The organism is Aquabacter sp., assembly GCF_965279295.1.
In the GTDB taxonomy this organism is placed as follows: Bacteria; Pseudomonadota; Alphaproteobacteria; order Rhizobiales; family Xanthobacteraceae; genus Aquabacter.
In genome coordinates, this window is sequence record NZ_CBDIHQ010000008.1 from 1 (window position 1) to 115343 (window position 115343).

The 115343-nt window shown below is 65.5% G+C and carries 99 protein-coding genes, 2 other RNA genes and 2 pseudogenes (1 of these 103 running past the window's edge); 52 read left to right on the forward strand and 51 right to left on the reverse strand.

The features are described from left to right. Positions 1–403 (forward strand): annotated as a pseudogene (locus ADADO0_RS02545) (hypothetical protein); the annotation flags it as partial. Then, the gene (locus tag ADADO0_RS02550; RefSeq protein ID WP_511303520.1) at positions 400–1947 is read left to right on the forward strand and encodes a heme biosynthesis protein HemY; all 1548 of its coding nucleotides are present in this window, start codon (positions 400–402) and stop codon (positions 1945–1947) included. The pseudogene ADADO0_RS02545 and the gene ADADO0_RS02550, both read left to right, overlap by 4 nt. 16 nt (positions 1948–1963) lie before the next feature. Here ADADO0_RS02550 and ADADO0_RS02555 read toward each other — a convergent pair whose 3' ends face one another. Continuing rightward, entirely contained in the window at positions 1964–2662 is a 699-nt protein-coding gene (locus ADADO0_RS02555) for an SOS response-associated peptidase (RefSeq protein WP_511303521.1), read from the reverse strand. 168 nt (positions 2663–2830) lie between these two features. Here ADADO0_RS02555 and thiE point away from each other — a divergent pair, with 168 nt between their 5' ends. The 5 genes from thiE (at position 2831) to ADADO0_RS02580 (ending at position 7014) form a co-directional block, all read left to right on the forward strand. After that, positions 2831–3466, forward strand: a complete 636-nt coding sequence (thiE, locus tag ADADO0_RS02560; protein ID WP_511303522.1) for a thiamine phosphate synthase — start codon at positions 2831–2833, stop codon at positions 3464–3466. Positions 3467–3549: 83 nt separating this feature from the next. After that, positions 3550–5148 (forward strand): malate synthase A, encoded by a 1599-nt coding sequence (aceB, locus tag ADADO0_RS02565; RefSeq protein WP_511303523.1) that lies wholly within the window; start codon positions 3550–3552, stop codon positions 5146–5148. A 359-nt stretch (positions 5149–5507) separates the two neighbouring features. Beyond that, positions 5508–5729 carry a hypothetical protein gene (locus tag ADADO0_RS02570; RefSeq protein WP_511303524.1) on the forward strand — a complete coding sequence of 74 codons (222 nt, stop codon included), beginning with the start codon at positions 5508–5510 and terminating at the stop codon, positions 5727–5729. 86 nt (positions 5730–5815) lie between these two features. Further along, entirely contained in the window at positions 5816–6055 is a 240-nt protein-coding gene (locus tag ADADO0_RS02575) for a hypothetical protein (protein ID WP_511303525.1), read from the forward strand. A 167-nt stretch (positions 6056–6222) separates the two neighbouring features. Beyond that, on the forward strand, positions 6223–7014 hold the full coding sequence (locus ADADO0_RS02580) for a DUF2076 domain-containing protein (RefSeq protein WP_511303526.1): 792 nt from the start codon (positions 6223–6225) through the stop codon (positions 7012–7014). A 45-nt stretch (positions 7015–7059) separates the two neighbouring features. On the opposite strand, the gene pdeM is transcribed toward ADADO0_RS02580, so the two are convergent. The 6 genes from pdeM to ADADO0_RS02610 all read right to left on the reverse strand — a co-directional run bounded on the left by pdeM (position 7060) and on the right by ADADO0_RS02610 (position 15101). Beyond that, positions 7060–7776 (reverse strand): ligase-associated DNA damage response endonuclease PdeM, encoded by a 717-nt coding sequence (gene pdeM / locus ADADO0_RS02585; RefSeq protein ID WP_511303527.1) that lies wholly within the window; start codon positions 7774–7776, stop codon positions 7060–7062. A 56-nt stretch (positions 7777–7832) separates the two neighbouring features. Then, positions 7833–8927, reverse strand: coding sequence for an NADH:flavin oxidoreductase/NADH oxidase (locus tag ADADO0_RS02590; protein WP_511303528.1), 1095 nt, complete (start codon positions 8925–8927; stop codon positions 7833–7835). A 103-nt stretch (positions 8928–9030) separates the two neighbouring features. Then, on the reverse strand, positions 9031–9966 hold the full coding sequence (locus ADADO0_RS02595) for a GGDEF domain-containing protein (RefSeq protein WP_511303529.1): 936 nt from the start codon (positions 9964–9966) through the stop codon (positions 9031–9033). A gap of 134 nt (positions 9967–10100) precedes the next feature. Continuing rightward, the gene (gene ansP, locus ADADO0_RS02600) at positions 10101–11582 is read right to left on the reverse strand and encodes an L-asparagine permease (RefSeq protein ID WP_511303530.1); all 1482 of its coding nucleotides are present in this window, start codon (positions 11580–11582) and stop codon (positions 10101–10103) included. Between the two features lie 290 nt (positions 11583–11872). Next, entirely contained in the window at positions 11873–14464 is a 2592-nt protein-coding gene (locus tag ADADO0_RS02605) for a ligase-associated DNA damage response DEXH box helicase (protein WP_511303531.1), read from the reverse strand. A 145-nt stretch (positions 14465–14609) separates the two neighbouring features. Then, positions 14610–15101 (reverse strand): MarR family winged helix-turn-helix transcriptional regulator, encoded by a 492-nt coding sequence (locus ADADO0_RS02610; RefSeq protein WP_511303532.1) that lies wholly within the window; start codon positions 15099–15101, stop codon positions 14610–14612. A gap of 236 nt (positions 15102–15337) precedes the next feature. Here ADADO0_RS02610 and ADADO0_RS02615 point away from each other — a divergent pair, with 236 nt between their 5' ends. After that, a complete protein-coding gene (locus ADADO0_RS02615; RefSeq protein WP_511303533.1) occupies positions 15338–16135 on the forward strand; it encodes a creatininase family protein in 798 nt (265 codons plus the stop codon). On the opposite strand, the gene ADADO0_RS02620 is transcribed toward ADADO0_RS02615, so the two are convergent. The 11 genes from ADADO0_RS02620 to ADADO0_RS02670 all read right to left on the reverse strand — a co-directional run bounded on the left by ADADO0_RS02620 (position 16132) and on the right by ADADO0_RS02670 (position 28100). Beyond that, the gene (locus ADADO0_RS02620) at positions 16132–16749 is read right to left on the reverse strand and encodes an NUDIX domain-containing protein (protein WP_511303534.1); all 618 of its coding nucleotides are present in this window, start codon (positions 16747–16749) and stop codon (positions 16132–16134) included. The two genes, ADADO0_RS02615 and ADADO0_RS02620, sit on opposite strands and share 4 nt — an antisense overlap. Then, positions 16746–18374, reverse strand: coding sequence for an ABC transporter ATP-binding protein (locus ADADO0_RS02625; protein WP_511303535.1), 1629 nt, complete (start codon positions 18372–18374; stop codon positions 16746–16748). The genes ADADO0_RS02620 and ADADO0_RS02625 overlap by 4 nt, the downstream gene beginning before the upstream one ends. After that, positions 18371–18823, reverse strand: coding sequence for a type II toxin-antitoxin system VapC family toxin (locus ADADO0_RS02630; protein ID WP_511303536.1), 453 nt, complete (start codon positions 18821–18823; stop codon positions 18371–18373). Before ADADO0_RS02630 ends, ADADO0_RS02625 begins: the two co-directional genes overlap by 4 nt. A gap of 6 nt (positions 18824–18829) precedes the next feature. After that, the gene (locus ADADO0_RS02635) at positions 18830–19099 is read right to left on the reverse strand and encodes a hypothetical protein (protein ID WP_511303537.1); all 270 of its coding nucleotides are present in this window, start codon (positions 19097–19099) and stop codon (positions 18830–18832) included. 52 nt (positions 19100–19151) lie between these two features. Continuing rightward, on the reverse strand, positions 19152–20327 hold the full coding sequence (locus tag ADADO0_RS02640) for an ABC transporter permease (RefSeq protein ID WP_511303538.1): 1176 nt from the start codon (positions 20325–20327) through the stop codon (positions 19152–19154). Between the two features lie 2 nt (positions 20328–20329). After that, entirely contained in the window at positions 20330–21439 is a 1110-nt protein-coding gene (locus ADADO0_RS02645; protein WP_511303539.1) for a microcin C ABC transporter permease YejB, read from the reverse strand. A gap of 46 nt (positions 21440–21485) precedes the next feature. Next, entirely contained in the window at positions 21486–23414 is a 1929-nt protein-coding gene (locus ADADO0_RS02650; RefSeq protein ID WP_511303540.1) for an extracellular solute-binding protein, read from the reverse strand. Beyond that, positions 23411–25261, reverse strand: coding sequence for an extracellular solute-binding protein (locus ADADO0_RS02655; protein ID WP_511303541.1), 1851 nt, complete (start codon positions 25259–25261; stop codon positions 23411–23413). The genes ADADO0_RS02650 and ADADO0_RS02655 overlap by 4 nt, the downstream gene beginning before the upstream one ends. 273 nt (positions 25262–25534) lie before the next feature. Further along, a complete protein-coding gene (locus ADADO0_RS02660) occupies positions 25535–26656 on the reverse strand; it encodes an extracellular catalytic domain type 1 short-chain-length polyhydroxyalkanoate depolymerase (RefSeq protein ID WP_511303542.1) in 1122 nt (373 codons plus the stop codon). Positions 26657–26732: 76 nt separating this feature from the next. After that, the gene (locus ADADO0_RS02665; protein WP_511303543.1) at positions 26733–27218 is read right to left on the reverse strand and encodes a ribbon-helix-helix domain-containing protein; all 486 of its coding nucleotides are present in this window, start codon (positions 27216–27218) and stop codon (positions 26733–26735) included. 165 nt (positions 27219–27383) lie between these two features. Next, positions 27384–28100, reverse strand: a complete 717-nt coding sequence (locus ADADO0_RS02670) for a c-type cytochrome (protein WP_511303544.1) — start codon at positions 28098–28100, stop codon at positions 27384–27386. A 281-nt stretch (positions 28101–28381) separates the two neighbouring features. On the opposite strand from ADADO0_RS02670, the gene ADADO0_RS02675 reads away from it, so the two are divergent. Further along, positions 28382–29245, forward strand: a complete 864-nt coding sequence (locus tag ADADO0_RS02675; RefSeq protein ID WP_511303545.1) for a prephenate dehydratase — start codon at positions 28382–28384, stop codon at positions 29243–29245. 9 nt (positions 29246–29254) lie between these two features. On the opposite strand, the gene ADADO0_RS02680 is transcribed toward ADADO0_RS02675, so the two are convergent. The 3 genes from ADADO0_RS02680 to ADADO0_RS02690 form a co-directional block, all read right to left on the reverse strand. After that, positions 29255–31009, reverse strand: coding sequence for a uracil-xanthine permease family protein (locus ADADO0_RS02680; RefSeq protein WP_511303546.1), 1755 nt, complete (start codon positions 31007–31009; stop codon positions 29255–29257). A 168-nt stretch (positions 31010–31177) separates the two neighbouring features. Next, the gene (gene nudC / locus ADADO0_RS02685) at positions 31178–31768 is read right to left on the reverse strand and encodes an NAD(+) diphosphatase (protein ID WP_511303547.1); all 591 of its coding nucleotides are present in this window, start codon (positions 31766–31768) and stop codon (positions 31178–31180) included. 423 nt (positions 31769–32191) lie between these two features. Continuing rightward, entirely contained in the window at positions 32192–32671 is a 480-nt protein-coding gene (locus tag ADADO0_RS02690) for an HIT domain-containing protein (protein ID WP_511303548.1), read from the reverse strand. Positions 32672–32719: 48 nt separating this feature from the next. On the opposite strand from ADADO0_RS02690, the gene ffs reads away from it, so the two are divergent. From ffs to ADADO0_RS02705, 3 genes and pseudogenes are all read left to right on the forward strand, one after another. Then, an RNA gene (gene ffs / locus ADADO0_RS02695) (signal recognition particle sRNA small type) lies at positions 32720–32818 on the forward strand. A 135-nt stretch (positions 32819–32953) separates the two neighbouring features. After that, positions 32954–34823: pseudogene (locus tag ADADO0_RS02700) on the forward strand (DNA polymerase III subunit gamma/tau). A 12-nt stretch (positions 34824–34835) separates the two neighbouring features. Further along, entirely contained in the window at positions 34836–35156 is a 321-nt protein-coding gene (locus ADADO0_RS02705) for a YbaB/EbfC family nucleoid-associated protein (protein WP_511303549.1), read from the forward strand. Positions 35157–35202: 46 nt separating this feature from the next. On the opposite strand, the gene ADADO0_RS02710 is transcribed toward ADADO0_RS02705, so the two are convergent. Continuing rightward, entirely contained in the window at positions 35203–35955 is a 753-nt protein-coding gene (locus ADADO0_RS02710; protein WP_511303550.1) for an SDR family oxidoreductase, read from the reverse strand. A gap of 116 nt (positions 35956–36071) precedes the next feature. Here ADADO0_RS02710 and ADADO0_RS02715 point away from each other — a divergent pair, with 116 nt between their 5' ends. Next, positions 36072–36506: a winged helix-turn-helix transcriptional regulator gene (locus ADADO0_RS02715; protein WP_511303551.1), complete on the forward strand. Its 435-nt coding sequence runs from the start codon at positions 36072–36074 to the stop codon at positions 36504–36506. Here the strand turns inward: ADADO0_RS02715 and ADADO0_RS02720 are convergent. Further along, the gene (locus ADADO0_RS02720) at positions 36503–36889 is read right to left on the reverse strand and encodes a group III truncated hemoglobin (RefSeq protein WP_511303552.1); all 387 of its coding nucleotides are present in this window, start codon (positions 36887–36889) and stop codon (positions 36503–36505) included. The genes ADADO0_RS02715 and ADADO0_RS02720 overlap by 4 nt on opposite strands. After that, positions 36886–38037, reverse strand: coding sequence for an HPP family protein (locus ADADO0_RS02725; protein ID WP_511303553.1), 1152 nt, complete (start codon positions 38035–38037; stop codon positions 36886–36888). The genes ADADO0_RS02720 and ADADO0_RS02725 overlap by 4 nt, the downstream gene beginning before the upstream one ends. Positions 38038–38232: 195 nt before the next feature. Here ADADO0_RS02725 and recR point away from each other — a divergent pair, with 195 nt between their 5' ends. The 3 genes from recR to ADADO0_RS02740 all read left to right on the forward strand — a co-directional run bounded on the left by recR (position 38233) and on the right by ADADO0_RS02740 (position 41704). Next, positions 38233–38838, forward strand: a complete 606-nt coding sequence (gene recR, locus ADADO0_RS02730) for a recombination mediator RecR (RefSeq protein WP_511303554.1) — start codon at positions 38233–38235, stop codon at positions 38836–38838. Between the two features lie 100 nt (positions 38839–38938). Continuing rightward, entirely contained in the window at positions 38939–39355 is a 417-nt protein-coding gene (locus ADADO0_RS02735; RefSeq protein ID WP_511303555.1) for a hypothetical protein, read from the forward strand. A 60-nt stretch (positions 39356–39415) separates the two neighbouring features. Further along, positions 39416–41704 (forward strand): TonB-dependent receptor, encoded by a 2289-nt coding sequence (locus tag ADADO0_RS02740; protein WP_511303556.1) that lies wholly within the window; start codon positions 39416–39418, stop codon positions 41702–41704. 75 nt (positions 41705–41779) lie between these two features. On the opposite strand, the gene ADADO0_RS02745 is transcribed toward ADADO0_RS02740, so the two are convergent. The 3 genes from ADADO0_RS02745 to ligA all read right to left on the reverse strand — a co-directional run bounded on the left by ADADO0_RS02745 (position 41780) and on the right by ligA (position 45239). After that, positions 41780–42277, reverse strand: coding sequence for a ferritin (locus ADADO0_RS02745; RefSeq protein ID WP_511303557.1), 498 nt, complete (start codon positions 42275–42277; stop codon positions 41780–41782). Between the two features lie 57 nt (positions 42278–42334). After that, positions 42335–42574, reverse strand: coding sequence for a hypothetical protein (locus ADADO0_RS02750; RefSeq protein ID WP_511303558.1), 240 nt, complete (start codon positions 42572–42574; stop codon positions 42335–42337). Between the two features lie 190 nt (positions 42575–42764). After that, entirely contained in the window at positions 42765–45239 is a 2475-nt protein-coding gene (gene ligA / locus ADADO0_RS02755; RefSeq protein ID WP_511303559.1) for an NAD-dependent DNA ligase LigA, read from the reverse strand. A 122-nt stretch (positions 45240–45361) separates the two neighbouring features. On the opposite strand from ligA, the gene ADADO0_RS02760 reads away from it, so the two are divergent. After that, entirely contained in the window at positions 45362–47323 is a 1962-nt protein-coding gene (locus ADADO0_RS02760) for a c-type cytochrome (protein WP_511303560.1), read from the forward strand. A 152-nt stretch (positions 47324–47475) separates the two neighbouring features. On the opposite strand, the gene rnpB is transcribed toward ADADO0_RS02760, so the two are convergent. The 3 genes from rnpB to ADADO0_RS02775 form a co-directional block, all read right to left on the reverse strand. Further along, positions 47476–47869: RNase P RNA component class A (gene rnpB / locus ADADO0_RS02765), an RNA gene on the reverse strand. Positions 47870–47909: 40 nt separating this feature from the next. Beyond that, positions 47910–48683: an N-acetylmuramoyl-L-alanine amidase gene (locus ADADO0_RS02770; protein WP_511303561.1), complete on the reverse strand. Its 774-nt coding sequence runs from the start codon at positions 48681–48683 to the stop codon at positions 47910–47912. Between the two features lie 168 nt (positions 48684–48851). Then, on the reverse strand, positions 48852–49559 hold the full coding sequence (locus ADADO0_RS02775; RefSeq protein WP_511303562.1) for a TerB family tellurite resistance protein: 708 nt from the start codon (positions 49557–49559) through the stop codon (positions 48852–48854). A gap of 297 nt (positions 49560–49856) precedes the next feature. Here ADADO0_RS02775 and ADADO0_RS02780 point away from each other — a divergent pair, with 297 nt between their 5' ends. The 8 genes from ADADO0_RS02780 (at position 49857) to ADADO0_RS02815 (ending at position 59115) form a co-directional block, all read left to right on the forward strand. Beyond that, complete coding sequence (locus ADADO0_RS02780) at positions 49857–50330, forward strand: division/cell wall cluster transcriptional repressor MraZ (RefSeq protein WP_511303563.1); 474 nt, start codon at positions 49857–49859, stop codon at positions 50328–50330. After that, positions 50327–51358: a 16S rRNA (cytosine(1402)-N(4))-methyltransferase RsmH gene (rsmH, locus tag ADADO0_RS02785; RefSeq protein ID WP_511303564.1), complete on the forward strand. Its 1032-nt coding sequence runs from the start codon at positions 50327–50329 to the stop codon at positions 51356–51358. Before ADADO0_RS02780 ends, rsmH begins: the two co-directional genes overlap by 4 nt. Before the next feature lie 6 nt (positions 51359–51364). Continuing rightward, a complete protein-coding gene (gene ftsL, locus ADADO0_RS02790) occupies positions 51365–52042 on the forward strand; it encodes a cell division protein FtsL (protein WP_511303565.1) in 678 nt (225 codons plus the stop codon). A gap of 233 nt (positions 52043–52275) precedes the next feature. After that, positions 52276–54042 carry a peptidoglycan D,D-transpeptidase FtsI family protein gene (locus tag ADADO0_RS02795; protein ID WP_511303624.1) on the forward strand — a complete coding sequence of 589 codons (1767 nt, stop codon included), beginning with the start codon at positions 52276–52278 and terminating at the stop codon, positions 54040–54042. Positions 54043–54200: 158 nt separating this feature from the next. Beyond that, positions 54201–55649, forward strand: a complete 1449-nt coding sequence (locus tag ADADO0_RS02800) for a UDP-N-acetylmuramoyl-L-alanyl-D-glutamate--2,6-diaminopimelate ligase (RefSeq protein ID WP_511303566.1) — start codon at positions 54201–54203, stop codon at positions 55647–55649. Further along, positions 55646–57085, forward strand: a complete 1440-nt coding sequence (locus ADADO0_RS02805; protein ID WP_511303567.1) for a UDP-N-acetylmuramoylalanyl-D-glutamyl-2,6-diaminopimelate--D-alanyl-D-alanine ligase — start codon at positions 55646–55648, stop codon at positions 57083–57085. The genes ADADO0_RS02800 and ADADO0_RS02805 overlap by 4 nt, the downstream gene beginning before the upstream one ends. A 4-nt stretch (positions 57086–57089) precedes the next feature. Beyond that, positions 57090–58172 carry a phospho-N-acetylmuramoyl-pentapeptide-transferase gene (gene mraY, locus ADADO0_RS02810; RefSeq protein WP_511303568.1) on the forward strand — a complete coding sequence of 361 codons (1083 nt, stop codon included), beginning with the start codon at positions 57090–57092 and terminating at the stop codon, positions 58170–58172. 25 nt (positions 58173–58197) lie between these two features. Beyond that, on the forward strand, positions 58198–59115 hold the full coding sequence (locus tag ADADO0_RS02815) for a cation diffusion facilitator family transporter (protein ID WP_511303569.1): 918 nt from the start codon (positions 58198–58200) through the stop codon (positions 59113–59115). Between the two features lie 316 nt (positions 59116–59431). On the opposite strand, the gene ADADO0_RS02820 is transcribed toward ADADO0_RS02815, so the two are convergent. Continuing rightward, positions 59432–59641, reverse strand: a complete 210-nt coding sequence (locus ADADO0_RS02820) for a cold-shock protein (RefSeq protein ID WP_511303570.1) — start codon at positions 59639–59641, stop codon at positions 59432–59434. 262 nt (positions 59642–59903) lie between these two features. After that, entirely contained in the window at positions 59904–60116 is a 213-nt protein-coding gene (locus tag ADADO0_RS02825; protein ID WP_511303571.1) for a hypothetical protein, read from the reverse strand. Between the two features lie 453 nt (positions 60117–60569). Between ADADO0_RS02825 and ADADO0_RS02830 the strand changes: the two genes are divergently transcribed. Continuing rightward, positions 60570–60803, forward strand: a complete 234-nt coding sequence (locus ADADO0_RS02830; protein ID WP_511303572.1) for a hypothetical protein — start codon at positions 60570–60572, stop codon at positions 60801–60803. 114 nt (positions 60804–60917) lie between these two features. Further along, the gene (gene murD, locus ADADO0_RS02835; protein WP_511303573.1) at positions 60918–62309 is read left to right on the forward strand and encodes a UDP-N-acetylmuramoyl-L-alanine--D-glutamate ligase; all 1392 of its coding nucleotides are present in this window, start codon (positions 60918–60920) and stop codon (positions 62307–62309) included. 16 nt (positions 62310–62325) lie between these two features. Here murD and ADADO0_RS02840 read toward each other — a convergent pair whose 3' ends face one another. After that, a complete protein-coding gene (locus tag ADADO0_RS02840) occupies positions 62326–63000 on the reverse strand; it encodes a hypothetical protein (RefSeq protein WP_511303574.1) in 675 nt (224 codons plus the stop codon). Positions 63001–63214: 214 nt separating this feature from the next. Here ADADO0_RS02840 and ADADO0_RS02845 point away from each other — a divergent pair, with 214 nt between their 5' ends. Both ADADO0_RS02845 and ADADO0_RS02850 read left to right on the forward strand, forming a co-directional pair. Continuing rightward, complete coding sequence (locus ADADO0_RS02845) at positions 63215–64105, forward strand: TIGR01459 family HAD-type hydrolase (RefSeq protein WP_511303575.1); 891 nt, start codon at positions 63215–63217, stop codon at positions 64103–64105. Positions 64106–64156: 51 nt separating this feature from the next. Then, positions 64157–65161: a bifunctional riboflavin kinase/FAD synthetase gene (locus ADADO0_RS02850; RefSeq protein ID WP_511303576.1), complete on the forward strand. Its 1005-nt coding sequence runs from the start codon at positions 64157–64159 to the stop codon at positions 65159–65161. 31 nt (positions 65162–65192) lie between these two features. Here ADADO0_RS02850 and ADADO0_RS02855 read toward each other — a convergent pair whose 3' ends face one another. The 3 genes from ADADO0_RS02855 to ADADO0_RS02865 all read right to left on the reverse strand — a co-directional run bounded on the left by ADADO0_RS02855 (position 65193) and on the right by ADADO0_RS02865 (position 70121). After that, positions 65193–66251, reverse strand: coding sequence for an outer-membrane lipoprotein carrier protein LolA (locus ADADO0_RS02855; protein WP_511303577.1), 1059 nt, complete (start codon positions 66249–66251; stop codon positions 65193–65195). 95 nt (positions 66252–66346) lie between these two features. Continuing rightward, a complete protein-coding gene (locus ADADO0_RS02860) occupies positions 66347–68911 on the reverse strand; it encodes a DNA translocase FtsK (protein ID WP_511303578.1) in 2565 nt (854 codons plus the stop codon). 10 nt (positions 68912–68921) lie between these two features. Beyond that, entirely contained in the window at positions 68922–70121 is a 1200-nt protein-coding gene (locus tag ADADO0_RS02865; protein ID WP_511303579.1) for an aminotransferase class I/II-fold pyridoxal phosphate-dependent enzyme, read from the reverse strand. A gap of 189 nt (positions 70122–70310) precedes the next feature. On the opposite strand from ADADO0_RS02865, the gene ADADO0_RS02870 reads away from it, so the two are divergent. Then, on the forward strand, positions 70311–71210 hold the full coding sequence (locus tag ADADO0_RS02870; RefSeq protein ID WP_511303580.1) for an alpha/beta hydrolase: 900 nt from the start codon (positions 70311–70313) through the stop codon (positions 71208–71210). A gap of 10 nt (positions 71211–71220) precedes the next feature. On the opposite strand, the gene ADADO0_RS02875 is transcribed toward ADADO0_RS02870, so the two are convergent. Then, complete coding sequence (locus tag ADADO0_RS02875) at positions 71221–71742, reverse strand: MarR family winged helix-turn-helix transcriptional regulator (RefSeq protein WP_511303581.1); 522 nt, start codon at positions 71740–71742, stop codon at positions 71221–71223. A 159-nt stretch (positions 71743–71901) separates the two neighbouring features. Here ADADO0_RS02875 and ADADO0_RS02880 point away from each other — a divergent pair, with 159 nt between their 5' ends. After that, positions 71902–72786, forward strand: a complete 885-nt coding sequence (locus ADADO0_RS02880) for a VOC family protein (protein ID WP_511303582.1) — start codon at positions 71902–71904, stop codon at positions 72784–72786. Between the two features lie 45 nt (positions 72787–72831). Continuing rightward, on the forward strand, positions 72832–73875 hold the full coding sequence (locus ADADO0_RS02885; RefSeq protein ID WP_511303583.1) for an Ldh family oxidoreductase: 1044 nt from the start codon (positions 72832–72834) through the stop codon (positions 73873–73875). A 46-nt stretch (positions 73876–73921) separates the two neighbouring features. Here ADADO0_RS02885 and ADADO0_RS02890 read toward each other — a convergent pair whose 3' ends face one another. Both ADADO0_RS02890 and ADADO0_RS02895 read right to left on the reverse strand, forming a co-directional pair. Next, a complete protein-coding gene (locus tag ADADO0_RS02890; RefSeq protein WP_511303584.1) occupies positions 73922–79258 on the reverse strand; it encodes a beta strand repeat-containing protein in 5337 nt (1778 codons plus the stop codon). 246 nt (positions 79259–79504) lie between these two features. Beyond that, complete coding sequence (locus tag ADADO0_RS02895) at positions 79505–80221, reverse strand: LytR/AlgR family response regulator transcription factor (protein WP_511303585.1); 717 nt, start codon at positions 80219–80221, stop codon at positions 79505–79507. 588 nt (positions 80222–80809) lie between these two features. Here ADADO0_RS02895 and ADADO0_RS02900 point away from each other — a divergent pair. The 3 genes from ADADO0_RS02900 to ADADO0_RS02910 all read left to right on the forward strand — a co-directional run bounded on the left by ADADO0_RS02900 (position 80810) and on the right by ADADO0_RS02910 (position 83985). Beyond that, positions 80810–81598 carry an SDR family oxidoreductase gene (locus tag ADADO0_RS02900; protein ID WP_511303586.1) on the forward strand — a complete coding sequence of 263 codons (789 nt, stop codon included), beginning with the start codon at positions 80810–80812 and terminating at the stop codon, positions 81596–81598. A gap of 68 nt (positions 81599–81666) precedes the next feature. Next, positions 81667–82644 (forward strand): Bug family tripartite tricarboxylate transporter substrate binding protein, encoded by a 978-nt coding sequence (locus tag ADADO0_RS02905; RefSeq protein WP_511303587.1) that lies wholly within the window; start codon positions 81667–81669, stop codon positions 82642–82644. A 159-nt stretch (positions 82645–82803) separates the two neighbouring features. After that, positions 82804–83985, forward strand: a complete 1182-nt coding sequence (locus tag ADADO0_RS02910; protein WP_511303588.1) for an LVIVD repeat-containing protein — start codon at positions 82804–82806, stop codon at positions 83983–83985. A gap of 22 nt (positions 83986–84007) precedes the next feature. Here the strand turns inward: ADADO0_RS02910 and ADADO0_RS02915 are convergent, their stop codons facing one another. Together ADADO0_RS02915 and ADADO0_RS02920 are read right to left on the reverse strand one after the other, a co-directional pair. Next, entirely contained in the window at positions 84008–84253 is a 246-nt protein-coding gene (locus ADADO0_RS02915) for a hypothetical protein (protein ID WP_511303589.1), read from the reverse strand. Between the two features lie 75 nt (positions 84254–84328). Beyond that, the gene (locus tag ADADO0_RS02920) at positions 84329–85462 is read right to left on the reverse strand and encodes a sensor histidine kinase (RefSeq protein WP_511303590.1); all 1134 of its coding nucleotides are present in this window, start codon (positions 85460–85462) and stop codon (positions 84329–84331) included. Between the two features lie 238 nt (positions 85463–85700). On the opposite strand from ADADO0_RS02920, the gene ADADO0_RS02925 reads away from it, so the two are divergent. Further along, entirely contained in the window at positions 85701–90545 is a 4845-nt protein-coding gene (locus ADADO0_RS02925; protein ID WP_511303591.1) for a Calx-beta domain-containing protein, read from the forward strand. Between the two features lie 122 nt (positions 90546–90667). Here the strand turns inward: ADADO0_RS02925 and mbfA are convergent, their stop codons facing one another. The 3 genes from mbfA to ADADO0_RS02940 form a co-directional block, all read right to left on the reverse strand. After that, complete coding sequence (mbfA, locus tag ADADO0_RS02930) at positions 90668–91645, reverse strand: iron exporter MbfA (RefSeq protein WP_511303592.1); 978 nt, start codon at positions 91643–91645, stop codon at positions 90668–90670. A 181-nt stretch (positions 91646–91826) separates the two neighbouring features. Then, entirely contained in the window at positions 91827–92657 is an 831-nt protein-coding gene (locus ADADO0_RS02935; protein WP_511303593.1) for an alpha/beta hydrolase, read from the reverse strand. Between the two features lie 53 nt (positions 92658–92710). Continuing rightward, positions 92711–93301 (reverse strand): TetR/AcrR family transcriptional regulator, encoded by a 591-nt coding sequence (locus ADADO0_RS02940; protein WP_511303594.1) that lies wholly within the window; start codon positions 93299–93301, stop codon positions 92711–92713. A 128-nt stretch (positions 93302–93429) separates the two neighbouring features. On the opposite strand from ADADO0_RS02940, the gene ADADO0_RS02945 reads away from it, so the two are divergent. The 3 genes from ADADO0_RS02945 (at position 93430) to ADADO0_RS02955 (ending at position 95454) form a co-directional block, all read left to right on the forward strand. Further along, complete coding sequence (locus tag ADADO0_RS02945) at positions 93430–94131, forward strand: glutathione binding-like protein (RefSeq protein ID WP_511303595.1); 702 nt, start codon at positions 93430–93432, stop codon at positions 94129–94131. A gap of 10 nt (positions 94132–94141) precedes the next feature. Next, positions 94142–94852, forward strand: coding sequence for a glutathione S-transferase family protein (locus tag ADADO0_RS02950; RefSeq protein WP_511303596.1), 711 nt, complete (start codon positions 94142–94144; stop codon positions 94850–94852). A gap of 92 nt (positions 94853–94944) precedes the next feature. Continuing rightward, complete coding sequence (locus tag ADADO0_RS02955; RefSeq protein WP_511303597.1) at positions 94945–95454, forward strand: flavin reductase family protein; 510 nt, start codon at positions 94945–94947, stop codon at positions 95452–95454. A gap of 9 nt (positions 95455–95463) precedes the next feature. Here the strand turns inward: ADADO0_RS02955 and ADADO0_RS02960 are convergent, their stop codons facing one another. From ADADO0_RS02960 to ADADO0_RS02980, 5 genes are all read right to left on the reverse strand, one after another. Continuing rightward, positions 95464–96381, reverse strand: coding sequence for a LysR family transcriptional regulator (locus ADADO0_RS02960; protein ID WP_511303598.1), 918 nt, complete (start codon positions 96379–96381; stop codon positions 95464–95466). Between the two features lie 77 nt (positions 96382–96458). Continuing rightward, entirely contained in the window at positions 96459–97448 is a 990-nt protein-coding gene (locus ADADO0_RS02965) for a Gfo/Idh/MocA family protein (protein WP_511303599.1), read from the reverse strand. Positions 97449–97609: 161 nt separating this feature from the next. Then, a complete protein-coding gene (locus ADADO0_RS02970; RefSeq protein ID WP_511303600.1) occupies positions 97610–98776 on the reverse strand; it encodes an MFS transporter in 1167 nt (388 codons plus the stop codon). Positions 98777–99032: 256 nt separating this feature from the next. After that, positions 99033–100103: an LLM class flavin-dependent oxidoreductase gene (locus ADADO0_RS02975; protein WP_511303601.1), complete on the reverse strand. Its 1071-nt coding sequence runs from the start codon at positions 100101–100103 to the stop codon at positions 99033–99035. A gap of 139 nt (positions 100104–100242) precedes the next feature. After that, positions 100243–101043: an alpha/beta fold hydrolase gene (locus ADADO0_RS02980; RefSeq protein WP_511303602.1), complete on the reverse strand. Its 801-nt coding sequence runs from the start codon at positions 101041–101043 to the stop codon at positions 100243–100245. Between the two features lie 495 nt (positions 101044–101538). On the opposite strand from ADADO0_RS02980, the gene ADADO0_RS02985 reads away from it, so the two are divergent. The 4 genes from ADADO0_RS02985 to ADADO0_RS03000 all read left to right on the forward strand — a co-directional run bounded on the left by ADADO0_RS02985 (position 101539) and on the right by ADADO0_RS03000 (position 106031). Further along, on the forward strand, positions 101539–102663 hold the full coding sequence (locus tag ADADO0_RS02985) for an FAS1-like dehydratase domain-containing protein (RefSeq protein ID WP_511303603.1): 1125 nt from the start codon (positions 101539–101541) through the stop codon (positions 102661–102663). Between the two features lie 91 nt (positions 102664–102754). Beyond that, a complete protein-coding gene (locus ADADO0_RS02990) occupies positions 102755–103954 on the forward strand; it encodes a CoA transferase (RefSeq protein ID WP_511303604.1) in 1200 nt (399 codons plus the stop codon). Then, on the forward strand, positions 103951–105141 hold the full coding sequence (locus ADADO0_RS02995) for a CaiB/BaiF CoA transferase family protein (RefSeq protein ID WP_511303605.1): 1191 nt from the start codon (positions 103951–103953) through the stop codon (positions 105139–105141). The genes ADADO0_RS02990 and ADADO0_RS02995 overlap by 4 nt, the downstream gene beginning before the upstream one ends. Before the next feature lie 14 nt (positions 105142–105155). After that, positions 105156–106031, forward strand: coding sequence for an HTD2 family dehydratase (locus ADADO0_RS03000; protein ID WP_511303606.1), 876 nt, complete (start codon positions 105156–105158; stop codon positions 106029–106031). A gap of 117 nt (positions 106032–106148) precedes the next feature. Here ADADO0_RS03000 and ADADO0_RS03005 read toward each other — a convergent pair whose 3' ends face one another. Together ADADO0_RS03005 and ADADO0_RS03010 are read right to left on the reverse strand one after the other, a co-directional pair. Beyond that, positions 106149–106715, reverse strand: coding sequence for a cysteine hydrolase family protein (locus ADADO0_RS03005; RefSeq protein WP_511303607.1), 567 nt, complete (start codon positions 106713–106715; stop codon positions 106149–106151). Between the two features lie 14 nt (positions 106716–106729). Continuing rightward, positions 106730–107410 carry a GntR family transcriptional regulator gene (locus tag ADADO0_RS03010; RefSeq protein WP_511303608.1) on the reverse strand — a complete coding sequence of 227 codons (681 nt, stop codon included), beginning with the start codon at positions 107408–107410 and terminating at the stop codon, positions 106730–106732. Positions 107411–107558: 148 nt separating this feature from the next. Here ADADO0_RS03010 and ADADO0_RS03015 point away from each other — a divergent pair, with 148 nt between their 5' ends. The 9 genes from ADADO0_RS03015 to ADADO0_RS03055 all read left to right on the forward strand — a co-directional run. Continuing rightward, on the forward strand, positions 107559–108347 hold the full coding sequence (locus tag ADADO0_RS03015) for an HpcH/HpaI aldolase/citrate lyase family protein (protein WP_511303609.1): 789 nt from the start codon (positions 107559–107561) through the stop codon (positions 108345–108347). Between the two features lie 126 nt (positions 108348–108473). Then, the gene (locus ADADO0_RS03020) at positions 108474–109682 is read left to right on the forward strand and encodes an ABC transporter substrate-binding protein (RefSeq protein ID WP_511303610.1); all 1209 of its coding nucleotides are present in this window, start codon (positions 108474–108476) and stop codon (positions 109680–109682) included. 89 nt (positions 109683–109771) lie between these two features. Continuing rightward, entirely contained in the window at positions 109772–110521 is a 750-nt protein-coding gene (locus ADADO0_RS03025) for an SDR family NAD(P)-dependent oxidoreductase (protein ID WP_511303611.1), read from the forward strand. Positions 110522–110524: 3 nt separating this feature from the next. Next, entirely contained in the window at positions 110525–111433 is a 909-nt protein-coding gene (locus tag ADADO0_RS03030) for an NAD(P)-dependent oxidoreductase (RefSeq protein WP_511303612.1), read from the forward strand. Further along, positions 111430–112329 carry a branched-chain amino acid ABC transporter permease gene (locus tag ADADO0_RS03035; RefSeq protein ID WP_511303613.1) on the forward strand — a complete coding sequence of 300 codons (900 nt, stop codon included), beginning with the start codon at positions 111430–111432 and terminating at the stop codon, positions 112327–112329. The genes ADADO0_RS03030 and ADADO0_RS03035 overlap by 4 nt, the downstream gene beginning before the upstream one ends. Next, positions 112322–113311 (forward strand): branched-chain amino acid ABC transporter permease, encoded by a 990-nt coding sequence (locus tag ADADO0_RS03040; RefSeq protein WP_511303614.1) that lies wholly within the window; start codon positions 112322–112324, stop codon positions 113309–113311. Before ADADO0_RS03035 ends, ADADO0_RS03040 begins: the two co-directional genes overlap by 8 nt. Then, positions 113308–114105 carry an ABC transporter ATP-binding protein gene (locus tag ADADO0_RS03045; RefSeq protein ID WP_511303615.1) on the forward strand — a complete coding sequence of 266 codons (798 nt, stop codon included), beginning with the start codon at positions 113308–113310 and terminating at the stop codon, positions 114103–114105. Before ADADO0_RS03040 ends, ADADO0_RS03045 begins: the two co-directional genes overlap by 4 nt. After that, positions 114098–114835 carry an ABC transporter ATP-binding protein gene (locus ADADO0_RS03050; protein WP_511303616.1) on the forward strand — a complete coding sequence of 246 codons (738 nt, stop codon included), beginning with the start codon at positions 114098–114100 and terminating at the stop codon, positions 114833–114835. Before ADADO0_RS03045 ends, ADADO0_RS03050 begins: the two co-directional genes overlap by 8 nt. 14 nt (positions 114836–114849) lie before the next feature. Further along, a protein-coding gene (locus tag ADADO0_RS03055) for an SMP-30/gluconolactonase/LRE family protein (RefSeq protein WP_511303617.1) crosses the window boundary here: on the forward strand, positions 114850–115343 show its 5' portion. It continues 442 nt past the right edge of the window; 494 of the gene's 936 nt are visible here — the first part of the coding sequence; its start codon is at positions 114850–114852; the stop codon falls past the right edge of the window.

Below are 115343 nucleotides of genomic sequence, written 5' to 3' on the forward strand. Positions count from 1 at the left end.
GTTCGCCGCGAGCGCGAGTGCGGGTTATGCCTCGCCGGCCAAGCTGGCGGAGCGCCTGACGGCGGCTCTCGATGCCCCCTCTGCACCGGTTGCCGCCGCGCCGCCGTCCGCCACCGGGTCGTTCGTCGACCGCATCGTGTCCAGCGCCGAGAATCTGGTTCGGCTGCGGCCCGCCGACAGCGTGCCCAGCAAAGAGGTCCAGAGCAGCATGGATGCGGCGGTCGCCGCCGTGCGTGCCGGCAATCTCGACACGGCGCTCAAGCTGATCGAGGCCATGCCCGCTGACGTCAAGACGAAGCTGAAGCCGATCACGACCGAGATCGCGCAGCGTAGCGACGCCGCCAATACCGCTTCCGCCCTCTACCAGCAGGCGCTTGGCGCCGTATCCGGGAAGGTGCCGTGATCCGTCTCGTCCTCCTCCTTGTTGTTCTCGCACTCGTTGCGTTCGGCGCCGCATGGATCGCCGATCGGCCGGGCGAGATGGTCATCGTCTGGCAAGGCTGGCGGGTGGAGACCACCGTTCCGGTGGCCCTCGCCGGCCTGGCGGCGTTCAGCGCGCTGCTGCTGCTGGCGTGGCGACTGCTCGCGCTGCTGCTGGCCTCGCCGCGTCTGGTGGCGGCGTTCTCGCGCCGGCGGCGCCGGGAAAAGGGCTGGAATGCCCTGTCCCGTGGCCTCATGGCCATCGGCGCAGGCGATGCCGCCCGCGCCCGCGCGGCCCGCGACGAGGCGGCCCGCTATCTCCCGCACGAGCCGCTGACCCATCTGCTCGCGGCCCAATCAGCGCAGTTTGACGGCGATGGAAACCTTGCCGCCCGGTCGTTCCGCATCATGCTGGAGGCGCCCGAGACGCGCCTTATCGCGCTGCGCGGCCTCTACATGGAAGCGCGGCGGGCCGGCGAGACCGACTCGGCTCGCGCCTTTGCCGAAGAGGCGGCTCGCGAAGCGCCAACGCTGGCCTGGGCCGCCGATGCGGTGATCGAAGCGCGGTGCGCGGACGGCGACTATGCCGGCGCGCGCGCCATGCTGGAACGCCAGATGGCGGCCAAGGGCATCGACAAGGTGCAGCACCGTCGCTATCGCGCGGTTCTCCTCGCCGCAGAGGCGATCGCGCTGGAAATCGGCGAACCCACGGTCGCCAAGGAACGCGCCATCGAGGCGGTGCGGCTTGCGCCCACTTTGGTGCCCGCCGCGACCGTTGCCGGGCGCCTGCTGGGGCAGGCCGGCGATCTCAGGCGGGCGGCGAAAGTCATCGCCACCGCCTATGAGGCGACGCCCCATCCCGATCTCGCCGAAGCCTATGCCCATCTGCGGCCCGGCGATGCCGCGCAGGATCGGCTGAAGCGCATCCGCGTGCTCGCCGCCAAGGCGCCGCAGCATCCCGAGAGCATCATTGCCCTGGCACACGCGACCATCGATGCCCACGCCTATGCCGAAGCACGCGCCATCCTCTCGCCCCTCGCGGAAGCGCCGACGCAGCGCATCTGCTTGTTGATGGCCGAACTGGAAGCGCGCGAGCATTCCGACATCGGCAAGGCGCGCGAATGGGCCGCCCGTGCGGTGCGCGCGCCGCGCGATCCGGCCTGGCTTGCCGACGGCGTGGTATCAGAGCACTGGGCGGCGGTCTCGCCGGTCACCGGCCGGCTCGACGCCTATGTGTGGGAGGTGCCTCCGGGCGTCACCGCGACGCCGATCCTCGAACACGAAGCCGAGCGTGTGCGCGACGCCATCGCCGCGATCCCCCCGCCGGCCGTGGCGGCGCCCCCGGTCAAGGTCGAGCCTCCGGTCGTGGAAGAGGTGATCGTGGAGGTCGCCGCACCGCCCGCTCCCGAGAGCGCACGGCCTGCGGCAGCGCCTGCCGTAGCGCCCATCCTCGCCATGCCGCCCCTGCCGGACGATCCCGGTCCGCTCGGCGACGAGGATGAGTCCCAGGTGCCCCGCAAGGCTTGAGCCCTGCGGATGTTGCTCACCCCAGATCGAGCGAGAGAGGTTCCGGCACCGGCTCCAAAAGGTCCGGGCCGTCCTGCCGGGTTGAGTTGAGGCGGGTGGAGACCGGCCACATCTCCAGGTCATCGCCGGCATACGGCGTCATCGCTTCAGTCCCGTCCGCGGCGGCGAGCCACGGCTGGATGCCGTCGTCCGGCAGGATCACCGGCATGCGGTCGTGCAGCGACGCCATGAAGCTGTTGGGCTCGCAGGTGAGGATGGTGAAGGTCCGCAGCCAGTCCCCGGTCGCGGGGTCTTTCCAGCCATCCCAGAGCCCGGCCAGAGCCAACGGCGCGCGGTCCCGGCGGGCGATGGCATAGGGCTGCTTCGGATGGCTTCCCGGCTTCCACTCATAGAAGGCGTCCACCGGGATCACGCAGCGGCGAGCCGCCCTCCAGGCATCCTTGAAAGCGGCGGTGGCGGCAACGGTCTCGGAGCGCGCGTTGATGGTTCTTGCGGCGATCCCCACATCGCCGGCCCAATTGGGAACCAGCCCCCACCGCAGGGTTCCAAGCTCCGTAAGCTCGGTTTTAGGGTTGCGCCGCAGCACCAGGGCATCCTGGGTCGGCGCCACGTTGTAGCGCGGCGGCGGGTTCGGGAGGAGCGGCGCCACCCGGTCCGGCACGAACCGCTTGAAGAACTGGCCCGCATCGCGCGCCTGGGCAAATCGACCGCACATGGGCCGATCATGCTGGCCGCTCATACCGCATGGCAACACGGTTTCTTCAACTCTTGCCGCAGAAGCTAAGCATTGTTGCCGAAGGTGATATAAACTCGGGACGCATTTCGTTTCGCTCCCGCGTGCGATGCGCTAACACCGCCTCTCCCCCATGGTTACGGGAACGCCATGCGTCCGTTCGATCTGTCGCTGTATCTCGTTACCGACCCGCGCCAGACGGCCGCGCGCGGGCTGGTGGAGACTGTGGCGCAGGCGGTGGCGGGTGGCGTCACCATTGTCCAATTGCGAGATCCCCTCGCCAAGGGGCGCCAGATGATGGATGAGGCGCGGGCGCTGGTGGCCCTGCTGCGGCCCCTGGGCATTCCCTTGATCATCAATGACCGGGTGGACGTCGCGGTGGCCGCCGATGCCGACGGCGTGCACCTCGGCCAGAGCGACATGGCGCCCGCCGATGCCCGCGCGCTGCTCGGGCCCGATCGCATCCTCGGTCTCTCGGTCGGCACACCGCAGAAGCTTGCGGCGTCCGATCTCACGGGTGTTGATTATGTTGGCACCGGGCCGATCCAGCCCACCGGCACCAAGAGCGACGCCGACGCCCCCATCGGTATCGCAGGGTTCGCGGCGATGCGCGGAATGATCTCTCTCCCCATAGTGGGGATCGGCGGCATAGACGCCGCCATTGCCGCCGATGTGATCCGCGCGGGCGCCGACGGCATCGCAGTCGTGTCCGCGATTTGCGCTGCATCCGATGTTTCGGCGGCGGCGCGACGTCTCAGGGAGGAGATCGCCTCCGCTCGCGCGTGAAGTCGCGCCTTCAGGGCGCCAAGCCAGTTCCCATCATCGTTTTCCCGTCATTCGTTCAGTCAATCCAGCAGGAGACCGGCATCATGTCGACGCTCGAAGTCCCGTACGGTGTCGTTATCAAGGGGCCGCTCGGCCCGCATTACGAAGACATCCTGACGCCCGAGGCGCTCGCCTTCCTGGCCGAGCTGCACCGCACGTTCAACGGCACCCGCAAGTCTCTGCTTGAGGCCCGCACGCTCCGCCAGAGCAAGTTCGACGCCGGCGAGCTGCCCGATTTCCTCGCGGAGACGGCGGCTGTGCGCGAGGCCGAATGGACCATCGCCCCTCTGCCGGCAGACCTTCAGGATCGCCGCGTGGAAATCACCGGCCCGGTGGACCGCAAGATGATCGTGAATGCGCTTAATTCCGGCGCCAAGGTCTTCATGGCGGATTTCGAGGACGCCTCGTCCCCGCTGTGGACCAACATGATCGAAGGCCAGATCAACCTGAGGGATCGCTGGGCCGGCAAGATCGACTTCCATGATCCGTCCAACGGTAAGGACTACAAGCTCGGCTCCGACCTTGCGGTTCTCATCATCCGACCACGCGGCTGGCATCTTCCCGAGGCGCATCTGGAGATCGATGGCGAACCCATGTCGGGCTCGCTGTTCGACTTCGGCCTCTACGCCTTTCACAATGCCAAGGTCGCGCAGGCGCAGGGATCGGGCGCCTATTTCTATCTGCCGAAGACCGAGAGCCATAAGGAGGCGCGGCTTTGGGACGATGTGTTCACGCTCACTGAAGCGCGCCTGGGCATCCCCGCGAAGAGCATCAAGGCCACGGTGCTGATCGAGACGCTGCCCGCCGTGTTCGAGATGGACGAGATCCTCTACGAACTGCGTGACCATGTGGCCGGGCTGAACATCGGCCGCTGGGACTACATCTTTTCCTTCATCAAGCGCCTGGGCAAGAATGCCCGCTTCCTCACCCCCGACCGTGGCCGGATGGTGATGAACGAAGCCTTCCTGAAGGCCTATGGCGCGCTTCTCGTGAAGACCTGCCATCGCCGTGGCGCGTTCGCCATGGGCGGCATGGCGGCGCAGATCCCCGTGAAGGGCGATCCGGCGGCCAATGACGCGGCCTTCGCCAAGGTGCGGGCCGACAAGGAGCGCGAGGCCGGCGATGGTTGCGATGGCACCTGGGTGGCCCATCCCGATCTCGTCCCAGTGGCGCGTGAAGTGTTCGACCGCCTGATGCCGGCCGCCAACCAGCTCGGCAAGCTGCGCGAGGACGTGAGCGTCGGGCGCGACGACCTTCTGGTGGTCCACCAGGGCTCCCGCTCGGAAGCTGGCCTGCGCGAGAACATCCGCGTCGGCGTGCAATATATCGAGGCATGGCTGCGCGGGCGTGGCGCGGTCCCGCTCTACAATCTGATGGAGGATGCCGCCACCGCCGAGATCAGCCGCGCGCAGATCTGGCAGTGGATCCATCTTGGCGCGAAGCTCGACGATGATCGCACCATCACCGCCGAACTGTTCTCGTCCCTTCTTGAGGACGAGATGATCAAGCTCCGGGCCACCCTCAGCCCGTCCATCTATGACGGCGGCCGTTTCCCGGAGGCGATCAAGCTGTTCTCCGACATGACCCTCGCCAAGGACTTCGAGGAATTCCTGACGCTGCCGGCCTACAAGCTGGTCGCGTGACCCTCAGATGCTGAAAGACCCGCGCCGACGGCGCGGGTTTTTCAGTGGCTTACGGTGTAGTTCAAGTTTTCGACCAAAGTTATGGTTGCCGACTTGTCCGGCGGGACGTATATCGCCGGCCTCGAGATCGCGCACCGGGCTAGGTAGAGCTACCTGTTCCCGTATCCTCGGCGCCGAAGTCCCGACGAGCAGCCCCGCCCAGCGGCGGCTGTCATAGCTGTGGTAAGACCTGCTATGCACCCCGTCCTTCTGCCGAAGGGCGGGGTGTTCCGCTTTCAGGCCCGACGCATTGCCATAGCGGCTCAAAGTTTGGGCGTTCGCGTGTGAAACCGTGACGATGCAGGCTGCGTTGCGCTTGCATGCAGCACTGGGACAGACATCTCCCCGAACCGATCCGCCTCAGCGATGGGCGCGGCCTGGCGACGGTGCGGGATCTCGATGCTTATCTGTATCAATCTCCCATTACCCTGTTCGACGTGCGCCACTGCGTGAGCCGCGCTGCGGCCACCGGGCGCGCCGCCGACCGGGGGGTGGCGCTGGACGCTGCGCGCAGACTGCTGCGGGCGTGCCGGCTGATGTAATATTTTTCCCGCCAAGCTGAAACGGGCATGGCTCCGTGGGGTTCTTATGACTGGGGCCTCGGCCCCTCAACATAAGGAAACGGAACATGTCCAATCCGAACGATCGCGACCAGGACCGGAACCGCCAGCAGGGCGGGCAGGGTCAGGACCCGAACCGCCAGGCGGACCAGAACCGGCAGAATCAGCTCAGGCCGGACCAGAATCGCCAGCAGAATCAGGCGGGTGTTGGCCAGGGCCAGCAGGGCGGCGACACGCGCCCTGGCCAGCAGAGCCAATATGGCAACACCGATGAGCAGCGCGGCAGCGATAACCCCGACCAGCGTTGATCGCATCTCGCAAGACCCCGCTCCCTCCCAGGGGGCGGGGTTTTTCATGTCTGGAGCGTCCTGAGGCGACGTTACGTAAGTTTAAGAAAATTTCATGTGGGTGCGCCCTTTCCGCGCCTTCCTTCGATGCTCATATGCCGGCGTGGTGATGACACCCGGAGGCGGACATGAGTCCCGAAGAACGTGATCTGATCGAGGGCCTTTTCGAGCGCATGCGCAGCGCGGCGAGCCAGCCACGCGATGCCGAGGCCGAGGCGCTGATCTCACGGCGTGTGTCGGAAATGCCCTATGCGCCCTATGCGCTGGCGCAGACCGTGTTGGTGCAGGAACATGCCTTGCGGCAGGCAAGCGGGCGCATCGATGAACTCGAAGCGCAGGTTCGCCAGCAGCAGGCCGCGCCCCAGCAGAGCGGGGGAAGTTTCCTCGGCGGCCTGTTCGGCGGCGGCAATCGCGGCACGTCGGTTCCCGCGACGGGCGTGCGCAGCGCCGGTGGCGGAATGCCGCTGCCGGCTCAATCCCAGAATTATGCGCAGCAGCCGGGCTATCCCCAGCAGCAGCCGTACCAGCAAGCGCCGTCCGGCCCCTGGGGCCAGCAGCGTGGCGGCTTCGGCGGTGGTGGCGGTGGGTTCGGTGGCGGCGGCTTCCTGCAGGGCGCCATCACGACGGCGGCCGGTGTGGCCGGCGGCATGCTGCTCGCCAATGGCATCCGGGATCTGATGTCGGGGGGTGAAGGCGCCATCGCCAAGCAGGCGGCGCTTGAGGCCCCTCCAGCGGAAACTCCGGTGAGCGGGGATGGTCTCGGCGCCCAGGCTCAGGATGCCCTGGGTGGCAATCCCGCGGGCGATGCCGGGGCCGACCCCTGGAGCGCGGCGCCGCAGGATGCCAGCTATGACAGCGGAAGCGATTCCGGCTGGGACAGCGGCGATAGCGGCGGCGGCGACGATTCAAGCTGGACCTGAGAATTCAACGCCCCCGGTCTCCGGGGGCGTTTTCTTTTTCATGCTTCAATCGGCAAGGCAGGCGCCGAACTCGATCCGATAGGTGCGCTCGCGTCCCAGCATGTGGGCCTCGAATTTGCGCGCAAACAGGCCGGACAAGGCGGGATGGCGCACATTCAGCCCGCCGGCATAGGCACCGAGCGCGGGGAGGACCATCCGATGGCCGTCCGTCGCGAAGCAGCGCCGACGGATCGAGCGGCCACGCACCACGAGGCGCGCCGATGGGTGGAGATGCCCCGCCACCTCGCCGGCAAGCGGCTCGGCGAGCGGTTCATGGCGAAACAGCAAGGGTCCGATGCGCAGGCCGCGCGCCCATTCCCCGCCCAAAGCGGGAGAGGGCTCGGGATCATGATTTCCGGGGATCCATATGAAGTCGCGGCCCTTCCGCAAAGCCTCCAGCCGGGCCAGAGCGGAGGGGTGGAGCCGCTCCGCCCCCCAGCGGTCGTGCAGGCTGTCGCCCAGCGCAATCACCACCGCCGGCTGCCAGCGGGCGACCAGATGTTCGAGCTGGGTGAGCGTTTCTAGGGTGTCGTAGGGCGGCAGCATCTGCCCGCGCCGGGCGAACGCCGACCCCTTCTCCAGGTGAAGGTCCGCCACCGCAAGCAGCCCCTGCGCGGGCCAAACGAGCCCGCCCGAGGGGTCGAGCACCAGCTCGGCGCCATTCACCGTCACCGCCGTGGGCGGCGACGGGATAGCGGGAACAGAATCGGAACACGCGAGCATTCTGCGATAATGCCGATCCCGCGCCCCGCGGCAAGCGGGGGCGGGACCTTGGCACGCTATGCTTTGAACAACTGCCGCAGACCGGAGGGCTGGCAGCGCAGGAACTGGTTGGAGGCGTGCACCGAAGCGCCCAGCTTCGCCGCCGCATGCCAGGGCCAGCGGGGATCGTACAGAATGCCGCGCGCGAGGCCGATGGCGTCGGCCTTGCCGGAGGTGAGGATGTCCTCGGCGTGCTCGGGATCGGTGATCAGGCCGACGGCAATGGTGGGCACGCCGGTCTCGGCCTTGATCTTGTCGGCGAACGGCACCTGATAGCCGGGCGTGAGCGGAATCTTCTGGTCCATGGACAGGCCACCGGAGGAGACGTGGATCACGTCCAGGCCACGCGCCTTCAGCTCGTTCACATAGACGATCGACTGTTCGACATCCCAGCCGCCTTCCACCCAATCGGAGGCGGAGACGCGCACGAAGATCGGCATCCCCTCGGGCAAGGCGGCACGCACCGCCTCGAACACCTCCAGAGGGAAGCGCATGCGGTTCTCCAGCGAGCCGCCGTAGGCGTCGGTGCGGGTGTTGGAGAGGGGTGAGAGGAACTGGTGGAGCAGATAGCCGTGGGCGGAGTGGATCTCCACCATGTCGAAGCCGATCCGCGCGGCGCGCTTGGCGCTGTCGGCAAAGCCCGCCTTGACCCGCTCGAGGCCCGCCGCTTCCAGGGCGAGCGGCGCGACATCGGCCGGGCGGAAGGGTATCGCGGAAGCGGAGACGGTCTGCCAGCCGCCATCGCTCACGGGCACCTGCCCGCCACCCAGCCACGGCGCATAGGTGGACGCCTTGCGGCCGGCATGGGCGAGCTGCACGCCGATCGGCATGGGCGACCAGGCGCGGATGCGGTTGATGACACCGGCCAGCGCGGCCTCGTTGTCATCCGACCACAGGCCAAGATCGCCCGGCGAGATGCGGCCTTCCTCGGTGACCGCGGTGGCTTCCAGGATCAGCAGTCCGGCACCCGACTGGGAGAGATTGCCGAGATGGATCGTGTGCCAGTCGCTCGCGGACCCGTTGGTGGCTGAATACTGGCACATGGGCGCGATGACGATGCGATTGTCGAGGGTCAGCGAACGCAGCGACCAGGGCGTGAACAGAGCGGACATGCGGGGATTTCCAGAGAGCCTGAACGGGACAATAAGGTGCCCTTCATATAGGGCAAGCCGGTACGATCGGAAGGTCGCAGTTCCGCAGTTTCACACGCTGGCTTTACATTGCGGCGCTGGCAGGTCTTTCGTCGCCTTCGTCCAGATGGATGCGATTGCGCCCAGCGAGCTTGGCGCCGTAGAGCGCACGGTCGGCACGGGCGTAGATGACATCCGGCGTATCGGTGGGAAGGCCCGCTGCGATGCCGGCGGAGAAGGTGTAGGCGAAGTCCGAGAACTCGATGAGCGGCCGCGAGGCGCGCACCACGACGAGCATTTTCTCGACGATCAGCGGCGCTGCCCCCAAAGGCGTTTCCGGTAGCACCAGCACGAATTCCTCGCCGCCCACCCTGCCGAAACAGTCCGTGCGGCGGACCAGGCCGTGAATGCGCTTGGCGAAGTCGCGCAAGATCATGTCGCCCGCCGCGTGGCCGTGGCGGTCGTTGATGTATTTGAAATTGTCGAGATCGAGCACGCAGACGCAGCCCAGCACCTTGTCGGTCGCCACCTCCCGGCGGAGCATGTCGTCGATCCGGGCGGTGACGAACCGGCGGTTGGCGACGCCGGTCAGCTCATCGGTGTGGGCGGCACGGATGGCGAAATCCCGGTCCTGGCGGACCGACCGCTCGTCCGCCCGCATGCTGGTGATGTCGGTGGCGATGCACAGCATCCAGCCGTCGGCCTGGACGGTCTCGGTCATCCATAGCCAACGGCCGTCGTGAAGGTCGGTTTCGAAGGCGCGGAACGGGATCTTGCCGCGCCGCGACTGGGCAGAGAGCAGCCATGCCTCGAAGTCCAGATTCTGGATGACGGTGCCGCGCAGCGTCACCGCGTTGCGCCGCATCAGATCACCCCAGGATATGTCCTCGCCCGGTGCAATGGAGAAGGCAGAGCGGAATGCGCAATTGGCGTAGCGCAGCCGGTCGTGGCCGTCATAGGCGGCGACCAGGACCGGGGTGTCCTCGTAAAGCTGCGAAAGGTGCTGCGTGATCTCGTTCATTCGATTGGCCGGTTTGGCGGACCCCAGGATGCGCGAACCCCGGTCAACCATTCGGGTTGACCGGGGTTCGCGCATCCTGCGCAAGGCTTACGGCGATGGTGACAGCCTTACGGTTCCCCCGAACCGGACCGCCGTCACTCCAGGATTTTTTGCGTCAGCGTCACCGAGGGAATGGTCGGGCGCATGATCTCGGGATTGCGACGGCGCAGCAGGCGCCAGCCGATGGACAGCAGCACCACCAGCACCGGAATGGCCGCGACGGTGAAGGTGCCGTTGGGATAGTCGAATGCCATCAACACCAGCACACCGGCGAGGAACACCAGGGTGATCCATGAGGTGAAGGGCGCGCCGGGCATCTTGAAGGTCACCGGTTCGGCTTCCCCGCGTTTGATCGCCTGACGCAGCTTGATCTGGCAGACCAGGATGAACGCCCAGGTGGACAGAATGCCCAGTGAGGCGACGTTCAGCACGATCTCGAAGACGTGCGAGGGGACGAAATAGTTCAGCACCACGCCGATGGCGTAAATCGTCACCGTGACCATGATGCCAGCGAACGGCACCGAGTGGGAGTTCAGCCTGGCGAGGAAGTTGGGTGCCGAGCCGCCCATGGCGAGCGAGCGCAGCACGCGGCCGGTGGAATAGAGGCCGGAGTTCAAGCTCGACATCGCTGCGGTGAGCACCACCACGTTCATGACGCTACCGATGCCGGGAACGCCGAGCGCAGCGAAGAAGGTGACGAACGGGCTCTCTCCGGCGCGGTAATGGCTCCAGGGCAGCAGGCAGACCAGCAGGACCACCGAGCCGACATAGAACAGGGCGATACGCCAGATGACGCCGTTGATGGCGCGCGGCAGGATCGCCTTGGCGTCCTGGCACTCGCCGGCGGCGATGCCGATCAGCTCGATGCCGGCATAGGCGAACACGACACCCTGGATCAGCACGAGGGCGGGCAGCACGCCGTGCGGGAAAACACCGCCGTTCTCGCTGATGAGATGCCAACCCGGCGCCGTTCCCGCCACCTGGTGGCCGGTTCCCAGCAGCAGGGTGCCGATGAGCAGGAAGAGCGAAAGCGCGCCGACCTTGATCACAGCGAACCAGAACTCCATCTCGCCAAACCATTTGACACTGATGAGGTTCATGCCCGTGACGATACACAACGCCACCAGGGCGAAGATCCACTGGGGAACGTCAACGAACATGCCCCAGTAATGCATGTAGAGCGCGACGGCGGTGATATCGACGATGCCGGTCATGGCCCAGTTGAGGAAGTAGAGCCAGCCAGCCACATACGAGGCTTTCTCGCCCAGGAATTCACGGGCATAGGACACGAAGCTGCCGCTGCTGGGCCGGTGCATGACCAGTTCGCCGAGTGCGCGCAGGATCAGGAAGGCGAAACCGCCACAGACCAGATAGACCAGGGCGAGAGAGGGGCCGGCCACCTGCAGGCGGCTACCCGCGCCCAGGAACAGGCCGGTGCCGATGGCGCCGCCGATGGCGATCATCTGCACCTGTCGACGGTTCAGGCCCTGATGATAGCCTTCCTCGTGCGAGGCCAGCCACGCCTTGTGGTCGAGCGCAGCATTGGACTCTGCCGCTCCCTTTTCTGTCGTAGTCATATAATCCCCGCCCGTTTTTATTGGTCATGTCCCCGCTGCCGGCCGTTTCCGCTTGTCGCGGAAGGGTTTGTGGCTGCGCTGGACGCAATCTGGCAAAATTCATTCCACCGTCACGTTACGGTGCGGGCAACAGTCTTTCGACCTCCTCAAAAAAATGCAATGCACCGCATGGAGCTTGCCGGAATATTCTTCGCAGCGATGCGCGGGCGCAGCACTTGGCCGCAGCGTTCAGTCTTCCAATGCTTAAGTCCGCGCTTTGCTGCGCGGGTGTGGACGTTCCAGCGGGATGTTCAGCCCATCGCCTCACGCACCAGATCCTCTTCCGCCTCGGCCAAAAGTGCCTCGTTGGTGTCGGCACTGCCTACGGTTTCACGCCCGATCTCCAGCAGCACAGGCACGGAAAGGGGGGACACCCGCTCCAGCGGCTGGTGAACGATCCGTCCCTTCACCCGCATCAGCATGTCCGACAGGCGGCGCACGTCGAGCAGGCCCGTGGCGGCGTCCGCACGGGCCGCGCGCAACAGCACATGCCCGGGCTCGTGGCGACGCAGCACGTCGTAGACCAGATCGGTGGAGACGGTGACCTGCCGTCGGGTCTTCTCCTTGCCGGGAAAGCGCCGCTCGATCAGGCCAGAGATCACCGCACAGGTGCGGAAGGTGCGCTTCATCAGGGCGCTCTCCGCCAGCCAGGCCTCAAGGTCGTCGCCCAGCATGTCGGCGTCGAACAGGTCCGCCAGGGAGAGACGCCCGTCGCCCACCGCCGCGCCGATGTCCCCGGCGGCATAGACCGCGATCGCATAATCGTTCGCCACGAAACCCAGCGGCTTCAGCTTCGCCCGTTCCAGGCGGCGCGTCAGCAACATGCCCAGCGTCTGGTGGGCGAGCCGTCCCTCGAAGGGATAGCAGACCATGTAGAAGCGCCCGGAGCGCGCAAAGGTCTCCACCAGGAGATCCGTGCGGCCAGGCATGCGGGAGCGCGCCTTCTGGAGTTCCAGCCAGTCGCGCACCTGCTTGGGGAGCGCCTTCCACCGGGCGGGCGAGGCGAGCAGGGCGCGCACCCCGGCCGCCAGGAAGGTGGATAGCGGGAACTTGCCGCCCTCATAGGATGGCACCTTGGGCTCTGGATCGTTGGAGCGCGAGACATAGATCTCATCCTCCACCATCACCTCGTAGCGCAGGATTTCACCGGCAAAGACGAAGGTGTCGCCGGGCACCATGGTCTCGACGAAATATTCCTCCACCTCGCCCAGCATCCGGCCGCCGAAGCGGGGCTTGCCAGCGGGGCCGTTCTTGGCTGCACCCCGTGATGAGACGAGGCGCACCTTGATCATGGTGGCTTCGACGATGGTACCGATGTTCAGCCGATAGGATTGCGCCACCATTGGGTTGGCGACGCGCCAAAGCCCGTCCTTGGTGCGGCGGATCTTGGCATAGCGTTCATAGGCGCGCAGGGCGTAGCCGCCGGTGGCGACGAAATCCACCGTGGCCTCGAAATCCTCCCACGAGAGGTTTCGGTACGGCGCCGCCGAGCGCACCTCCTCATATAGGCCCTGCGCCGAGAACGGCTCGGCGCAAGCCATGCCGAGAATATGCTGGGCCAGAACATCAAGCGCGCCGGTGCGCTCGGGCGGGGTGTCCTGCGCGCCCGCCTCCACGGCTTCGAGCGCCGCGCGGCATTCCAGGACCTCGAACCTATTGGCCGGCACCAGCACCGCGTGCGAGCTTTCGTCCAACCGATGGTTGGCGCGGCCGATCCGCTGCATCAGGCGTGACGAGCCTTTGGGCGCGCCCACGTTGATCACCTGGTCGACATCACCCCAGTCGATGCCGAGATCGAGCGAGGAGGTGCACACCACGGCACGCAGCCGGCCCGCCGCCATGGCCGCCTCCACCTTGCGGCGCTGCTCCACATCCAGCGATCCGTGATGCAGGGCGATGGGCAGATTGCCGTCGTTGATGCGCCAGAGTTCCTGGAACAGGAATTCCGCCTGCCAGCGTGTGTTGACGAACACGAGGCTCATCTTGCGCGCCTCGATCAGCTTGTAGACCTCCGGCAGCGCATGCAGCGCGGTGTGGGTCGCCCAGGGCATCGGCACCTGCGTCTCCAGTATGGAGAGGTCCGGCGGCGCTCCGCCGGCGGCGATGACGAGGTCGGCCAGGTGTTCGGATGGTCGCGCGGCGTTCTCCGGGGGGAGAGACTCTTCAATTCCCTTGGCCACCAGATAGCGCCGCAGATCGTCTGGCTCGGCGACGGTGGCGGAGAGGCCGACGCATTTGAGCCCGGGCGCGATCTTACGCAGGCGGGCAAGCGCCAGGGCCAGAAGGTCGCCGCGCTTGGAGGTGACGAGCGCATGCAATTCGTCCAGCACCACGCGCTGAAGCCCGGAGAACAGATGCTCCGCGTCCTTTGAGGCGATCAGCAGGGACATCTGCTCGGGCGTGGTGAGAAGAATGTCCGGCGGGTCGCGGCGCTGGCGCTGGCGGCGGGAGGAGGGGGTGTCGCCGGTGCGGGTTTCGACGCGGATCGGCAGGCCCATTTCGGAGATCGGCATCTCCAGGTTCCGCGCGATGTCGACGGCCAAGGCCTTGAGCGGCGATATATAGAGCGTGTGGAGCGGGGAGACTTTCTCCGGCGGCGTACGCCCCGCCGTTCCCGGCTTGCGCTTCGTCCGGCCGGCCTCGCTGAGTTCCACGAGCGAGGGGAGAAAACCCGCCAGGGTCTTGCCCGCGCCGGTGGGCGCGATGAGCAGCGTGGATTTCCCCGCCCGCGCCTGGGCAAGCAGTTCGAGCTGGTGCGCCCGTGGCGCCCAGCCGCGCGCGGCAAACCAATCCAGGAATATCTTGGGTAGGGCGCCGGCGGGCCCGAGTTCACGGTTCGACACGCACCCAAGTTAGTGCGCATGGGGGCGTTTCGCGATGGATACCCGGTTTGGCGGCCTTGTTATTCGCGCCGAGGGCGGCGGAGCGATATCCGCCGCGATAGTGCGAAGCTGCATATTCGCGTGGGAAACGTTCGCAGCCCGGCGCTCAGACGTCGTCTTCCTCCTCGGCGGTCTCCGCTTCGTCATCGACACCGCCGTCCGTGCCGAGGCGTGCGGCGAGATTCTTTTCCACCTTGCGCAGCAGCTTGCGCAGGCGCTTGCGTTCCTTGTTGTCGAGGCCGGACACCATTTCTGCTTCCAGGGTGTCCCAGATGCGGTCGATGGAGCCGCCGCGCGTGCGGCCCGTTTCGGTCAGGAACACCCGCACCAGCCGACCGTCGCCGTCTGCGGCGCGGCGCTCCACGAGACCCTGGGTGGTGAGCCGCGCGATGGTCTTGGAAGCGGTGGGCGGGCGCACCCGCAGCGCACCCGCGAGGTCCCCCATGGTGCGGCCGTCATTCTCCATCAGCATCTTCAGCACGGATTCCTGCCCGGGAAACAGGCCGAGATCCGCCAGCAGGCGTGCCGAAAGGGCTTTCTGGAGCCTTGCCGTATGCGTCAGGCGATAGCCGATGGTCTTCGCGATCGGATCTTTCATCCCATCTCCCCTCGGCGCCAAGCAAGGCAAGGCGCCATCGTGCGCAGGCCGCATTCCGGCAAGGCAGCGCATCTATCCACGCGCCGGCTTACAATTTTGCGAAGGCGACCACAGATTTAAAACTTTCGGTACGAAAAATAAATACTTTGCCGGCTTTTACCAACTTTAAGCCTCATGAACTTTCCCGTCACGGCCTTCGGGCCTAAAGTTCGCGTGTTCATTGGGGCCACGTTTTCATGACCAAACGCTTCTGGACCGATCTTTCGGTGCCCGAAATTGCCGCGTTGGATCACGCACGCACCATCGGGATCTTGCCGGTCGCTGCTGTGGAGCAGCATGGACCGCATCTCCCGCTCGGCACCGACACGCATATCGCTGAAGGCTACATCGCCCGCATCCTGCCGCTGCTGGGCGACCGGCCGGTGCTGTTCCTGCCGGTGCAGAGCGTGGGCGCGTCCGCCGAGCACGCCTCTTTCGGCGGGACGCTCAGTCTTTCGCCCGAAGCCGCACTCGCCGCCTGGGGGCAGATTGCGGAAGGGCTGGATCGCGCCGGCGTTCGGCGGCTGGTGATCATGAACACCCATGGCGGCAACGTGCCCGTCATCGACCTGCTGTCGCGCCGGCTTCGGGCGCGGCACGCCATGCTGGCCGTAACCTGCTCCATGCATCGTTTCGGCTATCCCGAAGGATTGTTCGCAACCGAGGAGCGAACCCATGGCATTCATGGCGGGGAGATCGAAACCTCGCTCATGCTCGCTTTCCGGCCGGACCTTGTGGACATGGCGCAGGCCGCCGATTTTGTGCCCTGGAGCGTGGCGATGGAGAGCAGCTTCACGCACCTGCGCGCCAACCACCCCGTCGGCTTCGGCTGGATGAGCGAAGACCTGCATCCCTCCGGCGCCATGGGAAATGCCGCCGCTGGGACGAGAGATAAGGGCGAGGCCGCCGCCGACCATGGGGCCCGCGCCTTTATCGCGCTGCTGGACGATGTCGCCGACTTCGATCTGGCCCGTTTCGACAAGACCGCCCTCTAGGCGGGGTGGGCGATGCGCGCGCGGTTAAGTGCCAACCATTGCAGTGCCAGCCTGAGATAGCCGTTATAGCAGCGCCCGTTTTCCAGCAGTTCCAGCGCCGCCGGGATCGCAATCGCAAAGGGGCGCGTAACCTCGTTCTCGGTCTCCAGCCCGGCCCGTTCCGGCAGGGCCGACGCATCCACCAATGCAAGGAACAGCGTGGCATGCTCGTCGATCACGCCGGGCGTGGACATGATCTCGAACATGGTTTCGAGGTGAAACGGCGTGAGGCCGGTTTCTTCCAGGCATTCGCGGCGGGCCGCGTCTTCCGGCCGTTCGTCGCCGTCTAGCCGGCCGGCGGGGATTTCGATCATCTGCCCGAGGCCGGTTGCGAGGTGCGCGGCAAGGCGGAATTGGCGGATCAGCACCACCTCCTGCCGCACCGGATCGACACACAATATGCCGACCACGCCGCCGACCCGCACCACGTCCCGCACCAGGGTGCTGGCTTCGCCGTCCGCCTCCACCAGCGTGAGGTTGTATCGCTCGTAGCTGAGAAAGGAATCCGCCAGAACCTCCGCCTCGGAGAGTTCGACATGAGCGGCGGTATCGGCCATAGGGCCGGCGCCGTTCATTGAGCGACGATCCCGGCGTGGCCGGTGTCAAGGTTGAAGGCGGCCGCGAACAGCGCCTTGGTATAGTCCTCGCGGGGCCGCTCGAACACGTCGCGGGCCGGGCCTTCCTCGACCACCTTGCCGTTGCGCATCACGAGAATGCGGCTCGCCAGGGCCGAGACCACCCGCAAATCGTGGGAGATGAACATATAGGTGAGGTTGCGCTTCTTCTGGAGGCTGCGCAGCAGGTCGACGATCTGCGCCTGGACCAGCATGTCGAGCGCGCTCGTGGGTTCGTCCAGAACCACGAATGAGGGCTCCAGCGCCATGGCGCGGGCGATGGAAATGCGCTGGCGCTGGCCGCCGGAGAATTCGTGCGGGTAGCGGTGGCGGCTTTCCGGGTCGAGGCCGACGTCGGTGAGAGCGGCGATCACCCGCGCCTCCCGCTGGTCCAACGTCAGGTGCTTGTGATGCACCTCCAGCCCCTCGCCGACGATGTCCGCGACCGACATGCGGGGGGAGAGCGCGCCATAGGGATCCTGGAATACGATCTGCATGTCCCGCCGGAGAGGGCGCATGCCCGCGAACTTCAGCCCGTCGATGCGATTGCCGAGAAACGTAATCGGCCCTTCGCTTGAGATGAGGCGGATCAGGGCAAGACCCAGCGTGGTCTTTCCGGAGCCGGATTCGCCCACCACGCCCAATGTCTCGCCCTTGTGGATCGCGATCGAGACCCCGTCCACCGCCTTCACATAGCCCACTGTGCGGCGAAGCATCCCCCGCTTGATGGGGAAATGGACCTTCAGGTTTTCCGCCGAGACCACCTTGGGCGCGTCCGGCGCAGCGGGGGCGGGGTCGGGTCTGGGCTCGGCGCGCAGCAGCGCCTGTGTATAGGGATGCTTCGGGTTGGCGAAGGTCTCTTCCGCCGAACCCTGCTCGACGATCTGCCCCTTCTGCATCACGCACACCCGATCGGCGATTTTGCGGACGATGCCGAGGTCGTGGGTGATGAACAGCATGGCCATGCCGAGCCGCGCCTGGAGCTGCTTGAGCAGCTTCAGGATCTGCGCCTGCACGGTGACATCAAGCGCGGTGGTGGGCTCGTCGGCGATCAAAAGGTCAGGTTCATTCGCCAGCGCCATGGCGATCATGACGCGCTGGCGCTGCCCGCCGGACAACTGATGGGGATAGGCCGCAAGCCGGGTTTCAGGCTCCGGAATGCCCACCTCGTGCAGCAACTCGACCGTGCGCGCCCGCGCCGCCTGGCCGGCAAGGCCAGTGTGGAGCAGAAGCATCTCGGTGATCTGCCGCTCGATGGTGTGGAGCGGGTTCAGCGAGGTCATGGGTTCCTGGAACACCATGGTCACGTCGTTGCCGCGCACCCCCCGAAGCTCCCGCTCCGGCAGAGTGAGCAAGTCCCGCCCCTTGAACAGGATCTTGCCCGTGGGGTGGCTGGCCGAAGGATAGGGCAGCAGCTTCAGCACCGAGAGCGCCGTGACCGACTTGCCTGAGCCGGATTCGCCCACCAGCGCTACGGTCTCGCCGGGCATGACATCGAATGACACACGATCCACCGCGATCGCCGGCCCCTCGATCCGGCGGAAGGCGACGGAGAGGTCCTGGACGGAGAGGAGAGGGGCGCTCATGAAAACATCTCAAGAAAGCTGAAAAGATCAAAGGTATTGAAGTCGCTGATCCGAATTATTGATGCGCCAGTCCACCGTTTATCGCCCGTGATAATTTCAGAGCATCCGCTGAATTCAGCGGTCGCTATATGGATTGCATCGGGCAATTTTATGCTGGGCTTTTTATTGCGAATGCGCGCCGCCAAGCCAAGAATGTTCCGAGAAATCGGAATGGTCTCGATTTGATCAGAAGGGCGGACAGAAAGAAGGTTATTATAGGCAATGATGAGATCGAAATCCTGTTCGCGGAGGGGTTTCACAAGAACCTCCGCTAACGATAGTTCGCTTGTGACGATTGTCGTCCCCATTCTGCCGGTAGCCGCCGCCGTTGAGGCGAAGCGCTCCGCCGAGGCGCCGGGGGCCCCTTCCACCATATGAATTAATGCGCTCGCGTCGAAGTACAGGCGCACGGGCTATCAATCCCATTCGTCGCGAAGTGCACGAATACGTGCAACAGCTTCTTCGCCCGACACATTTCGAGGGCCAACCAAGGCGCGAGCTTCGCTGAGAGTCATCGGCTTTGGGTTGCGTAAGATTTCGGCGACCAGTTCATCGAAAGTGTCGTCTGGGATCAGGGCAACTTCCTCTTCGACGGTAATGGTCACCGACTGACCGGCCGATAGGCCCGCCCTCAAATCCTCCGGCAGCTTTTCTACCGGATAGTGTTCCCGCACGATCTTGTTCACCCTGCGCTCCTTCCGGCCTCGTAAAGCTACAAACAACCCATCCTACCACACCTCACGTAAACGTCTTGCGCGGGTCGAAGGCGTCGCGGACGGCTTCGCCGATGAAGATCAGCAGGCTCAGCATCAGCGCCACGGTGAAGAAGCCGGTGAGGCCGAGCCAGGGGGCCTGGACGTTGGCCTTGCCCTGAGACAGCAACTCGCCGAGCGAGGCCGAGCCGGGGGGCAGGCCGAAGCCGAGGAAGTCCAGCGCCGTCAGTGTCATCACCGACGAGGACAGGATGAATGGGAGGAAGGTGAGCGTCGCGACCATGGCGTTGGGCAGCAGGTGACGCAGCATGATGGTGAGGTTGCCGACCCCGAGCGCGCGGGCCGCCTGGACATATTCAAAGTTCCGCGCCCGCAAAAATTCCGCTCGCACCAGCCCCACCAGCGAGACCCAGGAGAACAGCAGCAGGATGCCCAGCAGCACCCAGAAGCCGGGCACCAGAACCGACGAGATGATCAGCAGGAGATAGAGCGAGGGGATGGCGGTCCAGATCTCGATGAACCGCTGGAACAGCAGGTCGATCCAGCCGCCGAAATAGCCCTGCACCGCGCCCGCCGCCACACCGATCACCGAGGACACGATGGTCAGCGCCAGTCCGAACAATACCGAGACGCGGAAGCCATAGATCAACCGCGCCAGCACATCTCGGCCCTGATCGTCGGTGCCCAGCCAATTGTATTCAAGCCCCGAGCAGCCCGAGAGCCCCTTGCGATCCGCCACCGTCTTGCATTGCGCTTCCGTGAGCATCCAGGTGGGCGGGGAGGGGGCCGGGGTCGGAAGGTCGAGATTGTGGGTGTGGTAGCTGAAGCGGACCGGCGGCCACATCATCCAGCCGCCCTTCTCCGCGACCAGCTTCTGAAGATAGGGATCGCGATAATCCGTCGTGGTCTCGAAGTCCCCGCCGAATGTGGTCTCGGGATAATCGCGGAACACCGGCATGTAATAGGCGCCGTCATATTTCACGAGCACCGGCTTGTCGTTGGCGAGGAACTCCGCGAACAGGCTGATGACGAACAGGATCATGAAGACGACGAACGACCACCAGCCGCGCCCGCTGGTACGGAAGTTCCGCAGGCGCCGCTTGTTGAGCGGCGACAGCCAGCTTCGCTTGGTGGGCAGCGGCGCCGGGGGCTTTTCGCTCACGGTGGGCGCGGCGGGCGGCAGGGACGCGCGGGTGTCCATGCTCAGACCTCCCGCGTCTCGAAGTCGATACGCGGATCGACCATCATATAGGTGAGGTCGGAGACCAAGCCGATGATTAGCCCCGCCAGCGAGAAGATGTAGAGGGTGCCGAACACCACGGGATAATCCCGGTTGAGGACGCTCTCGAAGCCGAGCAGGCCCAGCCCATCCAGCGAGAAGATGGTCTCGATCAGCAGCGAGCCGGTGAAGAAGGCGGAGATGAAGGCACTGGGAAAGCCGGCGATGACGATCAGCATGGCGTTTCGGAACACATGGCCATAGAGCACCCGCCGCTCCGACAGGCCCTTCATGCGGGCGGTCGTCACGTACTGCTTGCGGATTTCCTCCATGAAGGAATTCTTGGTGAGCAGTGTCATGGTGGCGAAGGCGCCGAGCACCATCGAGGTCAGCGGTAGCACCAGATGCCAGCCGTAATCCAGGATGCGCTCCGGCCAGGAGAGCTGGGCCCAATTGTCGGACGTGAGGCCGCGCAGCGGAAACCAGTCGAGGAACGAGCCGCCGGCGAACAGGATGATCAGCAGGATCGCGAACAGGAAGGAGGGGATGGCATAGCCGACGATGATGACTGCCGAGGTCCACATATCGAACCGCGAACCGTCGCGCATCGCCTTCGAGATGCCGAGCGGGATCGAGATGAGATAGGTCAGCAGTGTCATCCAGAGCCCGAGGGAGATGGAGACCGGCAGCTTCTCTGCAATCAGGTCGAGAACCCCGATGTCGCGGAAATAAGAGCGGCCGAAGTCAAACCGGGCGTAGTTCCAGATCATCAGCAGGAACCGCTCGTGCGCCGGCTTGTCAAAGCCGAACTGCTTCTCCAGTTCCTTGATGAATTTCGGGTCGAGGCCCTGGGCGCCGCGATATTTCGATGCGGAGGCATCCATGCCGCCCCCCGGTGCCGCCCCCCCGCCTGCGAAATCGCCGCCCTGACCGGAGACACGGGAGGTTGCGGACACGTCGTCGCCGGTGAGCTGGGCGATCACCCGCTCCACCGGGCCACCGGGCGCGAACTGAATGACCACGAACGACACCAGCATGATGCCGAGAATCGTCGGTATCATGAGCGCGATGCGGCGGAGGATGTAAGCGAGCATCTAGCCTCCGGGATTCGGCTGACGTTGCGGGGCCAAAGGCTCCGCGTCAACCGCCCTTCGCGGGTGTCGGGGCGCCCTGTGTGGGCGAGGTCTGCGGGCGGGTCCACCAGGTGTCGAGAATGCCGGTGTCGTATTTGGGGAGTGTGCTGGGTCGATCGTACACGTCCCAATAGGCGATCCAGTGGGACGGCTTGTACCATTGCGGCACCCAATAGTGGCCCGCTCTCAACACGCGATCGAGTGCGCGCGAGGCCGTGACCAGCTCCGGCCGGGTCTGTGCCGCCAGCGCCGCTTTGATCAGCCCATCCACGGCGGGATCAGAAATGCCGGACATATTGTTGGAGCCATTGGTGCGCGCCGCCTCGCTGCCGAAATAGGAGCGCAACTCCTCCCCGGGATTGAGCGAGACCGAATAGCGCCGCACCAGGATGTCGAAGTCGAAGTCCTTCAGGCGCGCCTGATATTGCGCGGGATCGACGATGCGGAAAGTGGCGTCGATGCCGAGCACCTTGAGATTGGCGATGTAGCGCGAGGTATGTCGCTCGAAAGACCCGTCGTCGTCCAAGAACTCAATGGTGAAAGGCTGGCCCTTCGCGTCCACCAGCTTGCCATCCTTGATCTGATAGCCTGCCTCTTTCAGGAGCGCAGCGGCGCGGCGCAGCATCGCCCGGTCCTGGCCTGAGCCGTCGCCGACGGGCGGCACATAAGGCACGCCGAACACCTCCGCCCGCAGCGTGTCGCGATAGGGCGCCAACAGCTTTTCCTCGGCTTCGGAAGGTTTTCCTTCAGCCATGAGGTCCGAATTTTGGAAGAACGAGACGGTCCGGTCATACTGGCCGAACATCAGGTTCTTGTTGGTCCATTCAAAATCGAAGGCCAGCGCCAGGGCCTCGCGGACCCGGCGGTCGTGGAATTTGGCGCGGCGGGTGTTGAAGAACCAGCCCTGCGCGCCAGAGGGCGTATGATCGGGCAGCACATCGCGCTTCACCCGGCCGTCCTTGAGAGCGGGGAAGTCATACTGCGTCGACCAGGCGCGGGAGGTGAACTCCTCGCGGAACAGATAGCCGCGGGCCTTGAACGCCTCGAAGCCCACGTCCCGGTCGCGGAAATATTCAAAGCTGATGGTGTCGAAGTTGAACCGCCCGCGATTGACCGGAAGGTCGGCGCCCCAATAGTTCGCGACCCGATCATATTCGATGAAGCGCCCGCTCTCGAACCGGCCGATCTTATAGGGACCGGAGCCGAGCGGAGGAACCAGGGTGGTCTCGTCGAACGTGTGAGTGGTGTAATAGGCCTTCGAGAAGATCGGCAGGCTGGCGGCATAGAGCGGCACGTCGCGCGGGCGCTGCGGGGTGAAGCGGACCGCCACGACGCCCGGCCCTTCGGCCTCGGCGCTGATGAACTCGCGCAAGCCCTGGCGGATCAGCGGATGGCCCTGCGCCTTCAGGGTATTGAGTGAGAAGGCGACATCCTCGGCGGTGAGCGCGGTGCCGTCGTGGAAGCGCGCCTGGGGGCGCAGCCGGTAGCGATAGAGCTGGCCGTCGTCCGAGACGGTCACGCCCGCCGCCACCAGACCATAGAGCGAATCCGGCTCGTCGGCGGCCCGCGCCATCAGGCTGTCGAAGATCAGCGACACGCCCTGGGCGGCATCGCCGCGCAAGATGTAGCCGTTCAGGGAATTGAAGGTCTGGAACGACTGGTTATAGGCGGCGTTCGGGCCGATCAGCGAATAGGTGCCGCCCTTGGGGGCTTCCACATTCACATAGTCGAACTGCTTGAAGTCCGCCGGGTATTTCAGATCGCCAAAGGCGGAAAGTCCGTGGCGCTCCACATCTGCCGGCGCGGCGGTGCCGGTAAGTGGCGAGGCCGGCGGGGATGCTATGTCTTCGGCGAATGCCGGACGCGCCAGTGCGAAGACGCCCGCCCCGGCGGCGATGCGCAGCAAGCTCCGGCGGCTGGTCCCACCCCTGGTCATTGGGGTGGGTTCCCAGCCTTCGCCGCCTTGGCGGCGTCCCACCACCAGATGGTGGGGAATTCAAAGCTATATTGGGGCAGCTTCTCCGGCCGCGCGAAGCGATCCCACCGCGCGGTGCGGGTGTAGCGGAGCGTCCAGGCGGGGATGACATAATCGTTCCACAGCAGCACCCGGTCGAGGGCATGTGTGGTGGCCACCAGTTCCTCGCGGTTCTTGGCGTAGATCACCTTGTCGATCAGCATATCGACGGCCGGGTTGGAAATGCCGGCATAATTGCGCGAGCCGTCGCGCTTGGCGGATTCCGAGCCCCAATAATCGCGCTGCTCATTGCCGGGCGAGAGCGACTGGCCCCAGGCGGCGATGATCATGTCGAAGTCGCGGGCGCGGACGCGGTTGATATATTGCGAGGAATCGACGATCCGCACGCTGACCTGGATGCCCAGCCGCTCAAGGCCCGGCTTATAGAACAGGGCGACGCGCTCGAACGCCGGGCTGTTGATCAGGATCTCAAGGGTGAAGGGCACGCCTTGGGGATCGACCAATTGCTTGCCCTTCACCTGATAGCCGGCCTGCTTCAGTAGGTCGAAGGCGGCGCGCAGGTTGGCGCGGCGGGCGTCCTCATTGGGGCTTGTGGGATTGGTGTAGGGCTTGGTGAACAGGTCCGGCGGCACCTGGTCCTTCACGCCGTTCAGGATGTTCAGCTCAAGCCCCTGCGGCGTGCCTGACGAGGCCAACTCGGTGCCCGAGAAATAGCTGCCGACGCGGGTGTACTGGTCGAAGAACAGCGTGTGGTTCATGCCCTCGAAATCGAGCGCATAGTTCAGCGCACGGCGCACCCGCTGGTCCTGGAACTTGGCCCGACGCAGATTGGGCACGAACGCCTGCATCACGCCCGAAGATTTGTTCTCAAACCTTTCCAGCAACACCCGCCCGTCGGTCTTGGCGGGGAAATCATAGGCGGTCGCCCAGTTCTTCGCGGAGGTTTCGATCCGGAAGTCGTACTGATCGGCCTTGAACGCCTCCAACTCCACCGTGTCGTCGCGATAATATTCGTAGCGGATCTCGTCGAAATTGTTCGAGCCGACATTCACCGGCAGATCCTTGCCCCAATAGGTCTTCACCCGCTCGTAGGACACGGTGCGGCCGGGGACGAAGGACTTGATCTTGTAGGCGCCCGAGCCGAGCGGCGGCTCAAGGGTGCCCTGGGTGATGTCGCGCGGCTTGCCGGAGGCGTCGGTACCGGTCCACCAATGCTTGGGCAGAACCATCATCTCGCCGACGATCTGGGGAAGTTCGCGGTTTCCGCCCTGGTCGAAGGTGAAGGTGACTTCCCGCTCCCCGGTCTTCTGCACATCCTTCACATGACGATAATAGAAGGCCTGGCCGGGGTTGTTCTTGGTGATCATGTCGAACGACCACACCACGTCATCGGGCGTGATGGGGGCGCCATCGTGCCATTTGGCGTCGGGCCGCAGGCGATACGTTACCCAGGAGAAGTCGGCCGGAAAGGCCAGGCTCTCGGCAATCTGGCCGTAGGCGGTGGCGACTTCGTCGCGCGACTGGGTGGTGAGAGTGTCGTAGATCAAGCCGATGCCGGCAGCGGCGGTGCCGCGCGGGATCATCACGTTGAAGCTGTCGAATGTCCCGGTTTCGGAAAATCGCACCACGCCGCCTTTTGGGGCGTCGGGGTTCACATAGTCGAAATGCTTGAAATCCGGAGGATACTTCGGCTCGCCCATGAGCGAGGTCGCGGCACGGAACGGCGCCTCGGCCTGCTGCGCGAACGCCGGGGTGCCACCGGCGAGGACGGCCAGGGCCAGGACGAGGCAGCGGACCTTCAAACGCATGGATTGGCTCCGGATCGACGGCAGGGGCGGGTCAAGAACACAGCCCCACTCCGTTTGCGCCGTGAGCGGATCGGAGAAGGCGTGCCTTCGTGGGCTCCGGTAACAAATGTTTCGCCTGGGTGGTTTCACCCAAGCGCAACCGGCTCTGGAGCGCCATAGCCGATAATCACCCCCGGCGCGACGGCAGAAAGAAGGCGCGGACGGGGGACAGCGCGCAAAATCCGGTGAAAAGGGTCCGTCGCGTCGTGATCGGGAGGCTTTGACGACCCTTCGTCAGGCCGATGTCTCGTCGAGGAAGAAGCGCACCATCTCGCGGCTGGCGTCCGGTCCACGCGGATCGGTGAAGGAGCCGTCGGGATTGCCGCCGGACCAAGCATGGCCTGAACCGTGCACCACCCATTGCTCCAGCACCACCCGCCCGCTCTCGTCGCTCTCGCGGGTGCGGGTGTAGCGCATGCCGCCCGGTGCCGCGCCCTGGGTGACGTCGGTGCGCAGCCGGGCGTCGGCCTTGGATTGAGCGATGACGAAATCGCCGTTGATCGGATTGACCGTGGTGTCGCGGTCGCCGTGGAACACGATGGTAGGAACGATACGTCCGTCGGCACTGCGGGTCGGGGTGCCAGAGCCCCCGTCGCGCATGGCGCCGAAGGCCGAGGACATATCCCGCGCCGCGCCGCAGGCCAGCCCCGAGTGGACGCCGATGGCGGCGTAGAGGTCGGGATAGGCCGCCCCCATGATGGCGGCAGTGGCGCCGCCAGCGGACAGGCCGGCGATGAACACGCGATCCGGCTGGATGGAAAACTCGGCCATGATCTCGCGCGTAATCCCGGCGATGATCGAGGGCTCACCCTGACCGCGCTGCTGATCGCCGCTATTGAACCAGTTCCAGCATCGCGACGCGTTGGCCGACTTGTTCTGGCCGGGATAGGCGACGAAGAAGCCCCGCTCCTCGGCGAACTCGTTCATCTGGGTGCCGATGGCGAAATCGTCCGGCGACTGGCTACAGCCGTGCAGCATGACGACCAGCGGCAGCGGCGCGTCGGCATAACAGCTCGGGATGAAAAGCTTGTAGGCGCGATTGCCCGCCGCGTTGGCGAAGCTGCGATTCTCAAATTGCGCAGCGCCCTCCACGGGTGTCCCACCCTGTGGCTGGGCATCGAAATCGAGCGTGCCCAGTCGCGCCATCAGGCCGGCGGGAGAGATCATGTCCGCCGCCGAGGGAAGGGCGAAGCCGAGGCGCGTGCGGGGCGTGGTATCGGCCGGCGCCCAGGACGCCTCCGGTGTATCGTCGGTATCAGGGGCGCCGCCGCGCAGCAGGGCCATGGCCTCGTCCAGCCGCCCTTCCCGGGTGAGGCGGGTGACCTCCCTCATATCGACGTTGAAGACGGGCTTCATGAAATTCAATCCTTGATACGGGCATAGGGCGCTAGAACCTGGTCCATCGCCTGATTGTTTCGGGTCATAAGCAAAATCACTGGATGCGCCCGCTCAGCGCGTGCTTCACGCCGGGGCTGGCCTGCAAGGCGCCCAGAACATGGATCGCGGCGATGGTGTCGCGCGCAAGCTCGGGGGTCACGTCGGGATCGATGACCACCAGCCCGAGCACCTGGATGCGCAGCGTTTCGCCCGCCGCCTTCACCGCTTCCAACTCGGTGCGCCCGTAATGGCGCAGGCCCAGTTCCATCCTGCGCACTTCCACCGAGCGGTTGAGCGCGTCGCGGTGCCGGTCGAGCTGGTTGCGAATCGCCGTGCGGATGAAATCCGTGCGGTTGGAATAGAAGCGATCCTCCACCAGGAGGTCGATCTGTCCGAGATCGACATGCCCCAGGTTGATCGTGATCTTCTCGCTTTCCGCCGGCTTGGCCGGGCGGGAAGGGGCCAAGTGGCTTTTGGCCAGTTCGCTTTTCGTCAAGTCGAGGATGGCCAGGTCGCGGGCGGCAGCCAAGTCCGTAATCATCGCATTATCCATCCCAGAACCATCCGTGTGGATGGTAGATAAGGTATGGTGCAGCGCAGCACAAGTGTCGGAAAGATTCATCTTCATGCGCGGCCTGAATGCAAAAGGCCGGCCCAATGCCGGACCGGCCTTCTGATTCGACATGTAGGAGAACCAGCGCAGCAATCACTGCGGCTTGGCGTCTCCGGCAGGCTTCGCGTCATCCGCGGGCTTGGCATCTGTAGGTGCAGGAGCCGCAGGTGCAGGTGCCGCGGGAGCGGGCGTGGCGTCTGCGGGTTTGGTATCCGCAGGCCGGGGATCTGCCGGCTTGGCATCTCCAGCAGCGGGTGCGGCCGGTGCAGCAGCTGTCGCGGTCGGCAGCGGCTTGGGATCATGCGAGAGGGAATTGAGGTAGGCGATCAGGTCCGCCCGCTCCATTTCCTTCGGGATACCGGCGAACGCCATCGCGGTGCCGGGGATGTAAGCCTTGGGATTCGTCAGGAAGTCGTTCAGGTCCTGGGGCGTCCAGTCCCCACCCTTGGCCTTCATGGCGGCGGAGTAGGCGAAGCCCGCGACGCTGGCCTTGGCGCGTCCCACGACCGAATAAAGGTCGGGACCAACCTTGGCGCCGGCACCTTCCACGAAGTTGTGGCAGGACGCGCACCGCTTGGCGACATTGGCGCCCTTCTCGATCGATGCCTTCGCAAACAATTCCTCGATCGGCACCATCACCGGCGCAGCCACCTGCGCCTCGGAAGGACCATCGGGAACCGCAATCTCATAGCCCGGCTTGGCAGGTGCCGAGGGGGCAAAGACGATTTCGGAGAGAATGCCGAGGCCGAGCGTGAACGTCAGCGTGCCAAGCACCGCGCCCGCGATTTTGTTCAATTCAAAACTGTTCATCGGCGCTTCGCTCCTCGGAGCCCCAATTTTCCATTCAGCACAGCGCGCAAAAGGCCGCGCCGGCGCGCCGCGCGCGGGCACGACCGGTCGGAACTAATCATTTTGATGAAAGCCGCGCAACCCGTCCGGGGGCGCGCCCCAATGCCACGCATTGGAGCACTTCCACTTCTCAAATGCAGGCTTGGCGCCGGCGCGGCGAGCGGTCGCAGCGCGGGTGCCCATGGACATCGGCCGCGCGAGGGTGGATATGCCCCCCGCATATAAGGATAAGGACTCCACTTATGAGCCACCGCATTGTGTTCCAGGGCGAGCCGGGCGCCAATTCGCACATCGCCTGCCGCGAAACCTATCCGGACCATGAGGCGGTGCCCTGCGCCACGTTCGAGGATTGCTTCGCAGCGGTGGAGGGCGGCACCGCCGACCTCGCAATGATCCCGATCGAGAATTCGGTTGCCGGCCGGGTTGCGGATATCCACCATCTGCTGCCGCGCGCCAACCTTTCCATCATCGGTGAATTCTTCCTGCCGCTGTCGCACCAGCTCATGGCGGTGCGGGGCGCGAGCCTTGCCACCATCAAGTCGGCGCAGAGCCATGTCATGGCGCTCGGCCAATGCCGCAAGGCGATGCGCACGCTCGGCCTCACCGCCGTGATCGGCGCCGACACCGCGGGCTCGGCCCGCGAGATCGCCGAGGCCGGGGATGTGGCACGCGCTGCCATTGCCTCGCGCCTCGCCGCCGAACTCTACGGCCTCGACATCCTCGCCGAGAACATCGAGGACGAGAGCCACAACACCACCCGCTTCGTGATCCTGGCGCGCGAAGGGGAATGGGCGTCGGCGGGCGAGGGTCCGGTTGTCACCAGCTTCGTTTTCCGCGTGCGCAACGTGCCGGCCGCGCTCTACAAGGCGCTCGGCGGCTTTGCCACCAACAGCGTCAACATGACCAAGCTGGAATCCTACCAGATGGACGGCGGCTTCACCGCCACGCAGTTCTATGCCGACGTCGACGGCCACCCGGACGATCGGGGCCTCAAGTTCGCGCTGGAGGAACTGGCCTTCTTCTCCCGCGAATTGCGCATCCTCGGGGTCTATCCCGCTCACGCCTACCGGCTGGGGCTGGCGCAGAGCCAGACGGGGGACCACTGAAGCTGGTCTTCAGTGGTCGAACCGCAGGGTGATGCGGGCGCGGGCGCCGGTGCGGCCGAAGGTGACGCGGTCGCCCAGGCGGGTCAGCATATAGGCGGCGAACGCGGCCACCTCCTTGGTATCTCCGAGCAGGGCTTCGGGCGAGGGGCGTTCCTTCGGGGCTTCCATCACCTCGCCCTCGTAGAGCAGGAAGACGTCGAGATGGGTTTCGTCGAACCGAGCCCTCAGCTCCACGGGGCTGGTGGCGATGTCATTGTCCTGCAAGAGTTCCAGCGCCTGGGCCGCGACAGGAATAGCCGCAGCGATGACATCGCGGCGTGCCCCCCATAGCCCGCCCTGGCGCTCGAGAAATTCCTGCACCGTGTCAAAGGCGTTGGAGCCCGGCTCGACCACTTGGGCGCTTTCCCTGGAAATACCGATGCGGAACACGAGGTTCAGCAGGATGGCGAAACACGCAGCCACCGTGAGGGGCGTCGCGAACAGGGGTTGCAGCCAGCCGGGCAACTGATCGTGCAGGGGCAGCAGCGCCACAGACAGTCCCGCCAGCATGGAAAGCCCCACCAGAAAGACCCGGCGCTCGCTGAGCCGTCGGGACAGGATCAGGTCCATCCCGGCCACCAGCAGGTAGGCGGCGGTATAGAGCAGGATGCCGCCGATCACCGGAGAAGGAACCAGCGTCAGGGCGACGATGGCCTTCGGGAAGAAGGCCGTGGCGAACATCAGCGCCCCGGCGCAGATGCCGATGATGCGTGCCGTGGCGCCGGTCGCGAAGGCAAGCCCCACCGCCGCCGAGGATAGGCCGGACTGGAAGCCGGTGGTCAGGCCGTTGAGAATATTGCCGATGCCCGTGGCCGTCACCGCCCGTCCGGCCGCCGCCATGTCGGCGCGGCGCCAGTCGGCGTCGTTCATCTTCTCCAGCGAGAGCGTGGTGCTGAGCACGTCCACCATCCCCATCATCACCAGCAGGCCCATGACGGGAAACAGGCTCGGCTCCAGGTGAAGGGTCGGTAGGCTGAAGCTCGGCAGGGCCACGGTGTCCACATGGCTCAGGATGTCGGAATAACTGACCGTGTTGCTGCCGATGATCTCCGCCGTGATCCAGCCGATGCTCGCCCCGGCGAGCACGGCGAACAGTTTGAGGCGGCGCGGCGCGAATACGGTGACGCTGACGATGATGGCAAGCGTCACGCCGGCGACGATCAGGCGGTCGCTCTCAACCGTTGTGTGCGTGCCCTCCATGCCAAGTGCCCGGCGCAGCGCCGGCGCGGCCAGAGAAACCCCAAGCATGGACACCGCGACGCCGCACACCTCCGGCGGCAGAAGCACGCGCAGCGGGCGAACCACGCGCGCGGCGAGAATCTGGCAGATGCCCGTGAGCACGAGGTTCGCTGCCATCAGCGCCGGGCCGCCCAATGTCAGGCCCTGGACCGCGAGTGGGATCGCCCCTGCCGAGGGGATGTGCACGGCGAGGTAGCCGCTACCGAAGCGCGTGCGGCTACACTGGATGATGGTGGTGATGCCGATGCACATGGCGCAGGCGGTGAGAATGGATTGGGTCTGTGCCCCAGAAAGCCCGGCTTCGGTGGCTGCAACCAACGGATAGAGAAGATAGGTCAGCGCCAGCATCGCGTGCTGGGCGGCCAGCGGGATCAGCGCGGGCGTCGGCACCTTGTCGTCGAGGCCGTACACCAGATCGGCCGGCCGGCGCTTGCGGCGCGCGGGCCCTCCGGGCGGAGCGAACAGGCGGCGCAGGAGCGTCACCACGCCCCCATGCTTTGAGGGGGGCGTGCCTACCGGATAAGGGCTGGGGGGTTTTTCCAAGCGCGCTTCCTGGTGTGCCACCGGCCTGAATCGCCAGGGCGGTGTATCTCAGTCGGTATTGCGCCCCGGTTCAATAAGCCGGCGACCGAATTCTACGCCAATCCCAGTGCTTCATGCGGCCGTGCCCTGCGCGAAGGCCCGCAGCAGGTGGTGGGCGATCGCCAGCGGCTGGGGCGCCACAAGCCCATCGGGATGCGTGCGGTTTAGCATCTGCACCACTTCATCGCGCGAGAACCAGCGGGCGCCCTCCAATTCCTTGGTGTCCACCACGATTTCCTCCGTGAGAGCCTGCGCGAAGCAGCCGATCATCAGCGACATGGGAAACGGCCAGGGCTGGGTGGCGTGATAGGCGACGCGGCCCACCAGAATGCCCGATTCTTCCAGCACCTCGCGCCGCACCGCGTCCTCGACCGTCTCGCCGGGCTCGACGAAGCCGGCAAGCGCCGACCACATTCCCGGCGCGAACTGCACCTGCCGGCCCAGCAGGCAGCGGTCGCCGACCGAGGTCAGCATGATAACGACGGGATCGGTGCGCGGGAAATGCTGGACTTTGCAGGCCGGGCAATCGCGCCGCCAGCCGCCGTCGGACATGCTGGTTTCGGCGCCGCAATTGGCGCAGAAGCGATGCCGCCCGTGCCAGCCGTTGAGCGCCTTGCCGCAGGCGATCGCGCTGAGATGTTCGGGCGCCAGCAGCCCGCCCATGGCGATGGAGCGCAGGTCCGGTCCGAGACGAACAGGCCGCTTGCCTCCAGTTCCTCGCGCCGGGTTGGGTCGAAGCGTGCGGCGAAATAGGGGGCACCATCGGCGAGACCGAGAAACAGCGGGCTCCCGGCGCCGAGGTCACGGGCGTGGGCCGGCTCGAACAGCGGATCGAGCGTATCCCCCACCTTGCGCGCCGCGACCAGTTCGCCCCCCAGCAGGTAGGTGCGGGCATCCCCTTGCGCGAACAGGGCCTCCGCCTCAGTCCGGCGGTGTGCGGCGCGGTCGAGCGGATTGTCGATATAGCCGAGGATCGGCGCGGCGCCGAGATCGGGGAAGGGGGCTGGTCATGGGGAGCGCGCCTGAGGCGATGGAGAGGTGGCGGACGGTGGCACGGGCCGGCGGGGGTGGCAAGCTGGGCCGTTTCTAATCAGGCGCGAGGGCCAAGGCGGCGCGAAGCGCGGTGGCGCGTCCCTCCAGGTCCGCGCCGAGCGGCGCGCGGGTGCCGACGCCGAACATGGGGCCGGGCCATGCCGCATCCCCCGGTGTGCGTCCGACGATGTGGACATGAAGCTGCGGCACCATGTTGCCCAGCGCCGCCACATTGAGCTTCACGCACCCGCTCACCGCCTTGAGCGCGGCGGAGGCGGCGGCGATTTCCTCCATGAGGACGGCGCGCTCGTCCGCTGACAGATCGATGATCTCCACCGCTCCCGCGCGGCGCGGCACCAGGACAATCCAGAAGAAGCGCGCATCGTCCACCAAGCGGACATGGCAGAGCGGGAGGTCGCCGAGGGCGGGGCCCGTCGGCGGCGAGGGCGGGGATCGAGGGCGAATGTCATGGCCGGAGTTGTGCGGCGGGCTGTCGGCGCGCGCAAGCGGGGCTGGAAGGCTCCGCGTCCCCATCACGACACCCGGCTTGCCAAATCGGTCCTTTCGCACGATATAGACGCCGGGAGGTTGGCGGTGGACGAGCCACTCGCCAATCGGGTCAGATCCGGAAGGAAGCAGCCCCAACGAGCCCGGTCTCGGGTCTCTGACCAGCCTCCCACCTTCTTCACGCACAGATCGCCCCCGCAATTCACCGGGGGACCGCAGCGCAAGGCTCACGCCTGCGCCTGCGCGATGCTATGAAGGACCATGAGCGCGGATACCCCTGAACACCCCCCCGGCGACGACACGGCCGACATGCCCAATTTGGACATGCCGGGCCTGGATATGCCGGGATTCGACCTCGGTGCCCCACCGGCCCCGGTGCCGGTCGCGGCGACGCCGTATCGGGTGCTGGCGCGCAAATACCGGCCGCAGACCTTCGTTGACCTGATCGGCCAGGAAGCGATGGTCCGCACGCTCTCCAACGCCTTCAGTTCGGGCCGCATCGCCCAGGCCTATATCCTCACCCGGGGTCCGGGGCGTGGGAAAGACCACCACCGCGCGGATCCTGGCGCGCGCGCTCAATTACGAGCCCATGGAAGGCGGCGGGCGGCCGACGCTGGACCTCTCCGTGTTGGGCAAGCACTGCCGCGACATCATCGAATCGCGCCATGTGGACGTGATGGAGATGGACGCCGCGTCCAACACGTCGATCAACGACATCCGCGAGATCATCGAGGGCTCGCGGTACCGCCCGGCCATGGCGCGGTACAAGGTCTACATCATCGACGAAGTGCACATGCTCTCCACCGCAGCATTCAACGGGCTGTTGAAGACGCTGGAGGAGCCGCCGGAGCATGTGAAGTTCATCTTCGCCACCACCGAAATCCGCAAGGTGCCGGTGACTGTACTCTCGCGCTGTCAGCGTTTCGATCTGCGGCGGGTGGATGCGGGTGTGCTGGCGCAGCATCTCGCCGGCATCTGCGTGAAGGAAGGCGTAGAGGTCGAGAGCGAGGCGCTCTCCACCATCTCCCGCGCCGCCGAGGGCTCGGTGCGCGATTCGCTCTCGCTGCTGGATCAGGCCATCGCCCATGGCGGGGGACGGGTCGGGGCGGAAGAGGTGCGGCGCCTGCTGGGTCTTGCCGACCGCGCCCGCGTCATCGATTTGTTCGAGGCGCTGATGTCCGGCGACACGCTCAAGGCGATCCGCGAGTTCCGCGAGCAGTATGACGCTGGCGCCGACCCGGCGGTGATCCTCACCGATCTCGCCGAATTCACCCATCTGCTGACCTGCTTCAAGCTGGTGCCCGAGACCGCCGCCGATGCCTCTCTCGTGCAGGCGGAACGGGAGCGCGGGTCGGAGATGGCCGCCAAGCTCTATATCCGCGACCTCTCGCGGGTCTGGCAGATGCTTTTGAAGGGCATCACGGAGACCCAGCAATCCGCTAAGCCGGCCCAATCCGCCGAGATGGTGCTGGTGCGCATCGCCTATGCGGTGGATCTCCCCACCCCCGAAGAGGCGCTGCGCAAGCTGAGGGAATTGCAGGACACGCCCCAGTCCTCGGCCCCGTCCGCGTCCAGGCCCGCTCCCCAGTCCGGACCGTCAGCGTCCGGGCCATCAGCCGCTCTCGCGCCGACCAATGGTGGCGGTGGCGCTCGGCTCGCGGTGGCGGCGCGAACCGAACCTCAGATGCAGGTGCGTGCAACCGCTCAACCCCAGCCTCAGCCGGAGCCGCAAGGTCCGCGCCTTGAGCGGTTGGAGGATCTGGTGGCGCTGGCGAGCGCCAAGCGCGATCTGCTGCTGAAGCATGCGCTCGAAACCTATGTGAAGCCGGTCCATTTCGAGGATGGGCGCATCGAGTTTGCGCTCGCGCCGGGCGGCAGCCCCAATCTGGTGCAGGAATTATCCAAGAAGCTCGCGGACTGGACCAGCAAGCGTTGGATGGTGTCCTTCACCTCCAGGGACGCCGGCGCGCCGACCCTGGCCGAGACCAACGCCGCGGCGAAGGCGCAGCGGGAGGACGGCATCCGCGCCGACCCGCTGGTGGCGGCGGTGCTGGCGAAATTCCCCGGCGCGCAGATCGTCGATGTGCGCACCCGCGAAGAGACGCCCGACCTCGGGCTCGCCCCGGTGGAGGAGGATGCCTATATGGGTCCCGGACCGGACGACGAACTGGAATATTGAGGAGAGGGTAAAATGCGCGACCTGATGGGCATGATGAAGCAGGCGAAAGAGCTTCAGGAGCGCATGCAGCAGATGCAGGCCGAACTGGATTCGGTCGAGGTGGAGGGCGTCTCGGGCGGGGGTCTCGTCTCGGTGCGCCTGACCGCCAAGGGAGATCCCAAGGCGATCCGCATCGACCCGACGCTTCTGAAGCCGGACGAGGGCGAAATTCTCGAAGACCTGCTGGTCGCTGCCATCTCCGACGCCCGCCGCAAGGCCGAGAGCGTCATGCAGGACAAGATGTCCGCACTCACCGGTGGCTTGCCGATCCCGCCCGGCCTCAAACTGTTCTGAGTGACGCGCCCAGGCTCGGGTCGGACCCGAGCCTGGGCCAAGGGCCTCAATGCGCCCCGTTGAGCATGCCGAACACCGCCTTGTAGTTTCCGCTCGCTTCCGCGTTGCGCAGGAACTTGACCCGCGCGACGGCATTCTCGTGCGCGTCCGGGTTGGCTTCCAGCAGCCCCACGGTCTCGCTGATGAAGGCGTCCAGCGGCATGGAGTTTGGGTTGGTGTCGTGGCCGGGCATCAGTTCGGTGGCAACCGCCGGGGGCGCCAGCTCGATCACCTGGACCGGCGTGTCGCGCAGCTGGAAGCGCAGTGATTGGCTGTAGGAATGCATCGCCGCCTTGGTGGCATTGTAGGTCGGCGTCGCTGCCAGCGGCACGAAGGCGAGGCCCGAGGTGACGTTGATGATGGTCGCGCTCGCCTGCCGGCGCAGATGCGGCAGCAGGGCTGCGATCAGCCGGATCGGCCCCAGCAGATTGGTGGCGATGGTCGCCTCGGCGTCGGCGAGATCGAACGGCTCGGCCAGCAGGTCTTCCGGGCGCATGATGCCGGCATTGTTGATGAGCACGTTGAGCGCCGGATGCGCCTTCGTCACCTCTTGCGCCAGCGCGGTGACGCCGGCCTGTGTCTCCACATCCGCCGCCACATAGGACATGCCGGGATTGCCTGACACAACCGCCTCCAGGGCGCTCTTGCGGCGTCCGGCGATGATGACGGTATTGCCCGCCGCCTGAAGCGCCTTTGCGAGCGCCGCCCCGATGCCGGAGCCGCCGCCGGTGATGAGAATGGTGTTGCCTGCGATCTTCATGGCTTCAGCCTCTTTAAAAAAGAGCGGGTGAACCGCCTGTGATGCTGATATAAACCCACGCTCCCTATTGGGAAGTAGGCACTAAATATATCCATACATACCTAAAAGAGAGTGTCATGGCTGCCGAGAGTGCTCCCGCATCCGCCAACCCCCAAGGGGCCAATTCAGGCCATGCCTATCCCGAAGACCTCGACCCGCGCGTCGAGGCGCTGGTGGATGATCTGATCGGCCGGGTGGCGGACAAATGGACCATGCTGATTCTGGAAGTGCTCACCGAGCATGGCGAGCAGCGGTTCACCCGGATCGGCGAACTGGTGGGTGGCATCAGCCAGAAGATGCTGACGCAGACCCTGCGCCACATGGAGCGCGACGGCCTGCTGGTGCGCACCGTGCATCCGGTGATCCCGCCCAAGGTGGAATACCGCCTCACCGATCTCGGTCTGACGCTCGCCGAGGCGTTCTGCGGGGTCTGGAGCTGGGCCGCCGCCAATCTGGACCGCATCGAGGGCGCCCGGCAGGCGTTCGATGCCAAGGCGGGGAAGAAGGATTAGGCGCGGCCCAACTTTGCGGGGTCGAACAGGATGCCAGCCTGAAGGCTGCGGGCGATGCGCGTGGCGGTTTCGACCAGCACTGTCGCCTGCGCCGGGGAGAAGCGTTCGTGCGCGGTTTCCCGCCACAGCCGAAGCCAGACCGGAAACAGCGGGGCAAACGCCTCGGGCTTCAGCGGCAGGGCTTTGTGGACTGCCAGCGGATTGCCCTTGTAGCGTCCGGCCTTGAGCATGACCGAGCACCAGAAGTCGGTCAGCGTGTCCATATGCTCCGGCCAGTTCTCGACCGCCGCATTGAACACAGGACCGAGCGCGGGATCGCACCGCACCTTGGCGTAGAACGCATCCAGCTGGCCGCGCAGCGCGGGCTCATCGATGTCGCTCATGCGCTCAGCCGGTCCCGGAACAGGGCGGCGATCAGGTCGGATTGGGTAACGATGCCGGCGAGCTGGTCGTTGGCGTCCACCACCGGCACGGCATGCAGCCCGCCGTCCGCCATAAGGGGCACGAGGTCTGCGATCGGGGTGTGAGGGCGCGCGGCGCGGACATTCACGGTCATGATCTCCTGTACCGACCCCTGGGGCGCGCGGGCAAGCCTGACCACATGGCGCAGGCGCTGCGCGAGGGAAACCCGCGGACCTGCGCTGCCCCATGCGGCTTTATCCAGCAGATCGCTCTGGGTGACGATACCCACCACCCGCGCGTCTTCCGTCGTGACCGGCAGCGCCTTGACCGCGTGTCCGCGCAGCAGGTGGAGGGCGGCCCGCATCGAGGTCTCCGGGGAGACGGCGGTGACATCGCGCGACATGATATCGGCGCAGGTGATCTCGCCGGAGCGGCGGGCATAGGCGCGCACCTCGGCAAGGCGCAGAACTTCCGCGAGATCGGAGCGGCTCACGTCCAGCAGCCGGTCATATTGCGCCAGCGCGGCGTCGAGATCCGCCGCCGAGAAGCCGAGCCGGGCCGAGGGCGGCTGGTCTTTGTTCTCGCGCGGCGCCGTTGCCGCCGGGGCGGGATAGGGGCGGCCGGTGAGGGCGTTATAGGCGAGCGCTACCGCCAGCAGCAGCACCGAGTTCAGCAACACCGGCGTCAGCACGAAACCGTAGCCGGCGGCGTGGACCGCATCGCCCCCGAGTACTGCGGTGAGTGCCACGGCGCCGCTGGGCGGGTGCAGGCAGCGCAGGGCTAGCATGAGGCCGATGGCGATGCCGCCCGCGAGCCCCGCCGCCAGGAACGGATCAGGCACGAAGCGCGCGGCGGTGACACCCACCACGGCCGCCACGAGATTGCCTGCGATCAGCGACCAGGGCTGCGCCAGCGGGCTCGACGGCACCGCGAACAGCAGCACCGAGGAGGCGCCCATGGGCGCGATCAGCAGCGGCAGCGCGGAATCCGGCCCCAGGGCGAGGCGCGTCGCGACGCCTGTGACGACCAGACCGATCAGCGCGCCGACAGCCGCGCGCAGCCGTTCAATCGGACTGACGGGGGCAAGCGTGGGCGCGAAACGTTTCAGAACCAGGGAGATTTGGGACATGGCGATGAGCGGCGATCCGGGGGAGGGGCTTCCCGTTGGCAACGGCCGCGACTGAGTCCGGACGCTCCATCGGCCAGGACTTTAGCAACTTGCCTATTCATTGGGCAATCCTGTCATGGGTCTGCCAGCCATGGTTCTGTGGCGCCGGCGCGCCGCACGCGCTACATGCGGAACAGCGCCTCAAGAAAGCCCGCCATGCCCCGTGCCGTCGCCGGCCCCGAGATCGAACGCCTGATCCAGTTGCTCGCCCGCCTGCCGGGCCTCGGCCCGCGCTCGGCGCGCCGGGCGGCGCTGCACCTCATCAAGAAGCGCGAGGCATTGATGGCGCCGCTCACCACGGCGATGGGTGATGCCCTGGGCAAGATCGTGGAATGCCACGTTTGCGGAAACGTGGATGTGCGCGACCCTTGTACGGTCTGCACCGATCCCCAGCGCGAGGCCGGCACCCTGGTGGTGGTGGCGGACGTGGCCGACCTCTGGGCTCTGGAGCGCGCGGCGGCCCTTCGGGCGAAATACCATGTGCTCGGCGGCGTGCTGTCGCCGCTGGACGGCATCGGCCCCGACGACTTGAATCTCGGAAAGCTGGTGGAGCGGGTCCACCGCGATGCCGTCTCCGAAGTGATCCTGGCGCTGGGCGCCACTGTGGATGGGCAGACCACCGCGCATTACATCACCGATCTTCTGCGCGACCTTCCGGTGAAGATCACGCGCCTCGCTCATGGCGTGCCGGTGGGTGGTGAATTGGACTATCTCGACGAAGGCACGCTGTCCGCCGCCATCCGCGCCCGGACGCCGATCTAAAGCCGGACCGCGACGGCATGGAGCATCGCCATCGGTCGGGTGACGTGCCACCTTGCCTGCGGGATAAGGCCGGGCGGATGCTTGGCCAAGGGACGAGCGCATGATCGGGAGGCGGGGAAACGGCAGGGCGGGGCGGGCGCATGACGCGCGTGCCTTTCTATCTGTCGCCCTCGCCTATGCATTCCTGCTCCAGACATTGCTGTCGCTGGCGCTGTTCACGCAGCATTCCATGGCGGCGGCAACGCCCGATGCCGCGTTCTTCCTGTGCCATGGCTCTGATGCGGGTGTCCCCGATCCCGAACGCGGCGAACGCCAGAATACCGCCCGCCTCGCCGCGCCCTGTGCCTTCTGCGCGTTTGCTACCTCAGGCACCGCCGCACTCCCGCCGGACGTCAAGGTTCTGCCGCTGGTCCGCTCCTTTGCGCTGCTGGCGCAGCCGGAAGCGCCGGCCTTCACGCCCCCTGCGTCCGCGCGTTCCACCACCCGCCTCTCCCAGGGACCTCCGGCAACGGCGTGATCCGAGCCGGCCGAACGGCTGCTCCATCCCCCCGATCATCAGCCATTCCCGGAGAAGACAATGTCGCGCCTGTTGCGGGCCGCCGGCATGCTCGCGGTGTCCGCCGTCCTGAGCCCTGCCCTCGCCCAAACCATCGAATTGCCAGACGTAAACGTGGACGCGGGGAACGCGCCATCGTGGGCGCCCCCGCCCATCAAGGAAAAATACAGCCTGCCCCAGACCAGCCAGAGCATCACCGCCAGCGAGATCGAAACGCAGGTGAACGCGGTGGATGCCGAGGACAGCGTGAAATATTTCCCCAGCCTGTTCGTGCGCAAGCGCAACAGCGGCGATACCCAACCGGTGCTGGCGACCCGCACCTGGGGGGTGAATTCCTCGGCCCGCAGCATGGTCTATGCGGACGACACGCTGCTCTCGGCCTTCATCGCCAACAACAACACCCTGGGTGCCCCGCGCTGGGGCATGGTGACGCCGGAGGAGATCGAACGGGTCGATTTCCTCTATGGCCCGTTCGCCGCTGCCTATCCCGGCAATTCCATCGGCGGCGTGCTGCTGTTCACCACCAAGATGCCGGACACATTCGAGTTCAATGCCAAGCAGACCGAGGCGCTCCAGACCTTCAGCCGCTACAACACCTCGGGCGATTATTTCACCAGCCAGACCAACGTCTCCACCGGCGACCGGCAGGGCAATTTCTCGTTCGTCATCAGCGGCAATTACCAGAACAGCTACAGCCAGCCGCTGGCCTGGATCACCACGCCGGGCGTGCCCGCCGGCACATCGGGCATCATCCCGGCGCTGAACAAGCTGGGCCAGCAGGCCAATGTCGCCGGCGCGGGCGGCCTGCTCCACACCGAGATGGCCAATCTGAACGGCAAGTTCGCCTGGGACATCACGCCCTGGCTTAAGGCGAAATACCAGGTCGGCCTGTGGGCCAACGATGCCACTTCCTCGGTCCAGACCTATCTGCGCACGGCCACCGGCCAGGCGACGTTCGGCGGGCTCGCAGGCTTTGCCAGCAGCAATTACACGCTGAGCCAGCAGCACCTGATGAACGCCTTCTCGCTGAAGACCGACACCGGCGGTGCCTGGGATTGGGATCTGGCGCTGTCGCGCTACGATTATCTGGACGACACCCAGGCCAGCCCGTTCGGCGTCACGACGCTCGCCAACTTCACCACCAACGGCAAGGTGGCGAACCTCACCGGCACCAATTGGATGAACGGCGACCTGAAGGCGATCTGGCGCCCAAACGCCGAGCACGAGGTGAGCTTCGGCATTCATGCCAACCGCTATTATCTCAACAGCCCCACCTATGCGGTGCCGGTCTGGAACGCAGGCGTCACCACCTCCGGCCAGCTTTACACCGATAGCATCGGGCAGACCCAGACCCAGGCGCTATGGGCGCAGGACGCCTGGAAATATGCCTCCGACATGACGCTGACCCTCGGCGGCCGGCTGGAGATGTGGCGGGCGTCGGACGGCTTCAACCTCGCCACCACGACCACGTCGCTCGGCGTCATCACCGGCACCACCACAGTCTCCCAGCCGGAACAGGATGCGACGCGCTTCTCACCCAAGGCATCCTGGCAGTGGCGGCCGCAGGACTGGACCATCACCGCCTCGGTCGGGCAGGCCTATCGCTTCCCGACCGTGACCGAGCTGTACCAGATCGTCCAGACCGGCTCGGTCTATGCCGTGCCGAACCCCAACCTGGTGCCGGAAGATGCGCTGAGCGCGGAACTGGCGATCGAGCGCGACATCGGCAATGGCCGTGTGCGCGTGTCGTTCTTCAACGAGCATGTGGAGGACGCATTGATCCAGCAGACCGCGTTCCTGCCCAACGTCGCGGTGCCGGTGAATTATGTCAGCAACGTCCAGGCGATCCGCAACACCGGGATGGAGATCGCGATCAACAAGCGCGATGTGGTCGTGCAGGGGCTCGAGCTGTTCGGCAGCCTGACCTATGTGGATTCGCGCATCCTCGCCGATCCCACCTACACCAACAGCGCCGGCCAGTATGTGAACGTGGTGGGCAATCATGTGCCTTATGTGCCGGACTGGCGGGCCACCTTCGGGGGCACCTACACGCCGGACGCGTTCTGGTCCTACACAGTGGCGGCGCGCTACAGCGGCAAGCAATATTCCACGCTGGAGAACAACGACGTCATTCCCAACGTCTATGGCGCGTTCGACAGCTTCTTCGTGGTGGATGTGCGGGTGCGATACAGGGTCAACGACAACGCCAGCTTCAGCTTCGGCGTGGACAATCTGAACAACGATTCCTACACGCTCTTCCATCCCTTCCCTCAGCGCACCTTCATCGCCGACGCCAAGATCACGTTTTGACGAGATCACGTTCTGAGGTCTTTACGCAAAACACTTATGCCCGGGCGTGGCCCGGGCATAAGCCGTGGTTAAGTCTCAGCTCGCCTTGGCGAGGCCGGCGAGTTCCTTGTCGAGCAGATAGAGCGAGTTCGGGCCTTCGCCGATCAGCTCGATCTTGTCGAGGATCTGACGGCAGAGCTTCTCTTCCTCATGCTGCTCGGCGGCGAACCACTGGAGGAACTGGTCGGTCTCGTAGCTGTGCTCCTCGCGGGCAAGCTCGATCACGTCGTAGATGTTGCGGCTGACCTTGCGCTCTTCTTCCTGCACGCGCAGGAAAAGTTCCTTGATGTCGGCGGCTTCCACCACCGGCTGAGGAAGCGCGTTGAAGGAGATCGGCGCACCGAGATCGTCGAGGAACGCAAAGAACTTCAGCATGTGCGTGAGTTCTTCGGCGGCGTGCACGAGGAGGAAGTCCTTCGCGCCCTCATAGGCCTTGCCCGAGGCCCAGGCCGCAGCTGCGAGATAGACGTGATGAGCGGCAAGCTCACCGTTGAGAAGATCGTTGAGCTTGGCTTCAAGCTTTGCACTGACCATTTTACACTCCAGGGTTCTGCCGGCGGTTCTTCCGCGGCGTTGAAAGAAAAGGCGAAATCAGCCGCCGGGGCTCCCACCAGACGTGTGTCCGAGCAGCAAGAGGTTGAGCACCGGGCGAATGGCGGCGGGCCAGATCACGACGCGGATCCACGGCCGGTTCACCACCAGCGGCAGAATGGCGAACGGAAGCTGGATCGAGAAGACGACCTGGATCAACACCAGGATCTGCACCGGCTGTGCGTGCGTCAGGATGGCGGAGCGCGGGTGTCTGCAGAATGCCCCCGACTTGCGTGCCATGCGACCCCCGCCATGTGCTTCGCCCTGCGGCAAGCTATCGAGGACTGCGGGGGGATCAATGACCCGGAGGCGGTAAAGGGCTACATTATAATTCGTCTAATCCTAAGGATTACCAAGAGATTCAGTGCCTGCAAGACCCGAGGAAAGCTTCTGGAGGGCTTCCGAATTTGTCGCAGGCCGGCCCGCGCGGTCATCCCACCAGCTCGAACCACGCGTCTTCCGTGATCACGCGCACTCCAAGTCCCCGCGCCTTATCGAGTTTTGAACCGGCGCCCGGTCCCGCCACCACCAGATCGGTCTTGGCCGACACCGAGTTGGCCACCTTGGCGCCGAGCCGTTCCGCCATGGCCTTGGCCTCGTCGCGGGTCATCTTTTCGAGGGATCCCGTGAACACCACGGTCTTTCCGGAGACCGGCGAGGTCGAGGTCGAGGTTTCGGTGAGCGGTGCGACCTGCACCTGTTCCAGCAGCTCATTCACCAGTGTGCGGTTGCGCGGCTCCACATAGAATTCGCACAGCGAGGAGGCCGCCACCTCTCCCACATCGGGAACTTCGGCGAGGGTGATGAACGCGGTGCGGGGCATTTGCGCCCGCGCATCGGCCAGGGCCAGGAGAATCTGGTCGTCCGAACCGTAAAAGGTGCGCAACGAGACCCGTTGGCGCGCATTCACCTCGGCGCGGTCGAAGACGCTGCGCAAGGTGGCTTCGGGCAAGGCAGTCGCGGGAGCTGAAACCTCATCGCCGGCCGTACCGATCGCCGCCGCCAGCGCCTCTGCGGTCTTTTTGCCGACGGAAGGCACGCCGAGCAGGCTCAGCCAGGCTTCGCCGGGGCGGCCGGGTTCCGCCTGCACCAGCACGGCGAGAAAAGCCTCGATGCTGCGATACTGCTTGGCGAGGGCCTTGGACGTCGCCTCTCCCACATGGCGGATGCCGAGGGCGTAAAGGAACTTCGCAAGGCCGATCTCGCGCCGGCTTTCGATCGCCGCAAGCAGGTTCTCGACACCAAGAAACTGGCGCTTCTCCTGCGTCAGAACGGTCTTTCGTGTCTTTCCGGTCTCGGCCTCGCGTTGCTGCGCGCGCAGTTCCCTCTGAGCCAGGAACGCCTTGCGCAAAGCCTCGCTGTGCGTGTGCAGCCGGAAGATGTCGGCCGGTGTCAGCACGAGCCCGGCATCGAACAGGAGCTGAACATTCTCGTCGCCCATGCCCTCGATATCGAAGGCATTGCGCGAGACGAAATGGCGGATGCGCTCCACCGCCTGCGCAGGGCAGATCAGGCCGCCGGTGCAGCGGCGGATCGATTCATTCTCCTCGCGAACCGCATGGGAGCCGCAAGCGGGGCAGAGGTGGGGAAAGACAAAAGCCGCCGCCCCTTCTGGGCGCCGGTCCAGCACCACGTCCACCACCTGGGGGATGACATCGCCGGCGCGCTCGACGGTCACGAAATCGCCGATGCGGATGTCGATGCCGCCCCGGATCGGCTGGCCGTCGCCGCCGACACCGCGGATATAATCCTCATTGTGCAGCGAGGCGTTGGACACCACGACGCCCCCGACAGTGATCGGGGTCAGCTTCGCCACCGGCGTGAGCGCGCCGGTGCGGCCCACCTGGATGTCGATGTCGACCAGTTGCGTCACCGCCCGCTCGGCCGGGAATTTATGGGCGATGGCCCAGCGCGGCGACCTGGCGATGAATCCCAGCCGGCGTTGCAGGTCGAGCCGGTCCACCTTGTAGACCACACCGTCGATATCGTAGCCCAGGCTCGCCCGGCGCTCGCCGATCATGCGGTAATGGGCCAGCAATTCTGCGGCGGAGCGGCACAGGACGGTGAGGTCGTTGGTGGGCAGGCCCCAGCGATGGAACGCCTCCACCACGCCGTGCTGCGTGTCGGCGGGCAATTCCGGTGCCTCCCCCCAAGCATAGGCGAAGAAACGCAGCGGGCGGCTAGCGGTGATGGCGGAATCAAGCTGGCGCAGCGAGCCGGCGGCTGCGTTCCGGGGATTGGCGAACGCCGGCTTGCCGGCCTCAATTTGCCGGGCGTTGAGGGCGAGGAAATCCTCCGCGCCCATATAGACCTCGCCGCGCACCTCGATGATCGCGGGCACGTCGTCGCCGGTCAGGCGCTCGCGGATCTGCGCGATGGTGCGGACATTGGCAGTCACGTCCTCGCCCACCGCCCCGTCGCCGCGCGTCGCCGCGCTCACCAACCGCCCGTCTTCATAGCGCAGCGAGCAGGACAGGCCGTCGATCTTGGGCTCGGCGGTGAAAACCACCTCTTCGTCGTCCCCCAAGCCGAGGAACCGCTTCACCCGCGCCACGAACTCCTCCACCTCCTCGTCCGAGAAGGCGTTGGCGAGCGACAGCATCGGCACCGCATGGGTAATCTTGGCGAACCTGGAAGAAACCGTCGCGCCCACCCGCTCGGAGAGGCTCTCGTCGGTCTTCAGCTCAGGGAACCGCGCCTCGATGTCCTCGTAGCGTCGGCGCAGCCGGTCATACTCCCCGTCGGAGACCAGGGGGGCATCGTCCTGATAATAGCGCCGGTCGTGACCGGCGATTTCGTCCGCCAAGGCAGCGATTTCGTTGGCAGCATCCTCGCGCGCAAGATCCGCAACCGGAACGGCGCGCAGGGAGGAGGGGGCGGATGGGGACGGGGAGGACGCAGTCATGGCTGACCGTTTTCGCTCAGAGCGAGGCCCCCGGCAACAGGTCGCGGAAGAAGGCAGGTGCCTTCCCATTGCCAAATTGTAAGATGTCCAAGATAGGTGATGCGTTGCGGAGGGCTGGAGCGATGGCGGGTATGTGGAAATTGGCGGCGATCGCGACTGCGGCGGCCTCGATCGCGGGGTCGGCCTGGGCGCAGACACCGCCGGCTCCGGCGGCGGGAGATGACGCGTCGCTGGTGGATCGCGGTGCCTATATCGCCCGCGCAGCGGACTGCATGCCCTGTCATACCGGCGATCCCAAGAAGCCCTATGCGGGCAATCTCGGCTTCAACACGCCTTTCGGCACCATGTTCTCGGTGAACATCACGTCCGACCCCACCTATGGCATCGGCAAGTGGACGTTCCAGGATTTCAAGAACGCGGTGCATGACGGCGTGCGCGCAGATGGCGCCTATCTTTATCCGGCGATGCCGTTCGACGCCTACACCGGCATGTCGGACGACGACCTGAAGGCGCTCTGGGCCTATGTGCGGCGCATCCCCGCCATTGCCGAGCCGCGCCAGGAGAATCAGCTCGGCTTCCCGTTCAACATCCGCCTCGGCCTGCTGGCCTGGCGTGAACTGTTCTTCGACGCCGCCTATTGGAAGCCGACCACCGGCAAGAGCGCCGAGTGGAACCGCGGCTCCTATCTGGTGGAAGTGCTGGGCCATTGCTCGGATTGCCACACGCCCCGCAACCTGATGGGCGCGGTGAAGGCCAAGCAGCACTTCCTCGGCGCCGACATCGATGGCTATTGGGCGCCCAGCATCGACAGCGCCAAGCTGAAGTCGGACGGCTGGACCAAGGACACGCTGATTCAGTTCTTCACCAACGGCTCGGTGCCGGGGAAGACGGAAGTGTTCGGCCCCATGGCGGAAGTGGTGCGCGAAAGCCTCGCCTATCTCACCACTGCCGACCGCGCCGCCCTCGTCACCTATCTCCTCGACAGCCCTCCGCCGAAGGATGTGCCGGCCCCGCAGGCCGCCTCGCCGCTGCCAGCTGACGTCTTCCAGCAGGCAGCTAAGCTCTATATCGACAATTGCGCGCCCTGCCATCAGGCGGGCGGCGTCGGTTCGAGCGTCATTCCCGCACTTGTCGGTAACCCGGCGGTGAATGCCGCCGAGCCGTACAACGTCATCATGGCGGTGCTGGGCGGCCTGCCTGCGGGCGGCACCTACGGCCCGATGCCCTCGTTCGCCGGCCGGCTTTCCGACCAGCAGGTGGCGAACCTGGTGAATTATGTCCGCACCGCCTGGCATAATGGCGGCAGCGCAAACGCGACGCCTGCCATGGTCTCCGCATGGCGCGCCACCGCGAACGTGCCGAACTACGGCACGCAGCAGGCGTCCGCCTTCAACTGCCCGCAGGTGGGCGGCGCTCCCGGCGCGCCCGGCCCGGATGCGCAGGCGATCTCCTCCCTCACCAAGATGATGCAGGGCGGCGAGCGCGAGACCCGCGTGCTTATCACCGCCTATCAGAACGCGGACACCGACGCCTCTGCCGGCACGGTGGTGGACGCGCTGACGGCGGCCTATTGCCCGGTGGTGGCGCAGACCCAGCTTCCCGACTGGCAGAAAGCCGGTGAGCTTCAGCGCTTTACCCTCCAGGTGGCTGCAACCATTTCCGAGGGCCTCTCCCCCACGCCGATGCCTGCGGTGTCCACCATCTGGGCGACCCCAACCGGCACCTCGCTGGTGGCGCGCCAGCCGACCAGCATCGCCGCGCAGCTGACCTGTCCGGACCCCACGGCCGCCAACAAGCTGGTGCCCAAGCCTTTGGTGGATGCTGCGGTCGGCCTTCTCGGCAAGCCGACGATCCCGGTGACCGGCGATGCCGCCACCAAGTTCGCCAGCACGCTTGTGCAGCAGAACCCCAAGGCGCGCCGGGCAGATGTGGCGAATGCGCTGATCGTGGCCTATTGCCCGCAGGTGGTGGCGAAGCCGAACTCGAGCGTGGCGGAGCAATATTCGCTGCTGACCAGCTTCGGCCAGCAGGTGATCCAGACGCTTCAGCTCGGCGCTCCCATGTTCAATGCGGCGAGCAAATAGCCTGGTTCGCGCCGGGGAGGGTTCTTCTCCCCGGCGTTTGTTTCAGCGGATAAGCGCGTTTAGCGCCAAGATACAATTTAAGAAATTGCGGAGGCGGGAGGCCGGGACATTGGGCGCAGGCCCGGCAGCGAAACACCCCGAACCGTGAAAGAAATACCAGCCGGCCTGTAAGCCGGGTTCTGTACGGCGGGATTGCTCCCGCGTGGCGACCATTCATCTGTGACGCCGGTTGCCCGGCGCCTCTAGCAGTCAACCCGGACGGCGGCCCGAAGACAGGGCTTCTCTGGGAGAAAGCGAACTTTCTCCCAGGGGTGCCGTCCCTATTTGACTTTGCTCCCGGTGGGGTTTGCCGTGCCGCTTCCGTTGCCGGTCGCGCGGTGGGCTCTTACCCCACCGTTTCACCCTGGCCCGCGCACGCGCGGGTGGTTTGATTTCTGTGGCACTTTCCCTGAGGTCGCCCTCGCCGGACGTTATCCGGCACCGTGTCTCCGTGGAGCCCGGACTTTCCTCGGCACCCGAAGGTGACGCGGCCGCCCGGCCGGCTGGTGCGGGAGCAATGGGCGACCAAGCCCGCCGCGTCAAGCACTTATGCCTCGGTCTGCGCCTCCGGCCGCGCCAGAATAAGTTCGCGCAATGTCATGATGGTGGAGGCATCGGCGACGCCATCCACCTTGGAGCGGCGGAAATGGCGCTGGAACGCCCGCACGACGGCCTCGGTCTCTGAGTCATAAGCGCCGGTCACCGCGATGCCGTAGCCGTAGAGCGCAAGCATGGACTGGAGTGCCGCCACCGGCTGGCCGGCATCGCCCAGCATGAAGAACCGCCCGCCCTGTGTGGGCGCCTCGTGCACGAGATGGCCGACGCCGGCATGATGCAGGAGGTGCCAGGGAAACTTCTCGCCGGGATCGTCCTTGCGCAGCGGCGCCACGTCGGAATGAGCCAGCACCCGGTCGGCGCGGATGGCGTGGCGCGCAACGATCTCGGCACTCAGTTCGGTCACCGCGATGATCTGGGGCTCGGGAAAATCGGGATAGCCCAGCGAATGGCCGGGATTGACGACCTCGATCCCGATGGAGCGGGAATTGATGTCCGCCATCCCCTCCCATTGGGCGAGGCCGGCATGCCACGCCCGCCGTGCTTCCTGTACCATCTGGATGATGGTCCCATCTTCCAGCACGACATAATGGGCCGAGACCTCGGCCTCGACCGCCCGCAGGCGCTCCACCGCCGCCTCGGCGCTGGCCATTCCGGTGTAGTGCAGCAGCAGCATGTCGATCGCCGCCCGCCGCTCCCCGTGGTTGGGCGAGGGCGCGAGCACGCCGACCAGGCGGCTGTCGGGCGGGAAGTGGTGGGTGGTCATCAGGCCTCGGTCAGCCGCAGGAGATGATCGGCAAGTGGAGTCTCGTTTCCTTCGAAGCTTGCGATCATGTCGTCAAGAAAGTCTGTGGGTTCAAGGTCTACCACGGTGAAACCGCTGGGGGCGAGGGCGAAGCCAGCGTGCGTGCGCAGGCTGTCGGACCGCCCGCCCTTACCGCGTCCCCCGCATCTTCTCGATCCGCGCATAGGCGGCGTTGACGGCGGCGACGCGATCGTTGGCGAGCTTCAGGGCAGCGGGCGGCAGGCCGCGGGAGGAGAGGCGGTCGGGGTGGTGCTCGCTCACCAAGGCGCGCCAGCGGGCCTTGATCTCAAGGTCGGTCGCATCGGGCGGCAGGTCGAGGACCGCATAGGGATCACCGGGCCGGCGCACATGGCGCGCCTCGATGCGCTCGTAGGCGGCGCCCTCGAAGCCGAGAAGCCGCGCCACCTCCTCCAGGAATTCCAGTTCGCGCTCGTGCAGCGCGTGGTCTGCCTTCGCGACGTGGAATAGGGCGTCGAGCAGATCCTCGCGGGTTTCGGGCTCGTCGGCGAACAAGGTGCCGATCTGTCGGGCATAGGCCTCGAAGCCGGCGGTGTCCTGCTTCGCGAGATCGAACACCCGCGCGACGCTGGGAAGATCCTCGGGCGGAATGTCGAAAACCTCGCGGAAGGCAGCGACTTCCAGCGGCACCACCACGCCGTCCGCCTTCGCCATCTTGGCGGACAGGGCGATCAGGCCGATGGAAAAGGCGGCCGGGCGTGGTGCCGGTGCCAGCAGGCGGTCAACGGCATGGCCCGCAAGAGCACCCACCAGGCCGCCGAGCGGCCCGCCCAGGGCAAGGCCCACCCCCGCACCGCCGATCAGCCCCACGTAAGCCATGGTCCCTCACTTTTCCTGATGCGATGTGTGCCACGGCTGGAGCCGCGCGGACAATGGGGCGAAGCGGCCCGATCTGTCAGGGTTTTCAACCTTTTTTAAGGTGTACGGACGGTAAATGGGGGCAAGCCGTCCCATGTGGATTCATTGACGTCCCATAATGCCCCATGATAACCCATAATTACCCAATTAAGCGATCTAGTGCCTGCGTATCGGCATTTGCGCTTCGTGTGGCGCCGCCTGTCGGCGGCGCGGGCGTTGGGTGGCGTTCAATCGAACATGAGGGGCAGAGCGCGCGTCATGGACCGCTTCGTGTCCACCTACACCATGCGCCTCGACGCGAAGGGCCGGGTCTCGATCCCCTCGCCCTACCGCGCGGTGCTGGCGAAGGATGGAACGGAGGCCCTGTATTGCCACCCCAGCCTCGCCGAGCCGGCGCTGGATGCGGGCGGCAACCGGCTGCTGGCGGAAATCGACACCTTGATCGCGCGCTATCCGCCCTATTCGGAAGCGCGCGAGGAACTGGCGGCCGCGCTCTACGGCACCAGCGAAACCATGAGGATCGACCCGGAAGGCCGGGTGGTTCTCACCGAGACCTTGAAGGCCCACGCCTCCATTGGGGATGCGGTGGCGTTCGTCGGGCTTGGCCACAAATTCAGGATCTGGGAGCCCGAACGTCTGCGTGCCCATCTCGCGGAGGCCACCGAGAAGGTGCGGCAGTTACGACGTTCGATCGGTTCCGGAGCGGAGAGCGGAGGAGGCATAAGGGAATGAAATCGGGCCGCGGGGTCGGGCCCACCGACGCCGCAGGCGGACCGGCCCGTCATCTTCCTGTTATGCTTGCGGAAGTTCTCGCGCACCTCGCGCCGAGGGATGCAGCCACTTACGTGGATGGCACCTTCGGCGCGGGAGGCTACACACGGGCGATCCTCGAGGCGGCGAATTGCCGGGTCCTTGGCATCGACCGTGACCCCACCGCCATCGCGGGAGGACAAGACCTCGTACGCGAGGCCCAAGGCCGGCTGACGCTGTCGCAGGATCGCTTCGCCAATCTCGACACCCTTTCCGCCGAGCTTGGCTTCGCGCCGCTCCACGGCGTGGTGCTGGATATCGGCGTCTCGTCCATGCAGCTCGACCAGGCCGAACGGGGGTTCTCGTTCCGCCGCGACGGCCCGCTGGACATGCGCATGGCCGATCATGGCGACACCGCCGCCGACCTCGTGGCCGACCTGCCGGAAGAGGAATTGGCGCACGTCATCTACACCTTGGGCGAGGAACGTCTGTCGCGCCAGATCGCCAAGGCCATCGTGAAGGCACGCGCGGAAGCGCCGATTACCCGCACCGCCCAACTCGCCGAGATCGTATCGAGCGTGGTGTGGGCTAAGCCCAACGAGATGCACCCGGCCACCCGGACCTTCCAGGCGCTGCGCATCGCGGTGAACGGGGAGCTTGACGAACTTGTGAGCGCACTCGCCGCCGCAGAGCGGGCGCTGAAGCCGGGCGGGCGGCTCGTCGTGGTGACGTTTCATTCCCTTGAAGACCGGATCGTTAAGACTTTTCTGGCACACCGAAGCAAGGCGCCATCCTCCTCGCGCCACATGCCGCAAGCCGAAGGACCGGCACCCTCCTTCCGCCTCCTGTCAAAGGGGATGGTGGAGCCCGGTTCCGAAGAAGTCTCGGTCAACCCGCGCTCACGCTCCGCGAAGCTTCGCGCGGCCGAACGCACCGAGGCACCGGCACACGGGGAGGGGGACCTACCGGGCCTGCGCCCGGCGCAGATGCAACGCCGCGGGCGGAGATGAAGCTGGATGTTTCGCATCGCCAACCTCGTTATGGTCCTGGCGCTGCTCGTGACTGCGGCCGTGGTGTATCAGGTGAAATACGCCTCCACGGCCGACGCCGAGCGCCTTGCACATTTGCGCCAGGCCATCCGCGCCGAGCGTGATTCCATTGCCGTGATGCGCGCGGAATGGGCGCGCCGCACTTCGCCGCTCTATGTCCAGGGGCTGGTGCAGCGCCATCTCGACCTTCAGGTGCTGAGCGTGGACGCCATGTCGACCCTCGACGACCTGCCGGACCGCACGGCGCCCAAGGGTGACGGCATCGGCGGCATGATCGAGGCGCTGAGCGACGCGCCGCTCACCACCTCGTCCATCAGCAAGCCGGAGCGGGCCACCACGTCGTCGTCTTCTTCTGCTTCGTCCTCCTCCACGTCCGCGAACAGCGGCGGCGCGGCTGTGTTGCCGGCGACATCGGCGCTTCGTCCGGCCTCGGCGCCGATTGCAGCGCCCAAGCCGCCTTCGGTGCCCACCGCTTCGCTGTCGGGGCAGCGCCCGGTTGCCGCCACCCGTGCAAGCGGGCCCGCCCTTGTCTCCGAGCCGCCCTCTATTCCCACGCCGCCGCCCGCCTCCTCCTCCCCCGTGGATGGGTTGGTGCGTGGTATCGGCAGCTTCTTCGGCCCCGTCGTCCCCTCCAGCGGGCACTGAGGAGCAAGATCATGAACCTGCCCTCCTTCAGGAACCTGCGCGCTTTCAGGCTCCCCGCCGTTTCGCTTCCCGCCGTTTCGCTTCCGGCGATCCCGGTTCCCGGCCCGGTGCGGACCTTCTTCCGCTTCCTGGGCCGGCTGATCGGCCGCGCGCTGATGACTGTCGTGATGACCGTGGTCGAGCTGTATCTCGGCCTCACCCACAGGGTCGCGCGGATCATCTACGGCGTCATCATGGGCTGCATCCGCTTCGCCGTCGGTCTGGTGCGCTTCAGCTTCAACTTCGCGCGCGGCACCGTGCGCGCCCTGTTCGGTCTCGACCGGCAGGATATGGAAACTGTCACCCGCGCCCGGCTGAAGCTGATCGTGGTGGCCTTCTGCCTGGTGTTCGTGGCGGTGGCCGGCCGGCTGACCATCCTGGCGATCTTCTCCGATCCCGACGGCGCACGCGGCGGTGGTTCGGATGCGGTAGCCTCCGCGCGGCCGGACATCATCGACCGCAACGGCGATACCCTTGCCATCGATGTGAAGTCGCCCTCGCTGTTCGCCGAGCCCAAGCGGCTGATTGATCCCGACGAGGCTCTGGAGGGCCTGCTCAAGGTGCTTCCCGACCTCGATGTAGCGGAAGCCCGCGCGCGGCTGAATTCCGGCAAGGGATTTGCCTGGCTGAAGCGCGAAATCACTCCGGCGCAGCAGCGGGCGATTTACCGCCTCGGCCTGCCGGGCATCGGCTTCGTGCGTGAGAACAAACGGGTCTATCCGGACGGGCCGACGATTTCCCACGTTCTGGGCGGCGTGAACGTCGACAACCAGGGCATCTCGGGCATCGAGAAATATATCGATGGCTCGGGTCTCGCCGAACTTCACCTCGCGGGCTTCGCCACCGACCGGCAGCAGGAGCCGCTGCAGCTCTCCATGGACGTGCGGGTGCAGAATGCGGTGCGCGATGAACTGATCCGCGCCAAGGACAAGTTCAAGGCCAAGGCGGCCATGGGTATCGTCACCGACGTGCGCACCGGCGAAATCATCTCCATGGTGTCGCTGCCCGATTTCGACCCGAATGTCGGCGGCAATCCCAAGGATGACGCCTACCTCAACCGCCTCACCACCGGCGTGTTCGAGATGGGCTCCACCTTCAAGTCGCTGTCGTTCGCCATGGCACTTGATTCCGGCAAGATCGGCCTCAACAATTCGTTCGATGCTCGTGGCGCGCTCTCGTTCGGCCGCTTTGCCATCCACGATTTTCACGCCGAGAACCGGGTTCTGACGGTGCCGGAAATCTTCCTGGTTTCGTCGAACGTGGGCACCGCCAAGATGGTGCTCAGCCTGGGCGTGGAAGCCCACAAGGCATTCCTCAAGAAAATGGGCCAGATGGACCGGCTGCGCACCGAACTGCCGGAAAGCGCCGAACCCATCGTGCCCAAGCGTTGGGGCGAGCTGAACTCCGCCACCATCGCTTTCGGCCACGGCATCGCGGTGGCACCGCTACAGGCGGTGATGGCAGTGAACTCGATGGTCAACGGCGGCTATCTCATCCCCCCGACCTTCCTAAAGCGGTCGCAGGCGGATGCCGAGAAGGTCGCTGTGCGGGTCTTGAAGCCCGATACCTCCGACAAGATGCGCTACCTGCTGCGCCTCAACGTGGAGAAGGGCTCGGGCAAGAAGGCGGACGTGGTCGGCTACATGGTGGGTGCCAAAACCGGGACCGCCGAAAAGGTCGTCGGCGGACGCTATTCCAAGACCAAGCTCCTGACCTCGTTCACCGCCATCTTCCCGATGGATAAGCCGCAATATCTGGTTCTCGTGATGCTGGACGAGCCGCAGCCGCTGCCGGAGACCTATGGCTATGCCACCTCGGGCTGGAACGCGGCGCCGACCGCCGGAAAGATCGTCGAGCGCATTGCTCCCATGCTGGGCGTCATGCCGCGCCAGAACCTGCCGACGGCTGACCAGATGCTGCGCGGCTATGCGGCGCCCCAGAAGGTCGCCGAGCGGCAGTGATCGCGCGGGGTTGAGCGAGAGGCAGTGAGTTTCATCCCTTCCCCTCAGGGGCAGGGCGGGGTGGGGGGCACGGTTTCCGCCGGGGGCGCTCCGGAGAGGCCATGCCCCCGCCTCAGCCGTCCCGCCCGGCAGAAGGCATACAGTGAGATGCAGGTGCGATGACGCAAAGACCCATCGGCGATCTTCTGGACGGCCACGCCCGCCTGATGGCGGGGAGTGCGGCCACGCTGGTTTCGGGGATCACCGCCGACAGTCGCAAGGTGACGCCGGGCACGCTGTTCGTCGCCATTCCCGGCACCAAAGCGGACGGCGCGCACTTTATTCACCAGGCTGTGGCGCAGGGCGCGGCCGCCGTGCTGATGGAGCCCGCCGGCGAGATGCCCGGCATCGCTGTTCCCATTGCCTATTCGCTGAACGTGCGGCGCTCGCTGGCGCTGGCGGCATCGCGCCTGTTCGCGCGCCAGCCGGCCACCATCGCCGCCGTGACGGGGACAGCGGGAAAGACCTCCGTCGCCTTCTTTCTGCGCCACATGTTCGCTCAACTCGGTCATCGCGCGGCCTATCTCGGCACGCTGGGCCTGATCGCCCCTGATGGCGCCACCTACGGCGGACTCACCTCACCCGACCCGGTGGACCTGCACCAGACCCTGGACCGCCTGGCGGGAGAGGGCGTGACCCACATGGCGCTTGAAGCCTCCTCCCACGGGCTCGACCAGTTTCGCCTGGATGGGGTGCGCCTTTCGGCCGGCGGATTCACCAATCTCGGCCGAGACCACCTGGATTATCACCCGAGCGTCCAGGACTATTTCCGCGCCAAGCTGCGCCTGTTCACCGAGCTGCTGCCGGACGGGGCGCCCGCGGTCGCGCTTCTGGATGCGCCTTATGGTGCCGCGAGCCTCGCCTATGCCCGCACCCGGGGCCTGCCGGTGCTGGCGATCGGCAAGGGCGGGGACATCGACATCGCAGGCATTGCCGCCGAAGGGGTCGGCCAGCGGGTGCGGCTCGCCGGCGGGCGGGAGATCCTGGTGCCGCTCATGGGCCGCTTCCAGGCCGACAATGCTTTGGTCGCCGCCGGCCTGGCGATCGCCTGCGGCGTCGGCGCGGCCGTGGCGTTCGGTGCCATGGGCCGCCTGCCGGGCGTGCCGGGCCGCATGGAGCGGGTCGGTTCGGACCCCGACCGCCTGGTGTTCGTGGATTATGCCCACAAGCCCGAAGCCCTCGCGGCAGTATTGGACACATTGCGCCCGGCGGTGCCGGGGCGGGTCATCGCCCTGTTCGGGTGCGGCGGCGACCGGGATTCGGGAAAACGCCCGCTGATGGGCGCAATCGCGGCCGAACGTGCCGATATCGTCATCGTCACCGACGATAATCCCCGCAGCGAAACGCCGGCCGCGATCCGCGCGCAAATCCTCGCGGCGGCGCCCGGCGCGCTGGAAATCAGCGATCGGGCCAAGGCAATCGACGCGGCGGTAAGGATGCTTCAACCTGGGGATGCGCTTGTGGTCGCCGGCAAGGGTCACGAAACCGGCCAAATCCTGGGCGACCGCATTCTTCCCTTCTCGGATTCGGCGGCGGTCCTCGCGGCTCTGGGGGAGAAAGGTTCATGATGACGCTGGCGGACAGCCCCCTTTACGGCATTGATGAACTGGCGAACGCGGTTTACGGCGAGGTGCGCGGCATCCCGGCGCCGATCACCGGCATCTCCATCGACACCCGCACGCTTCAGCCCGGCGATATCTTCTTCGCCATCTCCGGCGACAACAGCGACGGCCACGCCTATGTCGGGCGCGCGCTGGAGAATGGGGCCTCCCTGGCTGTGGTTACACGGGAAAAGGCCAATGTCTTTGAATCCGGCACGCCGCTGCTGGTGGTCGATGATGTGCTCGCCGCCATGGTCGCGACCGGGCTCGCGGCCCGCGCCCGCTCGTCGGCGCGAATCGCCGCCGTGACTGGATCGGTCGGCAAGACCACCACCAAGGAGGCCTTGCGCCTTGCCCTTTCGGCGGATGGACGCACCCACGCTTCCGCCGCCTCCTACAACAACCATTGGGGCGTGCCGCTGTCGCTTGCCCGCCTGCCGCGCAAGGCGCGCTTTGGCGTGTTCGAGATCGGCATGAACCACCCCGGCGAGATCACGCCCCTGGTGCGCATGGTGCGCCCACATGTGGCGGTGGTGACTACGGTGGAGCCGGTGCATATCGCGCAATTCTCCGACATCGAGGAGATCGCCGACGCCAAGGCGGAGATTTTCGACGGGCTGGAGCCGGGCGGAAGCGCGGTGCTCAATATCGACAATCCCCAGTTCGCCCGTCTCGCTGCGGCCGCCGCCGCGCGCGGTGCAGACGTGGTGACGTTCGGTGCCGATGCCGCCGCCGATTGCCGGTTGATCGAGATGAGCCTCAAGCCCCATTGCACCACCATGGTGGCCGATGTGCTCGGCACGCGGGTGACGCTGAAGGTGGGCATGCCCGGTCGGCATATCGTCCAGAATGTGCTTGCGGTTCTAGCCACCGCAAAGCTTCTGGGTGCGGACCTGGCGCTTGCGGGACTGGCGCTCGCCGGGCTGCGGCCCCCGCCGGGGCGCGGTGTGCCGGTGCCGCTGGCGCTCGCTGGCGGGACGGCGATGCTGCTGGACGAAAGCTATAACGCCAACCCGGCCTCGATGCGGGCCGCCCTCGATGTGTTGAGCCGCACCCCGGTGGGGCCACGCGGGCGCCGCATCGCGGTTCTCGGCGACATGCTGGAATTGGGGGCGGACGGCCCCCGGCATCACGCAGACCTTGCCGAACCGATCGCCGCGTGCGGCATCGACCTGGTGTTCTGCTGTGGGCCGCTGATGCACGAACTCTGGCGCGCCTTGCCAGCGGACCGTCGGGGAGGCTATGCGCCGGCATCCGACACGCTCGTTCCGATCCTCGGGGCGGCGTTGAGGGCGGGCGACACGCTCATGGTCAAGGGCTCCAACGGCTCCCGGATGGGGCCGCTGGTGAAGGCGCTGGCCGACCGTTTCCGCGCGACCGAAGAGGCTGCGCTCGAAGGATAGTCAGATGCTTCAGTGGCTTTCGCAGCTCAACGATATCTTCCCGGGCCTCAACGTCTTCCGCTACATCACCTTCCGCACCGGCGGGGCGATCGTCACGGCGCTGCTGTTCGTGTTCCTGTTCGGCCCTGCGATCATTTCGGTTTTGCGGGTGAAGCAGGGCAAGGGCCAGCCGATCCGCAGCGACGGGCCGCAGTCGCATCTCCTGAAGAAGGGCACGCCCACAATGGGCGGGCTGATGATCCTCTCCGGGCTCATCGTCGCCACGCTGCTGTGGGCGAACCTGAGCAACCCCTATGTCTGGATCGTCCTGTTCGTGACGCTGGGTTTCGGGCTGATCGGTTTCTATGACGATTATCTCAAGGTCACGAAGCAGACCCATGCCGGGGTCTCCGGCAAGACGCGGCTGGCAGCGGAATTCCTGATCGCCGGCCTGGCGGTCATCGCCTTCATCCATGTGGGCCGCATCGGACTGTCCTCCTCCGTGGCGTTCCCGTTCTTCAAGGACCTGCTGCTGGATCTCGGCTGGTTCTTCGTGCTGTTCGGCGCCTTTGTCATCGTCGCCGCCGGCAACGCGGTGAACCTCACCGACGGGCTGGATGGGCTCGCCATCGTACCGGTGATGATCGCGGCGGGGTCGTTCGGCGTCGTCACCTATCTCGCCGGCAACGTGGTGTTCGCGGACTATCTGCAAATCCATTACGTGGCCGGCGCGGGCGAACTCGCGGTGCTGTGCGGCGCGATCATCGGCGCTGGGCTGGGCTTTCTGTGGTTCAACGCGCCCCCGGCGCAGATATTCATGGGCGACACCGGGTCGCTGGCGCTGGGCGGGCTGCTCGGCTCCATCTCGGTCGCGATCAAGCATGAGATGGTGCTGGCGGTGATCGGCGGCCTGTTCGTGCTGGAAGCGGTCTCGGTGATCGTCCAGGTCATCTCGTTCCGCCTGACCGGCAAGCGGGTGTTCAAGATGGCGCCTATCCATCATCATTTCGAGCAGCTCGGCTGGACCGAAAGCCAGGTGGTGATCCGGTTCTGGATCGTCTCGGTGGTCCTCGCCCTGCTCGGTCTCGCCACGCTCAAGCTGCGGTGAGCGGGCACCCCTGACCGGAGCCGGCATGGCGAACGACGCGCGAACCTCGACCCTGCCGGATGCCGCCGCGCTTGCGCGGGAACGCTCAATGCTGATGGGCGCGATCTCCGACATGGCGATGGGCGCGGTCTTCCTGATCGTGTCGGTGTGGTCCAATTCGCTGATGATGCTGGCCGAGTCGGCCCGCGCGATGCTGCTCCTGGCGCTGGAAATTGTTCTGCTGGTGCTGTTGCGACGTATCCAGCGCGGGCGCACCCATGATTTCGACTATGGCGCGGGCAAGCTGGAGCAGTTCGCCAATGCCGGTATCGGCACCGCCATGGGCATCGCTGGTCTCTCGGTGGCGATCGCCGCCGCCTATCGCTGGTGGCATCCGCCGGAGCAGCACGGTCTCGCCATGATCTTCGCCGTCGTAATGTGCGCTGCCAACCTCGTGCAGAACGGGTTGGTGTTCCGCGCGCTGTGGCGCGTGGGGCGGGACGGGCGTTCCCTGATCCTGACCGGACAGGTGCGCACGCGGCTTGCCAAGCTGGTCTCCTCGGGGATCGTCCTGCTGGCGTTGACGGTGAATGTCTTGGCCGGCAGCGGGCTCGTTGGCCGGGTCGCCGAAGCTGCGGGCGCGGGCTTCGTTGCCTTCGTGATGCTTCAGCTTGCGGTTTCCATGTGGCGCCATGCACTCCCCTCCCTGCTGGACCGAACCCTGGAGGAGGGCCAGCAGCTTCTGATCAACCGGGTTCTGGTGAACCATTTCGATGATTACGATGAACTGCATGCGGTGCGCTCAAGGCTTTCGGGCAACACGGCGTTCGTCGAGATCGAGCTTGGTTTTCAGGGCGCGCGGAGCCTTGCGGAGGTGCAGGTGGCCGTCGACCGGGTGAGGGCCGAGATCGAGCGGCTGATCCCGGGCGCGGGCGTCACCGTGACGCCGGTGGCTGTGGGATAGGCTGCGGCATGAAGGCGATGCCCTAAAAAGGAAGGCGACGCCCCAAAACGCGAAAAGCCCCGCGTCCCTGGGGGACACGGGGCTTGAAGGCAGAGGCGCCACCGTGATGGCGTCTCGGTCTTGCTAAACCATCTTCCTGTCGAAACGTTCTCCGCTTGCTCCTGACCGCCAGTACATCCGTGGTCGATCGAATTGCAGCGAAGAAATCCGTCCAGCGAAGCGGCAATTTTTTACAAGGTCTTGAGAGCAGATGATCGAGCGGGAACGCCAGATCAGAAACACTCTCTCACTCTAAATCGCCGCCCTGCCGTTAAAGTCAGGAAATGACGGTCAGATTCGATGCGGACATCTTGCCGCGCTGGTCAGCAACCAGCTCAAAACCAACCTTCTGGCCTTCGCGAAGACCCTGAAGACCGGCGCGCTCTACAGCGCTGATATGCACGAAAGCATCACTGCCACCGCTATCCGGAGCGATGAAGCCGTAACCCTTTTCGGCGTTAAACCACTTTACGGTTCCCGTAGTCATGGGAAACCCTTTCAACAACGTAGGTAGTGCTCGCCCACGGAGACCGCAGGCCGTCGAATTTGCATTTTTTCGGGTATGATATCGTCAGCAGCGCACTGAGTTTCCAGCGCAAGCCAAGTCGTCTGACCGTCTATCGACTAACGAGAAGATGGAGCATCAAAAGCGAAAAGTCAATTTTTATTCGTTTTTATCTCGCACACGCTCTGAAAGCTCAATCAAGGACAAGGGTTTGGACGTCAAAACACCCTCGCCTGCGTGCCGGTCACTCGCCAGGAACAGCCGCTTCCAGGGCCTCGATCTGGCTCTCCGTCGCCACGCGCTCGAACGGCTCGTCGGCGGATCGCAGGCGGTAACGGAACTCGCCCTGCTCGGCCGGAAGCACGCCCACCACCTCAAACGACGGCGCGGCGGAGCGGTAGGTCAGGGGGCGATTGAGCGCGACCCTGGCGCCGACGGAAAATTTGCGGATGCTCATGATCTTGATTGGTCCTTCCGTGTCTCGAACGGTGCCGCGTCGCCGATCAGCTTTGCGCCAGATGATGCCCGAGACGTGAAGTAAGGGAGGCTCGACATTAGGGCGCCCGGCAATGCAGGCGGGAGCAGCCAAGCTCTCAGTCCCGGCGCCTGTTATCTTCAGCCGAGAATGTCGCAATGATGCGCCTTTCAGGCTAAGCTGACCAGGAAAATCTATCCGATCCCATGCCGCTCGACGTTTGATAGGTCCGCAGGCACATCTTTCGTATCCGAAATGGGGCGATCGGATTTTGGAACTGTTTCGGCCGAAATGGTGTTACTACTTAGGCGTTGCAGTAATGAATATCATCCGCTCCCTCTGTTTATGACAGGGGTTGCGCGCAAGACGTTTGGCGGTGATGCGCCGCCGCCACCCGCCTGCCTCGGCAAGCCCCGCACCCACACTGGAAAAGACATGACCGCCACCACTACAGAACCCCGCAAGAGCCTCTCCACCTCCGAGCGTCAGCGGCAGATGGATGAATCCGTGAAGCAGGCGATGGCGCTTTACCAGCGCGACGGCGACGCAATGCGTGCCAATACGGCCCGGCTCAAGGCCCTTCGCGAAGCCCACGAAGCCGCCGCCGCCGCCGAGAAGGCCGCCGCTGCTCCCGTGAAGAAGGTCCGCAAGACCGCCAAAGCAAGCTGAATCGAGATCTGAGCGCCTCAGGGATCCGTTTAGGTATGAGCACGCCCGCGCTTCCCTTAGGCGCGACGGCGCACTAATCCTCGTGGAGCTTTCCTTTTCCCGGCGCGCTGCACCATGATTCCCGTTTCAACCTTCGCAAACCGCTCCGTCGCCGTGTTCGGGCTTGGCGGTTCGGGGCTCGCCACCGCGCAGGCGCTGATGGCTGGCGGTGCATTGGTCGTCGCTTTCGACGATGGTGAGAAGGGCCGCACCAGCGCGTTGGAGGCGGGCATTCCCGTCGGCGACCTGCGCGATCTCGACTGGAGCGATGTTGCTGCCCTGGTGCTTTCGCCCGGTGTGCCGCTCACACATCCCGCGCCCCATTGGTCGGTGAAGCTGGCGCAGGCCAATGGCGTGCCCGTGATCGGCGATATCGAACTGTTCTGCCGCGAGCGGCGCGCCCATGCGCGCCATTCCCCGTTTGTCGCAATCACAGGCACCAACGGGAAAAGCACCACCACCGCGCTAATTTCCCATCTGTTGCAGAAGGGCGGGCGCGACGTGCAGATGGGCGGCAATATCGGCACCGCCATGCTCTCGCTCGCTCCGCCGGCTGGCCGGCGGGTCCATGTTGTGGAGTGCTCATCCTACCAGATCGACCTTGCCCCCAGCCTCGACCCCTCGGTCGGCGTGCACCTCAACCTGACGCCTGACCATCTCGACCGGCACGGCTCGATGGATGGCTATGCCGCGGTAAAGGAGCAATTGATCGCCGGCGTCGAGTCGGGCGGTACGGCCGTGGTGGGCGTGGATGACGACTATTCCATCGCCATCGCCGAGCGCGCCGAACGCATCGGCACCCATGTGGTGCGGATCTCGGCGACGCGTCCGCTTGCCGACGGCGTCTGGCGCGATGGCGATGCCATTGTGTTGAGCGAGGGTGGAGAGGAGCGGTTCCGCCTGCCCTTGACCGGCATCGCCGCGCTGCGGGGCGCGCACAATGCGCAGAACGCCGCTGCGGCGTTCGCCGCCGCCCGCGCCATCGGCCTGTCGCCCGAGGTGATCGCAGTGGGCATCCGCAGCTTCCCCGGCCTCGCCCACCGCATGGAGCAGGTGGGGACGCGCGAGGGCGTGATCTTCATCAATGACAGCAAGGCGACCAACGCCGACGCCACGGAGCGGGCGTTGCTGAGTTTCTCGGACATCTTCTGGATTGCCGGCGGCAAGCCGAAGGAAGGTGGCATCGCCCCCCTGGCGCCGCTGTTTCCCAAGGTGCGCAAGGCCTATCTGATCGGCGCGGCCGCCGAGGATTTTTCCCGCACGCTGGGCGAAGAGGTGCCGCACGAAATATCAGGCACGCTGGAGGTCGCCGTTGCGGCCGCAGCACGGGACGCGCGGGCGGCCGGCCTCTCCCAGGCTGTGGTCCTGCTCTCGCCGGCCTGCGCCTCGTTCGATCAGTTCGCGAATTTCGAGGTCCGGGGCGATGCCTTCCGCGATCTCGTGCGGGCGCTGCCGGGCGTGGTCTGAGGGCCGTCGTCTAGACTTAAGGCGCGGGTAGCTTCTGGTACGTGTTCTTCAGCTCGTCCTGCACCACCGTGGCCTTGCCGGTCGCCTTCAAAAACAGGTCCTGCGCCAGGGTTTCCACGGCATAGCTCCACCCTGCGGGTAGTTTCAGGCGAGCGCCGAGCGTCGGCAGGTCCGTGTAGGTCAGGCTCTTGTCCACGAACGCGGCATAGGCCTGCATCACATAGACGGCGCCGTTCGGGGCGGTCAGGCGGAAGGTCGGCTTGCCAGCGTCGAACTGATAGACGGTTTCGCGGTCGATGACGTGTTCCGTATAGGGTGCGTTGTCGGTCTGGCCGGGGGAGAGCTTCACCTCGGCCCGGCTCTCGAACGTTAGGCCATTCAATTCCACCATCACGCCCTTGGCCGTGGCGCCGGAGGGGATGATGCGGTCCATGAGAAAATAGCGCGGGCCGTTCATCAGCACGGCCACCGCGCCGAACTGCTTGCGCACCTCGGCCTCCGATATCCCGTCCCATTCCTTCTGCGGGCAGTCGTTGTAGCCGATGGTGTTGAACACCAGAGTCTTGAGCCCGCCGATCCCGAGGGTGATTGGGAGGATCTCGCAATAGCGTTTATTGCGAAGCTCCTGATGGCCCTGTGCGAGAGCCGCGGCCGGCAGCAGCGCGAGCAACAGCGCGAAAACCCGTTTCATGCCCATCCCCTCGGCCAGCGTTACCGGCAAAGCTTACGTCCGGCCGCAGCATGCGGAAAGGGTCCGCACCCTTAGAGGCAAAAAACGCCAGTGGGGCGACTGGGGTGGCTGGCGAGACGGGGACCGCTTGGCCGATGTCGTTCCATGTGTCGCTGGCCTTGTTCCCGCCGTCGCGCCGTGGCACCTCCTCGCGCAGCGTTGAGAGGAGCCGGCGATGGTGGATCAGATGAGCGTCGAACTGGTGGCCCCGCGCCGGGTGTCCGGCCTGTCCGAACTGGCCGGCGATTACGACCTCATCCTGTGCGACGTCTGGGGTGTCATCCACAACGGCATCGCCGCCTTTCCGGCCGCCTGCGCCGCCCTGAGCAAGGCGCGGGCGCAGGGGGTGAGTGTGGTGCTGGTCTCCAATGCCCCACGCCCATCCGCGTTCATCATCACCATGCTGCGGAACCTGGGCGTGCCGGCGAGCGCCTATGATGCGGTGGTCACGTCAGGCGATGTCACCCGCTCGCTTCTGGCAAGCAGGGCCGGCGCCCGCATCTTCCACCTCGGGCCGCCGCGCGACCTCGGCACGTTCGACGATATCGACGTGGTGAAGACCGATATCGCCAATGCCGAGTTGGTGGTCTGCACCGGCCTTCTGGACGACGAAGTGGAGACGCCGGCCGATTATGCGAATTGGCTGGCGGAGGTGAAGGCGCGCGGCCTGCCCTTCATCTGCGCCAATCCCGACATCGTGGTGGAGCGCGGCTCACGACTGATCTATTGCGCCGGCGCCATTGCGCGGGCGTATGAGGAGATCGGCGGGGAAACCATTTATTGCGGCAAGCCCTACCGGCCGGTCTACGAGGTGGCGCTGGCACGGGCCGCCGCCCTGCGCCCGCAAGGCGTAGGCGAGGGTCGCGTCCTGTGCATCGGCGATGCGCTGCGCACCGACATCATCGGCGCGACCGGGGCCGGCTTTGACAGCCTGTTTATCGCCAGCGGCATCCATGCCGAGGAGTTGAATGCGCAGGAGGGGTCGGAGCCGGACGCCGAGGCGCTCGCCAACCTGTTTTCCGGTCATGCACATCCGCGCGGCGTGATGCCGCGTCTCGCATGGTGATGCGGCGCGCTGGGTCCCTCCGCTTGACGCTTCGCAGAGCGTGGGCGAAGGGTGACGCCCCTGCCTGCGACCCAGCCGGTGCCGATGCCCGTGTCCTCGCCTGATCGCCCCCCATTCACCGTCGTCGAGGGCCTGACGCCGCTTCCGGCGGCGTTGCAGCGCCCGGTTCTCGCTGTCGGGAATTTCGACGGGGTGCATCGCGGCCATCGCGCCGTGGCGGCGGCGGCGCGCGCCATGGCGAAGCGCCTGGGGCGCCCGGCAGCGGCGTTGACCTTCGAGCCGCATCCGCGCTCCTTCTTCCAGCCGGGCGCAGCGCTGTTCCGCCTCACGCCGCCGCCGCAGAAGCTGCTGCAACTGGCCTGCACCGGGCTGGACGGTGCCATCGTGCTGCCATTCGACGCCCGTTTCGCCGCCATCACCGCCGAGGGGTTCGTGAGCGATATCCTGGCCGGGCATTTCGGAGCGGTTGCGGTGGCGGTCGGGTTCGACTTTCACTTCGGCCGCGGCCGCAGCGGCTCTCCGGCCTTCCTGCAAGAGGCGGGGGCGCGCGTGGGTATCGAGGTGGAGGTGGTGGAGCCTCAGCGGGACGAGGGTGATCCCATTTCCTCGAGCGCGATCCGCAGTGCGCTGGCGGCGGGGCAGGTGGGCCATGCCGCCCACATGCTGGGGCGGCCCTGGTCGGTGCGCGCGCAGGTGCGCCACGGCGACAAGCGCGGCCGCGACCTCGGCTATCCCACCGCCAACCTGGCGCTGCCGGAAGGGACCGAACTGGCATTCGGCATCTATGCGGTGCGGGCGCGGGTGGGAGACCGGTTGATCGACGGCGTCGCCAGCTATGGCCGGCGGCCGACGTTCGACAATGGCGCGCCGCTGCTGGAGGTGCACCTGTTCGATTTCTCAGGCGATCTCTACGGCCAGGAGATAGAGGTCGCGTTCTACGGCTATCTCAGGCCGGAACTTAAGTTCGACGGCATCGACGCGCTGGTGGCGCAGATGGATCGCGACTCCGAGAATGCCCGCACCGTGCTGGCCCGGCCGGGGCCTTATCCCCGCTGATGATCTCGGCGGATAGGTGCCTATCCCCGGCCTATTGCAGCATGCGGTCGAAGTTGATGACGAACAGCTTGGGGTCCGGCCGGCGGGTATAATCCAGATTGGAGATGGCGACCGAAGTGTCATAGCCCTGCGGATCGGTGACGATCCACTGCCGCAAGGCGTTGGTCTTCGCGTCGAACAGCAGCATCAGCTTATATGTGCCCATCATCGGCACCTTCTCTTCCATCACGACGGTGACGTAGAGATTGTCCTGGTAGACACCGGCCACATGCGGGTCGCGCGCCAGGTCGATATTGTCCGACAACAGGAAGCGCAGCGGGGTCTGCGACAGGGGCGTGATGTCCTGGGTGTTGAGCTTGCGATCCCGCACCGCCACCGACTGGCCGTTGGAAATCAGCTCGATCGGCACCGGTGCGTTATACTCGAAGCGCACGCGGCCGGGCTTCTGCATGTAGAAGTCGCCGGTCTTGCGCGAGCCGTCCGGGTCCACCTGCACGAAGGTGCCGGAGAGCACCTGAACGCCGTTCCAATAGGTATTGATGCGGGCAATCGTGTCGGCCTGGGCGCGATCCTGGTCGCCCTGTGGCGCTGCCACCGGGGCGGGCATAGCGCCACCGCTGCGCGCCGCCGATGCCGACTGGGCGGGTGCGATCTGGGTCGGGGAACTGGGCGCCGCGTTGGCGCTCGCCGGGCGGCGGGCGGGCAGCGGCACGAACGCCTGCTGCGCACCTGCAGAGGGCGGCACGGCCACTTGAGGCGAGGTCTGCGGTGAGGTCGCCTGAGGCGCCGCGGCCTGGACCGCCGGGGCCCGCGGTGCGCCGGCCTGTGAGGCGCTCGCTTGGGGCGCCGCCTGGGGCGCGAACTGCGTCGGCGCCTGAGGGGCGGCTTGGGGCAATGCCTGCTGGGGCGAGAAAAGCTGGAACTGGGTGGGCTGGGTCGCGCCGGGCACGCCGGCGTTGGGGCGCAGCACCTCGCCTGGCGGCAGCAGCACGCCCTGCGCCCGAGGGGCCGTGCCGGTCATCGACGTCGCAGCCAGCCCTGCCGCCAAAGCGAGCACGGAAAAGACGGCGATACGGGCGCGAACGGGCATGGATCGGTCTCGAAGGCGGGGCGAGAGTTTCAAGGTATCAACCCTTCCGTACGCCGTGCCTATGGCGAACCTGTGGCCCCGCTTGCGCGCGGCGGTCATTCGGCGGCTTCGTCCGGCAGCAGGATTTCCCGCTTTCCGGCATGGTTGGGGGCGCCGACGATACCCTCGCGCTCCATCCGCTCCACCAGGGATGCCGCGCGATTGTAGCCGATCTGGAGCCGGCGCTGGATATAGGAGGTCGAGCACTTCTTGTCGCGCACCACCACCGCTATGGCCTGCGAGAACAGGTCCTGACCTTCCTCTCCGAACGCACCCTTGTCGAACACCGCGCCGTCCTCTTCGCCCTCGCCCGCCGCCTCTTCCTGGTCGGCGGTGACGGCTTCGAGATAGTCGGGGGCGCCTTGCGCCTTCAGGTGGCGGACGATGCGTTCCACCTCGTCATCCGACACGAACGGGCCGTGGACGCGGCTGATGCGCCCGCCGCCGGCCATATAGAGCATGTCGCCCTGGCCGAGCAGCTGCTCGGCGCCCATCTCGCCGAGAATGGTGCGGCTGTCGATCTTGGACGTGACCTGGAACGACACGCGGGTCGGGAAATTGGCCTTGATGGTGCCGGTGATGACGTCCACGGAGGGGCGCTGGGTCGCCATGACCAGGTGGATGCCGGCGGCGCGCGCCATCTGCGCCAGGCGCTGGATCGCGCCCTCGATTTCCTTGCCCGCCGTGAGCATGAGGTCGGCCATCTCATCGACGATCACGACGATGTAGGGCAGGGGCGAGAGGTCCATCTCCTCGCGCTCGTAGATCGCTTCGCCGGTCTCGTGGTCGAAGCCGGTCTGCACCGTGCGGGCGATGCTCTCGCCCTTCTTCTCGGCCTCGACGATGCGCTGGTTGAAGCCGTCGATGTTGCGCACGCCCAGCTTCGACATCTTCTTGTAGCGGTCCTCCATCTCGCGCACCGCCCATTTGAGGGCGACCACCGCCTTCTTGGGGTCGGTGACGACGGGCGCCAGGAGGTGCGGGATGCCGTCATAGACGGAGAGTTCCAGCATCTTGGGATCGACCATGATGAGGCGGCATTGCTCCGGCTTCAGCCGGTAAAGCAGCGACAGGATCATGGTGTTGATGGCGACCGATTTGCCCGAGCCGGTGGTGCCGGCGACCAGCAGATGGGGCATGCGGGCGAGATCGACGATGACAGGTTCGCCGCCGATGGTCTTGCCGAGCGCGATCGCCAGCTTGTGGCCGCTCTCGGAGAAGTCGCTGGTGGCGAGAAGCTCGCGCAGCAGCACCTTCTCGCGCTTGGCATTGGGCAGTTCGATGCCGATGGCATTGCGCCCCGGCACTACCGCGACGCGGGCCGAGATGGCGCTCATGGAGCGGGCGATGTCGTCGGCGAGGCCGATGACGCGCGAGGACTTGATGCCGGGCGCCGGCTCCAGCTCATACAGCGTCACCACCGGGCCGGGGCGGACCTGAAGGATTTCGCCGCGCACGCCGAAATCGTCCAGCGTGCCTTCCAGCAGCTTGGCGGTGTCCTGCAAGGCTTCCTGGCTCATGGCCGGGCCCTTGGAGGGCGCGGGGGGCGCCAGCAGGCCAAGTTCGGGAAGCTGGTACACGCCCGGCCGGCCGCGCGGCGGCGGCTCGTTGGAGCGTGCGGCGCGCCCTCCCGAAGCCTGTCGGCGGCTGGGGGTGGGCTGCGGCTCGGGCGCGAATGCCCGTTCTTCTTCCTCGAACGCCTCGCTGTCGCCGCGCGCGACCCCGCCGAGGACCGGCGAGATCGGCGCCGCACGGCCGCCGAGGCTCGGTTCGACACGGCCGGTGGCGGAGGGCCGCTGGTCGGAGGCGAACATATCGCGCATCAGGCCGCCAACGGCGGCGGCGCGACCCCGGCTGCGCTTGGGGAACAGGCGAGCCTTCACGGAAAGCAGGGTGTGGGTGAGCGCGCCGAGCGAGATGGCGCGGCGGTCGCGCTCGTCCTCGTCCTCGTCCTCGTCGTGGTGCTCCTCGTCCACGTCATAGGGCGAGTGGCGCGGGGCGGCTTCGCGGCGCACGCCGGCATTGGGCCGGCTCAGGCCGAAATACATGCCGGTGAGCGCGCAGATGAAGCCGACGGTGCCCACCAGCACCGCATCGAGCGTGGTGGCCCAGCCGCCCCGGAACACGGTGATGAGGCGCGGAAACAGATCGCCGATGGCGCCGCCGAGCCCGGTGGGGATCGGCCAGGAGGGGAATTCCGGCAGCGAGCCGAGGAAGGCGCAGACCCCGAGCAAGCCCAGGGTGAGCGCGCCGGCCCGCAGCCGCTCGCGGCGCAGCGGCCGCGCGGTAAGAAGGCGCCAGCCCCAGAACGAAAGGGAAAGCAGGAGCGCCAGCGAGGCGAGGCCAAGCAACTGCATCAGCAGATCGGCGGCGATGGCGCCGGGCCGGCCCAGGAAGTTCTTCACCCCCGCGTTGCTGGCATTGGAAAGGCTGGGGTCTGTGGCGGACCAGGAGACCATGGCGGCGAGGCAGAACAGGCTGCTGCCGAGCAGCGTTATGCCGGCGATCTGCGCGCTGCGCCGGCGGAGCGCGCGACGCACGCTCTCCGGCACGAAATCCATGGCCAGGCCCGGCGGACGCAGGGCGAGGGGTGATGCTGGACGACGACGGGCCGCGGGCATCCGGTCTCCTTCAGGTCAGTCCGGCGACGAGGCGGTTCAACACCTCGGCGCATGTTTCAAGATCTTGCACGAGGGCGACCCGGATATAGGGGTCGCCTGGATTGATGCCGTCGGCGGCGCGGCGGGCGAGGTAGCCGCCCGGCACGGTGCGCAGCCCCTGCTCGGTCCACAGCTTCAGCGCCGCGGCTTCGCCGCCGCCGACTGCGCTGGCGTCGAGCCAGAGAAAGAACCCGCCAGCGGGGCGCTCATGGCCGAACCGGCCGGCGAGCACCCGGTCGGCAAGGTCGAACTTGTCCCGATAGAGGGCGCGCGAGGCATCCACATGGGCCTCGTCCCCATAGGCGGCGAGGCCGACCATCTGGAGCGGCTCGGGCACCTGGGGCGAGGCTACCCAGCGGAACGCCAGGAAGGCCTTAATGAAGTCGGCGTCACCGGCGCAGAAGCCGCAGCGCAGGCCCGGCAGGGAGGATCGCTTGGAGAGCGAATTGAACGCCAGCACGCCGGAAAAGTCCGACCCGCAGGCTTCGAGGATGCCGGCGGGGGCCTGGTTGCCGAGATAGATCTCGGAATAGCACTCGTCGGAAAACAGATAGGCGCCGTGCGCCCGTGTCATCTCCACCAGCCGCGAGAGATAGGCTTTTGACGCCACCGCGCCCTGCGGATTGGCGGGGGAGGCGATGAACACCGCGACCGTGCGCGCCAGGAGCGCGGGGTCGAGGGCATCCAGATCGGGCAGCCAGCCGCTCTCCTTGGTGGTCGGCATCACCACCACCTCGCAGCCGGCAAGCTCGGTTCCGGCGGCATAAGCGGCATAGAACGGGTTGGGCAGCAGCATCACCGGTGGGCCGGCACGCTCGGACACCAGTCGCTTCGCCACCACGGCGGCGGCGACCAGCCCTTCGCGGGAGCCGTTCAGCACCAGGAGTTCGCGCTCAGGGTCCACCGGGCGCGGCAGGACATAGCGCCGGTCCAGCCAGTCTGCCGCCGCCTTGCGATAGGCGGGCAGGCCCTCCGCGCGGGGATAGCGGCCGAACCCGGCGAGGCTCTCGGCAAGCACACCGGGCACGAATACTGGCATGGCGTGCTGGGGTTCGCCCACCGCCGCGCTGAGGGCAGGCTTCCCCGGCTCCTTGCCCGCCAGCAATTCGGCAAGGCGGACGAAGGGAGAGCGGCGGTCCTCGGGAGCGATCTGAGCGGATGTAACTGGCATGTCTCTGTGTCGCGGAATTCGCCGAACAATGCGGCATCTCGGTTAAGAGGCGCCTAACCTGACGCGGGGACGGCATGCAATTCCTTAATGCCGCTGGCTGGCCCCCACATTGCAAATCAACCCACAAATGATAATTGATTTCGCAACAGTGCGGCCGAGCGAGCCGCCGACCCCTGGGAGGGATGCGTCATGGCCGAATATCCGGTGTCGATCCCCTCCGATGGGCTGATGCTTTCCGGCATCGTGTCCGTGCCCGATGCTCTGGCGGAGGGAGAGCTGCGGGGCGCCTTTCTGGTGTTGCACGGCTTCGGCAGCACCAAGGAGTCCGGCAATGTCATGGGGCCGGCCAAGCTGCTGAACGAATTGGGCTATGTGACCCTGCGCTTCGACATGCGCGGCTGCGGCACCAGCGGCGGCGAGCGCGGGCGGCTGATCTGCATGGAGCAGGTGGCCGACACGCGCAACGCCGTGACCTTCCTCGCCACGCAGCCCGGCGTGGACCCCGCGCGGATCGCCGTGGTGGGTACCAGCTTCGGCGCGGCGGTGGCGGTCTATGCCGGTGGTGTCGACCCGCGCATTGCCGCCGTCATCTCCAACGGCGGCTGGGGCAATGGCGAGCGCAAGTTCCGGGGCCAGCACGCGACGCCGGAGGCCTGGGCGCGGTTCACGAAAATTCTCGAAGACGGACCGAAATTCCGCGCCGCGCACGGCCGCTCGCTCATGGTGTCGCGCCAGGACATCGTGCCCGTGCCGACCCATGTGAAGGACAACATGGCGAAGCAGCATGTGAAGCTGTGGCCGGCCAACGCGCTCCAGGAATTCCCCGCCGAGACCGCGCAGAGCATGTACGACTTCATGGCGGATGAGGTGGTGGGCGCCATCGCGCCGCGCCCGCTGTTGCTGCTGCACAGCGCGTCGGATTCCGTGACACCCACGGAGCAGTCGATTTCGCTGTTCAAGCACGCCGGCCAGCCCACGGAACTGCATCTGTTCAGCGATGCCGACCATTGGATGTTCGCAGAAGACAATCCGCGCATCTGGGGCGTGATCCGCAACTGGCTGGCGGATTATTTCCCGGTCTCCGCCTGAAGATGCGGCTTCAGGCCTGCGTCACCTGCCGCGCCTGTGTGATCAGCTTGTCCATGAGGCTGGAGAGCGTCGCTAACTCCTGCGGCGTCAGCGCGTCGGCGAGTGCGCCATAGTCGTTGGCCGCGCCCGGCCAGGTCGCGGCATGGAAGGCGATGCCGTCTGGCGTCAGCGCGAGAGGAATGCGCCGCCCGCCGTGCGGATCGACCTCCCCGACGGCGAAGCCCCGCAGCAGCAATTCCTTCACGGCGCGATTGACCGCCATTTTCTCGAACCCCCACAGGCTGGTGATCTCGTTGGCGGAGAGGCCGGGGACATGGGCGAGGGTCAGCAGCACCCGCCATGCCACCAGCGACAGGCCGGAATGCAGGCTTGGGTCGGCCTGGACGCGGCGGACCATGAGAGAGGACAGCACATGGATGCGCCAGAGCAGGGACAGTTCGCCGCGCAGCACCGCCTCCGCGCCATCGAGGCGCGCCTGGGTGCGGGATTGCGCCTCCGTGCGGCGGCTTCTGCGCGGCGCTCCTGCGGCCATGTCGTCTTGGGCTCCCCGATGGGTTCCCGTCTCTCATAACGGAATGAACCGGGAAGAGGGAGCGGGAGGACAATTGCCGCGCAGCTTGATTAAATATCATATGAGGTTTAATTTCTCAGGCAGGCGGCGCTGCCGGCACCAAGGGGCCTTGCTATCCCGATGATCAGGATTTCGCGTCTGGCGTTCGCCGCCTTCGTCTCGCCGGACCCCGAGGAATTGGCCGAATATTATTGTGGCGTGATCGGGCTATCCGAAACCGCCCGCGCAGGCGGCAGCATCCATCTGGCGAGCCCACTGGGGGAGACCTGCATCCTCCTTATTTCCGGGGCGCAGACCGCCTGCCGCACCTTGGCGTTCCAGACCAGCCTGGAGATCGCCCTGGCGGACATTGCGAGCTGGCTGGGGAAGAATGGCATCGTCAGCGAACTGCGGCGCGATCCCCATCCGGATATTTCCGAAGTCCTGGCATTCACAGACTGCAACGGCACCGGGATCGAGCTGTTCAATGCCACGCCCAATCCGGTGCTCATGACACCCAATCCTGCGGTTTCGCCGCTCAAGCTCGGCCACATCGCCTTCTTTGTTGATGACATCCAGCGGGCGGTCGGCTTCTACCGGGACATCCTCGGCTTCCGGGTTTCCGACTGGATGGAGGATTTCTTCGTCTTCCTGCGCTGCGGCCCGGACCACCACACCTGCAATTTCATCTCTGCGCCGCGCCGGGGCATGCACCATATCGCCTTCGAGCTTCGCGATTGGGCGCACCTTCAGAACGCGTGCGACTGGCTTTCGCGCAAAAATTGCAAGCTGACCTGGGGGCCGGGGCGCCACGGCATCGGCCACAACATCTTCACCTACCACCGCAACCCGCAGGGGCAGATCATCGAGCTGTTCACCGAGCTGGACACCATGTCCAACGAGGAACTTGGCTATTATGATCCGCGGCCCTGGCACAGGGACCGGCCGCAGCGCCCGAAAGTGTGGAGCGCGAAGGACGCGGTAAATCTTTGGGGCGACGGCCCGCCGCCCGGTCATCGCGACTGAGCCCGGCGCGGCGGTACGCCCTTAAAAAAGGGAGTTGAGCGCGCAATGAGTGACAGTCCTGTTTCAACCAAGGCAAGCGTGCCGCTCCGCGATCCGGCCCATCTCCATGATCTGGTGGTGCGCATCTTCACCAAGTTCGGCAGCTCGGCCGAGGATGCCGCGATCCTCGCCGATATGCTGGTCTGGTCGCACCTCACCGGCCGCGACGGCCATGGTGTGGTCCGCGTGCCGTGGTATGTGCAGATGATCCGCAGCGGTGAGATGAACCCGGTCGGGCGCCTCACCATCGAGAAGCAGCTCGCCGCCACCCTGCTGATCGATGCCGACCGCGCCGCCGGGCCGGTCGCCATGGTGGCCGCAACCGATATCGCCATCGAGCGGGCGCGCACCCAGGGCGGATGCTTCGCCATGGTGCGGCGGACCACCCACACCGGCGCCATCGGCTATTACGCCCTGCGCGCAGCGGAGGCCGGCATGGCGGCAATCGTCATCTGCTCGGGCAAGCCGATCATGGCCTATCACGGTGCCAAGGTGGCGAGCATTTCCACCAGCCCGATCGCCATGGCGGTTCCGGGCGGTAGCGGCGCGCCCATCCTGCTGGACATGGCGACCAGCGTGACCTCGTTCGGCCGGCTGAGGCAGCTGGCGGCGCGCGATGCGGAAATCCCGGAGGGTTGGGCGCTGACCAAGGACGGCCAGCCCACCACCCGCGCGAAGGAGGGCACGATCCCCCTGCCGCTCGGCGGACCGAAGGGCTCGGGGCTGGCGCTGCTGTTCGAGGCCATGACCGGAGTTCTCGCCGGCGCGCCAGTGCTTGTTCCAACCCTCGCCCAGCCGGATGGCCCTGGCCAGGGATCGAGCGCCTTGCTGATGGTGATGGATATCAACGCCTTCACGACGCCGGAGGCGTTCGCCGCCGAGATCGACGCGGTCCGCGCCACGGTACAGGCGCTGCCACGGCAGGAGGGCGTGGATGAAATCTTCCTGCCGGGCGATCGTTCCCGCGCGCTCGCGGTGGCGCGGGCTCGCGACGGCGTTCCGGTGCCCGATGCGCTGATGGCGGAACTTGAGGTGCTCGCCGCAGGCTGACGGCAAGCCGGTTTTGGACGCCCCCGAGCGGGGGCGTCCAAAAGGGTCACATGATGTGGTCGTGCGCGGCTTCCGCCGCTTCGAGGCAGCATTCGCACTCGTTGGCGGCTTTGGCGGCGCCGATGGCCGAGGTCCACTCCGCCAGCGCGCCGGCATCCTTCGCCGCGATGTTGGAGAGGGACAGTTCCACCAGCGACACATCCGTGAGGGTGTAGGTCTGGCTGTTGCCCTCGATGGTGATGACGGTGGAGCCGTTCACTTCCGCGACCGAGAAGCTGTCCTTGCCCATCCAGCCGAAGTCGAGCGTGTCCAGCGCGGTGTCGAAGTCGACCACCTTGTTGGCCCCCCAGGCCCAGGCAATGGAGGTCGTGTCGGCAACGCCGTTCGCCAGATGGCCCGAGTGATCGGGGCACGGCTCCGTGCCATGGGTGTGGACGGTGTCCGCAGTGGTTTCCGTCGTCGTCACAATGGTGGTTTCGGTGACGGCGGTGGTGGCCACCATGGTGCTGTGATCGTGGTCGGTGTGGTCATCCTCGCCGAGCACGCCGGCGTGGGAGCCGGAAGCGCCCGCAACCGTGCCGCCGCCGGCAATGGGGATGTCGAAGTCGACGATCTGGGAATTGGCCGCGTTGCCCATCCCGATCTTGTTGGAGAGGTCGTCCTCGCGCACCTGGGTGAAGGTGAATTCGAAGTTCTTCTGCGCGAGATCGGCGATATCTACCCCGAGCAGGACCAGCTTCTGTCCCGTCGTCCCGTCCGTGATGACCACGCCCTCGGCGCTGTCGGCCATGCTGAGCTGCTCGCGGCTGCCGTAATATTTGAAGCTCACGACATCCACCGCGGGGTCGAAGGCCACCTTGTCCACCTGGCCCACTTCGTGCGAGCGCATGTAGACGGTGTGGGCTTCCAGAGCCGGGCCATTTTCCCAGGCCAGCGCGCCGCTGAGCGCCTCGCGCAGATGGTTGTTGTCGATATAGGCGAAGTTATCGACCGTGAGATCGGCCAGCCGCACGCCCTGGATGATCACCGTCTCGCTGTTCCAGGGACTGGCGAAGCCAACGCCCTGTGGCGTATCGATGATGATGAAGGAATGGATATTGGCATTGCCGAGGTCGATGACATCCACCGCCGGATTGAACCCGACCACATCGGCCACGCTCAGCGAGGTGATGGTGTAGGTCTTCCCCGGACCGGTGCCGGGATCGACCACGGTGTCGTCGTCGGTGATGGTGCCGATGGCGGACGCATCCGCAATGGTGGCCCCGACGGCGTTGGAGAGGTTCAGGGTGAAGGTCTCGTTCGCCTCCACACCGGTGTCCCCGTTCACCATGACGTGGATCATCTGCGAGGTTTGCCCCGCAGTGAAGGTCAGCGTGCCGGAGAGCGCGGTGTAGTCGTAGCCGGATGTCGCCGTGCCGTTGGCGGTGGAATAATTGACCGTGACAGTGCCGGTTGCCGCCTGGGACAGGGTGACGACGAACATCATCTCGGCGGAGCCGGAATTGCCCTCGCGCATCGATACGTCGGCGACCTGGATTGTCGGTACGGCCGGCGCGCCGTCGTCGTTCGTGATGGTGCCGGTGCCGACCGGCCGGGCGATGGTGGCGCCCGACGCACCGCTGAGATTGACGGTGAAGGTCTCGTTGGCCTCGACGACCGTGTCGCCGACGATGTCGACATGGATGGTCTTGGAGGTCTCGCCCGCCGCGAAGGTGACGGTGCCCGTGCCCGCGACATAATCGGAGCCGGCGGTCGCCGTGCCGTTGGCGGTGGCGTAATTCACCGTGACGGGGCCGGTCGCGGCCCGGTCCAACGTAACGGTGAACATGAAGTGCACATGCTCGCCATTGCCTTCGGTGACCGCCATGTCGCCGATGGAGATCGCCGGCAGGGCGGCCGCGATGTCGTCATTGGTGATGGTGCCGGTGGCGGTGCCGCGCGCGATGGTGGCGCCGGACGGACTGGAGAGGTTGAGGGTGAAGGTCTCGTTCGCCTCCACCGAGGTGTCGCCGATGATGTCGACATGCACCGTCTTGGAAGTTTCGCCGGCGGCGAACGTCACGGTGCCCGAGCCCGCGACAAAGTCCGAGCCGCCGGTCGCCGTGCCGTTTGCCGTGGCGTAGTTCACTGTGACCGGGCCGGTGGCGGCCTTGTCCAGGGTTACCGTGAACATGAAGTGCGAATGTTCGCCATTGCCCTCGACCACCGCCATGTCCGCGACCGAGATCGCCGGCAGGACCACCGCCACGTCATCGTTGGTGATGGTGCCGGTGGCGGCGGCCTTGGCGATGGTGGCCCCGGAGGCGTTGGCGAGGTTGACCGTGAAGGTCTCGTTCGCTTCCACACTGGTGTCGCCGGTGACCTTGATCTGAATGGTCTTCGAGGTTTCGCCGGCGGCGAAGGTCACGGTGCCGGTGGCAGCGGTGTAGTCCGAGCCCGCGGTTGCCGTGCCGTTGGCTGTGGAATAGGCGACCGTGACCGGGCCGGTGGCGGCCTTGTCCAGCGTCACCGTGAAGCTGAGGTTGCTGGTGCCGGAATTGCCTTCCGCAATCGCAACATCGCCGATGGAGATGGCGGGGAAACCGCCGCTGCCGGAGGGCGCGCCGTTGATGAGGAAGCCGGTGGCGGCGGTGGCGCTGCCCGTGGTGGTCGCCGAGAAGCCGAAGGCGGTTTCCTTGTTGGCGGCGACGGCTCCGTTCCAGGAGACGTTGCGGATCACATAATGATTGCCGACGTGGCTGACGATTTCCGCATTCCAGATGCTGGTGATGTTGAAGCTCGCGTCGAACTCCACGGTCCAGCCGTTGATCGCCGTCGCGCCCGCCTCGACCGCCATGCTGCCGGTGAAGCCGGTGCCCCAGTTGGTGGCGACGGTATAATCCAGCACCGCGCTATTGGCCGGGGCCGCGTCGTCATTGGTGATGGTGCCGGTGGCAGCAGCCTTGGCGATGGTGGCGCCGGAGGCATTGGCGAGATTGACCGTGAAGGTCTCGTTGGCCTCCACCGTGGTGTCGCCCTTCACGGCAACACTCACGGTCTTGGAGGTCTCCCCGGCTGCGAAGGTCAACGTGCCGGTCGCGGCGGTGTAGTCCGAGCCTGATGTGGCCGTGCCATTGGCGGTGGAATAAGCGACCGTGACCGGACCGGTTGCCGCCTTAGACAGGGTCACCACGAATGTCGCCTGCGTGGTGCCGGAATTGCCCTCGGCCACCGTGACGTCGACGATGGAGATGGTCGGCGGCGTCACCGAGACATCGTCGTTGGTAATGGTGCCGGTGGCGGTGGCACGGGCGATGGTTGCGCCCGAGGCGTTGGCGAGGTTGACGGTGAAGGTTTCGTTGGCCTCCACAGCGGTGTCGCCGGTGATCGCGACATTGACGGTCTTGGAGGTCTCGCCGGCGGCGAAGGTCACGGTGCCGGTGGCGGCGGTGTAGTCCGAGCCTGATGTGGCCGTGCCGTTGGCGGTGGAATAATTCACCGTGACCGGGCCGGTTGCGGCCTTGGAGAGGGTGACGACGAACGACATCTGCGTGGTGCCGGTATTCCCCTCGGCCAACGACATGTCGACGATGGAAATGGCCGGCGGCGTCACAACCACATCGTCATTGGTGATGGTGCCGGTGGCTGCGGCCTTGGAGATGGTGGCGCCGGAGGCGTTGGCGAGATTGACCGTGAATGTCTCGTTGGCCTCGACGCTGGTGTCGCCGGTGATCGCGACATTGACGGTCTTGGAGGTCTCGCCGGCGGCGAAGGTCACGGTGCCGGTGGCGGCGGTGTAGTCGGACCCGGCGGCCGCCGTGCCGTTGGCGGTGGAATAGGTGACGGTGACGGGGCCGGTTGCGGCCTTGGAGAGGGTCACCACGAACGAGGCCTGCGTGGTGCCGGAATTGCCCTCGGCCACGGTCACGTCGGCGATGGAAATGGCCGGCAGCGTCGGGGCTACGTCGTCATTGGTGATGGTGCCGGTTCCGCTGGCGTCGGCGATGGTGGCACCCGTCGCGTCGGTAAGCTTCAGCGTGACCGTTTCGTTGCCCTCCACGGTGGTGTCGCCCTTCACGGCGATGCTCACGGTCTTGGAGGTCTCACCGGCCGCGAAGGTCACTGTGCCGGTGGCGGCGGTATAGTCGGTGCCCGCGGTGGCAGTGCCGTGCGTTGTGGCATATTGCACCGTCACGGGGCCGGTGGCGGCCTTGGAGAGGGTGATCGTGAACACGAGCTGCGCGGTGCCGGAATTGCCTTCGGCGACTGTGGCATCGCTTACGGCGATGGTCGGCGCGGCCGGCACGGCGGAATCGAATGCCGCGTCCCATTCGGAGACGGCGGACGCATCCTTGGCGCGGATGTTGGCCATGCTTAATTGGGCCAGAGAAACACCCGACAGCGTATAGGTCTGGTTGTTGCCGACGATGGTGATGACGACGGAGCCGCCCACCTCGGCGATGGAGAAATTGTCCGCCTGGAACCAGCCGAAATCCAGCACGTCATTGGCCGGCTCGAACGCCAGCACCGTGTTGGCACCCCAGGACCAGTTGATGGTGGTGACGGTGGCGACTCCGTCGCCGGTTCCCCCGCCAGTACCGCCGCCCCCGCCCCCGGTGCCGCCGCCCCCGGTGCCGCTGGAGCCGCCGTCGATCTGGGTGCCGTCCCAGCCGGAATAGTCAGAGATGACGCCGTCATTGTTGAAATCGTCGTGCCACAGCTCTTCGGCGAGCGAGAGGGTTTTGCCCGAGGTGTAGGCCGCGATCATGATCGAGGCGGCCGGCGAGTCATAGGCGCCGAACTGCTGGATATATTTGAGGATCGAGGTGCCGTATTCGTCGGCCGAGGCGCTGCCGTTGTTCAGCAGGTCGAGCGTGCCCCAGGCGCCGCGCAGATGCGCCGCGGCGAGAATGCCGGTCATGGTGAGCGTGACGGTCACGTCCTGCCCGTTAGTGTCCTTGTAGGTGCGTGCAGTGCCGATCAGCGCGTCGAGGCTGGTGCCCTTGGCTGCGAGGCCGCTCTCGATGACGTTCAGGTTGAAACCGAAGGCATCGAGGATGATGGCTTCCTGGATGTCGGTCTTCAATTCCGTAAAGTTGTCGACGCCGTTCTTGCCGGTGAACGTGCCGGTCCACTGGTTGCCGGTGTTACCCTTGTAATAGCCAAGGTCATTCAGCAGAGCTTCACCGAACTGGTAACCGACGAAACCGAGGGCGTTGACCGAAGTATACTGCATGTCATGCCAGGTGAGCTGGCCAATCTTGTAGGCGTTCCAGTTGGCATCGCCGACCCAGCTGCGAATCTGTGCTTCGGTGATCTGTCCGGTAAGATAGCGGTCGTAATCGACCCCGGATTCGAATGCGCGCAATGCGTTCAGAAAATCTGTGAAATCACCCTTAGACATGGCTCACCCCAGCAATCCAGCAGACGATGGCGGCGGCTGATGGATACCGCCAATGTCGCAAGGTGAGGTTGAGCAGGGGGCGGCGCGGCTGTCCAGCGGGAGCGAATGGAAAAGTTTCGGCTCATTCTAAAAAAGGTTATTAGATACCTTTAATTTCTGACGTAATGTTCATAAAAAACAACCAGCAAGAGTGATGCGACATAATGCCCGTAGGTAAGCTTTGCTTCAAAATCCGATCAGCAACGCTCAAAGCCGGTAATTTCCCATGGCTTCCCGCAACCGGACGGCGGCGGCTCGGCCGATCGACAGCGGCTCCGAAATACCCTGGAGCGTGAGGCGCACATCGTCCCGGCTGCGGGCATCGATGCCGCGCAGGCGGTCCCGGTTGATCATCAGCGAGCGGCCGAGGCGCAGAAAGGGCGGGCTGGGCAAAAGCGTCTCGAAATGCGCCAAAGTTCGCCAAATCATAAGCGCGGGCTGGTCTGCGAGCATGACGCGGGCAAAATCTCCATCGGCTTTTACGGCAGCGATTTCGCCCGCCGCGACCAGCACGGTGCGCGAGGGCGTGCGCAATTCGATGAGCCCCGCCTCGTCCTTGCTGACGCTGGCCGCGATCGCCCGCTCGACCCGCGCGAGTGCTTCCGCCAGCCGTTCCGGGGCCACCGGCTTGAGCAGATAGTCAACGGCGTCCACCGTGAACGCCTCCACGGCGTGCTCGGCATAGGCTGTGATGAACACAACCTTCGGTGGATACTCCAGGGCCTCCAGGAGATCGAAGCCGTCGCCGCCGTTCAGCTCGATATCGAGGAAGATCAGGGCCGGCTGGGTGCGCATGATCAGCGCCTGGGCTTCCGCGATGCTCTCCGCCTCGCCCACCACATCCACCGTGGCATGCGCGGACAGAAGCCGCCGAATGGCCCGACGGGCGAGGGGTTCGTCATCGACGATCAGGACCCGGAGCACGATTCCTCCTCCAGATCAAAACTCTGAAACAAAATCATAGGGATAGCCAGTATCTGGCGCGCCTCACCCGAATATAATGCCACAATCGCAGGCCGGCGAGGCATTTGCAAAGCGCGCATCGCCCGGCCCTTGCGCCGCGCCGCGCCTCAGAATAGAGCGTTTCCCCTCCGACAGTTTTTAGACGCTCGATCTTTGCGTCTGGCGACCGGCCGCCTGTCAAACCACGCGCGCCGCCGAAGTTTATCCGTCATTCTGAGGATAAAAACGCGCGCAGCACAAATATCAAAAGCACAAAATGAAAATGATATTTCATAAATTGCGCAAAATTCGTGAAATTTAATGATTTACGTTAGGTACTGTGCCACCGATAAATAGAAAAAGAAGCCAAAATACATTCAGGTATAACCTATAAACATATGATCTCACGCCTCGATCTGCAGATATTGCGTTTCGGTAACCCATAAAACCACGGTAACTACGAGGCAAGCCAGAGATGCAGCATTGTGAGATAGGCATTCACGATGTAAGGGTGAGCTGAAGGGAGCCGCCAGCGACAAGGCTTCCCGGCAGTCTCTTGGGAGGCGTTTCGTGGACCTGCGAATTAACGGCAAAGTGGCAATCGTGACAGGCGGCAGCCGGGGCATCGGCAAGGCCTGCGCAAAGGAATTGCTCGCTGAGGGCGCGTCGGTGGTGCTGGTCAGCAAAAACCCTTCGATCAACGCGGACGCGGTGCGCGAGCTTGGCGCGCAGGCCCCGGATCGGGTCTTCGGCGTGCCGACCGACCTTGCCGACGATGACGCCATTGCCGCGATGACGGCAAAAACCATCGAGCGGTTCGGGAAAATCGACATCCTCGTCAACTCAGCTGCGACGGTCATTCCCCAAGACTATCTCAAGATGAGCGACGCCGATTTGAGCGGTTTGCTAGAACAGAAATTCCTGCCGGCAGCGCGCTGTATTCGTCACGTCGTACCCGATATGCGCAAGCGCAGATGGGGGCGCATCATCAACATTTCCGGGCTGGCCGGGCGGCAGCCGCACTACACGGTGGTGCCCGCGGCGCTCAACAATTCCTCACTGCTCAACCTGACGAAGTCGCTGGCTGTCGAACTGGCCAAGGACAATATCCTCATCAACGCCGTCGTCCCGTACATCATCAATACCGAACGCCAGGACGAAACCATGGTCGAATGGGCCAAGATGACCGGCCAGACAGAAGCCGAGGTTCGTCAACAGCGCGTCGCGAAAGTGCCGGTTGGCCGCATGGGCACGCCGGAGGAAGTCGGCGCGGTCGTCGCCTTCATGGCCTCGGAACGCACCAGCTATGTCGCCGGCGCTGCCTGGTACGTCGACGGCGGCGGCTCGATGACGCTCTAAGAAGCTGAACACAAAAGGCGTGCGATCCAACGCGCGCCGCGCTCAAAAAATCTCAGGGAGGACATATCGTGGCGCTTCATCGTCGTCATCTGCTTCAAGCCGCAGGCGCAGCCCTTGCCATGCCCGCGCTGTCTCGCCTGGCGTGGGCGGATACCTATCCTTCGCGGCTGGTGCGCGTCATGTCCGGCTTCGGCGCCGGGTCGGCATCGGACATCAACGCCCGGCTCTTCGGCCAATGGCTTTCGGAGCGTCTCGGCTCGCCGTTTATCGTCGATAACCGGCCGGGCGCGGGCGGCAACCTCGCCACCGACTTCGTCATCCACGCGCCGGCCGATGGCTACACGCTGCTCTACGCCTCCACCGCAATCGCGATCAATCAGACGCTCTATGCCGGCAGGATAGGCTTCTCGAACACCGACATGGCGGCTGTCGCGGCGACCGTACGCACCCCGGTGGTGATGGAGGTCAATCCGAGCCTGCCGATCAAGACGGTTGCCGAATTCATCGCCTACGCCAAGGAAAACCCCGGCAAGATCAACTATGCGACGGTGGGAGCGGGCACGCTGCAGCATTTATGCGGCGAGTATTTCAAGATGATGACGGGCATCGACATGGTGCCGGTTCATTATCGCGGCGCGGCCCAGGCCCTGCCCGACCTGATCGCAAATCGCGTCCAGGTCATGTTCGATATCGTCGTCTCCTCGCTGTCCTTCATCAAGGCAGGTCAGGTCCGGCCGATCGGCGTGGCTTCGCTGACGCCGCAAGAGTTGTTGCCCAATGTTGCGCCCATCGCCGACACGGTGAAGGGGTTCGAGGCGGCCGGCTGGCAGGGCTTCTACGCGCCCCTGAAGACGCCGGCGGACATCATCGAAAAGCTTAATCGTGAAGTGAATACGGAAATGGCCGATCCGAAGCATCGCGCCAGGCTGGTCGAACTCGGCGGCACGCCGGCGCCGGGGACGCCGGCGGACTTCGCCAAATTCGTCGCCAATGAGACGGCAAAATGGGCGAAGGTCGTGCGCCAGGCCGACGTCAAGGTGGAGTGACGTTCCGCTGCCGCACGTTGCAGGGCGCGCGGCAGCATTTCGTCGGTAATGTAATATTACATTTTACAATGCCGCAAAGATTGTCCCCGTTTTACCGAACAACGAGGCTATCGCAGACGTTTCCAAATAGGTTCAGCAGATCAGCAGGGCAAAAAAGCAATGAGCGAACGCTTTCCTGAAGAGGCAAAGAATTTCCGCCTGTTGGGCCATGACCCCTCAGCCGCCTTCGGCGGCGGCAGTCTGGTCGAGGTCAAGAACGGCTATGCCTATGTCGGCTCGGTCGGCGGCTCGAGCTTCAATGCGCCGGAGGGTTTCACGGTCCATGACGTTTCGGACCCGCGCAAGCCGCACAAGGTCGCCGAATTCCGCGCGCCGCCGGGCGTTCATTGCCACAAGCTCCGGCTGGTTGGCGAGGATCTGCTGTACGTCAATTCGGAAAAGCTTGCCGGCGAGAAGGGCAAGGATGGTCGCGGCGGACTCTATATCTTCGACATTAGAAACCCGCGTGAGCCGAAGCAGGTTGGCTTCTATGACATGCCGGGAAGCGGCCCGCACCGTTTCGGCATCGACCGCGAGCGCAACCTCGCCCTTCTACCCTGCGATGCCGAGGGCTGGCACAAGCGGGTGATCTGGACGCTGGACCTGCGTGACCCGCTCAAGCCTGACATCGTCAGCATCTGGGGCCTGCCATGGCAGAAGGCGCAGGATGCCTCGCTTGGCAACGACCCGATGCCTGCCGATGCCACCTGCACTTTGCATGGACCGCCCGTCATTCGTGGCAATCGCATGTATGCCGCCTTCTGGGGCGGCGGCGTTGCCGTGATCGACTGCACCGACCTGCGCAATATGGATCTCGTCGGCCACGTCTGCTGGTCGCCGCCGTTCCCGGGCGGTACGCACACCGCCTGGCCGGTCGGTGACAAGCCCTATCTCATCGTCACCGATGAAGCGCGGGCCAAGCAGAATTATTGGGACGCGCAGTTCATGTGGGTCGTCGATATCCGCGACGAGACCAATCCCATGCCGGTTTCAAACTTCTTCCCCGAGCGGGAAAAGTATTTCCACCGGCCCGGCCGCTTCGGTGCGCACAACATCCTTGAGGACATCAGGACCGAAGGCCCCTGGGCGAACATCGTGTTCCTCACCTACTTCAACGCGGGGCTCCGCGCCGTGGATGTCAGCGATCCGTTGCGGCCCAAGGAAGTCGGCTATTACGTGCCGGAGACGCCCGTGGGACAGGAGGCCATCCAGTCGAACGATATCGGCACCGATGAGCACGGGCGCCTGTATCTGATCGACCGCTGGGGCGCCGGCATGCATATCCTCGAATACACGGGATGAGGACCCGCTCGGGACGCTGGCTTCAAAGCGTCCCGACGCTTGCCTTTAAAGCACCAGCCGATTGCACCAGCCCGCGCGCGGCGTCCGTGGCCGCGACGGAAGCCGGCGTGCGCGCGTCTGCCCTTGCCTCTACCGGCCTGTAGCGCATCGGCGTCCAATAGGCCGCGATCCGCGCCCGCTTCTGGGCGTAGTTTTCGTGCGGCGCCTCGGTCTCACACTCTTCGCACATGAAAACCACCACCTCCGTCTGCGCGACGAATACTGACATGAACCGATACATCATGCCGAGCCGTTGCGTCCCGGAATGAAGCACCACCTTTTTAGATGAAGATGTCGCCGCGTCTCAATGAAATGCTTCGGGCGTAAATTCTCCTGAGCACGGCTCTCCTTCCAGCACCAGGGTCGCGACCACACGGCCTTCCCGTGGCCGCTCGCTGCTGCCCGCGATCTCGCGCAAGGTGAAGGTGTGACGGTCCGGATAGTGCAGGGCCAGCCGACGGCGGACATTCTGCACGCCGATGCCGCGCCCGCGCCGCCGCCCGGTGGTGCCCTCCAAGGTGCCCGTGTTGGAGATTTCCACCTTCAGCGCCCCCGCCTGCATCGCGATGTCGATATCGATGTCGAGGCCGTGCGCCCGCTCGCCGTGCTTCACCGCATTTTCCACCAGGGGCTGGAGCAGGAAATTGGCGATCGGCCGGGCGGTCGCGGCGGCGTCGACATGAAGGTGGGTGCGCAGCCGCTGGCCGAACCGGGCTTCCTGGATTCGCAGATAGGCCGCGAGCGAGGCCACCTCCGCTTCCACCGGCACCACCGGATTGTTGATGCCCGCCAGCGAATGCCGGAGATAGTCCGTGAGGTCGCGCATCATGGCGAGCGCCGCCTCGGGATTTTCCGGGATTTCCTCGGCAACGCCGTTGAGCGCGTTGAACAGGAAATGCGGGTCGAGCTGAAGCCGCAGGTGCTGGATTTCCGCGCGCAGCGCATCCGCCTCGGCGGCCAAGGCCCGGCGGCTCTGCGCTTGCTTCTCGCTCACCGTGCGGACCCAGAAATAGCCGATGCTCCAGCCGGCGAGGACGATGGTGTAGTGGATGAGCGGCACCGCCACCTCCTCCACCGGCCCCCATTCGGGAATGCTCCAGCCGGTCCATCTCCGGACGAAGGAGATGGCGGTCACGGCCGAGGCGGCGGCGATCGTCGACATGGCGAAGATGATGGTCAGCGAGCGCAGGGTGAGGCGCGCATCCCGCACATGGCGCGAGTAGACCCAGCCCAGGCCCGCTGAAAGCGCGATGAGGATCGGGCAGATGATGAGGGTGAGCGCCAGCGCCACCGGGAAGCTGCGATAGGTGAACTGGCGGTTCGCCAGATCGACCACCACGAACAGGCCCCACCCCAGAACCTGCGCGCGCCAGAAGAACGTCAGGTGACGCCACCAGCCGGCGGCTGCCTCCCTAATTGGAGCGTTCAGGCCGAGCACGATGCATATCCCCCGACGCGTTTTCCGGCGATCGCCCGGCGCGGAAAGCAAAGGCCATTCCGCCGCGTCCAGCAAGATGCACCGTTACGTCAGCCACCGCATCCGCACCGTCCGCCGCACTCGTCGATTTTCCTGCCGGGTTCATCGAGTGTGGCCCGCCGGGCCGATGCGCAGGTTCCGGGGCCATGACATCTCTTAATCAACGAGGCGCGTCCGGCGCCGTCATGGAGCGTAGATCATGGCTGACATCAACACGACGAACGGTCGAATCTTCCAGATATCGACCACCGGCGCCGACATCGTCGGCTTTGATCCGGCCAAGGACAAGCTCGATCTGGGCGATGTGACGGTCCACAATTGCATCGTTATCGACACCCCCCAAGGCGTCGGCTTCCTGAACCCCTGGTCCGGCGAAAGCGTCATCGTCATAGGGGTTTCCCTCGCCCAGCTGACCATCGACAGCTTCATGCCGGTCATCAACGACCATTTGCGCCAGGACCTCTCCGGCGCGCTGGCCTGGGAACACGGCATCACGGCGGAAGCCCATACGGTCTACGCCCGCTCCCACGAAGTCGGCCAGATCGACCGGGTCGCATTCGACCCCGCCACCGATGTCGTGGACTTCCGCTATTTCGGCACCCGCGAGCAGGTCTACATGACCAATAGCCCGGATGGCGTGATCATCTCCAATTCCGGTACCGGACATGCGCTGATTTTGTTGGGGGTTACGACGAGCCAACTGACGGCGGAGAATTTCGAATTCCATTTCGCCCAGGCGCGGGAGGACCGCGTGGCGCTTCAGCTCGGCTTCAGCTCGGTGCCGGATTCGCAGATCCTGCCCCAGGGCGTGCCCATCGCCGGCACCAATGCCTGGCCGACAGCATCAGGCGGCGGCGCGCCGCCGAGCGGTCAGGTGGGCACCACCACCGTCATCGACTGGCATTACGGCAGCGATACCGTGATCCTGTTCGATCCGGCCAAGGACAAGCTCGATTTCGGCTGGTTCAAGGCCCACGAATTTTCCGTCAAGGAAGTAAATGGCTCGACTGTCATTTCCATCGACGGTAACCACCAGACCTATACGCTCTCGGGCGTCTCGCTCTATGCGCTCGACCTCAACAACATCGTCGCGCTCGACACCACGGCCCGCACCGAATGGCAGGGGCTCATCAATAACGCCGTTGCGCCGGCCGCCTTGCCGACCTTGTCCGTCAGTGACGGCACTGTGGTGGAGGGCCATTCCGGCACCACCCAGATGATGTTCACCGTGGCCCTGTCACAGGCCTCGGCGAGCCCGGTGAGTGTCAGCTATTCCACCCTCAACGGCACCGCCACCGCCGGGCAGGACTATACGTCCACCGTCGGCACGCTGACCTTCGCGGCGGGTGAAACCTCCAAGATGATCCATGTAAACGTGGCCGGGGATACGATGGTGGAGTTGAACGAGCAGTTCAGCCTGCATCTCTCCGCCGCAAGCGGCGCGACCATCATGGACGGATCGGCGGTCGGCACCATCGTCAACGACGATGTGGATGCGGCTCCCGGTGCGCTGCCGGCGATTTCCATCGGCGATCTCAGCGTGGCCGAGGGCAATGGCGAGCACATGCATTTCATGTTCACGGTGACGCTGGACAAGGCGTCCACCGGACCCGTGACGGTCGCCTACACCACCGCCAACGGCACGGCGGTCGCCGGTTCGGACTATGTCGCGGGCGCGGGCACGGTGACGTTCGCGTCCGGCGTCACATCACAGATGGTCCATGTGGACATCTTGGGCGATACCAATGTGGAGGCCAACGAGACCTTCACCGTCACCTTGTCCAGCCCGGCGGGCGCGACCATTGCGGATGGCTCTGCCACCGGCACGATCCTGAACGATGACGTGGCAGTGGTCCTGCCGAAGCTTTCCATTGCCGACGCGACCGTGACCGAGGGCAATTCCGGCACAGCCGATCTCACCTTCACGGTGACACTGGACAAGGCGGCGACCGGCCCGGTGAGCGTGCAGTACGGCACCGCCAATGGCACGGCGACGTCAGGCTCGGATTATACCGCCCGAGCCGGCACGCTGACGTTTGCGGCCGGAGAGACCTCCAAGGTCGTGACCGTGGCGGTTGCCGGCGACACCGCTGTTGAAGCGAACGAGACGCTACTGGTGAACCTCACCAATGCGTCCGGCGCCACCATCGCCCGCGCCGCCGCCACCGGCACCATTACCAATGACGATGTGGCAAGCGTGCCGACCGGCGGGAGGGCGGTGGATTATGCCGTGACCAGCAATTGGGGCTCCGGCTTCACCGCGAGCATGAGCGTCGAGGCCGGAGCGAACGCGCTGAACGGCTGGACCGTCGAGTTCGACGCAACGTTCAACATCACCAATATCTGGAACGCGCAGATCGTCAGCCACGTCGGCAACCATTATGTGATCCGCAACCAGTCCTATAACGGCGCGGTTGGCGCCAATAAGGAAACCGCCTTCGGCTTCCAGGCGAGCCCCGGCAGCGAGGGCACGACCGCCACCGGCTTCACCCTCAACGGCGCGGCCACCGGCGGCGGCACTCCCGTTCCGGTCCCACCCGCCGTTTCCATCGGCGATGTCGCGATGGCGGAAGGCAGTTCCGGGGCCGCCAATCTCACCTTCACGGTGACGCTGGACAAGGCGGCGACCGGCCCGGTTTCGGTCGGCTATTCCACCGCTAACGGCACCGCCACTGCGGGGTCCGATTACACCGCCGCCACGGGAACGGTGACGTTTGCAGCCGGGGAGACCTCCAAGACCATCCAGGTGGCGGTGAAAGGCGACACGGCTGTTGAGGCCAACGAGACCTTCACCGTCAATCTCGCCAACGTCTCCGGCGCCACCATAGCCAAGGCCGCCGCAACCGGCACCATCACCAATGACGATACGGCGCCATTGCCTACGCTTTCGGTGGCCGACATCGCCTTTGCCGAAGGCGGGGCTGGGAGCCACGGACATGGCGCCTTCACCGTGACGCTCTCCGCCGCCTCGGCGACGGCGGTGACGGTGAATTACGCCACCGCGAACGGGATCGCCCTGGCCGGCAGCGATTACGATGCGGCGTCCGGCACCCTCACCTTCGCACCCGGCGAGACCACCAAGGTGGTGGAGATCCATGTGACCGGCGACGCGGCGGTCGAGGCGAACGAGACGTTCTCGCTCGTGCTGTCCGGCGCAAGCGGTGCCACCCTGGCGCGCGGCACCGCCACCGGCACGATCCAGAACGACGACACATCCGGCCCGCAGCCGGCATTGCCGACGGTTTCCATCGCCGATGTATCGGTGAGCGAGGGCAATCCGGGTTCGGGGGGCGCGGCGTCCGGCTGGCTCTCGACGCAGGGCAACCAGATCGTCGATGCCGCCGGCAATACGGTGCAGATCGCCGGGGTGAACTGGTTCGGCTTCGAGGGCGACAACAGTTCTCCGAACGGCCTGTGGACCCGTGGCTACAAGGACATGATGCAGCAGATGGAGGACCTTGGGTTCAACACCATCCGCCTGCCGTTCTCATCCGACATGCTGCATTCTACTGCCATCGCGAAGGGCATCGACTATTCCAAGAACCCTGATCTGGTGGGGCTTACCCCGCTTCAGGTGATGGACAAGATCGTCGATTATGCCGACCAGATCGGCCTCAAGATCATCCTTGATCATCACCGCAGCGATGCCGGGGCTGGTACCTCGCCCAATGGCCTGTGGTATGACAGCAGCCATTCCGAGGCGAGCTGGATCGCTGACTGGCAGATGCTGGCGCAGCGTTATGCCGACGACACCGCCGTGATCGGCGCTGACCTGCACAACGAGCCCTATAACGGCACCTGGGGCGGGGGCGGCGCGAACGATTGGGCGGCTGCCGCCGAGCGCGCAGGCGATGCCATCGGCGACGTCAACACCAACTGGCTGATCTTCGTCGAGGGCGTCGGGTCCTATGACGGGGACAATTACTGGTGGGGCGGAAATCTGGAGGGCGTGCGCGACCGGCCGATCGAACTCGATGTCGCGAACAAGCTGATCTACTCGGCCCACGACTATCCGAACTCGGTTTACAACCAGCCTTGGTTCCAGTCCTCCGACTTCGCCGCGCATCTGCCGGAGAAGTTCGACGAGATGTGGGGCTATATCTACAAGGAAGGCATCGCGCCGGTGTACATCGGCGAGTTCGGCACCAAGCTGGTGGATCCGAAAGATGCGCCCTGGCTGGAGGCCATCACCTCCTACATGGCCGGCGACTTCGACAATAACGGGACCATCGACATCCCCGCAGGCGACCAGGGCATGTCCTGGACCTATTGGTCCTGGAACCCGAACTCCGGCGACACCGGCGGCATCCTGAAGGACGACTGGCAGAGCGTGAACACCAACAAGCTCGCCTATCTCGAGCAGATCCAGTTCAACTTCGACACCGACGTGCCAGGCGGGACCGGGGCGGGAGAGGGCGACCACGCCTATGCGTCCTTCGTCGTGACGCTCTCGGCGCCGGCCACCGAGGCGGTGATAGTGGGCTATCACACCATGGCCGGCGAGGCGGATACGTCCGACTTCACCGCCGTGACCGGCACGCTGACCTTTGCCGCCGGTGAGCAGTCGAAGACCATTCAGGTGCCGATCACCGCCGATACCCTGCACGAGGCGAACGAGCATTTCGCGGTCATGCTCACCGATGCCCATGGCGCCGTCATCGGGGTCGGAACCGCGACCGGCACCATCGTCAACGACGATAACGCGGGCATCCCGACCACTCCCGGCACCGGGACCGGCGGCGGGCACACGGGATCGGGAGACCTGGAGGCTCTGCTCGCGGTGGTGGATTCCTGGAACAGCGGCTTCAACGCCTCTGTCTCCATTCACAATGAGGGGGCCGCCACCAGCGGCTGGCAGTTGGAGATCGACATGCCCTACCAGATCACGAGCATCTGGAACGCCGAGATCGTCTCCCACGACGCGGATGGCTATGTGATCCGCAACGCCGCCTGGAACGGGGCGATCGGCGCGGATGCCGAGATCAGCTTCGGCTTCACGGGAGCCGGACAGATCAACCTGTCGCAGGTCGACATCCACATCTGACCCTTCGAACCGGCATGGCGACCTAGGGATCGCCATGCTCCCGATGCCCAGGGCCGGTCCTCGCTGGGGCCGAACCGGGCGAGGCCCCGGGCGCTCCCCCGCGCGTCCGGGGCCTCAAGTTCTCAACTTGAGCCGATCAATATGCCGGCCGCCAGCACCAGCGCGCCGCCGAGAACCACCTGGAAGGCGGCCCGCAGGAACGGCGTCTCCATGTAGCGGTTCTGGATCCAGGCGATGGCCCACAATTCGACGAACACCACGAGGCCGGCGAGGGCGGTGGCGGTCCAGAAATGCGGGATCAAATAGGGCAGGGCGTGGCCGAGGCCGCCCACGGCGGTCATGATGCCTGAGGCGAAGCCGCGCTTGATGGGCGAGCCGCGCCCGGAGATGACGCCGTCGTCGTGCGCCGCCTCGGTGAAGCCCATGGAGATGCCGGCGCCCACGGAGGCGGCAAGCCCCACCAGCAAAGTGGTGCGGGAATCCTGCGTCGCGAAGGCGGTGGCGAAAATCGGCGCGAGTGTGGAGACGGAGCCGTCCATCAACCCGGCGAGGCCCGGCTGCACCCAGGTGAGCACGAACTGGCGCTTGGCCTTTTCGTCCTCGGCGCCCTTCACGTCGCTGGGAAGGTTGGCTTCCTCCAGCGCCTCGGCGGTGGCGAGGTGCTGCTGCTCCTGGGCGGCAAGGTCTCCGAGCATCTTGCGGGTGCCGGCATCGCCCGCCTTGTTGAGGGCCTGGCGATAGAAATTCGCCGCCTCCGCCTCCATCCGCTCAATTTCCTGGCGGATGCGGTCGATGCCGAGGTTCTTCACCAGCCAGACCGGGCGGCGGGCGTAATAGCCCGAGACATGCTCGCGCCGGATCAGTGGAATGTGCTCTCCGAAGCGTCGGCGAAAATCGGCGATCAGGATCTGGCGATGCTGGTTTTCTTCGGCGGACATGCCTTCAAAGACATGGGCGGTGCCAGGATATTCCGCGCGCACGGTCTCCGCATAATCGGCGTAGATGCGGCTGTCGTCTTCCTCGGAAGAGATGGCGAGCGCGAGAATCTCCTTTTCGGAGAGGTCGGAGAATTGGCGCCGCGCGCCGAAGCCCGGAATCATGCCTGCCTCCGACCGGCGAGCGCTGCGCCGGCAATGATTAAGCGCGAAATGTAAGTCTCTTAAGGTACGTCTCTGACATGTCGGGCGGTTGCCCGCCATCCTTTCCAGCCGCGTCAGTTTGGCAGGGTTGGCCCTCCAGCAGGAGCCGGGTTTCGGCTCCTGCATCCGATGCGCGTTCGCCTCATCCCAGCGTGCGCTTCAGCCATTCGCTGACGCGGTCGCACACCAGGTCTTCGACGCCGTTGTAGAAATGGTCGCAGCCAGGGAGAACCTGCGCCTCCGCCGGCCCGCCGGCGGTCTGCGCATAGACCTCGGCGGGATATGCCACGGGGGATTCATCGTCGCCGCGAATGAACAGCGTCGGCACCTTGATCTGCGGCGCGAGGTCGAGGATGGCATGCATGCTCGTCATGCGGTCGGCATAGCTCGCGGCGGAAATGACATACCACCAGCCGGGCACCAGCAGGAGCTGGTCGCCCTTGCCTGCCGCGACCAGGGCCTTCGCCTCCTCCAGCACCTCGGCGCTGCGTTCCATGGCGAGGTGGCCGGCGGTCTTCTGGCTGTCCAGCACCGCTTGACCCGAACCGCCCCGGTGGGCCGACAGCAGGACCAGCGCCGGCGTCTGCGGGCGGTCAAGGACGTGCTTCACGGCGAGGAAGCCGCCGTTGGAATGCCCCATCACGACGGGCGCGGGAAAGCCGCGCTCGGCCATCCATGCGGCGGCGAGTGCATTGTCCTCAATGGCTTCTGCGGTGGTCTGGAACGCGCCGCCCTCGCTCGCCCGGCTATTGCGGATCGACAGGATGTCGTGGCCGCGCCGGTTGAAGGCGAGGCAGGCATAACCCATGGCGGTCAGGACCGGCGGCAGGAAGCGCAAGGCGCCGGTGTAGAAATTCATGGTGTTGCCATGGAACAGCAATACGCCGCCGCGCACCGGGCCGCTGTCCGGCTCGTGATAGGCGCCATCCAGGGGCGTGGTCGGGGTGGGGATGGTGACGAGTTGAGTACGCAATGGAACCTCCCTGGCGCTCAGGCGCGCTTCTGCTTGAAATCAGGTTGTTGCCCTCAGGCGGGTGAACGGGGGGGAAACAGAAGATCGACGAGCGCGCGGGAGGTTTCCCGCAACGCATCCGCATCGCCATAGACCCGCTCCATCACGGCGAGGCCACGGGTGAACGTGACCACCAGGCGGCTCGCCTGCGCGGCGGGCAGGGCCAGATGCCCGGACGCCTCGGCCCGCGACAGCGCGGTGATAAGCAGGGCGTCCAACCCCTCCAGAAGCCCGCGCACTTCTGCGCGGATGCGCGTGCCGGTCATCTCGCCTTCGTTGGCTGTCTTGGTGGTGAGGCAGCCGCCCGAGGGCGATCCCTCGGCCATATTGGTGATCGCGGTCTCGAAAAACGCGAGAAGCGCGGCGCGCACGTCCGCGATCTCGAGCGTCTGCGTGGCCGCCGTGAGGAAGCGCCGGGCATAGCGCCCGAACGCGCGCACGAACAACTCTTCCTTGTCGCCATAAGCATTGTAGAGGCTGCCGCGCTGGACCCCCGTGGCGCCTGCCAGGTCAAGCATGGAGGTAGCTTCAAAGCCCTTCTGGCGGAACATCGCCTCGGCCTTGTCCAGCACTTTCTCTTCGTCGAACCGTCGGACCCCGGCCATGTCTGGCGCACCTTCAAAATGGCAACAGTCGATGCTTGACACACCTGTCAAATTTGACATCCTTGTCAAGGATACAACGTGCGTTGCCAGTGTCCAGAGAGACAAGCGGGGCGCACCGGGAGGCTGTGATGATCGAGCTTTTGTACTGGACCACCCCGAACGGTCAGAAGGTGCTGATCGGGGTCGAGGAGTTGGGCCTTCCCTACAAGATCACCACGGTGAACACCTCCAAGGGCGAGCAGTTCAAGCCGGACTTCCTCAAGATCAGCCCCAACAACCGCATCCCCGCCATGATCGATCATGCGCCGGAAGATGGCGGCGAGCCGATCGGCGTGTTCGAATCCGGCGCGGTGCTGGAATATCTTGCCGACAAGACCGGCAAGCTCCTGCCGAAGGCGGCGCGCCCGCGCTACGAGGTCCTTCAGTGGCTTTATTGGCAGATGGCCGGGCTCGGGCCCATGGCCGGGCAGGCGCATCACTTCCTGCAATATGCCCCCGAGCGGCTGGCCTATCCCTCGGACCGCTACCGCAATGAATGCAACCGGCTCTACGGCGTGCTCGACCGGCGTCTTGCCACGGTTGAATATGTCGGCGGCGACTATTCCATCGCCGATATCGCCATCTATCCCTGGATCTTCCGGCATGAGCGGCACGACCAGGATCTCAACGATTTCCCTGCCGTGAAGCGCTGGTATGAGACCGTAGGCGCGCGGCCTGCGGTCAAGAAGGCCTATGAAATCTCCGATTCCATCAACACAGGGCCCAATGTGACCGAGGCCTCGCGCGCTTTGCTGTTCGGGCAGACCGCCAAGCTTCCGACCCTGGGCTGAAGGAACGATCATGAGCGAACTCGCCCCGATCCGCCTCTATGAACTCGCCGGCGCCGACCCTGACCTACGGTTCAGCCCGCATTGCTGGAAGGCGCGGATGGCGCTGGCGCACAAGGGGCTGGATACCGAAGGGATTCCCTGGCGCTTCACCGAGAAGGAGGAGATCGCCTTCTCAGGTCAGGGCCTGGTTCCGGTCATGATTGACCAGGGTGAGGTGGTCGCCGATTCCTGGCGCATCGCCGAATATCTGGAGGACCGCTACCCGGATCGTCCCTCCCTGTTCGGCGGTGATATGGGCCGGCACACGGCGCGGTTCGTGAACACCTGGGCCGACGTCGGCCTGATGCCGGCGATCGCGAAGGCGATCGTCCTCGACATCCACAATCGGGTTCACGAGAAGGACAAGGCCTATTTCCGCGCGACCCGCGAAAAGCGTTTTGGGATGGCGCTAGAGGACGTGGGGGCGGACCAGGCTCAGCGCGTTGCGGACGTGCGAGCCGCCTTCACGCCGCTGCGCCAGATGCTTCAGCACCAGCCATTCATCTGCGGCGCGACGCCGGCTTATGCTGATTACTGCGTGTTCGGCATGCTGATGTGGGCGCGCTGCGTCAGTCCCTTGGTGTTGCTGGAGAGCGATGATGTCGTATGCGACTGGCGCGACCGGCTGCTGGACGCCTTTGGCGGCGTGGCGCGGCAGGCGCCCGTCGCCGGGAGCAATTAGTGGGGATGATCGGTGCGATTAGGCATCATAATTTGAGTTTATGCGGCGGCCTCCCCATGTTCCGGGGATCAAGGCCGTTCGAGGATTTCCGCGTGAGCCATCCCCCGCCCGATATTGAGACGCTGAGCCCGATCCTGCCGCGCCATCTGCGCGACGTGCTGGGCTCATTCACGACAGGCGTGGTGGTTGTCACCACGCTCGGCGAGGGCGGTCGTCCGGTGGGGTTGACCATCAATTCGTTCAACTCGGTCTCGCTCGATCCGCCGCTGGTGCTCTGGAGCCTCGCGCTCAAAGCGCCCAGTCTCGTGGCATTCCGGGCGGCGAAAAGCTTCGTCATCAACATATTGGGCGAGCATCAGGAGGCGCTGGGCCGGCGCTTTGCGACGCCCTCCGACAACAAGTTCGCCGATGTGGCATTCGAGGCAGGCATCACCGGCTCTCCCGTTCTTGCCGATACGGCGGCGCATCTCGAATGCCGCGTGTATGCCCGCCACCCCGGCGGCGACCACGAGATCTATCTCGGCGAAGTTGTGGCGTTGCAGGATCGCGGGCACGCTCCGCTGGTCTATCACCGCGGAAAATTCTGCCGGATCGGGGAGTAATCCAAGACCTCAAAAATAGCCTTCCCAGAACTGGTTCAGGCGCTCCGCCTCCTCCCGCAGCAGCTCCAGAAAAGCGGCGGCGGGGGGTGAGATGACGTGGCGGGACGGCTCGATCAGCACCAGGTTCAGCGGCGCCACCGGGTCGACGATGGGCTGCACCGAGAGCGGCAGCCGGTCGATATCCGCCGCCAGCATGATCGCCGGCACCACGGTGCGCCAGTCCGACGTGGCGATGAAATCCAGCGTGCCCATCATGGAATCCATCTCCAGCATGCGCTCGATCTGGACGCCGTTGGAGGCGAGATAGGTCTCGATCAGCGAGCGCCGGGTGTTGGCGATGGACGGCAGCACCAGCTTCATCGGCCCGAGCGTGCGCATGCGCACCGGCGTCAGGTGCCACTCCGGCACCAGCCGGCTGACCAGCGTCTCATGGGTGGTGAGGAAGTGCTGGGTCTTCAGCCCCGGCCGGCCCGGAATGGACGGCACGATGGCGAAGTCCAGTTCCCCGTTCAGCACGCTGTTGGTGAGCGTGGGGCTGAACGCCTCCATCACCCGGATCGAGACGTTCGGGTAGTCCTTGATGAAGCGCCGCATGGCAGGGGCCAGCGTCACCCGCGTCATGGTGGGCATCAGCCCGACCGCGATATCGCCGGAGACGCCGTGGCCGAACAGCATCATGGACTGGTTGGTCGCCTCATGCAGGCGCAGCATCTCCACGCAGCGGCTGTAATAGGCATCGCCCGCCGGCGTCGGCGTCACGCGGCCCTTCTCGCGCGAGAACAGGCGCACGCCGAAGCGTTCCTCCATCTTGCGGATGTGCTGCGAGACGCCCGACTGGGTGCCGTGCTCGCGGTGCGCCGCCGCCGTGAAGGAGCGTTCCTCATAAGCCGCCACGAACAGGCGGATCTCTCGCAAGCTTTCAGCCACGCCGCAGGTCCCGTCTCGGTTCCCAGCGGCTTTACGTGGCAACGGCGCGGCGCGCAATGGCGCGCCGGCCTGCCGCCTCAGGGGGCGATGGCGATCTCGTTCGTCAGCGCCGATGCGAACACCGCCTCAAGCGCCGCCACCGTGTCGATCATCTGGTCGGTCGAAATCGGGTAGGCCTCCCCGCCCTTGGCCGCGCGAGCGAAGGCTTCGAGGTTGAGCCGCACCGCGGGGATCGCGGGATATTCCAGGTCTTCGCGCGGCTTGTCGCGGATCACATAGGTGGCGGTCCAGCCTTCCGAATTCTCCGGATGCGCCTTGTCGCGCACCTCGGCCCAGCCCTTGGAGCCGTAGACCGCGATGCGCCCGTCGAACGGCGTGGTCAGGATGGCCGAGAGAAGCGCGGCGGAGCCGTTCTTGAAGTCCAGCGTCATCGCCAGCGTGTCGCCGTTCTCCCACTCGGTGGCGAGGGTGCGCAGCGAGGACAGCACCCGCGCGCACGGGCCGAGGATGGCGGTGGACAGGTCAATGAGATGGATGCCGGTGGCGGTCACGGGGCCGACGGGATTGGACGCGCTGATGCGCCAGTTGCCCTTCGGCAGGGGTAGGAACTTGTCCTGGCTGAAATTGGCCTCCACCTGGACGATGGTGCCGAGTTCTCCCGCCTTGATGCGCTTCATCATCTCGACGATCGGCGGCTCGAAGCGCCGCTCGTGGCCGACGCCCAGCACGACCTTGGCGTCGCGGCATGCGGCGACGGATTTTTCGGCGTCCGCGCGGGTCAGGCAGAGCGGCTTCTCGCAGAACACATGCTTGCCGCGCTGTGCCGCCGCCAGGATCTGGTCGGCGTGGAAGTCCTGGGGCGTGCAGAGGATCACGCCTTCGACTTCGGGATCGTCCAGCACCGCCTCGAAAGTGGGGAGGAAGCGCGCGCCCCGGTCCGTGGCAAGCCCCGCCTTAGATGGGTCGAGATCGGTTGCCGCAACGATCTTGATATCGGTGCTGCCGGGCAGCACCCGCAGGATCGTGCCGCCCCACCAGCCCAGTCCGATCAGTCCAACCTTCAGCATGTGTCCGTCCCTGCCTACCTGTGGCGGCGGACGTGTCGTCCGCGCGCGGATTGCGCTGCCCGGCGGTCCGGTTGGTCAGCGTCGCGGCGGCACTTTGCGTGCGGCGGAAGGCGGGGACAAATTATCACCTCTTCTAAAGCCCATTCGCAAAACTGATGGGGTCAGGTGGAGGCGCGCTCGTCGACGATGTGGAACGCCACCGCAATCAAAGTCATGCCGAGCCCGATGCTGCAGACCAGTGCCCAGCCGCCCACGACAAAGGCCCAGGCGCCGATGCCCGAGCCCACCGCCCCGCCGGAATAGAAGATCGTATAGAACAGGCCATTGAGACGGCTGCGGGCTTCGCTCCCCAGGGAGAACACCGCACGCTGGCTGATGACCAGGCTGGCGGCCACGCCGCAGTCGAGCAGAACCCCAGCGAGCACGAGCAGGCCCAGGGCCAATGGTGTGCCCTTATCGCCCAGGAAACACATGGCGAACGCCGCCGCCGAGACGCCAAGCGCCATCACCGCCCCAACCTTGCTCCATCCCCGGTCCGCCGCCCAGCCCACCAGGGGCGCCGCGGCCGCGCCGGTGACGCCGATCAGCGCGAACAGCGCCACGGCGCGCTGGCTCATGCCGTAGGCCGGCCCTGTGAGCAAAAGGGGGATGGCGGTCCAGAACAGGGTAAAGGCGCCGAACAGGAAGAATTGCACGCCCGCCCGGCGCCGCAGCACAGGGTGAGACCGGAACAGTTCGCCCATGGAGCGCAGCAATCCGCGATAGCGGAAACCCGGCGGGGGCTGGCGCTTCGGCACCTGGCGCGAGAGGAACAGCGCAACCCCGGCGACAAGGACGGCGGAGAGCAGGAAGATGGCGCGCCAGCCAAAGGCGTCCGCCACCAGGCTGGAGAGGGGGCGCGCCGTCATCATGCCCAGCAACAGGCCGGAGAGCACGTTGCCGACGGCTCGCCCGCGCTCCTCTGGTATCGCGAGATGGGAGGCGAAGGGCACGATCACTTGCGCCACCGACGCCGAAAGCCCGGTGACCAGCGCCGCCGCGAGGAAGGTGGCTGCGTTCTGTGCCAGCCCGGCGCAGATCAAGGAGAGCGCCGTGATCGACAGGGCGCTGACGATCAGCAGGCGATTCTCGAACCGATCGCCCAGCGGCACCACCAACAGCATGCCGAGGCCGTAGCCGGCCTGCGTGACCGTCATGGCAAGGCCGGCGGCGGCGGGGGAGATGCCGAGCGCCACGCTGATCGGGCCAAGCAGCGGCTGGGCATAATAGAGGTTGGCGACTGCCACGCCGCCCGCCAGGGCCAGCAGAAAGGTCGGGCTGAGGCGCATTACGATGCAACCCCACCCAGCCGAAATGGCCGGAGAGGAGGAGCCGGGGGCTGGCTCCGAGGGGATGGCGCGAAACGGTGGCCTATGCTGCGCACGCGCCCATCCTGTCCCCGTTTCACAGCGCCGAAATCCGGCGCTCCGGCGCAATTTGCCGGATCAGAAAGCCTCTCATGTTCGAGGCCAAGCGGGGCATCACGTCAACCGCGCACGGGCGCGGCCCGTGGACACAGGCCGCGCCTTTCCTTCGTGCGTCGGTTCAGATTTTGTGGGCGACCTTTTCAGCGAGAAGGACCATGGAGCGACGTGCCAGATCCGGGTCCGCCCAGTCCTTGCCGGCATACAGGAGAGTGCCGAATTTGCCGGTGGTCTCCTGGAATTTCTGCAGGTCGTCCGCCACCTTGTCCGGCGTGCCCCAGATCACCAGATCGTCCAGGACGCGCTCGATGGTCAGCTCGTCGTCGGTCATCTTGGGGTCGGACTTGAACAGCTCGGCCCGCTTGTTGATCTTCATCTTGGTGAGAAGCTGGTTGTAATAGAAACGATACGGGCTGTCCGGGCCGGTCGCGTATTCGCGCGCCGTCTCAAGGTCGTCGGCGACGAACACGCTCTTGGCCACGCGCCAATCGTCCGGGTCTGCCACAGCGCCGATCCGCTCGCGGCCCTCGGCATATTTGGGCCAGTGGGTGGCGACCCATTTGGGCAGCAGGAAGTTGGCGGAGATCGGCAGCCAGCCGCGCGCGGCGGCTTCCGTCACGCCCTTGGAAAAGGGCGCTACCACGGTGACGACGATGGGCGGGTGGGGCAGTTGGAGCGGCTTTGCCACGATGCCCTGGCCGATGTCGGCCATGAGCTGGCGCTCCGTGGTGATCTTCCAATATTTACCGTCGATATTGTAGGGCGCTTCGCCCGCCCAGATCGCGAGGACGGAATTGATTCCCTCGACGAACATGGCGTTCCGATCGGCATCAAGATTGCCGAAAATCTCCGCGTCCGACAGAAGGCCGCCAGGGCTGATGCCGAAGTTGAAGCGCCCGTCGAGCATGTGGTCGAGCATGGCCATTTCGGCCGCCACCGCAGCCGGATGGCTGTTGGGCAGATTGATGGTGCCGGTGCCGAGGCGGATGTTCTTGGTGTGGGAAGCGATCCAGGCCAGGAACATGGCGCAGGAGGTGATGTTCTCCGCCTTGTCGGTGACATGCTCGCCGCAATAGGCTTCGGTGAAGCCAAGCTCATCGGCCAGGATGAAGGCGTCGCGATCCTCGGCGAGAGACTTGCGCCAATCCTTCTCCAGCGGATGGATCGGCATGGTGAAGAACCCGAGCTTCATTTACGGCTCCCTGAAAGGCATCGCCCATTTGGGCATTTTTTGCGGCATCTCGGGGCGGACCATAGGCCCGGCACCCCATGCGGAAAAATGATTGTTCCTGATGCCACGCATTATCCGGGGTAATGGCGTGGTGGCATCCTCAGGCGGTGAGCCATCCCCCCACGGCCGCGTTGTAGCCGTCTGCGTTTTCCATCGGGATAATATGAGCTGCCGGGGTGATCTCGACATAGTCCGCGCCTGGTGTCATCGCGGCCATTTCCTTCATCGCCGCCGGGGGTGCGCCGCCGTCTGCGGAGCCGGCCACATAGAGCACCGGGGCGGCGATGGTGCCGAGGCTGCGCTTGTAGTCGAGCCCCTTCAGGCCCTCGGCGCAGGCAATGTAGCCCTCGGTATCGCAGGCCAGGATCATCTCGCGCGCTTCTTCCATGACGTCGGGGTGGGCGGCGCGGAATTCCGGGGTGAACCAGCGTTCCAGCGTGAAGTCGGTGATGCCGTGCATGCCGCCGGCGGCACGGATCGCGGCGATGCGGGTGTTCCAGCTATCGATGAAGGGCGGGATCGCATCCGAGCGCGCCGCCGAACATACGAGGCGGTTGATGCGGTCCGGGTGGGTGATGGCGACCCCGAGGCCGGTCATGCCGCCCAGCGAGAGGCCGGCGATATCCGCCTTTTCGATACCGAAATGGTCCATCAGCCCGACGAGATCGGCGACGAAGATCGCCATGCTGTAGGGGCCCACGGGTGCCGAGGAGCGGCCATGGCCGCGGGTGTCGTAACGCAGCACGCGATGGGTCTGCGTGAACACCGGGATCTGATGGCGCCAGCTTTCAAGCGTGCAGGCGAGAGAGTTGGAGAGGATCAGCCAGGGCTTGCCCGCTTCGCCATCGATCCGCACCGCGAGTTCGGCCCCATTGACCGTGACCTTCTGGATGTCGCTCATGGGTCCTCTCCTCGAATGGCTTTGTTGTTCGGCCGGCGACGTTACAGCCGCGCGCCCAGAACCGTTAGCGCGCGAGGGAAGGGCGCGGAAATCACAAGAACTGATCGCCGCCATTATCGCATCTGATCGACGTGCGATCACGCGCCATCGCTTCCCGGAGGTTTGACAGTAAATTCACATTGTGCATTATGCATCGATGTTGATGACGAAGGGCTCGGGGGGAGCGCCTTGCCGGGTTTTCACCGGCCATTCCCAGCTGAAGGCGCGGTTTGAACGGTTTAATCTCTCAATTCAGTTGGCTTTAAAGGCCGGGCGTCCTGTTGAAGCAAAATGATGGACACCAGGGAAAAGTCACCTTCATTCAAAGAATGCATTATGCACTATATGATATAATTGAGAGAGATCCGGGAGCGCTCCCCGCGCTCCAGCGGCGCGTGCAAGCGAGCACGCGCCTTCCCCCGATTTGAAATGTGAAGACGGAACCTGGAGACACCAATGACTGCGGTTATGGAACACGACGTCGGCCACGCCCCGGCCGAGGGCCTTATTACCGATCAGGCCATCGCCGAAGCCCGCGAGATGATCGGGCTGCAGCTTCGCCCCGAGGGTCCCTACCTTCAGGATTCGACCGAAGACACCATTCGCAACTTCTGCAATGGCATCGGCGACCTGAACCCGCTCTATCGCGACGCCGAGCACGGTCGCCAGAGTCGGTGCGGCACGGTGGTCGCGCACCCCATGTTCCCCATGGCGTTCGGCTGGGTGGGCCGCACCCGCTGGGGCCTGCCCGGCGTCCACGGCTTCTATGCCGGCAACGACTGGGAGCTGTTCCGCCATATCCGCCCCGGCGACCGGATCACCGCCATCGAGCGCGTGGTTGGCGTTGAAGCCAAGGAGAGCAAGTTTTCCGGCCGCCTCGTGCTTCAGTATGTGGAAGCCACCTACAGCAACCAGCGCGGTGAACTCGTCGCCCGCGCGCTCGGCACCTGCACGCGTCATGAGCGCAAGGCGGCGCGCGATGCCGGCAAGTACAAGGACATCACCACCCACGAATATACCGACGATGAATTCGCGGCGATCGACGATGCCATCCTCAAGGAGGAGGAGCGGATTCGTGGCAACGCGGTGCGCTATTGGGAAGACGTGAAGGAAGGCGAGATTCTGCCGCCGATCGTGCGCGGCCCGCTCTCCCTCATGGATACGATGGGCTTCCTGGTCGGCTGCGGCCGTGGCCACACGCACGGCATCGTGCTGAAGGCCGCCGTCAAGCATCCCGGACACTTCTTCCGCAATCCGGAAGCCGGCGGCGGCATCGAATATACCGGCATCGGCCATCACCGGGAATCCGTGGCGAAGGAAGTCGGCGTCCCCGGCACCTATGATTACGGCCCGCAGCGTTCGGCCTGGATGGCGAGCCTCGTCACCAATTGGATGGGCGATTCCGCCTTCCTCAAGCGGGTCCGCACCGAGATGCGCCGCTTCAACACCATGGGCGATTCCACCTGGTGCAAGGGCCGCGTCGCCCGCAAGTACATCAAGGACGGCTTCGCCCTCGTCGACATCGAAATCTCCGGGAGAACCAGCGCGGAGAGGTCACCACGCCCGGCCTCGCCACCGTGATCCTGCCCTCCCGCAATGTGCAGAACAAAGTGTTCTTCGACGGCGCGCAACTCGATCTTGACCTGCCAGTCGTCCGCTGAGGAAGCTTCCGATGCTTGCGAACGTCGCGGGACCGCCTTTGGCAGGTCTGCGTGTTGTCGAATTGTCGAGCGGCGCGGCGGCGGCCTATGCGGGCCGTCTCCTCGCAACCCTCGGCGCGGACACAATTCTCGTGGAACCGCCTTCGGGCAGTCCCTTGCGTCGCGAGCCGCCGTTCCTTCCGGGGGCGGCCGCCACCAGCGCCGTGTTTGCCTATCTCGCGGCAGGCAAGCAGAGCGTGGTCTGCGACATCGAAACTGCAGCCGGGAGAGAGAGCCTTGCCCGGCTGCTGGGGGATGCGGACGTGTTCGTCTGCGACCTGGCGGAGGCCGAGCGGCAGACGCTGGGGCTGGACGCGGAGACCTTGCGCCAGCGGCATGCCGCCCTGGTCTCTGTCTCCGTCCTGCCGTTTGGCGCGACCGGCCCGAAATCGGGCTGGAGGGGCGAGGACATCAACCTCATCCACGCCGCAGGCGAGGGGTTTCTTTTGCCCAACGGCCTGTCCGCCGAGATGTTTCCGGACCGCCCGCCGCTCAAGATTCACGGCTATTTCGCGGAAATGCAGGGCGGCATCGTTGCCGCGCTGGGGGCACTGGCCGCCATTCTCTGCCGGGACACGGTCAGGGGCGGCCAGGACGTGGACGTGTCGATCCAGGACGCGACGCTGGCGGTGGGTGCGTTCGCCGTGCAGCGCCTTGGCGACGGGTCGCTGGAACACCGCCTGACGCGCTCGTTCAAATATGGCGGCGTGCTCGAATGCGCCGACGGCTATGTGGAACTGCTCACTCTTGAGGAGCGGCAGTGGACCGGTCTTGTCGAACTCATGGGCGAACCCGCCTGGGCGCTCGCGCCCGCGCTGCGCGATCCGCTCGAGCGCAGCCGCCGTGGCGATGAGATCAACGCCGCCGTTCGCGCCTGGGCCAGGACCCAGCACACGGCGGATCTCGTGGCGCGCGCGCAACGCCTCGGCGTACCCATGGCGAAATACGGCAGCCCCTCGGATGTGCTGCACGGCACGCATGAGAAGGCGCGGGGGCTGTTCCAGAGCGTCGAAGCACCGGGCTTCGGCCCTTGCGCAACCTTGGTGGCACCGTTTCACATATCGGGGGCGCCGCTGACCTTGCGCGGGGGTGCGCCGAGCCTCGGCGAGCACCAGGATAGTCTCGCCCGGCGGCAAGCGCGCCGGCTCTTGGCACAGGCGGATGCCCGATGAAACCTCTGGCAGGATTACGGATCGCCGACTTCACCGTGCACGCGGCCGGGCCGTTCTGCACCCATATGCTGTCCCAGCTTGGGGCCGAGTGCATCAAGATCGAAAGCAGCCTGCGGCCGGATATCTTTCGCAAGCCGCACCCGGTCTATGGGCGGATGGGACCGGCGAGTTTCGATCAGGTCGCCTCGAACAAGCTTTCGGTGCGGATCAACCTGAAGGAGCCGAAGGGGATCGCGCTGGCCAAGCGTCTGGTCAGCGCCAGCGACGTCGCCTGCGAGAGCTTCCGCCCCGGTGTGATGGAGCGGCTGGGGCTCGGCTACACGGTGCTCTCCGCGCTCAAGCCGAACCTTGTGATGGTGTCGGTCTCCTCCTCCGGTCAGTCCGGGCCGGATTCCCATTTCGCCGGATACGCCCCGCTGTTCGGGGCCTGGGGCGCGCTTGGTTATCTCACCGGATATGCCGACGGGCCGCCGGTGGAAATGCGCCATGTCATGGATCATAGCGTCGGCATGAATGCGGCCATGGCGACGCTCGCCGCCGTCTATCGCCTGCGGCAGACCGGCGAAGGCTCCCATGTGGACGTCAGCGCCCGCGAAGTGGCCTCGTCCCTTGCGGGGGAGGCCCTGCTGCTGGCCGCAGCCGGAGGAGAAGCCACCCGCATCGGCAACGACCATCTGCGCATGGCGCCCCACGGCGTCTATCGCACCCGCCATGCCGATCGATGGCTGACCATCGCGGTCGACACCGAAGAGGCATGGCGGAGTTTCGCGCGGGTGATCGGCCGGACCGACCTGCTCGATGATGGTCGGTTCCGCACCGAGGCAGCACGCCATGCCAACCGTGCCGCGTTGGATGGCGAGGTTGAAGCCTGGACCCTGGGGCAGGAGGCCGGTGCCGCAGCCGTTGCCTTGCAGGCGGCGGGCGTCGCCGCGCATCTCTCCTGCACCATCCAGGACATCGTCGACGATCCGCATCTGCGGGAGCGCGGAATGGTCGTGGGTGTGAAGGACGTGGATGACAATACCCGCGCCGCTCTCTCGGTGCCGGTGCGTTTCTCCAAGTCCACCACCGGGCTTGATCGCGGCACGCCGCGCCTCGGGGAGGACGAAGACTATGTGTTCGGCGACCTGCTCGGCATCGGCGCCGCGGAGCGATCCGCCCTGATGGACGAGCACGTCATCTATTAGCGCAAAGGCATCCCATGACCACGAGCGAGATGATCAAGGGTGATCCCGGCGACTGGCAGGAATGGGTCGGGCGCGAAGAGACCGTATCCGAGCTGATCTCCGCCGAGCGGGTCGCCGCGCTGGCCGCGACCCTCGATCTGGAGGAAAAGCCGACATCGGGAGATGCGCTTCCGCCCGGCTGGCATTGGCTGTTCTTCAACCCGTTCGTGCCCCGCCACGGTCTCGGCGCCGACGGGCATCCCAAGCGCGGCGGCTTCCTGCCGCCGGTGCCGCTGCCCCGGCGCATGTGGGCGGGCGGGCGGCTCGACTATGCCGGCGCCCTGGTGGTCGGCCAGGAAGCGGTGCGCACCAGCACCATCGACAAGGTGGAAGCGAAATCCGGCCGCGCTGGAAAACTGGTCTTCGTCACCGTCACGCATCGCATCTCCTGCGCGGGCGTCGCCTGCGTGGTCGAGGAGCAGGACATCGTCTATCGCGAGCCGGCCGCACCCGGTGCGCCGGCTCCAGCCCTGACACCGGCGCCGGATGATGCGCAGTGGAGCGAGCCGGTGACGCCCGACACGACGCTGCTGTTTCGCTATTCCGCGCTCACCTCGAACGGCCACCGCATTCATTACGACCAGCAGTACGCGCGCACCGAAGAGAACTACCCGGACCTCGTGGTTCACGGGCCGTTGACGGCGACCCTGCTCCAGAATTTCGCGGGGGATTTGCGCCCGGACGCGCGGATGGTGCGGTTCGAGTTTCGCGGCGTGCACCCGCTGTTCGTCAGCGCCTCCTTCACGCTTCAGGCAAAGGTCGCGGGCGAGGACGCAGACACGCTGGACTTGTGGGCGCGTGGCCCGGAGGGGGAACTGGCCATGCGTGCTTCCGCCAGCTTTTCGAGATGATTTAAGTCGCCAGAGCTACAGCTAAAGGCAGATCACCCAGGACATCGCACAGGCAGGAGAAGCCTGGCGGTGCCCATCACAGGCACCGTGCGCGCATTGAGGCTCAGGCGGAGAGGCTCAGGCGAAATCGATGGCCGCGCTATCCTTGATGGCGGCGAAACGGCCGACGCATTTCAGGGCGCTCTCGTGCTCGTCCGTGGTCGCCCCCGCGCAGCAATCCTCAAGCACGATGCACTCATAGTCGCGGTCGTGCCCTTCGCGGGCTCCGGAATGCACCACACCGTTGGTGGAGACGCCGGAGAGATAGAGCCGCTCGATGCCGCGTGCGCGCAGCGCCGGCTCAAGGGCGGTGCCGTAGAACGGGCTGATGCGGTGCTTGATGAAGTCGAAATCGCCTGGTTCAGGCGTGAGTTCGGAAATCACCTGGGTGCCCCATTCTCCCAGCTTGAACAGGCCATTGTCCCGCGCCTTGGAGAACACCGGAGAGTTTGGCGGGCAGTCGCGGTAGTCAGGCGCGAAGCCGACGCGCACATAGCCGATTAGAACGCCCGCCGCGCGCGCCTTGTCGATGACGGCACGGGTGCGGCCGAGGACATCGCGCGCCGCCATCAGTGGCACATAGGTCTTGGCGCCGGCGCCGTCCGGGTGGACCAGGTCGTTCAGCATGTCCATGACGAGGAGCATCGAAGGCTTCATCGCTATACGCTTTCGGTTTGTCCGGTAGGTGTCGTGGCGCTGGGACCGCTCTGCTCCAGGTTATCGCGGAATTCGCCCCAGCCGGATTCGATATGCCGGCGCATGGTCAGCATGGCGCCGCCGGCGTCACCCTCGATGAAGTTGCGCAGCAATTCCGTGTGCTCACCCGCCGCTCGGGTGGCGCGCCCGCCGATGCGGTTGATGACGTCGAAGGGGTAGCGCGCCCACAGCACCTGCACGAAATGCAGGGTCTGCGGAAGGTTCGCGAAATCGTAGATGCGCCGATGAAAGCGATAGTTCACGCCGCGCGCGAGGGTGCTGTCGCCTTCGATCGCCGCTTTCTCGAACTGCGCCGCCAGAGTCCGCAGCTCGTCGATGTTGTCAGAGCGCAGGTTGCGCGCCGCGCTTTCCACCAATTGGGTCTCAAGCATGATCCGCAACTTCAGCACCTCGGTGGAGGTGCCGATGTCGAACGGGACCACCGTGGCGCCTCGATAGGAGTCGCTCGCGAGATAGCCTTCAGCCTCCAGCAGTTTCAGCGCCTCGCGCACGGGCGTGATGCTGATCTTCAATTGCTGGGCGATTTCCTGCTGCTTCAGCCGAGTTCCCCTGGGAAGGCGCCCCGAGATGATGCCTTCGCGCAGGAAGTCCGCGACCTGCTCTTCTTTTGTCCGATATTCCATGATGCCGTCGGGATGGCCCCGTTCCTCTGGCGGCTGGAGTGACGCCGCGACCCGAAGGCGCGTCGCATCTCCGGCGCTTAACATAACCTTGCTCGGCGGGAAACACAAACGTACAATACACAATGCATTATGCATTTAAGGAAAAGAGATGCCGCTCTCTCGTTCATTCCTGTTCGTACCGGGAAATCGCGCCGACCGTTTCGAGAAGGCGGCCCAATCGGGCGCGGATGAAATCATCCTGGATCTTGAGGACGCGGTGGAGCCGGACAGCAAGGCGGCCGCCCGTGACGCCATCGGATCGTGGGCAGGCCGAACCCAAGCCGTGGTTCGCATCAATGCCCGCGAAAGCGCATGGTTTCAGGCCGATCTGGCGTTCGTGCAGGCGGCGGGGATGGTCAAGGTGATGGTGCCAAAAGCGGACCCCCAAGTCCTGGCCCAGGTCGCGGCTGCGCTTGGGCCGGAGGTGGAGATCCTGGCTTTGATAGAGACGGTGGCGGGGTTCATGCGAGTTCGCGAGATCGCGCAGGGCGGCTTTGCGGGCCGTCTGGCCTTTGGAAACCTGGATTTCGGCGTCGATGCGGGCATCACGGAAACCGCCGGCGAGCTTGACGCCATGCGGCTTCAGCTTGTGCTGGAATCCCGTTTCGCAAACCTGCCGCCACCGATTGATGGGGTCTTCATCACCCTTTCCGATCCGGCGCTTCTCGCATCCCATGTGGCACGCGCCAAGGCCTTGGGATTGGGCGGAAAACTTTGCATTCATCCAGCTCAAGTGGCGCCCGTAAACACCGGGTTCTCGCCCAGCGATGCAGAGTTGGCCTGGGCGCGGCGCATCCTCGCTGCGGTAGAGACTGCGGGGAGCGGCGCCATCTCCGTGGACGGCAAGATGGTGGATCGGCCGGTTGCCGAGCGCGCACGGGCCATTCTGCGAAGCTGAAGCGCCACGTATCATCGCAGAGGCAAATTATAATGCATCATGCACATTATGTTTGACGGGCACATTGGTGGCGGTTACAAAAGTCCCTAACGGGCGAAAAGCCCAAGCCATGGTTGGGAGGCCAGTATGGACCGGCGGGATGTCATTAAGCTGATGGGTGGTGTGGCGGTGTCCACGATGCTGCCGGCGCGGTTGTCGTTCGCACAGACGGTGGGTGTCGACGCGGCGAACAAAACCATCAGCATCGGCGGCTTCACGCCCATCACCGGCCCGGTGCCATTCTACGCAATCCTCACCCATGCGGCGGAATCCTACTTCCGCAATGCCAATGAAAACGGCGGCATTCGCGGCTGGAAGGTGAAGTACACCACCCTCGACGACGGCTATGATCCGGCCCGCAGCGTTGCGGTGACGCGCCGCCTTGTGGAAGAGGAAAAGATCTTTGCCCTTGTTGCTTCTGTCGGCACCGCCACCAACGTGGCCGTGGTGCCCTATGCCAAGGAAGCCGGCCTCGCCATGCTCGGGCCGATCGGCGGCGCCAGCGTGTTCTTTTCCGAGCCCAACATCTTCCCGCTGCTTCCCGATTACGGCTGGTCGGCGGCGTCGAATGCCGAGTATGCGCTCAACGACCTGAAGCTGAAGAAGATCGCGCTGCTTTGGGAGAATGACGAGCTTGGGCGCTCCGCCAAGCGCGGCTTCGATCTCTACATGGCCGGGCAGAAGGTCGAGCCGGTCGAATCCGTGTCGTTCGAGGTCAAGACCACCGATTTCACGCCGCACCTGCGTCGCCTGGCCAATTCCGGCGCCGAGGCCGCGATCCTATTCGGCTCCAACGCGAACCTTGCCGGGGCGCTCAAGGCGGCCGATCGCCAGGGCATCAAGCTGTCCTGGTTCGCGCCGTTCTTCACCGCAGATCCCTCGACCTATAAGCTTGCCGGCGATCTGCTGAACGGCGTCTATTTCTCGTCCTGGCTGCTGCCCGTGGACAGCACCGAGCCGGACGTGAAGGCCTATCGCGAGGCCATCACAAAATATTATCCGAATGATCCCGTGGGTGTTTTCGGTCTCAACGGCTGGAGCAATGCGGCCCTGTTCGGCAAGGTGTTCGAGGCGCTGCTGGACAGCGGAAAGCCGATCACCCGCGAGAATCTGATTGCTGCGGGCAACACCCTGACAAATGCCTCGGTGGGCGGCGCGCGCAAGGTGACGTTTACCCCCGGCGATCATCGCGGCACCCGCCAGGAGGCGATCCTCCAGGCCAAGGGTGGGTCCTTCGTCATGGTCCGAGATTTCAAGCCGTATCCGGCGGTGGCGTTCGACGCCAAGCCCGCCTAGCGATTTCTCCAGCCGGCCTGTGCAAGAGGCCGGCCGCCTTGATCCGGTCGCGACCGTGCTTTTCGCAAAAACGTTCTAGGGATTGATTGATGGCCGGATCTCCATTGAGTGGACCGCCCCGTCTGGACGGTCAGGTTGCGTTGGTGACAGGCGCTGCGGGCGGCATCGGCCGCGCCGTCGTCGCGGCCTTCAGCGCCGCAGGTGCGAGCGTGATCGCCACCGATATTGTCGAGGACGGGGGTGATCTGCCCGCGAATACGATCTATCGCCGCTGCGACGTCACCTCTCGGGAGGGGACAGAGGCTTTGATCGACGAAATGCTGTCCGAAAAGGGTGCCATAGACATCCTTGTGTTGTGCGCCGGAACGATCTCCTCCGTTCCGCTGCAGGATTCGACCGATGCGGAATGGAACGCGATCTTCGACGTCAACGTGATGGGCGTGGTCAATCCGGTCCGCAAACTCTACCCGGTCATGGCCGAGCGCGGTTTCGGCAAGATCGTCGCTTTGGGCTCGATTGCCGCGAAGATCGGCGGCGTCGCGTCCGGCCCCTCCTATGTCGCCGCGAAGTCGGCGGTGCATGGCTTGATGAAGTGGGTCGCCAAGGCGGGTGCCGGCAAGGGCGTCTATGCCAACATCATCGCGCCCGGTCCGGTTGAGACGCCCATGTGGGGCAAGGTCACGGACCGCGCGCCGCCTTCCGCGAATGGCAACGTGCCGCTCGGCCGCTACGGCGTTCCCGAGGACATCGCCCAGGGCATTCTTTTTCTCTGCTCGCCAGCGTCGAACTGGATCACCGGCACGGTGCTCGACGTCAATGGCGGCATGCTGATGGATTGAGCCATGACCAGCATCGAGACGGTTGGCTTCATCGGCCTCGGGGTCATGGGCGGCCCCATGTGCCGCAACATGGCCAAGAAACATAATGGGCGCGTCTTCGCCTTCGATCTGAGCGCGGAAGCGGTGGCGGCGTTGAGCGACACGTCGGCGCTGCCTGCGGCCTCGATCGCGCAGCTTGCAGCGGAAGCGGATGTGATCTTCCTCTCGCTCCCCGGCGGGGCGCAGGTGGAGGCGGTGTGCGGCGAGGGCGGGCCCATCCTGCCCAATGCCAAGCCGGGCACGCTGGTGGTGGATCTGAGCACCACGTCGGTCGCCGCCGCGCGCAAGGTCGGCGCGCTGCTTGAAGCCAAGGGACTCTCCTTCGCGGATGCGCCGGTGGCGCGCACCCGGGAAGCCGCCCAGCGCGGCGAACTCTCCATCATGGTGGGCGCGGACGATGCGGTCGTCGCGCGCGCCAAGCCGCTGCTCGACCATATCGCGTCCGACGTCACCCATTGCGGTGGTGTCGGCACCGGGCAGGTGGTGAAGCTCATCAACAATACTTTGGTGTTCGAGCATGTGGTGGCGCTGGCCGAGATGATGGTGGTGGGCGAGCGCGCGGGTGTCGCGCCCCGGACCCTTCTTGAAGCGGTCTCCAAGGGATCGGGCGACAGCTTCGCGCTGCGCAACCACGGCATGAAGGCAATGCTGCCGCGGCTGTTTCCGGAGAAGGCGTTCCCGCCCGAATATGTCCTCAAGGACATCGGCTACATGCTGGAACTGGCGGCCACCCACGGTGTCGACCCGAAGGTCGCGGGGGTTGCACGCGATTACTATGAGGCGTCTCTCACCCAGGGTCTCTCCGGGCGCTATTACCCCGGCGTGATCGAGGTGATCGAAGCTTCCGGTGCCGCCGTAAAGGCTCCGGCATGAGCATCTTTCCGGCGCTGGCAGCGGATCTGCCGCCCCTGCTCTGGTCCGGGCTCGTATCGGGCTGCCTGTATGGTCTGGGCGCGCTCGGTCTGGTGATGGTCTACAAGAGTTCGCGCGTGGTGAACTTCGCCCACGGCAATCTCGCGGGCCTCGCCGCGTTCCTGGTCTATGGCTTTTCCAGCGGTACGCTCTTGAGCCTGTCCTGGGGCAGCGCGGTGGTGATCTCCCTGTCGCTGATCGCGGTGACGGCGGCGCTGAGCTATGCGGTCCTCGCGCCCCTGGTGTTCAAGTCCGATCTCGCCAGCACCATCGCCACCTTGGGCATCGGCCTGATGCTCCAGGGGCTGATCCAGCTCGTGTTCGGCGCCGAGATCGTCAACCTCGACCTGCCCATCCCCAACTTCGGCTTCTCAGTCGGCGGCCTTAGGGTTTCGTCCTACGATCTGGCGGTGCTGGTGATTACTGCGCTCATCATCGCGGCGCTGTTCTTCATCATCGAGCGGACCAAGCTTGGCATCGCGTTCCGCGCGGTGTCCAGCAATCCATTCGCCAGCCGGGTGTGTGGTCTCAACCTGCGCTCGGTCCACCTGTTCTCGTGGCTGTCGGGCGCGGTGCTGGGGCTGGTGGCGGCGCTGCTGATCGTGCCAACCACCTTCCTGTCCTCCACCACCGTCCCGTCCTTCATGCTTCAGGCATTCACGGCGGCGGTGGTCGGCGGCTTCGGCAGCCTGCCCGGCGCTGCGCTGGGCGGCATCCTGGTGGGCATCGCCATGAACCTGTTCTCTTTCTACGTCTCGCCCGAGTTCATGAACACGTTCCTGCTGTGCGTCATCATGCTGACCCTCAACTTCTTCCCCGATGGATTGCTGGAAAAGGGGAGCGGTGGGCGTGTCTGATCTGGCTAGCGATATGACGCATGCGTCCAAGGACCGGCCCGCCCCGCGCGAAGGCCAGTTCGATCTTCGCACCCTGGGAACGATCGCGCTGCTGGGCGCGCTCATCGCCCTGCCGTTCGGGGCCGGCGGCTTCCTCGTCTACAGCATGGCCCTGTGCTTCGCGAACGGGCTGGGCGTGCTCGCGGTCAGCGTGCTGGTGCGCTACGGCGGCGAAGTCTCCATCGGCCATAGTTTCTTCGTTGCGCTCGGCGCCTACACCGTGGCGATCATGGAGAAGCAGTTCGGCCTTTCACTGTTGGTGAGCATGCCGGTGGCCATCGTTCTCGGCCTCGTGGGCGGCCTGCTGTTCGCGTTTCCCTCCCGCCGACTTTCGGGAATTTATCTCGCGGTCTCCACCATGGCGCTCGCTTTGGCGCTGCCGGAATTTCTGGTGCATTCCGAGCGGATCACCGGCGGGTTCGAGGGGCTGTATGTCGCCCTGGATCTGCTGCCTGGCGTCTCCAAGACCTTGCAGCGTTACTACATCGCGCTCGGCGTCCTGGTGCTGGTTTGCCTCGCGCTCGCCCATCTGCGGCGCTCGCGGCAGGGGCTTGCGCTGCTGATGGCCCGCGCCCATCCGCGCGCCGCCGAGGCGTTCGGCATCACGCGCAGCTGGGCACGCCTCAGCGTCTTCGCCATCAGCGCCGCTCTGGCGTCTATTGCCGGCGCCCTCATGGCGTTCGCGGGCTCCACGGTGTCGCCCAACAGCTTCACCTTGTGGAGCGCCATCTTCCTGCTGGTGGGTTCGGTGGTGAGCCTGCACGGCCTGTCGCTGCCTGCGGCGGTGGTCGGCGGGGCCTTCATCACCATGGTGCCGAATTACCTGGCCGGCGCCGGCGACTGGGTCCCGGTTCTCTATGGTGCGGCGCTTCTGGCGGTGACGCTCTGTGTCAATTGCGCGCCCGATATCCGGCGCATGCTGCGGCTCGGAAAACGCTCATGAACGCGCCCGTGACTATTCCTGCAAAAGGCGCCCGGCGCCTGCATGCCGAAGGGCTTCATCTCTCCTTCGGCGGCATCCAGGTGCTCACCGACGTGAACATCTCGCTCGAGCCGGGGCAGATCACCGGCCTGATCGGGCCGAACGGGGCGGGCAAGACCAGCCTCTTCAACTGCCTTACCGGCCTCTACCATCCCCAGCGCGGCCAAATCGTGTTCGGGGATATTCCGCTCGGCACTTTGCCGCCGGCCAAGCGGGCGGGGCTCGGCATGTCCCGCAGCTTCCAGCACATGGCACTCAGCCCGGACCTGTCGGTGCTGGAAAACGTGATGGTGGGCCTGACCCTTGGCCGCAAGACGGGATGGCTCGGCGCCTTCCTACCGCTGCCCTCCGGCCGAGCCGAGACGGCCGCCGCGCGCGATCGCGCCATGTCGGCACTTGCGAGCCTCGGCATCGCCGAATCCGCCGCTCTGATGCCCTCCGAACTGCCGCCGGGCACGCTGCGCCTGGTGGAGATTGCCCGCGCCATCGCGTCGGACCCGAAGGCGCTCTTGCTTGATGAACCCGCAGCCGGGTTGAATGCTGTGGAAACGCGGGACCTCACGCGGGCCTTGCAGCGCACCGTTCATCCCGGCCTCGTCGTGGTGGTGGTCGAGCACGACATGGATCTGATCATGCAGCTTTGCGACCGGATCTATGTCCTGAATTTCGGGCAGGTGATTGCCTGCGGTTCCCCCGACGAGGTGCGCAACAACCCTGAAGTCATCCGCATCTATCTCGGAGAATCCGATGACTGATCTCCTGAGCGTGCGGCGCCTCGGGGTGCGCTACGGCAAGGCGGCGGCGGTGGAGCAGGTCGACCTCGCGGTGCCGCCCGGCGGCGTGGTCGCGCTCATCGGCGCCAATGGCGCGGGAAAGTCCTCCATTCTGAAAGCGATCGCCGGCCTGGTGGACGCCGAGGGGCAGGTCTCCTTCGACGGATATGACGTGTCGCGCATGTCGGTGCGCGAAAGGGTCCGGCGCGGCATCGTCTATGTGCCCGAGGGGCGGGAGATCGTCAGCACGCTGACGGTGGATGAAAACCTCGCGCTAGGCGGCTTCTTTCTCGACGCGCGCACCAAGGCCGCCCGCCGCGCCGCCATGCTCGAACTGTTTCCCGAGATCGCGAAGCACATCAACGCGCCGGCCTGGATGATGAGCGGCGGGGAGCAGCAGATGCTCGCCATCGGCCGCGCGCTGATGAGCGCCCCGCGCCTGCTGCTGTTGGACGAGCCCTCGCTCGGCCTCGCGCCGCTGTTGATCCGGCGGGTGTTCGAGCGGCTCATGCATATCCGCACCGAAACCGGCCTATCCATCCTGCTGGTGGAGCAGAGCTTTCGCATGACGCTGCGGGTTGCGGACACAATATGCTTCGTGCGCCATGGGCACATCGTCGGCGTGCGCAAGGCATCCGACCTGGACACTTCGGCGAGCCGCGCCGAAGTTCTCGAAGCTTATCTCGGTGCGGGCCAGCCCGCCTCGGCCTGATCGGAGCACGACGTATGCGTCTCGAAGGTAGAGAAATCGCGCGGGACCTTGCATTTCCCGAGGGTCCCATCGCGCTCAGGGACGGGAGTGTCCTGGTGGTGGAAATCGCCGCCGGCCGCCTGACGCGGATTCTTCCCAATGGGCAGAAGGAGACCGTTGCGGAACTGGGCGGCGGACCAAACGGGGCCGCGCTCGGCCCGGACGGAAAATGCTACGTCTGCAACAATGGTGGCTTTTCCTGGTATCGCGACGCGGCCGATTATCTGCGACCCACCGGCCGCGCGGACGACTATCGCAGCGGGCGCATCGAGCAGGTGGACCTTGCCACCGGCACGGTGAAGGTTTTGTACGACCGCTGTGGCGACGTGCTCCTGAAGGGGCCGAACGACATCGTGTTCGACGGAGCAGGCGGCTTCTGGTTCACCGATCTCGGCAAGACCTATGACCGCCTGACGGATCGCGGCGCGGTCTATTACGCGCGCACGGATGGGTCCCTGATCAAGGAAGT

Bases quoted from the DNA above. Each gene is read 5' to 3' on its own strand.
- ADADO0_RS02555 (WP_511303521.1), bottom strand. From the start codon at position 2,662: ATGTGCGGTCGATTTGCCCAGGCGCGCGATGCGGGCCAGTTCTTCAAG.
- thiE (WP_511303522.1), top strand. From the start codon at position 2,831: ATGCGTCCGTTCGATCTGTCGCTGTATCTCGTTACCGACCCGCGCCAG.
- aceB (WP_511303523.1), top strand. From the start codon at position 3,550: ATGTCGACGCTCGAAGTCCCGTACGGTGTCGTTATCAAGGGGCCGCTC.
- ADADO0_RS02570 (WP_511303524.1), top strand. From the start codon at position 5,508: ATGCAGCACTGGGACAGACATCTCCCCGAACCGATCCGCCTCAGCGAT.
- ADADO0_RS02575 (WP_511303525.1), top strand. From the start codon at position 5,816: ATGTCCAATCCGAACGATCGCGACCAGGACCGGAACCGCCAGCAGGGC.
- ADADO0_RS02580 (WP_511303526.1), top strand. From the start codon at position 6,223: ATGAGTCCCGAAGAACGTGATCTGATCGAGGGCCTTTTCGAGCGCATG.
- pdeM (WP_511303527.1), bottom strand. From the start codon at position 7,776: ATGCTCGCGTGTTCCGATTCTGTTCCCGCTATCCCGTCGCCGCCCACG.
- ADADO0_RS02590 (WP_511303528.1), bottom strand. From the start codon at position 8,927: ATGTCCGCTCTGTTCACGCCCTGGTCGCTGCGTTCGCTGACCCTCGAC.
- ADADO0_RS02595 (WP_511303529.1), bottom strand. From the start codon at position 9,966: ATGAACGAGATCACGCAGCACCTTTCGCAGCTTTACGAGGACACCCCG.
- ansP (WP_511303530.1), bottom strand. From the start codon at position 11,582: ATGACTACGACAGAAAAGGGAGCGGCAGAGTCCAATGCTGCGCTCGAC.
- ADADO0_RS02610 (WP_511303532.1), bottom strand. From the start codon at position 15,101: ATGAAAGATCCGATCGCGAAGACCATCGGCTATCGCCTGACGCATACG.
- ADADO0_RS02615 (WP_511303533.1), top strand. From the start codon at position 15,338: ATGACCAAACGCTTCTGGACCGATCTTTCGGTGCCCGAAATTGCCGCG.
- ADADO0_RS02620 (WP_511303534.1), bottom strand. From the start codon at position 16,749: ATGAACGGCGCCGGCCCTATGGCCGATACCGCCGCTCATGTCGAACTC.
- ADADO0_RS02625 (WP_511303535.1), bottom strand. From the start codon at position 18,374: ATGAGCGCCCCTCTCCTCTCCGTCCAGGACCTCTCCGTCGCCTTCCGC.
- ADADO0_RS02640 (WP_511303538.1), bottom strand. From the start codon at position 20,327: ATGGACACCCGCGCGTCCCTGCCGCCCGCCGCGCCCACCGTGAGCGAA.
- ADADO0_RS02645 (WP_511303539.1), bottom strand. From the start codon at position 21,439: ATGCTCGCTTACATCCTCCGCCGCATCGCGCTCATGATACCGACGATT.
- ADADO0_RS02650 (WP_511303540.1), bottom strand. From the start codon at position 23,414: ATGACCAGGGGTGGGACCAGCCGCCGGAGCTTGCTGCGCATCGCCGCC.
- ADADO0_RS02655 (WP_511303541.1), bottom strand. From the start codon at position 25,261: ATGCGTTTGAAGGTCCGCTGCCTCGTCCTGGCCCTGGCCGTCCTCGCC.
- ADADO0_RS02660 (WP_511303542.1), bottom strand. From the start codon at position 26,656: ATGAAGCCCGTCTTCAACGTCGATATGAGGGAGGTCACCCGCCTCACC.
- ADADO0_RS02665 (WP_511303543.1), bottom strand. From the start codon at position 27,218: ATGATTACGGACTTGGCTGCCGCCCGCGACCTGGCCATCCTCGACTTG.
- ADADO0_RS02670 (WP_511303544.1), bottom strand. From the start codon at position 28,100: ATGAACAGTTTTGAATTGAACAAAATCGCGGGCGCGGTGCTTGGCACG.
- ADADO0_RS02675 (WP_511303545.1), top strand. From the start codon at position 28,382: ATGAGCCACCGCATTGTGTTCCAGGGCGAGCCGGGCGCCAATTCGCAC.
- nudC (WP_511303547.1), bottom strand. From the start codon at position 31,768: ATGGGCGGGCTGCTGGCGCCCGAACATCTCAGCGCGATCGCCTGCGGC.
- ADADO0_RS02690 (WP_511303548.1), bottom strand. From the start codon at position 32,671: ATGGGGACGCGGAGCCTTCCAGCCCCGCTTGCGCGCGCCGACAGCCCG.
- ADADO0_RS02705 (WP_511303549.1), top strand. From the start codon at position 34,836: ATGCGCGACCTGATGGGCATGATGAAGCAGGCGAAAGAGCTTCAGGAG.
- ADADO0_RS02710 (WP_511303550.1), bottom strand. From the start codon at position 35,955: ATGAAGATCGCAGGCAACACCATTCTCATCACCGGCGGCGGCTCCGGC.
- ADADO0_RS02715 (WP_511303551.1), top strand. From the start codon at position 36,072: ATGGCTGCCGAGAGTGCTCCCGCATCCGCCAACCCCCAAGGGGCCAAT.
- ADADO0_RS02720 (WP_511303552.1), bottom strand. From the start codon at position 36,889: ATGAGCGACATCGATGAGCCCGCGCTGCGCGGCCAGCTGGATGCGTTC.
- ADADO0_RS02725 (WP_511303553.1), bottom strand. From the start codon at position 38,037: ATGTCCCAAATCTCCCTGGTTCTGAAACGTTTCGCGCCCACGCTTGCC.
- recR (WP_511303554.1), top strand. From the start codon at position 38,233: ATGCCCCGTGCCGTCGCCGGCCCCGAGATCGAACGCCTGATCCAGTTG.
- ADADO0_RS02735 (WP_511303555.1), top strand. From the start codon at position 38,939: ATGATCGGGAGGCGGGGAAACGGCAGGGCGGGGCGGGCGCATGACGCG.
- ADADO0_RS02740 (WP_511303556.1), top strand. From the start codon at position 39,416: ATGTCGCGCCTGTTGCGGGCCGCCGGCATGCTCGCGGTGTCCGCCGTC.
- ADADO0_RS02745 (WP_511303557.1), bottom strand. From the start codon at position 42,277: ATGGTCAGTGCAAAGCTTGAAGCCAAGCTCAACGATCTTCTCAACGGT.
- ADADO0_RS02750 (WP_511303558.1), bottom strand. From the start codon at position 42,574: ATGGCACGCAAGTCGGGGGCATTCTGCAGACACCCGCGCTCCGCCATC.
- ligA (WP_511303559.1), bottom strand. From the start codon at position 45,239: ATGACTGCGTCCTCCCCGTCCCCATCCGCCCCCTCCTCCCTGCGCGCC.
- ADADO0_RS02760 (WP_511303560.1), top strand. From the start codon at position 45,362: ATGGCGGGTATGTGGAAATTGGCGGCGATCGCGACTGCGGCGGCCTCG.
- ADADO0_RS02770 (WP_511303561.1), bottom strand. From the start codon at position 48,683: ATGACCACCCACCACTTCCCGCCCGACAGCCGCCTGGTCGGCGTGCTC.
- ADADO0_RS02775 (WP_511303562.1), bottom strand. From the start codon at position 49,559: ATGGCTTACGTGGGGCTGATCGGCGGTGCGGGGGTGGGCCTTGCCCTG.
- ADADO0_RS02780 (WP_511303563.1), top strand. From the start codon at position 49,857: ATGGACCGCTTCGTGTCCACCTACACCATGCGCCTCGACGCGAAGGGC.
- rsmH (WP_511303564.1), top strand. From the start codon at position 50,327: ATGAAATCGGGCCGCGGGGTCGGGCCCACCGACGCCGCAGGCGGACCG.
- ftsL (WP_511303565.1), top strand. From the start codon at position 51,365: ATGTTTCGCATCGCCAACCTCGTTATGGTCCTGGCGCTGCTCGTGACT.
- ADADO0_RS02795 (WP_511303624.1), top strand. From the start codon at position 52,276: ATGGGCTGCATCCGCTTCGCCGTCGGTCTGGTGCGCTTCAGCTTCAAC.
- ADADO0_RS02800 (WP_511303566.1), top strand. From the start codon at position 54,201: ATGACGCAAAGACCCATCGGCGATCTTCTGGACGGCCACGCCCGCCTG.
- ADADO0_RS02805 (WP_511303567.1), top strand. From the start codon at position 55,646: ATGATGACGCTGGCGGACAGCCCCCTTTACGGCATTGATGAACTGGCG.
- mraY (WP_511303568.1), top strand. From the start codon at position 57,090: ATGCTTCAGTGGCTTTCGCAGCTCAACGATATCTTCCCGGGCCTCAAC.
- ADADO0_RS02815 (WP_511303569.1), top strand. From the start codon at position 58,198: ATGGCGAACGACGCGCGAACCTCGACCCTGCCGGATGCCGCCGCGCTT.
- ADADO0_RS02820 (WP_511303570.1), bottom strand. From the start codon at position 59,641: ATGACTACGGGAACCGTAAAGTGGTTTAACGCCGAAAAGGGTTACGGC.
- ADADO0_RS02825 (WP_511303571.1), bottom strand. From the start codon at position 60,116: ATGAGCATCCGCAAATTTTCCGTCGGCGCCAGGGTCGCGCTCAATCGC.
- ADADO0_RS02830 (WP_511303572.1), top strand. From the start codon at position 60,570: ATGACCGCCACCACTACAGAACCCCGCAAGAGCCTCTCCACCTCCGAG.
- murD (WP_511303573.1), top strand. From the start codon at position 60,918: ATGATTCCCGTTTCAACCTTCGCAAACCGCTCCGTCGCCGTGTTCGGG.
- ADADO0_RS02840 (WP_511303574.1), bottom strand. From the start codon at position 63,000: ATGAAACGGGTTTTCGCGCTGTTGCTCGCGCTGCTGCCGGCCGCGGCT.
- ADADO0_RS02845 (WP_511303575.1), top strand. From the start codon at position 63,215: ATGGTGGATCAGATGAGCGTCGAACTGGTGGCCCCGCGCCGGGTGTCC.
- ADADO0_RS02855 (WP_511303577.1), bottom strand. From the start codon at position 66,251: ATGCCCGTTCGCGCCCGTATCGCCGTCTTTTCCGTGCTCGCTTTGGCG.
- ADADO0_RS02860 (WP_511303578.1), bottom strand. From the start codon at position 68,911: ATGCCCGCGGCCCGTCGTCGTCCAGCATCACCCCTCGCCCTGCGTCCG.
- ADADO0_RS02865 (WP_511303579.1), bottom strand. From the start codon at position 70,121: ATGCCAGTTACATCCGCTCAGATCGCTCCCGAGGACCGCCGCTCTCCC.
- ADADO0_RS02870 (WP_511303580.1), top strand. From the start codon at position 70,311: ATGGCCGAATATCCGGTGTCGATCCCCTCCGATGGGCTGATGCTTTCC.
- ADADO0_RS02875 (WP_511303581.1), bottom strand. From the start codon at position 71,742: ATGGCCGCAGGAGCGCCGCGCAGAAGCCGCCGCACGGAGGCGCAATCC.
- ADADO0_RS02880 (WP_511303582.1), top strand. From the start codon at position 71,902: ATGATCAGGATTTCGCGTCTGGCGTTCGCCGCCTTCGTCTCGCCGGAC.
- ADADO0_RS02885 (WP_511303583.1), top strand. From the start codon at position 72,832: ATGAGTGACAGTCCTGTTTCAACCAAGGCAAGCGTGCCGCTCCGCGAT.
- ADADO0_RS02890 (WP_511303584.1), bottom strand. From the start codon at position 79,258: ATGTCTAAGGGTGATTTCACAGATTTTCTGAACGCATTGCGCGCATTC.
- ADADO0_RS02910 (WP_511303588.1), top strand. From the start codon at position 82,804: ATGAGCGAACGCTTTCCTGAAGAGGCAAAGAATTTCCGCCTGTTGGGC.
- ADADO0_RS02915 (WP_511303589.1), bottom strand. From the start codon at position 84,253: ATGTCAGTATTCGTCGCGCAGACGGAGGTGGTGGTTTTCATGTGCGAA.
- ADADO0_RS02925 (WP_511303591.1), top strand. From the start codon at position 85,701: ATGGCTGACATCAACACGACGAACGGTCGAATCTTCCAGATATCGACC.
- mbfA (WP_511303592.1), bottom strand. From the start codon at position 91,645: ATGATTCCGGGCTTCGGCGCGCGGCGCCAATTCTCCGACCTCTCCGAA.
- ADADO0_RS02940 (WP_511303594.1), bottom strand. From the start codon at position 93,301: ATGGCCGGGGTCCGACGGTTCGACGAAGAGAAAGTGCTGGACAAGGCC.
- ADADO0_RS02945 (WP_511303595.1), top strand. From the start codon at position 93,430: ATGATCGAGCTTTTGTACTGGACCACCCCGAACGGTCAGAAGGTGCTG.
- ADADO0_RS02950 (WP_511303596.1), top strand. From the start codon at position 94,142: ATGAGCGAACTCGCCCCGATCCGCCTCTATGAACTCGCCGGCGCCGAC.
- ADADO0_RS02965 (WP_511303599.1), bottom strand. From the start codon at position 97,448: ATGCTGAAGGTTGGACTGATCGGACTGGGCTGGTGGGGCGGCACGATC.
- ADADO0_RS02970 (WP_511303600.1), bottom strand. From the start codon at position 98,776: ATGCGCCTCAGCCCGACCTTTCTGCTGGCCCTGGCGGGCGGCGTGGCA.
- ADADO0_RS02975 (WP_511303601.1), bottom strand. From the start codon at position 100,103: ATGAAGCTCGGGTTCTTCACCATGCCGATCCATCCGCTGGAGAAGGAT.
- ADADO0_RS02980 (WP_511303602.1), bottom strand. From the start codon at position 101,043: ATGAGCGACATCCAGAAGGTCACGGTCAATGGGGCCGAACTCGCGGTG.
- ADADO0_RS02985 (WP_511303603.1), top strand. From the start codon at position 101,539: ATGACTGCGGTTATGGAACACGACGTCGGCCACGCCCCGGCCGAGGGC.
- ADADO0_RS02990 (WP_511303604.1), top strand. From the start codon at position 102,755: ATGCTTGCGAACGTCGCGGGACCGCCTTTGGCAGGTCTGCGTGTTGTC.
- ADADO0_RS02995 (WP_511303605.1), top strand. From the start codon at position 103,951: ATGAAACCTCTGGCAGGATTACGGATCGCCGACTTCACCGTGCACGCG.
- ADADO0_RS03000 (WP_511303606.1), top strand. From the start codon at position 105,156: ATGACCACGAGCGAGATGATCAAGGGTGATCCCGGCGACTGGCAGGAA.
- ADADO0_RS03005 (WP_511303607.1), bottom strand. From the start codon at position 106,715: ATGCTCCTCGTCATGGACATGCTGAACGACCTGGTCCACCCGGACGGC.
- ADADO0_RS03010 (WP_511303608.1), bottom strand. From the start codon at position 107,410: ATGGAATATCGGACAAAAGAAGAGCAGGTCGCGGACTTCCTGCGCGAA.
- ADADO0_RS03015 (WP_511303609.1), top strand. From the start codon at position 107,559: ATGCCGCTCTCTCGTTCATTCCTGTTCGTACCGGGAAATCGCGCCGAC.
- ADADO0_RS03020 (WP_511303610.1), top strand. From the start codon at position 108,474: ATGGACCGGCGGGATGTCATTAAGCTGATGGGTGGTGTGGCGGTGTCC.
- ADADO0_RS03025 (WP_511303611.1), top strand. From the start codon at position 109,772: ATGGCCGGATCTCCATTGAGTGGACCGCCCCGTCTGGACGGTCAGGTT.
- ADADO0_RS03030 (WP_511303612.1), top strand. From the start codon at position 110,525: ATGACCAGCATCGAGACGGTTGGCTTCATCGGCCTCGGGGTCATGGGC.
- ADADO0_RS03035 (WP_511303613.1), top strand. From the start codon at position 111,430: ATGAGCATCTTTCCGGCGCTGGCAGCGGATCTGCCGCCCCTGCTCTGG.
- ADADO0_RS03045 (WP_511303615.1), top strand. From the start codon at position 113,308: ATGAACGCGCCCGTGACTATTCCTGCAAAAGGCGCCCGGCGCCTGCAT.
- ADADO0_RS03050 (WP_511303616.1), top strand. From the start codon at position 114,098: ATGACTGATCTCCTGAGCGTGCGGCGCCTCGGGGTGCGCTACGGCAAG.